123 protein-coding genes and 2 tRNA genes (2 of these 125 cut by a window edge) are annotated in these 108,648 nt (G+C 68.4%); 58 read left to right on the forward strand and 67 right to left on the reverse strand.

Annotated features, from left to right (window positions below; translation table 11 throughout):
* Positions 1-773 carry the 5' portion of a methyl-accepting chemotaxis protein gene (locus tag AC07UH_RS04615; protein WP_137899517.1) on the reverse strand. The gene continues 589 nt to the left of window position 1, outside the view, so 773 of the gene's 1,362 nt are visible here — the first part of the coding sequence; it begins with the start codon at positions 771-773; its stop codon lies off the left edge, out of view.
* A gap of 206 nt (positions 774-979) precedes the next feature.
* Between AC07UH_RS04615 and sdhC the strand changes: the two genes are divergently transcribed.
* From sdhC to hslU, 7 genes are all read left to right on the forward strand, one after another.
* Positions 980-1,408: a succinate dehydrogenase, cytochrome b556 subunit gene (gene sdhC / locus AC07UH_RS04620; RefSeq protein ID WP_137899516.1), complete on the forward strand. Its 429-nt coding sequence runs from the start codon at positions 980-982 to the stop codon at positions 1,406-1,408.
* Positions 1,408-1,791, forward strand: coding sequence for a succinate dehydrogenase, hydrophobic membrane anchor protein (sdhD, locus tag AC07UH_RS04625; protein ID WP_038663003.1), 384 nt, complete (start codon positions 1,408-1,410; stop codon positions 1,789-1,791). The genes sdhC and sdhD overlap by 1 nt, the downstream gene beginning before the upstream one ends.
* Complete coding sequence (gene sdhA / locus AC07UH_RS04630) at positions 1,791-3,593, forward strand: succinate dehydrogenase flavoprotein subunit (protein ID WP_038663000.1); 1,803 nt, start codon at positions 1,791-1,793, stop codon at positions 3,591-3,593. The genes sdhD and sdhA overlap by 1 nt, the downstream gene beginning before the upstream one ends.
* A gap of 205 nt (positions 3,594-3,798) precedes the next feature.
* On the forward strand, positions 3,799-4,338 hold the full coding sequence (locus tag AC07UH_RS04635) for a glycoside hydrolase family 108 protein (RefSeq protein ID WP_495179198.1): 540 nt from the start codon (positions 3,799-3,801) through the stop codon (positions 4,336-4,338).
* A complete protein-coding gene (locus AC07UH_RS04640; RefSeq protein ID WP_495179197.1) occupies positions 4,335-4,595 on the forward strand; it encodes a 3TM-type holin in 261 nt (86 codons plus the stop codon). The genes AC07UH_RS04635 and AC07UH_RS04640 overlap by 4 nt, the downstream gene beginning before the upstream one ends.
* A gap of 345 nt (positions 4,596-4,940) precedes the next feature.
* On the forward strand, positions 4,941-5,486 hold the full coding sequence (hslV, locus tag AC07UH_RS04645; RefSeq protein ID WP_495179789.1) for an ATP-dependent protease subunit HslV: 546 nt from the start codon (positions 4,941-4,943) through the stop codon (positions 5,484-5,486).
* An 84-nt stretch (positions 5,487-5,570) separates the two neighbouring features.
* Positions 5,571-6,863, forward strand: coding sequence for an ATP-dependent protease ATPase subunit HslU (gene hslU / locus AC07UH_RS04650; RefSeq protein WP_495179196.1), 1,293 nt, complete (start codon positions 5,571-5,573; stop codon positions 6,861-6,863).
* Between the two features lie 200 nt (positions 6,864-7,063).
* Here hslU and AC07UH_RS04655 read toward each other — a convergent pair whose 3' ends face one another.
* The 12 genes from AC07UH_RS04655 to AC07UH_RS04710 form a co-directional block, all read right to left on the reverse strand.
* Positions 7,064-7,420: a hypothetical protein gene (locus AC07UH_RS04655; RefSeq protein ID WP_495179195.1), complete on the reverse strand. Its 357-nt coding sequence runs from the start codon at positions 7,418-7,420 to the stop codon at positions 7,064-7,066.
* Positions 7,417-7,833 carry a hypothetical protein gene (locus AC07UH_RS04660; RefSeq protein WP_495179194.1) on the reverse strand — a complete coding sequence of 139 codons (417 nt, stop codon included), beginning with the start codon at positions 7,831-7,833 and terminating at the stop codon, positions 7,417-7,419. The genes AC07UH_RS04655 and AC07UH_RS04660 overlap by 4 nt, the downstream gene beginning before the upstream one ends.
* 35 nt (positions 7,834-7,868) lie before the next feature.
* A complete protein-coding gene (gene gloB, locus AC07UH_RS04665; protein ID WP_495179193.1) occupies positions 7,869-8,597 on the reverse strand; it encodes a hydroxyacylglutathione hydrolase in 729 nt (242 codons plus the stop codon).
* 1 nt (position 8,598) lies between these two features.
* The gene (locus AC07UH_RS04670; protein ID WP_495179192.1) at positions 8,599-9,048 is read right to left on the reverse strand and encodes a VOC family protein; all 450 of its coding nucleotides are present in this window, start codon (positions 9,046-9,048) and stop codon (positions 8,599-8,601) included.
* 98 nt (positions 9,049-9,146) lie between these two features.
* On the reverse strand, positions 9,147-9,935 hold the full coding sequence (locus AC07UH_RS04675; protein ID WP_495179191.1) for a tetratricopeptide repeat protein: 789 nt from the start codon (positions 9,933-9,935) through the stop codon (positions 9,147-9,149).
* A complete protein-coding gene (locus AC07UH_RS04680; protein ID WP_495179190.1) occupies positions 9,932-10,645 on the reverse strand; it encodes an alpha/beta fold hydrolase in 714 nt (237 codons plus the stop codon). The genes AC07UH_RS04675 and AC07UH_RS04680 overlap by 4 nt, the downstream gene beginning before the upstream one ends.
* Before the next feature lie 361 nt (positions 10,646-11,006).
* A complete protein-coding gene (locus AC07UH_RS04685) occupies positions 11,007-12,092 on the reverse strand; it encodes a M48 family metallopeptidase (RefSeq protein ID WP_495179189.1) in 1,086 nt (361 codons plus the stop codon).
* Positions 12,076-13,176, reverse strand: coding sequence for a YjgN family protein (locus AC07UH_RS04690; RefSeq protein WP_495179188.1), 1,101 nt, complete (start codon positions 13,174-13,176; stop codon positions 12,076-12,078). The genes AC07UH_RS04685 and AC07UH_RS04690 overlap by 17 nt, the downstream gene beginning before the upstream one ends.
* Positions 13,177-13,355: 179 nt before the next feature.
* Entirely contained in the window at positions 13,356-13,559 is a 204-nt protein-coding gene (locus AC07UH_RS04695) for a helix-turn-helix transcriptional regulator (protein ID WP_038662968.1), read from the reverse strand.
* Entirely contained in the window at positions 13,556-13,969 is a 414-nt protein-coding gene (locus AC07UH_RS04700) for a hypothetical protein (RefSeq protein ID WP_495179187.1), read from the reverse strand. The genes AC07UH_RS04695 and AC07UH_RS04700 overlap by 4 nt, the downstream gene beginning before the upstream one ends.
* A 74-nt stretch (positions 13,970-14,043) precedes the next feature.
* Entirely contained in the window at positions 14,044-14,280 is a 237-nt protein-coding gene (locus AC07UH_RS04705) for a DUF6356 family protein (protein WP_495179186.1), read from the reverse strand.
* Positions 14,281-14,303: 23 nt separating this feature from the next.
* Positions 14,304-15,731 carry a Mur ligase family protein gene (locus AC07UH_RS04710; protein WP_495179185.1) on the reverse strand — a complete coding sequence of 476 codons (1,428 nt, stop codon included), beginning with the start codon at positions 15,729-15,731 and terminating at the stop codon, positions 14,304-14,306.
* A gap of 65 nt (positions 15,732-15,796) precedes the next feature.
* On the opposite strand from AC07UH_RS04710, the gene AC07UH_RS04715 reads away from it, so the two are divergent.
* The 4 genes from AC07UH_RS04715 to AC07UH_RS04730 all read left to right on the forward strand — a co-directional run bounded on the left by AC07UH_RS04715 (position 15,797) and on the right by AC07UH_RS04730 (position 22,659).
* A complete protein-coding gene (locus AC07UH_RS04715; RefSeq protein WP_495179184.1) occupies positions 15,797-16,612 on the forward strand; it encodes an LD-carboxypeptidase in 816 nt (271 codons plus the stop codon).
* 206 nt (positions 16,613-16,818) lie between these two features.
* The gene (gene thrS / locus AC07UH_RS04720) at positions 16,819-18,810 is read left to right on the forward strand and encodes a threonine--tRNA ligase (RefSeq protein WP_495179183.1); all 1,992 of its coding nucleotides are present in this window, start codon (positions 16,819-16,821) and stop codon (positions 18,808-18,810) included.
* 274 nt (positions 18,811-19,084) lie between these two features.
* Entirely contained in the window at positions 19,085-19,618 is a 534-nt protein-coding gene (gene infC, locus AC07UH_RS04725; protein WP_037534495.1) for a translation initiation factor IF-3, read from the forward strand.
* A gap of 206 nt (positions 19,619-19,824) precedes the next feature.
* Positions 19,825-22,659 carry a TonB-dependent receptor gene (locus AC07UH_RS04730; RefSeq protein ID WP_495179182.1) on the forward strand — a complete coding sequence of 945 codons (2,835 nt, stop codon included), beginning with the start codon at positions 19,825-19,827 and terminating at the stop codon, positions 22,657-22,659.
* A 120-nt stretch (positions 22,660-22,779) separates the two neighbouring features.
* Here the strand turns inward: AC07UH_RS04730 and AC07UH_RS04735 are convergent, their stop codons facing one another.
* The 4 genes from AC07UH_RS04735 to AC07UH_RS04750 form a co-directional block, all read right to left on the reverse strand.
* On the reverse strand, positions 22,780-25,524 hold the full coding sequence (locus AC07UH_RS04735; protein WP_495179181.1) for a [protein-PII] uridylyltransferase: 2,745 nt from the start codon (positions 25,522-25,524) through the stop codon (positions 22,780-22,782).
* A gap of 214 nt (positions 25,525-25,738) precedes the next feature.
* A complete protein-coding gene (mutS, locus tag AC07UH_RS04740; RefSeq protein WP_495179788.1) occupies positions 25,739-28,318 on the reverse strand; it encodes a DNA mismatch repair protein MutS in 2,580 nt (859 codons plus the stop codon).
* Between the two features lie 28 nt (positions 28,319-28,346).
* Complete coding sequence (locus tag AC07UH_RS04745; RefSeq protein ID WP_495179180.1) at positions 28,347-28,619, reverse strand: type II toxin-antitoxin system RelE/ParE family toxin; 273 nt, start codon at positions 28,617-28,619, stop codon at positions 28,347-28,349.
* A complete protein-coding gene (locus AC07UH_RS04750) occupies positions 28,612-28,800 on the reverse strand; it encodes a hypothetical protein (protein ID WP_038662940.1) in 189 nt (62 codons plus the stop codon). The genes AC07UH_RS04745 and AC07UH_RS04750 overlap by 8 nt, the downstream gene beginning before the upstream one ends.
* 87 nt (positions 28,801-28,887) lie before the next feature.
* On the opposite strand from AC07UH_RS04750, the gene AC07UH_RS04755 reads away from it, so the two are divergent.
* A complete protein-coding gene (locus tag AC07UH_RS04755) occupies positions 28,888-31,146 on the forward strand; it encodes an NADP-dependent malic enzyme (protein WP_137899347.1) in 2,259 nt (752 codons plus the stop codon).
* 122 nt (positions 31,147-31,268) lie between these two features.
* Here the strand turns inward: AC07UH_RS04755 and AC07UH_RS04760 are convergent, their stop codons facing one another.
* Together AC07UH_RS04760 and AC07UH_RS04765 are read right to left on the reverse strand one after the other, a co-directional pair.
* Positions 31,269-32,057 (reverse strand): SDR family oxidoreductase, encoded by a 789-nt coding sequence (locus AC07UH_RS04760; protein ID WP_495179179.1) that lies wholly within the window; start codon positions 32,055-32,057, stop codon positions 31,269-31,271.
* 197 nt (positions 32,058-32,254) lie between these two features.
* Positions 32,255-33,400, reverse strand: coding sequence for an acyl-CoA dehydrogenase family protein (locus AC07UH_RS04765; RefSeq protein WP_495179178.1), 1,146 nt, complete (start codon positions 33,398-33,400; stop codon positions 32,255-32,257).
* A 513-nt stretch (positions 33,401-33,913) separates the two neighbouring features.
* Here AC07UH_RS04765 and AC07UH_RS04770 point away from each other — a divergent pair.
* On the forward strand, positions 33,914-34,474 hold the full coding sequence (locus AC07UH_RS04770; RefSeq protein WP_495179177.1) for a CHAP domain-containing protein: 561 nt from the start codon (positions 33,914-33,916) through the stop codon (positions 34,472-34,474).
* A 191-nt stretch (positions 34,475-34,665) separates the two neighbouring features.
* On the opposite strand, the gene msrB is transcribed toward AC07UH_RS04770, so the two are convergent.
* The 4 genes from msrB to AC07UH_RS04790 form a co-directional block, all read right to left on the reverse strand.
* Entirely contained in the window at positions 34,666-35,160 is a 495-nt protein-coding gene (gene msrB, locus AC07UH_RS04775) for a peptide-methionine (R)-S-oxide reductase MsrB (RefSeq protein WP_038662923.1), read from the reverse strand.
* A gap of 238 nt (positions 35,161-35,398) precedes the next feature.
* Positions 35,399-36,400 carry an endonuclease/exonuclease/phosphatase family protein gene (locus AC07UH_RS04780; RefSeq protein WP_495189870.1) on the reverse strand — a complete coding sequence of 334 codons (1,002 nt, stop codon included), beginning with the start codon at positions 36,398-36,400 and terminating at the stop codon, positions 35,399-35,401.
* Positions 36,401-36,535: 135 nt separating this feature from the next.
* Positions 36,536-37,762 carry an ABC transporter permease gene (locus AC07UH_RS04785; protein WP_495179176.1) on the reverse strand — a complete coding sequence of 409 codons (1,227 nt, stop codon included), beginning with the start codon at positions 37,760-37,762 and terminating at the stop codon, positions 36,536-36,538.
* Positions 37,759-38,679, reverse strand: a complete 921-nt coding sequence (locus tag AC07UH_RS04790) for an ABC transporter ATP-binding protein (RefSeq protein ID WP_495179175.1) — start codon at positions 38,677-38,679, stop codon at positions 37,759-37,761. The genes AC07UH_RS04785 and AC07UH_RS04790 overlap by 4 nt, the downstream gene beginning before the upstream one ends.
* A gap of 87 nt (positions 38,680-38,766) precedes the next feature.
* Here AC07UH_RS04790 and queG point away from each other — a divergent pair, with 87 nt between their 5' ends.
* Positions 38,767-39,834 (forward strand): tRNA epoxyqueuosine(34) reductase QueG, encoded by a 1,068-nt coding sequence (gene queG / locus AC07UH_RS04795; protein ID WP_495179174.1) that lies wholly within the window; start codon positions 38,767-38,769, stop codon positions 39,832-39,834.
* A gap of 189 nt (positions 39,835-40,023) precedes the next feature.
* Here the strand turns inward: queG and AC07UH_RS04800 are convergent, their stop codons facing one another.
* Positions 40,024-40,389, reverse strand: coding sequence for a hypothetical protein (locus tag AC07UH_RS04800; protein ID WP_038662910.1), 366 nt, complete (start codon positions 40,387-40,389; stop codon positions 40,024-40,026).
* Positions 40,386-41,072 carry an EI24 domain-containing protein gene (locus tag AC07UH_RS04805; RefSeq protein ID WP_495179173.1) on the reverse strand — a complete coding sequence of 229 codons (687 nt, stop codon included), beginning with the start codon at positions 41,070-41,072 and terminating at the stop codon, positions 40,386-40,388. The genes AC07UH_RS04800 and AC07UH_RS04805 overlap by 4 nt, the downstream gene beginning before the upstream one ends.
* Positions 41,073-41,178: 106 nt before the next feature.
* On the opposite strand from AC07UH_RS04805, the gene AC07UH_RS04810 reads away from it, so the two are divergent.
* Positions 41,179-42,177, forward strand: coding sequence for an adenosine kinase (locus AC07UH_RS04810; protein ID WP_495179172.1), 999 nt, complete (start codon positions 41,179-41,181; stop codon positions 42,175-42,177).
* A gap of 324 nt (positions 42,178-42,501) precedes the next feature.
* On the opposite strand, the gene AC07UH_RS04815 is transcribed toward AC07UH_RS04810, so the two are convergent.
* The 10 genes from AC07UH_RS04815 to hisB all read right to left on the reverse strand — a co-directional run bounded on the left by AC07UH_RS04815 (position 42,502) and on the right by hisB (position 48,710).
* Positions 42,502-44,094, reverse strand: a complete 1,593-nt coding sequence (locus tag AC07UH_RS04815) for an amino acid permease (protein ID WP_038662902.1) — start codon at positions 44,092-44,094, stop codon at positions 42,502-42,504.
* 148 nt (positions 44,095-44,242) lie between these two features.
* On the reverse strand, positions 44,243-44,620 hold the full coding sequence (locus AC07UH_RS04820) for a histidine triad nucleotide-binding protein (protein WP_495179171.1): 378 nt from the start codon (positions 44,618-44,620) through the stop codon (positions 44,243-44,245).
* 8 nt (positions 44,621-44,628) lie between these two features.
* Complete coding sequence (locus AC07UH_RS04825; protein WP_495179170.1) at positions 44,629-44,937, reverse strand: phosphoribosyl-ATP diphosphatase; 309 nt, start codon at positions 44,935-44,937, stop codon at positions 44,629-44,631.
* A gap of 31 nt (positions 44,938-44,968) precedes the next feature.
* Entirely contained in the window at positions 44,969-45,130 is a 162-nt protein-coding gene (locus AC07UH_RS04830) for a hypothetical protein (RefSeq protein WP_169742546.1), read from the reverse strand.
* Positions 45,127-45,501: an STAS/SEC14 domain-containing protein gene (locus tag AC07UH_RS04835; RefSeq protein ID WP_495179169.1), complete on the reverse strand. Its 375-nt coding sequence runs from the start codon at positions 45,499-45,501 to the stop codon at positions 45,127-45,129. Before AC07UH_RS04835 ends, AC07UH_RS04830 begins: the two co-directional genes overlap by 4 nt.
* Positions 45,502-45,535: 34 nt before the next feature.
* On the reverse strand, positions 45,536-46,306 hold the full coding sequence (gene hisF / locus AC07UH_RS04840; protein WP_495179168.1) for an imidazole glycerol phosphate synthase subunit HisF: 771 nt from the start codon (positions 46,304-46,306) through the stop codon (positions 45,536-45,538).
* 166 nt (positions 46,307-46,472) lie between these two features.
* On the reverse strand, positions 46,473-47,210 hold the full coding sequence (gene hisA, locus AC07UH_RS04845; protein ID WP_495179167.1) for a 1-(5-phosphoribosyl)-5-[(5-phosphoribosylamino)methylideneamino]imidazole-4-carboxamide isomerase: 738 nt from the start codon (positions 47,208-47,210) through the stop codon (positions 46,473-46,475).
* Positions 47,207-47,812 (reverse strand): imidazole glycerol phosphate synthase subunit HisH, encoded by a 606-nt coding sequence (gene hisH / locus AC07UH_RS04850; RefSeq protein ID WP_038662882.1) that lies wholly within the window; start codon positions 47,810-47,812, stop codon positions 47,207-47,209. The genes hisA and hisH overlap by 4 nt, the downstream gene beginning before the upstream one ends.
* On the reverse strand, positions 47,809-48,126 hold the full coding sequence (locus tag AC07UH_RS04855; RefSeq protein ID WP_495179166.1) for a YciI family protein: 318 nt from the start codon (positions 48,124-48,126) through the stop codon (positions 47,809-47,811). Before AC07UH_RS04855 ends, hisH begins: the two co-directional genes overlap by 4 nt.
* Complete coding sequence (gene hisB, locus AC07UH_RS04860; RefSeq protein ID WP_495179165.1) at positions 48,123-48,710, reverse strand: imidazoleglycerol-phosphate dehydratase HisB; 588 nt, start codon at positions 48,708-48,710, stop codon at positions 48,123-48,125. Before hisB ends, AC07UH_RS04855 begins: the two co-directional genes overlap by 4 nt.
* A 75-nt stretch (positions 48,711-48,785) precedes the next feature.
* Between hisB and AC07UH_RS04865 the strand changes: the two genes are divergently transcribed.
* A complete protein-coding gene (locus tag AC07UH_RS04865; protein WP_038662873.1) occupies positions 48,786-49,271 on the forward strand; it encodes an SspB family protein in 486 nt (161 codons plus the stop codon).
* Between the two features lie 115 nt (positions 49,272-49,386).
* Positions 49,387-49,686, forward strand: a complete 300-nt coding sequence (locus AC07UH_RS04870) for a GNAT family N-acetyltransferase (protein ID WP_495179164.1) — start codon at positions 49,387-49,389, stop codon at positions 49,684-49,686.
* A 53-nt stretch (positions 49,687-49,739) separates the two neighbouring features.
* Here the strand turns inward: AC07UH_RS04870 and AC07UH_RS04875 are convergent, their stop codons facing one another.
* Complete coding sequence (locus AC07UH_RS04875; protein WP_495179163.1) at positions 49,740-50,315, reverse strand: hypothetical protein; 576 nt, start codon at positions 50,313-50,315, stop codon at positions 49,740-49,742.
* Positions 50,316-50,379: 64 nt separating this feature from the next.
* Between AC07UH_RS04875 and fumC the strand changes: the two genes are divergently transcribed.
* The 4 genes from fumC (at position 50,380) to gmk (ending at position 53,031) form a co-directional block, all read left to right on the forward strand.
* A complete protein-coding gene (gene fumC / locus AC07UH_RS04880; protein ID WP_495179162.1) occupies positions 50,380-51,768 on the forward strand; it encodes a class II fumarate hydratase in 1,389 nt (462 codons plus the stop codon).
* A 95-nt stretch (positions 51,769-51,863) separates the two neighbouring features.
* Entirely contained in the window at positions 51,864-52,079 is a 216-nt protein-coding gene (locus AC07UH_RS04885; RefSeq protein WP_495179161.1) for a hypothetical protein, read from the forward strand.
* Positions 52,076-52,273: a hypothetical protein gene (locus AC07UH_RS04890; RefSeq protein WP_038662863.1), complete on the forward strand. Its 198-nt coding sequence runs from the start codon at positions 52,076-52,078 to the stop codon at positions 52,271-52,273. Before AC07UH_RS04885 ends, AC07UH_RS04890 begins: the two co-directional genes overlap by 4 nt.
* A gap of 101 nt (positions 52,274-52,374) precedes the next feature.
* A complete protein-coding gene (gmk, locus tag AC07UH_RS04895) occupies positions 52,375-53,031 on the forward strand; it encodes a guanylate kinase (RefSeq protein WP_038662860.1) in 657 nt (218 codons plus the stop codon).
* On the opposite strand, the gene AC07UH_RS04900 is transcribed toward gmk, so the two are convergent.
* From AC07UH_RS04900 to AC07UH_RS04930, 7 genes are all read right to left on the reverse strand, one after another.
* Positions 53,015-53,707: an ATP12 family chaperone protein gene (locus AC07UH_RS04900; protein ID WP_495179160.1), complete on the reverse strand. Its 693-nt coding sequence runs from the start codon at positions 53,705-53,707 to the stop codon at positions 53,015-53,017. The genes gmk and AC07UH_RS04900 overlap by 17 nt on opposite strands.
* The gene (locus tag AC07UH_RS04905) at positions 53,704-53,922 is read right to left on the reverse strand and encodes a hypothetical protein (protein WP_495179159.1); all 219 of its coding nucleotides are present in this window, start codon (positions 53,920-53,922) and stop codon (positions 53,704-53,706) included. Before AC07UH_RS04905 ends, AC07UH_RS04900 begins: the two co-directional genes overlap by 4 nt.
* Positions 53,919-54,572, reverse strand: a complete 654-nt coding sequence (locus AC07UH_RS04910; RefSeq protein WP_137899367.1) for an HAD-IA family hydrolase — start codon at positions 54,570-54,572, stop codon at positions 53,919-53,921. Before AC07UH_RS04910 ends, AC07UH_RS04905 begins: the two co-directional genes overlap by 4 nt.
* Before the next feature lie 447 nt (positions 54,573-55,019).
* Positions 55,020-56,147: an RluA family pseudouridine synthase gene (locus tag AC07UH_RS04915; RefSeq protein WP_495179158.1), complete on the reverse strand. Its 1,128-nt coding sequence runs from the start codon at positions 56,145-56,147 to the stop codon at positions 55,020-55,022.
* A complete protein-coding gene (gene crcB, locus AC07UH_RS04920) occupies positions 56,144-56,533 on the reverse strand; it encodes a fluoride efflux transporter CrcB (protein ID WP_495179157.1) in 390 nt (129 codons plus the stop codon). The genes AC07UH_RS04915 and crcB overlap by 4 nt, the downstream gene beginning before the upstream one ends.
* 422 nt (positions 56,534-56,955) lie before the next feature.
* Positions 56,956-58,032: an extracellular catalytic domain type 1 short-chain-length polyhydroxyalkanoate depolymerase gene (locus tag AC07UH_RS04925; RefSeq protein WP_495179156.1), complete on the reverse strand. Its 1,077-nt coding sequence runs from the start codon at positions 58,030-58,032 to the stop codon at positions 56,956-56,958.
* Between the two features lie 119 nt (positions 58,033-58,151).
* The gene (locus tag AC07UH_RS04930; protein ID WP_495179155.1) at positions 58,152-58,871 is read right to left on the reverse strand and encodes a hypothetical protein; all 720 of its coding nucleotides are present in this window, start codon (positions 58,869-58,871) and stop codon (positions 58,152-58,154) included.
* Between the two features lie 109 nt (positions 58,872-58,980).
* On the opposite strand from AC07UH_RS04930, the gene AC07UH_RS04935 reads away from it, so the two are divergent.
* Positions 58,981-59,202, forward strand: coding sequence for a hypothetical protein (locus AC07UH_RS04935; protein ID WP_038662840.1), 222 nt, complete (start codon positions 58,981-58,983; stop codon positions 59,200-59,202).
* 7 nt (positions 59,203-59,209) lie between these two features.
* Here AC07UH_RS04935 and AC07UH_RS04940 read toward each other — a convergent pair whose 3' ends face one another.
* The 9 genes from AC07UH_RS04940 to AC07UH_RS04980 form a co-directional block, all read right to left on the reverse strand.
* Positions 59,210-59,590, reverse strand: a complete 381-nt coding sequence (locus AC07UH_RS04940) for a hypothetical protein (RefSeq protein ID WP_495179154.1) — start codon at positions 59,588-59,590, stop codon at positions 59,210-59,212.
* A 102-nt stretch (positions 59,591-59,692) separates the two neighbouring features.
* Positions 59,693-60,118, reverse strand: a complete 426-nt coding sequence (locus AC07UH_RS04945) for an OsmC family protein (RefSeq protein ID WP_495179786.1) — start codon at positions 60,116-60,118, stop codon at positions 59,693-59,695.
* A 98-nt stretch (positions 60,119-60,216) separates the two neighbouring features.
* Complete coding sequence (locus AC07UH_RS04950; protein WP_038662836.1) at positions 60,217-60,522, reverse strand: glycine zipper 2TM domain-containing protein; 306 nt, start codon at positions 60,520-60,522, stop codon at positions 60,217-60,219.
* An 85-nt stretch (positions 60,523-60,607) separates the two neighbouring features.
* Positions 60,608-60,760, reverse strand: coding sequence for a hypothetical protein (locus tag AC07UH_RS04955; protein WP_169742545.1), 153 nt, complete (start codon positions 60,758-60,760; stop codon positions 60,608-60,610).
* A gap of 57 nt (positions 60,761-60,817) precedes the next feature.
* On the reverse strand, positions 60,818-61,195 hold the full coding sequence (locus tag AC07UH_RS04960; protein ID WP_495179153.1) for a 5'-nucleotidase: 378 nt from the start codon (positions 61,193-61,195) through the stop codon (positions 60,818-60,820).
* A gap of 6 nt (positions 61,196-61,201) precedes the next feature.
* Positions 61,202-61,804, reverse strand: coding sequence for a TIGR02466 family protein (locus AC07UH_RS04965; RefSeq protein WP_495179152.1), 603 nt, complete (start codon positions 61,802-61,804; stop codon positions 61,202-61,204).
* Positions 61,801-62,370, reverse strand: coding sequence for an aminoacyl-tRNA hydrolase (gene pth / locus AC07UH_RS04970; protein WP_495179151.1), 570 nt, complete (start codon positions 62,368-62,370; stop codon positions 61,801-61,803). Before pth ends, AC07UH_RS04965 begins: the two co-directional genes overlap by 4 nt.
* 223 nt (positions 62,371-62,593) lie before the next feature.
* Positions 62,594-63,277, reverse strand: coding sequence for a 50S ribosomal protein L25/general stress protein Ctc (locus tag AC07UH_RS04975; protein ID WP_038662828.1), 684 nt, complete (start codon positions 63,275-63,277; stop codon positions 62,594-62,596).
* 291 nt (positions 63,278-63,568) lie between these two features.
* Complete coding sequence (locus AC07UH_RS04980; RefSeq protein ID WP_495179150.1) at positions 63,569-64,489, reverse strand: TraB/GumN family protein; 921 nt, start codon at positions 64,487-64,489, stop codon at positions 63,569-63,571.
* Positions 64,490-64,584: 95 nt separating this feature from the next.
* Here AC07UH_RS04980 and AC07UH_RS04985 point away from each other — a divergent pair, with 95 nt between their 5' ends.
* The 13 genes from AC07UH_RS04985 (at position 64,585) to AC07UH_RS05045 (ending at position 78,079) form a co-directional block, all read left to right on the forward strand.
* Positions 64,585-65,454, forward strand: coding sequence for a glycine--tRNA ligase subunit alpha (locus AC07UH_RS04985; RefSeq protein WP_495179149.1), 870 nt, complete (start codon positions 64,585-64,587; stop codon positions 65,452-65,454).
* A gap of 208 nt (positions 65,455-65,662) precedes the next feature.
* On the forward strand, positions 65,663-67,828 hold the full coding sequence (gene glyS, locus AC07UH_RS04990) for a glycine--tRNA ligase subunit beta (RefSeq protein WP_495179148.1): 2,166 nt from the start codon (positions 65,663-65,665) through the stop codon (positions 67,826-67,828).
* A 76-nt stretch (positions 67,829-67,904) separates the two neighbouring features.
* The gene (gene ppdK, locus AC07UH_RS04995; protein ID WP_495179147.1) at positions 67,905-70,562 is read left to right on the forward strand and encodes a pyruvate, phosphate dikinase; all 2,658 of its coding nucleotides are present in this window, start codon (positions 67,905-67,907) and stop codon (positions 70,560-70,562) included.
* A 152-nt stretch (positions 70,563-70,714) separates the two neighbouring features.
* Positions 70,715-71,422, forward strand: coding sequence for a CoA transferase subunit A (locus AC07UH_RS05000; RefSeq protein ID WP_495179146.1), 708 nt, complete (start codon positions 70,715-70,717; stop codon positions 71,420-71,422).
* Positions 71,422-72,369 carry a 5'-nucleotidase, lipoprotein e(P4) family gene (locus tag AC07UH_RS05005; RefSeq protein ID WP_495179145.1) on the forward strand — a complete coding sequence of 316 codons (948 nt, stop codon included), beginning with the start codon at positions 71,422-71,424 and terminating at the stop codon, positions 72,367-72,369. The genes AC07UH_RS05000 and AC07UH_RS05005 overlap by 1 nt, the downstream gene beginning before the upstream one ends.
* Complete coding sequence (locus AC07UH_RS05010; RefSeq protein ID WP_495179144.1) at positions 72,366-72,689, forward strand: DUF5076 domain-containing protein; 324 nt, start codon at positions 72,366-72,368, stop codon at positions 72,687-72,689. Before AC07UH_RS05005 ends, AC07UH_RS05010 begins: the two co-directional genes overlap by 4 nt.
* Positions 72,689-73,339, forward strand: coding sequence for a CoA transferase subunit B (locus AC07UH_RS05015; RefSeq protein WP_038662805.1), 651 nt, complete (start codon positions 72,689-72,691; stop codon positions 73,337-73,339). Before AC07UH_RS05010 ends, AC07UH_RS05015 begins: the two co-directional genes overlap by 1 nt.
* Complete coding sequence (locus AC07UH_RS05020; RefSeq protein WP_495179143.1) at positions 73,339-73,770, forward strand: nucleotidyltransferase substrate binding protein; 432 nt, start codon at positions 73,339-73,341, stop codon at positions 73,768-73,770. The genes AC07UH_RS05015 and AC07UH_RS05020 overlap by 1 nt, the downstream gene beginning before the upstream one ends.
* Positions 73,763-74,119, forward strand: a complete 357-nt coding sequence (locus AC07UH_RS05025; RefSeq protein WP_495179142.1) for a nucleotidyltransferase domain-containing protein — start codon at positions 73,763-73,765, stop codon at positions 74,117-74,119. Before AC07UH_RS05020 ends, AC07UH_RS05025 begins: the two co-directional genes overlap by 8 nt.
* Positions 74,120-74,179: 60 nt before the next feature.
* Positions 74,180-74,866: a glutathione S-transferase family protein gene (locus AC07UH_RS05030; RefSeq protein WP_495179785.1), complete on the forward strand. Its 687-nt coding sequence runs from the start codon at positions 74,180-74,182 to the stop codon at positions 74,864-74,866.
* Positions 74,867-74,933: 67 nt separating this feature from the next.
* A complete protein-coding gene (gene leuC / locus AC07UH_RS05035) occupies positions 74,934-76,373 on the forward strand; it encodes a 3-isopropylmalate dehydratase large subunit (protein ID WP_495179141.1) in 1,440 nt (479 codons plus the stop codon).
* A 115-nt stretch (positions 76,374-76,488) separates the two neighbouring features.
* Positions 76,489-77,118 (forward strand): 3-isopropylmalate dehydratase small subunit, encoded by a 630-nt coding sequence (gene leuD, locus AC07UH_RS05040; protein WP_137899153.1) that lies wholly within the window; start codon positions 76,489-76,491, stop codon positions 77,116-77,118.
* Positions 77,081-78,079, forward strand: coding sequence for an NADPH:quinone oxidoreductase family protein (locus AC07UH_RS05045; RefSeq protein WP_495179140.1), 999 nt, complete (start codon positions 77,081-77,083; stop codon positions 78,077-78,079). Before leuD ends, AC07UH_RS05045 begins: the two co-directional genes overlap by 38 nt.
* Before the next feature lie 3 nt (positions 78,080-78,082).
* Here AC07UH_RS05045 and AC07UH_RS05050 read toward each other — a convergent pair whose 3' ends face one another.
* Complete coding sequence (locus AC07UH_RS05050; RefSeq protein ID WP_169742544.1) at positions 78,083-78,220, reverse strand: hypothetical protein; 138 nt, start codon at positions 78,218-78,220, stop codon at positions 78,083-78,085.
* Between the two features lie 172 nt (positions 78,221-78,392).
* On the opposite strand from AC07UH_RS05050, the gene AC07UH_RS05055 reads away from it, so the two are divergent.
* The 8 genes from AC07UH_RS05055 to nadA all read left to right on the forward strand — a co-directional run bounded on the left by AC07UH_RS05055 (position 78,393) and on the right by nadA (position 84,330).
* Entirely contained in the window at positions 78,393-78,722 is a 330-nt protein-coding gene (locus AC07UH_RS05055) for a DUF1476 domain-containing protein (protein WP_038662790.1), read from the forward strand.
* The gene (locus tag AC07UH_RS05060) at positions 78,722-78,952 is read left to right on the forward strand and encodes a BolA family protein (protein WP_038662786.1); all 231 of its coding nucleotides are present in this window, start codon (positions 78,722-78,724) and stop codon (positions 78,950-78,952) included. The genes AC07UH_RS05055 and AC07UH_RS05060 overlap by 1 nt, the downstream gene beginning before the upstream one ends.
* An 11-nt stretch (positions 78,953-78,963) precedes the next feature.
* Positions 78,964-79,290 (forward strand): Grx4 family monothiol glutaredoxin, encoded by a 327-nt coding sequence (gene grxD / locus AC07UH_RS05065; protein WP_038662784.1) that lies wholly within the window; start codon positions 78,964-78,966, stop codon positions 79,288-79,290.
* Between the two features lie 256 nt (positions 79,291-79,546).
* Entirely contained in the window at positions 79,547-79,915 is a 369-nt protein-coding gene (locus AC07UH_RS05070) for a BlaI/MecI/CopY family transcriptional regulator (protein WP_038662781.1), read from the forward strand.
* Complete coding sequence (locus tag AC07UH_RS05075; RefSeq protein ID WP_038662779.1) at positions 79,912-81,438, forward strand: M56 family metallopeptidase; 1,527 nt, start codon at positions 79,912-79,914, stop codon at positions 81,436-81,438. The genes AC07UH_RS05070 and AC07UH_RS05075 overlap by 4 nt, the downstream gene beginning before the upstream one ends.
* Positions 81,439-81,682: 244 nt before the next feature.
* Complete coding sequence (locus AC07UH_RS05080) at positions 81,683-82,540, forward strand: MBL fold metallo-hydrolase (RefSeq protein ID WP_495179139.1); 858 nt, start codon at positions 81,683-81,685, stop codon at positions 82,538-82,540.
* 8 nt (positions 82,541-82,548) lie between these two features.
* The gene (locus AC07UH_RS05085; protein WP_495189869.1) at positions 82,549-83,271 is read left to right on the forward strand and encodes a DUF4230 domain-containing protein; all 723 of its coding nucleotides are present in this window, start codon (positions 82,549-82,551) and stop codon (positions 83,269-83,271) included.
* A 45-nt stretch (positions 83,272-83,316) separates the two neighbouring features.
* Positions 83,317-84,330 (forward strand): quinolinate synthase NadA, encoded by a 1,014-nt coding sequence (gene nadA, locus AC07UH_RS05090; protein WP_038662770.1) that lies wholly within the window; start codon positions 83,317-83,319, stop codon positions 84,328-84,330.
* A 4-nt stretch (positions 84,331-84,334) separates the two neighbouring features.
* On the opposite strand, the gene AC07UH_RS05095 is transcribed toward nadA, so the two are convergent.
* Positions 84,335-84,481, reverse strand: a complete 147-nt coding sequence (locus AC07UH_RS05095) for a hypothetical protein (RefSeq protein ID WP_169742543.1) — start codon at positions 84,479-84,481, stop codon at positions 84,335-84,337.
* A gap of 77 nt (positions 84,482-84,558) precedes the next feature.
* Between AC07UH_RS05095 and nadC the strand changes: the two genes are divergently transcribed.
* The 3 genes from nadC to AC07UH_RS05110 all read left to right on the forward strand — a co-directional run bounded on the left by nadC (position 84,559) and on the right by AC07UH_RS05110 (position 86,647).
* Complete coding sequence (gene nadC / locus AC07UH_RS05100) at positions 84,559-85,407, forward strand: carboxylating nicotinate-nucleotide diphosphorylase (RefSeq protein ID WP_495179137.1); 849 nt, start codon at positions 84,559-84,561, stop codon at positions 85,405-85,407.
* Between the two features lie 62 nt (positions 85,408-85,469).
* Positions 85,470-85,937: a hypothetical protein gene (locus AC07UH_RS05105; protein ID WP_052075621.1), complete on the forward strand. Its 468-nt coding sequence runs from the start codon at positions 85,470-85,472 to the stop codon at positions 85,935-85,937.
* Positions 85,937-86,647 carry a ribonuclease T2 family protein gene (locus AC07UH_RS05110; protein ID WP_495189868.1) on the forward strand — a complete coding sequence of 237 codons (711 nt, stop codon included), beginning with the start codon at positions 85,937-85,939 and terminating at the stop codon, positions 86,645-86,647. Before AC07UH_RS05105 ends, AC07UH_RS05110 begins: the two co-directional genes overlap by 1 nt.
* A gap of 3 nt (positions 86,648-86,650) precedes the next feature.
* Here the strand turns inward: AC07UH_RS05110 and AC07UH_RS05115 are convergent, their stop codons facing one another.
* The 9 genes from AC07UH_RS05115 to aroA all read right to left on the reverse strand — a co-directional run bounded on the left by AC07UH_RS05115 (position 86,651) and on the right by aroA (position 93,747).
* Positions 86,651-87,079, reverse strand: coding sequence for a DUF4112 domain-containing protein (locus AC07UH_RS05115; RefSeq protein WP_179944533.1), 429 nt, complete (start codon positions 87,077-87,079; stop codon positions 86,651-86,653).
* Between the two features lie 5 nt (positions 87,080-87,084).
* Positions 87,085-88,515: an ABC transporter substrate-binding protein gene (locus AC07UH_RS05120; RefSeq protein WP_495179135.1), complete on the reverse strand. Its 1,431-nt coding sequence runs from the start codon at positions 88,513-88,515 to the stop codon at positions 87,085-87,087.
* A 5-nt stretch (positions 88,516-88,520) separates the two neighbouring features.
* Positions 88,521-88,604, reverse strand: a tRNA-Leu gene (locus tag AC07UH_RS05125).
* A gap of 63 nt (positions 88,605-88,667) precedes the next feature.
* The gene (locus tag AC07UH_RS05130; RefSeq protein ID WP_052075619.1) at positions 88,668-88,946 is read right to left on the reverse strand and encodes an integration host factor subunit beta; all 279 of its coding nucleotides are present in this window, start codon (positions 88,944-88,946) and stop codon (positions 88,668-88,670) included.
* A gap of 132 nt (positions 88,947-89,078) precedes the next feature.
* Complete coding sequence (rpsA, locus tag AC07UH_RS05135) at positions 89,079-90,800, reverse strand: 30S ribosomal protein S1 (RefSeq protein WP_038662762.1); 1,722 nt, start codon at positions 90,798-90,800, stop codon at positions 89,079-89,081.
* Between the two features lie 279 nt (positions 90,801-91,079).
* Entirely contained in the window at positions 91,080-91,364 is a 285-nt protein-coding gene (locus AC07UH_RS05140; RefSeq protein ID WP_495179134.1) for a helix-turn-helix domain-containing protein, read from the reverse strand.
* Entirely contained in the window at positions 91,364-91,681 is a 318-nt protein-coding gene (locus AC07UH_RS05145) for a type II toxin-antitoxin system RelE/ParE family toxin (RefSeq protein WP_495179133.1), read from the reverse strand. Before AC07UH_RS05145 ends, AC07UH_RS05140 begins: the two co-directional genes overlap by 1 nt.
* 75 nt (positions 91,682-91,756) lie before the next feature.
* The gene (gene cmk, locus AC07UH_RS05150; RefSeq protein ID WP_495179132.1) at positions 91,757-92,419 is read right to left on the reverse strand and encodes a (d)CMP kinase; all 663 of its coding nucleotides are present in this window, start codon (positions 92,417-92,419) and stop codon (positions 91,757-91,759) included.
* A complete protein-coding gene (gene aroA / locus AC07UH_RS05155; RefSeq protein ID WP_495179131.1) occupies positions 92,416-93,747 on the reverse strand; it encodes a 3-phosphoshikimate 1-carboxyvinyltransferase in 1,332 nt (443 codons plus the stop codon). The genes cmk and aroA overlap by 4 nt, the downstream gene beginning before the upstream one ends.
* A gap of 108 nt (positions 93,748-93,855) precedes the next feature.
* Between aroA and AC07UH_RS05160 the strand changes: the two genes are divergently transcribed.
* From AC07UH_RS05160 to AC07UH_RS05190, 7 genes are all read left to right on the forward strand, one after another.
* A complete protein-coding gene (locus AC07UH_RS05160) occupies positions 93,856-94,176 on the forward strand; it encodes a TIGR02300 family protein (protein WP_037534617.1) in 321 nt (106 codons plus the stop codon).
* Positions 94,177-94,258: 82 nt separating this feature from the next.
* Positions 94,259-94,334: transfer RNA gene (locus AC07UH_RS05165), tRNA-Ala, on the forward strand.
* A gap of 390 nt (positions 94,335-94,724) precedes the next feature.
* The gene (locus AC07UH_RS05170) at positions 94,725-95,846 is read left to right on the forward strand and encodes a CDP-alcohol phosphatidyltransferase family protein (protein WP_495179130.1); all 1,122 of its coding nucleotides are present in this window, start codon (positions 94,725-94,727) and stop codon (positions 95,844-95,846) included.
* Positions 95,843-97,195, forward strand: a complete 1,353-nt coding sequence (locus AC07UH_RS05175; RefSeq protein WP_495179129.1) for a lipopolysaccharide biosynthesis protein — start codon at positions 95,843-95,845, stop codon at positions 97,193-97,195. Before AC07UH_RS05170 ends, AC07UH_RS05175 begins: the two co-directional genes overlap by 4 nt.
* A 120-nt stretch (positions 97,196-97,315) precedes the next feature.
* Complete coding sequence (locus AC07UH_RS05180) at positions 97,316-98,374, forward strand: diacylglycerol/lipid kinase family protein (RefSeq protein WP_495179128.1); 1,059 nt, start codon at positions 97,316-97,318, stop codon at positions 98,372-98,374.
* Positions 98,371-99,285 carry a hypothetical protein gene (locus AC07UH_RS05185; protein WP_495179127.1) on the forward strand — a complete coding sequence of 305 codons (915 nt, stop codon included), beginning with the start codon at positions 98,371-98,373 and terminating at the stop codon, positions 99,283-99,285. The genes AC07UH_RS05180 and AC07UH_RS05185 overlap by 4 nt, the downstream gene beginning before the upstream one ends.
* Positions 99,282-100,031 carry a nucleotidyltransferase family protein gene (locus tag AC07UH_RS05190; protein WP_495179126.1) on the forward strand — a complete coding sequence of 250 codons (750 nt, stop codon included), beginning with the start codon at positions 99,282-99,284 and terminating at the stop codon, positions 100,029-100,031. The genes AC07UH_RS05185 and AC07UH_RS05190 overlap by 4 nt, the downstream gene beginning before the upstream one ends.
* Before the next feature lie 3 nt (positions 100,032-100,034).
* On the opposite strand, the gene AC07UH_RS05195 is transcribed toward AC07UH_RS05190, so the two are convergent.
* Positions 100,035-100,736, reverse strand: coding sequence for an HAD family hydrolase (locus AC07UH_RS05195; protein WP_495179125.1), 702 nt, complete (start codon positions 100,734-100,736; stop codon positions 100,035-100,037).
* An 89-nt stretch (positions 100,737-100,825) separates the two neighbouring features.
* Here AC07UH_RS05195 and AC07UH_RS05200 point away from each other — a divergent pair, with 89 nt between their 5' ends.
* A complete protein-coding gene (locus AC07UH_RS05200) occupies positions 100,826-101,590 on the forward strand; it encodes a hypothetical protein (RefSeq protein WP_495179124.1) in 765 nt (254 codons plus the stop codon).
* A 37-nt stretch (positions 101,591-101,627) separates the two neighbouring features.
* On the opposite strand, the gene AC07UH_RS05205 is transcribed toward AC07UH_RS05200, so the two are convergent.
* A complete protein-coding gene (locus AC07UH_RS05205) occupies positions 101,628-102,518 on the reverse strand; it encodes a prephenate dehydratase (RefSeq protein ID WP_495179784.1) in 891 nt (296 codons plus the stop codon).
* A 115-nt stretch (positions 102,519-102,633) separates the two neighbouring features.
* On the opposite strand from AC07UH_RS05205, the gene AC07UH_RS05210 reads away from it, so the two are divergent.
* A complete protein-coding gene (locus AC07UH_RS05210; RefSeq protein ID WP_038662742.1) occupies positions 102,634-103,332 on the forward strand; it encodes a c-type cytochrome in 699 nt (232 codons plus the stop codon).
* 203 nt (positions 103,333-103,535) lie between these two features.
* Here AC07UH_RS05210 and AC07UH_RS05215 read toward each other — a convergent pair whose 3' ends face one another.
* Both AC07UH_RS05215 and AC07UH_RS05220 read right to left on the reverse strand, forming a co-directional pair.
* Positions 103,536-104,411: an LOG family protein gene (locus tag AC07UH_RS05215; RefSeq protein WP_038662739.1), complete on the reverse strand. Its 876-nt coding sequence runs from the start codon at positions 104,409-104,411 to the stop codon at positions 103,536-103,538.
* Positions 104,412-104,454: 43 nt separating this feature from the next.
* Complete coding sequence (locus AC07UH_RS05220) at positions 104,455-105,120, reverse strand: extensin family protein (RefSeq protein WP_495179123.1); 666 nt, start codon at positions 105,118-105,120, stop codon at positions 104,455-104,457.
* Positions 105,121-105,253: 133 nt separating this feature from the next.
* On the opposite strand from AC07UH_RS05220, the gene AC07UH_RS05225 reads away from it, so the two are divergent.
* The 3 genes from AC07UH_RS05225 to AC07UH_RS05235 all read left to right on the forward strand — a co-directional run.
* Positions 105,254-106,408: a phosphoserine transaminase gene (locus AC07UH_RS05225; RefSeq protein ID WP_495179122.1), complete on the forward strand. Its 1,155-nt coding sequence runs from the start codon at positions 105,254-105,256 to the stop codon at positions 106,406-106,408.
* Between the two features lie 111 nt (positions 106,409-106,519).
* Positions 106,520-108,097, forward strand: a complete 1,578-nt coding sequence (gene serA / locus AC07UH_RS05230) for a phosphoglycerate dehydrogenase (RefSeq protein ID WP_495179121.1) — start codon at positions 106,520-106,522, stop codon at positions 108,095-108,097.
* An 84-nt stretch (positions 108,098-108,181) separates the two neighbouring features.
* Positions 108,182-108,648, forward strand: partial view of an ATP phosphoribosyltransferase regulatory subunit gene (locus tag AC07UH_RS05235; protein WP_137899778.1) — the 5' portion only. 634 nt of this gene lie beyond the right edge of the window; the window shows 467 of its 1,101 coding nt (coding positions 1-467); the start codon lies at positions 108,182-108,184; its stop codon lies beyond the right edge, outside the window.

The raw sequence follows: 108,648 nt of genomic DNA on the forward strand, positions 1-108,648 counted from the left end.
GCGGCCTCGACCTCGGTCCGGGCGTCCTCGATCGCGCGGATCAGGCCGGCGGCGGTCTGCGCCGCCTCGCGCATCGCGACCGCGGATTGTTCGGCGGCGGCGGCGACCTCGCTCGTCTTGCCGAGCATGCCGCGCGCCGAGCCCGAGCTGCGCTGCGCCTGGTCGCGCAGCGCGCGGCCCTCGTCGGTCGCGGTCTCGACCGCGGAAGCGATGCCTTCGCGGAATTCGGAGGCCAGCCCCTCGCGGGCGAGGCGGGCGCCATGTTCGGCATAGCCGGCGAACAGTTCGACGGTCAGTTCGGTCTCCATGCCGAACAGGCGCATCAGCGCATCGACCAGCGCGCCCTGGCGCGAATCGTCGGCGGGGACTCGCGCCATCAGCGCCTGGAGCGCGGCGCGGTCGCTGGCGCAGGACATCGCCAGCACCTCCATCGTCGAGACGCCGGCGGCATAAGCCGCGGCGACCGACCGCTCGAGCGATTCGACCCAGGCGAGCCCGTCGAGGTGGCAGCAGCGGTTGCGCAGATAGGTGATGCCGGCGACGATGCGGCGTTCGGTTTCCAGCGGCGTCCATTCGGCGGCACCGGGGTGGGCACGGCGCCAATGCGACCAATAGGCCTCGACGATCGTCGGCGCATCGGGCTCGATGACCGTCCACAATTCCGCCGCGCGCGCCATCAGCGTATTCTCGCCGCCGTCGAAGGCGACGATGCGGCTGCGCAGGTCGATCGCGGCGGCGATGCTGGCCGGCTTGGGAAGGGCAATGTCGGGCAAGAGCGTCTCCGGCGATCAGCGGGGCGTGAACGATATTGTCCGAATTAGACATCACTGGTTAATGTGCGGTTAGAGGCGCGCATGCGCGGTCGCCGGGAAAGCAGGCCGCGGCGGCGTCGGCGAGGCGAGCGAAGCGGCCGCTATGGGTTGCATCGCGGCATGGCGGGCCTAATAGGCACAGCATTGATCTTGCCCGAGGACCGTTCATGGCATCCCGCACTCCGGCGCGTCCGCGCAGCCCGCATCTCTTTTCGGGCTTTCTGAAGCTCCACTATAGCTGGGGGCCGCACATGCTGGTCTCCATCCTGCACCGCGCGACCGGCTCGGGCATGGCGACGGTCGGCACCGTGCTGCTGGTCTGGTGGCTCGCCGCGATCGCGAGCGGGGCGGAGGCCTATGCGAGCTTCCGCAACGTGTTCACCACCGATGCCGGCAATCTCAACATCGTCGGCTGGGTGGTCTTCGTCGGCATCACTTACGCCTTCTTCACGCACATGCTGAACGGCGTCCGCCACCTCGTCATGGACGCGGGCGCGGCGTTCGAACTGAAGCGCAACAAGATGTTCAGCCTGATCGTGATCGCCGGCGGCTTCGTGCTGACCGCGGCCTTCTGGCTCTACCTGGGGGTCAAGTAATGGGTTCGGGTACGCATATCGGCCGCGTTCGCGGTCTCGGCAGCGCCAAGGAAGGCGCGCACCATTGGTGGCGCCAGCGCGTCACCGCCGGCTCGAACCTGTTCCTGACGCTCTGGTTCGTCTTCGCGATCCTGCGCATGCCGGGCTACGACTATGCCAGCGTGCACAGCTGGTTGCAGAACAGCTGGGCGGCGGTGCCGATGCTGCTGCTGATCGTCTCGGTCTTCTATCACTTCCGCCTGGGCCTCCAGGTCGTGATCGAGGATTACCAGCACGAACAGAAGCGCGTCGCCGCGATCCTCGCGCTCAACTTCTTCACGGTCGCCACCGCCGCGATCGCCATCTTCGCGATCCTCAAGGTCGCCTTCGGAGCTGCCGCATAATGTCGGACGCGTACAAGATCATCGATCACACCTATGACGCGGTCGTCGTCGGCGCCGGCGGCTCGGGGCTGCGCGCCGTGATGGAATGCGCACAGAACGGCCTCAAGACCGCCTGCATCACCAAGGTGTTCCCGACCCGCAGCCACACCGTCGCGGCGCAGGGCGGCATTGCCGCCAGCCTCGGCAACATGGGTCCGGATCACTGGACCTGGCATATGTTCGACACCGTCAAGGGTTCCGACTGGCTCGGCGATCAGGACGCGATCGAATATATGGTCCGCGAGGCGCCCGCCGCGGTCTACGAGCTCGAACATGCCGGCATGCCGTTCAGCCGTACCGACGAGGGCCGCATCTATCAGCGCCCGTTCGGCGGCATGATGCAGAACATGGGCGAAGGCCCGCCCGCGCAGCGCACCTGCGCCGCCGCGGACCGCACCGGCCATGCGATGCTGCACACGCTCTATCAGCAGAGCCTGCGCTACGACGCGGACTTCTACGTCGAATATTTCGCGCTCGATCTCATCATGGAGAACGGCCAGTGCCGCGGCGTCGTCGCGCTGTGCATGGAAGACGGCAGCATCCACCGCTTCCGCGCGCACAACACCGTGCTGGCGACCGGCGGCTACGGCCGCTGCTATTTCTCGGCGACCTCGGCGCATACCTGCACGGGTGACGGCGGCGGCATGGTGCTGCGCGCCGGCCTGCCGTTGCAGGACATGGAATTCGTCCAGTTCCACCCGACCGGCATCTACGGTGCGGGCGTCCTCATCACCGAGGGCGCGCGCGGCGAGGGCGGCTATCTCACCAACTCCGAGGGCGAGCGCTTCATGGAGCGCTACGCGCCGTCGGCGAAGGACCTCGCCAGCCGCGACGTCGTGTCGCGGTCGATGGCGATGGAGATGCGTGAAGGCCGCGGCGTCGGCAAGAACGGCGACCATATCTTCCTGCACCTCGACCACATCGATCCCGCGGTGTTGCACGAGCGGCTGCCCGGCATCACCGAGACCGGCAAGATCTTCGCCGGCGTCGACCTGACCCGCCAGCCTTTGCCCGTCACGCCGACGGTCCATTACAACATGGGCGGCATCCCGACCAACTTCCACGGCGAGGTCGTCCACCTCAAGGACGGCAATCCCGATACCGTCGTCCCCGGCCTGTTCGCGGTCGGCGAGGCGGCGTGCGTCTCGGTCCATGGCGCCAACCGCCTCGGCTCCAACTCGCTGATCGATCTCGTCGTGTTCGGCCGCGCCACCGGCAAGCGGATCGCCGACATCTGCAAGCCCAACGGCACGCACAATCCGCTGCCCAAGGGCTCGGAGGAGCTGTCGCTGACCCGCCTCGACAAGTTCCGCAACGCCACCGGCAGCATCCCGACCGCGGAGATCCGCGGCCAGATGCAGCGGACGATGCAGAAGCATTGCGCGGTGTTCCGCGACAACGCCCTGCTCACCGAGGGCCAGGCGCTGATGAAGGACATCTACGGCCAGATCGCCGACGTCTCGGTCAACGACCGCAGCCTGATCTGGAACACCGACCTCATCGAGACGCTCGAGCTCGACAATCTCGCCGCGCAGGCGGTGGTGACGATCGATTCGGCGGCGAACCGCAAGGAATCGCGCGGCGCCCACGTCAACGAGGATTATCCGGATCGCGACGACGGCGAATGGATGAAGCATACGATCACCAGCTTCACCGGCTGGGGCGGCGTCGGCGGCGCCACCGCGATCGATTACCGTCCGGTGCACGACTATACGCTCACTGACGACGTCGATTACATCAAGCCGAAGAAGCGGGTGTATTGAGGCACCCGGCCTGATCTGGCGGCCCTTTGCCCCGGTGGTCCCATTGGCGGGGCTGCCGGGGGCGAATCGGGTGTTGGATGGGCCGTCGCGGCGTGACCGGCCAAGTTTCTGATCGGCCTCGCCTTCCGGCCACCGTCAAAGATCCGCTGTCCTATTTGGAAAAGCCATGGTCCCCGTTTGCCCCGCAACGGCAAGGGAGCGCGCCATGACGATCCGGACCCTCATCGACCAGCTGATCGACCGCGAAGGCGGCTATGTCGATCATCCCGCCGACCGCGGCGGCCCGACGCGCTGGGGGATCACCGCCGCGGTCGCCCGCGCCAACGGCTATCACGGCGCGATCCGCGATCTGCCGCAGGCGGTGGCGGCGGACATCTACGAGCGCGTCTACTGGCAGGCGCCCGGCTTCGATCAGGTCGCGACGCGCGCGCCGGCGCTGGCGGCGGAATTGTTCGACACCGGCGTCAACATGGGGACGGCGACCGCGATCGGCTTCCTCCAGCGCGCGCTCAACGCGCTCAACCGCGATGCGCGCGACTATCCCGATCTCGCGCTCGACCGGACGATCGGCGCGCGGACGCTCGCCGCGCTTGATGCTTTTCTCGCGCATCGCGGCCGGGCCGGTGAGGCGGTGCTGATCAAGGCGGTCGACGCCTTGCAGGGCGAACGCTACCTCTCGCTTGCCGAGCGCCGGCCCGCCGACGAGGCGTTCCTGTACGGCTGGCTGGCGGGACGCGTCGCATGACCGCCGCTCCGCCGCCCGATCGCTGGGTGACGCGGGCGCGGCCGGCGTTCCTGTACGTGATGTATGCGCTGCTGCTGTGGTCGATCCCGATGGGGATCGTCGCGGCGGTCCGTCCCGATGTCGCGGCGGCGATGGCGCGGGCGATGGGCGCCTATCTGTCGGCGATCCCCGAACCGCTCTACGCGCTCTTCGGGACGGGCTATCTCGGCTATACCGCCGCGCGGACGTGGGGGAAGGTGAGAGGGGTGGACCGATAGGCGCCCGGAGGCGCGGAGGCGCGGAGAGGTTGCATGGGTGGCGAGAGCAGCACGCCCCCTCATCGTCGCTCGCTCGCTCCCGCCGTTATCCCGACGAACGTCGGGACCCATGGACGCGCTCCCGGTGATGGTACGCGCAACATCGGCCTCACCGCAACCATGGGTCCCGGCGTTCGCCGGGATGACGATGGGGGGCGGGGGCGCTGTGTCGGTACGAGCACCGCCTCTGCGTCTCCGCGTCTCTGCGCGAGCCATCTTCGCAATCTCCACCCGACGCCGTTCGACCGTGTGGTTGCCCCGCCGCAACTTCATCCTACATCGCCAACCATGAGCGATTCCCATTCCATGCCCGTCTGGCATGGCACCACCATCCTGTCGGTCCGGCGCAACGGCAAGGTCGTCGTCATCGGCGACGGCCAGGTCTCGATGGGCCAGACCGTGATGAAGCCCAATGCCAAGAAGGTCCGCCGTCTCGGCGCCGACGGACTGGTGATCGGCGGTTTCGCCGGCGCCACCGCCGACGCCTTCACGCTGTTCGAGCGGCTGGAGGCGAAGCTGGAACGCCATCAGGGCAAGCTGATGCGCGCCGCGGTCGAGCTGGCCAAGGATTGGCGCACCGACAAATATCTGCGCAACCTCGAGGCGATGATGATCGTCGCCGACACGGACGTGACGCTGATCCTCACCGGCAACGGCGACGTGCTCGAACCCGAAAACGGCGTCGCCGCGATCGGCTCGGGCGGCAATTACGCGCTCGCCGCGGCGCGCGCGCTGGTCGATTATGAGGCCGATGCCGAGACCGTCTGCCGCAAGGCGATGGCGATCGCCGCCGAGGTCTGCGTCTACACCAACGATCGCACGACGATCGAGGTGATGGACAGCACGAGCTGATCCGTCGCCGTTCGGACCCCTGACTTTCCGTGACCTTTCCTTGATCCCAGGCCGTTATCCTGGCCTCGGGCAACCCGGCAGACCATGAACCAGAACCTCACCCCCAAGGCGATCGTCGCCGCTCTCGACGCCCATATCATCGGGCAAGCCGACGCCAAGCGTGCGGTCGCGGTGGCGATGCGCAACCGCTGGCGCCGCCAGCAGCTCTCCGCCGACCTGCGCGACGAGGTGACGCCGAAGAACATCCTGATGATCGGGCCGACCGGCTGCGGCAAGACCGAGATCAGCCGCCGGCTGGCGAAGCTCGCCGACGCGCCCTTCGTCAAGGTCGAGGCGACCAAGTTCACCGAGGTCGGCTATGTCGGTCGCGACGTCGAACAGATCGCCCGCGACCTCGTCGAGGAGGCGATCCGGCTGGAGAAGGAGCGCCGCCGCGTCGCGGTGAAGGACAAGGCCGAGGAGGCGGCGATGAAGCGCCTGCTCGATGCGCTGGTCGGCAAGGATTCGAGCGCGGCCACGCGCGAAAGTTTCAAGCAGCGCTTCGCCGACGGCCATCTCGACGCGACCGAGATCGAGATCGAGCTGGAACAGGCCGCGACGACGCCGTTCGAGGTGCCGGGCGCGGGACCGCAGATGATCAACCTGTCGGAGATGATGAAGTCGTTCGGCGGCGGCCAGCCGCTCAAGCGCCGCAAGCTGTCGGTCCGCGCGGCATGGGACAAGCTTGTCGAGGAAGAGGCGGACAAGCGCCTCGACCAGGATGAGGTCAGCCGCACCGCGCTCGCCGACGCCGAGGCGAACGGCATCGTCTTCCTCGACGAGATCGACAAGATCGCGGTCAGCGACGTGCGCGGCGGTTCGGTCAGCCGCGAGGGCGTGCAGCGCGACCTGCTGCCGCTGATCGAAGGTACGACCGTGGCGACAAAATACGGGCCGATGAAGACCGACCATATCCTGTTCATCGCCAGCGGCGCGTTCCACGTCGCCAAGCCGAGCGACCTACTGCCGGAATTGCAGGGCCGCCTGCCGATCCGCGTCGAGCTGAAGGGGCTGACCGAGGAGGATTTCATCGCGATCCTGTCGGACACAAAGGCGTCGCTGCCCGCGCAATATAAGGCCTTGCTGGCGACCGAGGGCGCCGAGGTGAGCTTCACCGATGACGGCATCGCCGCGATCGCGCGCATCGCCGCCGAAGTTAACGGGCAGGTCGAGAATATCGGCGCGCGGCGGTTGCAGACGGTGATGGAGAAGCTGCTGGAGGAGGTGAGCTTCGACGCCGAGGACCGTAGCGAGCCGGTGACGGTGGATGCGGCCTATGTCGACAAGCAGCTCGCCGGGATTGCGCGCAATACCGACCTCAGCCGGTTCGTGCTGTAATCGGCGCGGTCGCGGACCCGATCACCGAGCCTGTCGAAGCATCCGTCACGCAGCGGCGGTCCCGTGTGCGGGATCGCCCTTCGACAGGCTCAGGGCAAACGGTGGGATGAAAGACCAGCCTCATCCCGTTCGTGCTGAGCCTGTCGAAACACAGAAAGCCGCGAGGCCCTTCACCAAGCTCGGGGCGAACGGTTCGAACGCTATTTTTTCACCCGCACATACGGGGTGAATTCGGTGAAGCGGCAATAGCCCGACGGGATCGTCATTCCCGGCGTAATCACGCGGAAGCGGTCGTTCTTGCACAATTGTCCGCCATAGACGTCGATCACCAGGGTGGTGAACGGTGCCAGCGACGGACAGGCGCCGACCGGGCCGGTCTTCCACACGCGCGCGCCCTGCGTGTAGAGGATCGTGTGCGCGTCGACGATCGACGGCCCCTGCATCGACGTCAGGCTGATGCAATTGGCGGGGGCCTCCGCCACCCGCCCGGCGAGGGGATCGGACTTGGCGGCGAGCAGCGGCAGCGCCAGCGCGCCGATCAGCAGCGGGCGGATCATTTCCCGTCCCGGCTGTAGCGGACGAACGGGCCGAACGAGCAACTGCCGCTGAACGTGCGCGACGCCGAATCGACCGTCGTGGCGATGTCGCCCTGGCACAATTGGCCGGTGGGCGTACGCGTAATGAGAATATCGCCGCGCGCGATGCGCTCGCAACCGCCGACGGTATCGCTGCGGTATTTGACGCCGTTGCTGACGACATAGACGATCGTCGGGCCATAGGCCTTGACCTGCGTGCTCGGAAACTGCGGCATGCAGGCCCCGGACCTGCCCGGCGTCAGCCCGGCCAGTTCCTTGGCCAGATCGGTGGCGGCGGCGGCGCTCGCCTGCTCCGCCGCGGCGACCTGCTTCGGAGTCTGGGTGCAGCCCGCCGCACAGACGGCGAGCAACGCGACGAAAGGTCTCACGGTCATCATCAGCACGTCTCCTGCACCGCGACCGGAACGTTTCAGCCGCGGAAGTTATCCTTTGATTCGCGTAGCTTGGCGAACTCTTCGGCGTCGGTGGCGCGCAGGAAGGGGTTGGTCGCCCGCTCCAGCGCGATCGTCGTCGGCACCGTCGCCTGACCCGCCGCCCGCGCCGCATCGACCGCGGTCATCCGCGTCGCCAGCGCTGCATTGTCCGGCTCGACGGTCAGCGCGAAGCGACCGTTCGACTGGGTATATTCGTGGCCACAATAGACCTGGGTCGTGCCGGGCAGCGTCGCATAGCGCTGCATGTTGGCGAACATCTCCGCCGGCGTGCCTTCGAACAATCGCCCGCAGCCGAGCGCGAACAGCGTATCGCCGGTGAAGATCGCGTCCGCCCCGGCGAGATGGAAGGCGATATGGCCGGCGGTATGGCCCGGCACGTGCCACACGTGCGCGACCTCGGTGCCGATCCGCACCGTGTCGCCCTCGCCGACGGTCGAATCGAGCGTCGGGATCTTGGCGGCCTCGGCGGCTGGACCGGTGATCTGCGCGCCCGCCGCCTGCAAAGCGGCGTTGCCGCCAATATGGTCGGGGTGCCAGTGCGTCGTCCACACCTGGTCGATCGTCCAGCCCCGCTCGGCGGCGGCGGCCTGTACCGGTGCCGCCTCGCCGGGATCGACCGCCACCGTCTCGCCGCTGACGGGATCGTGGATCAGCCAGGCGTAATTGTCGGTCAGCACGGGGACGCGGACGATCGCCAGCGTCACGTCACCAGCTCCCGGTGTTCGGCATCGACGCCCAGGGCTCGGCGGGAGCGAGCGCGTCGCCTGCCTGCAACAGCTCGATCGAGATGCCGTCGGGGGTCTTCACGAACGCCATATTGCCGTCGCGCGGCGGCCGGTTGATCGTCACGCCGGAGTCCATCAGCCGCTGGCAGCTGTCGTAGATATTGTCGACGCGATAGGCGAGATGGCCGAAATTGCGGCCACCGCTATAGGTTTCCGGCGGCGTACCGTCATCGGCGGGCCAATTGTAGGTCAGCTCGACCTCGGCGCGGCGATCGCCGATCTTGCGGTCGTCGGCGGTGGCGAGGAAGATCAGCGTGAACCGCCCCGCCTCATTCTCGATCCGCCGCACTTCCTCGAGCCCGAGCACGCGGAAGAAGGCGATCGTCGCGTCGGGATCGCTGACGCGGATCATCGTGTGGAGATAGTGCATGCGTGGGTCCTGCGGTTGATGGTCCGGATTTAAGGCGCCAACGCACGGGGCACCAGAGGGTGTCCGGGTGAAGCCTCCGAACCCGGCGCCATCAGCGGTTACCGTCCCGCCGGCACCTTCGCCGACACCGGCGCGTCGCCGAATTGCGCCAGCGCGGCACGCGCGTGCTGGCCCGCCGGCAAATTGGGGGCGAGCCGCGCCGCTTCCGCCCAGGCGGCGCGCGCGCCCGCTTCGTCCTGCGTTGAGGCGGCGATATTGCCCGCTTCGAGCTGCACCGAAGCGTCGTCGGGCGAACGGCGCAGCGCCTCGGCGATGTCCGTCTTGGCCCGCGTCATATTGCCCATCCGCCGCGCCAGCGTCGCCGAGAGCAGCCAGGCGAGCGGATCGTCGCCGGCCCCGGCAAGCGCCAGATCGATATCGCGTCGCGCCGCCGGCAGCTCGCCCGCGGCGACGAGGACACGCGCATGGTCGAGCTGCGCCTCGCCGAGCGCCAGCCCCTCCAGCGTTCCCGCAACCAGCGCGGTGTCGAGCGCCGCACGCGCGCCGGGCACGTCACCCGCCGCCAGCCGGGCATTGCCCGCCTGCGCCCAGTAATTGGCGGCACGCTTGTCGTGCGCCGCATCGGCGGCCTTGGCGGCGGCGGTGAATTCGGTCGCAGCGGCGGCGAACTCGCCCTGCTGCGCCAGCGCCAGCCCGGCGCATTGCCGGGCGAACCACGCGCCCCCGCTCGCCGCCCAGCGCGTCGCCTCGACGCGCGCCGCGGCGGGGTCGCTGACCGCGAGCTGGCGGCAGCGATCGTAGCGCGCGGCGCGCGGATCGACGTCGGGGACGGTCGCCTTCGGTGCGGGCGCGGCGGCGGCCTGCACCGCGGCAAGGATCAGGATCATCGCAACACATCCTCGGTCGCCCGGACGATCAACGCGATATCGGACGCGCGCGACAGCCGGTGGTCGCCGTCCTTGATGAGCAGCGTCTGCACGTCGGCTGAACGGATCATCTCGCCGAGCCGCACGGTGCGATGCCACGGCACGTCCTTGTCCGCCTGGCCCTGCACCAGCCGCACCCGGCCATCGACGGGGATCGTCCCGAACATCAGCCGATTGGCCTCGCCCGACTGGAAGAAGACGCGGGTATAGACGGTCGGCGCCGGGCCGTAGAGATTGGCGCGCTCGAGTCGTCCCTCTGTGAGGATCGCCATCTTCTCCTCGGTGGTGAAGCCCCAGTCGGTGAAGTCGGGTGCCGGCGCGATGCCGACCAGCCCGACCACCTGTTCGGCGCGCAGCTTGGCGACGAGCAGCATCAGCCAGCCGCCCAGCGACGAGCCGACCAGCACCACCGGCCCGGTCGCGACCTGATCGAGCATCGCCAGCACGTCGTCGCGCCAGCCGGCGAGCGTCTGCTCCTCGAACGTGCCCTCGCTCTGCCCGCAGCCGCCGTAATCGAAGCGCAGGAACGCGCGACCCTCGGCGCGCGCCCATGCCTCCAGCGCCAGCACCTTGGCGCCCTGCATGTCCGAGGCATAGCCCGGCAGGAAGACGATCGTCGGCCCGGCGCCGGGCGTGTGGTGATAGGCGAGGCGGGGGCGGGGGTCTGTCATGGCCGCTGTGTATCGTGGGCGCGGTGGCGCGTCATCCTCGCTTGGGTGGAGATAGCGTCGGGAGGTCACTGGGCGGACGCGACGTTCAGGGTTGCGGATTTCCTCCCCCTGACGGGCAGGGCTACGGCAGCTGGACGCTCGTGCGAGTCCGTCGTCTTCCAAGCCCTTCCCGTCACCCCGGACTTGTTCCGGGGTCCACCCTGCGGCGAGGAGAAACGCTTCATTCCACACCGTTCTCCCGCGGCCCGGTGGACCCCGGAACAAGTCCGGGGTGACGACTCTAATAGGGAAAGCGATCGAGCCTCATCACCGCAGCCGCATCCTAAAGCCCTGGCCTAGCGGGGGAGGACTTCGGGGAGCCTTAGAAGCGCCATTCCATCTTGTCGGTCTCGCCCGCGCAGATGCCGCGCAACGCCAGCCATTCGGCGGTGTCGATCGCCGGTACGTAATGCACATCACCCGCCGCGCTGCGCCGGAAGCGCGCGGCGCGGTCGGCGGACAGCGGATGGTTGGCAATATAGGCGAACATCCGCTCGCCGCTCGCATTGCCCTTCGCCAGGCGATCGAAGAAGGCCGCGGTCGGCAAGGGCGACACGCGCGCGTCGGCGAGCAGCCGGATCGCATAGCCGTCCGCCCGTGCCTCCGCCCCGCGCGAATAAGCGGTGGCGAGCAATGCGTTGGTATAGCCGCCGACATGGCCCTCCATCCCGCCGAGCAGCACCGACAGGCCCAGTTGCCGCAGCAGCGATTCCATCACGTCGCGGCCGCGGACGTGGCCGATCTCGTGACCGATCACCCCTGCGACCTCGTCGGGCGAGCGGGCCGCCTGCAACAGTCCGTCGAAGATCACGATCCGGCCGCCGGGCAAGGTCACCGCATTGACCATCGGCAATTTGACGACATGGACGTCGAGGGTGGGATCGTCGGGATCGATGCGGTTGGCGAGCTTCGCCAGCGCTGCGGCGCCGACCGGCTCGACGCAGCCCTTGCGGCCGAAGTCGCCGACCATCACCTCGCCGAGCCGCCGTTCGAGCGAGGCGGGCACCATCCGCGCGACCAGCGCCGGCGTCTGCAGCACCAGCGCCACCGCGACCGCCGCCAGCACCGCGAATGCCGCCGCCGCGCGCCACAGGCCGAAGCGGTCGACCCAGTCGCCATAGCGCCGCGCCCGCGGCAGCCGCACGGCGATCTCCGCCGGCACCGGCCCGATGAAGCCGATCCGCCACCCCGGCTGCCCCTGCAACCCGAAGGTCCGCGCATCGCCGTCGCCATCCGCCGGGGTGAGCTGCGCGAAGGCCAGCCATGCGCCGGCGCGACCGTCCTCGTCGAGCCGGAAGCCGTCACCCTCGACGACCAGCCGTACCTGCCGGCGCAACGCACTGCGGCCGTCGTAATGCCATGCCGCCGCGGCGGGCGCCCCGGCGTCCACGTCAGAAGGCGCCGACATCGAAGGCGTCGAGCATCCCTTCGCCCTGGCCCGGGGCCCGGGTGTGCGACTGGAGCAACGTGTCGAGCTCGACCTCGCCATAAGCGGCGAGATGGCGGATGAAGAACGTCCAGTTGCGATAGGGGAGGAAGATCGCGCCGACGCCGAAAGTGACGATCACCAACGCGAGGCTGCCGAGATAGAAGAGGACCCAGTCCCTGGTCGACGCCTCGAAGCCGAATTGCAGCGTGCCGAGCGACGTCGCGCCCACCGCCTCGCGGAAGAAGGCGGCGAAATAGGTCATAGCGACCAGCCCGAGCACGCCGAAGAAGAAGACGTAGAAGGCGAGCCCCGCGGCCACGATGGTGACGACGGTCTTCGCGGTCGGCACGCTGCCCGGCGTGTGATCGAGCACGCCATTGGTCGCCATGACCGCCGCCATGGCCCCGAAGGCGACGACCAGCGCGACGGGCAGCAAATAGAAGAGCAGAAAGCGACCGAACACCGGCTGCCAGCGCGCCGCGCTGCGGAACGACAGCGAGCCGAAGCTCATCGCGTTCCAGCGCTCGTTCCACAGCCGCGCCATCGACCAGGGCGTCATCAGGTAGATGGTGAGGAACGACACGAACGTCTTCCAGAAGTAGCTCCACCCGTAGGCGAACCCCTGCGCGTCGCTGCCGCCGCGAATACCGTGCCACAGGGTGCGGCTGAGCCGGTAGCGCAGCGCGCGGAAGCGCGCGACGCCGATCAGGTAGAGGGCGGTCAGATACATCAGGATCGCAAGCAATCCCGCCGCGCCCGGATGGCCGTGCATCATCGCGCTCTGCAACCCGAGGTTGACCAGGCCGAACGGCAGCACGAACAGGAAGAAGGCGATGACATAGCCGATGAACAATTCGAGGCCGGTGCCCGTCCATTCCAGCCGATCGTCGATGAACCGGGTCCGGCTCCACAGATACCGGCGGGTTCGTGCCCGTGCCCAGAAGGTGTAGAGGCCGAGCGTCACGATCATCAGCAACAGGTTGGTGAAGGCGATCGGCGCATACGCCTGCCATGTCCCGGTGAACCGGAACGCACGCGTGTCCGCTGAAGTCTGATCGGTCATCTCTGTTCCCCCGCCACGAATGGAGCCGAGCGAAAGGGGCCAGTCAACGCCCGAAAAGGGTTAACGCGTCGCCGTCGCTCGGCATCCGGCCGCAAGTCGCGCGCGTTCAATCAGATGACGCATGCGACCGATCGTCGCTCCGTCTCGTGGTCGTCACGGTCATGGGGTGGAGGAGGACGTCATTGCTCCTTCGACGGGCTGACGAAAATGTCTTCGATCGCCAGGCCGAACAGTTCGGCGATCTTGAACGCGAGCGGCAGCGACGGATCGTAGCGGCCGGTCTCGATCGCATTGACGCTCTGCCGGCTGACCTCGAGCTGGTCGGCGAGATGCTGTTGCGACCAGCCGCGGGTCCCACGCAGGTCACGCAGGTGGTTGGTCACGCGGCGTCTCCCGCGGACCGTTCGATCGCGGCGTTGATGAAGCCGCCGATGCCGAGACCCCCGAACCAGACGATCGGCCAGGCATAGCCGACGAGGTGCGGCACCAGATCGAAATTTTCGAGGAAGCCCCAGAAGGTCGCGACCGTCATCGCGATCCCGGTCGCGATGATCGTCTGTCGCGCCATCAGCAGGCGCTGATATTCGTCTCGTTCCTCGCTGAAATAGATGCCGATGACGGCGAAGAAGCCGGATACCGGCAAGGCCGGCAGGATGCCCAGCAGATAGGCGAGGGGACCGCTGACGAGATGCCGGGCGAACAGCCAGCAGACCGGCAGCAGCACCGCGGCATAGATGAGCGACAGAATGATGATGCGCCGATTGTAGCGGCGCTGTGCGGGTGTTCCGGCCATGTACGTCCTCCCTCGAATCGTTGTGAAGGAGGCTTTACATGGAAAGCAGGCTTTACGTCAAGCGCGCTTGACAATCAGATGACGAATTCGACCGATCGTTGCTCCGTCTCGTGCGCGCGCTTGGCGACGATCTCGGCGTGGAGCGCGGTGATCGTACGGCTGCCGGTGGTGGTGAAGAGGAAGGGCAGCACGCCGTGGATCAGCGCGGCGACGCCGCCGCCGATCATGCGCAGCCCGAAGCGCGACGCGACGCTGAGATGCTCGGTATAGCTTTCCCCGACCGAGGCGGGATGCTGGGTGAAGAGCTTCATGACGCGTACCTCCTGCCGCCAGTCTAGCCCCGCGCGCGCAGCGACTCCAGCATCTCGGCGGCGAGCAGGCTCAGCGTGTCGTCGCGCGCGCCCATCACGACGATCCGGTCGCCTTCGCGCGCCTCGGCGACCAGCATCGCCGCCGCCGCCGCGCGATCGGCGACGTGGCGCGCGTCGCGGCCGGCGGCGGTGAGGTCGGCGACGATGTCCGCGCTGGTCACCTCGCGTGCGACGGTGCCGCCGTGATAGACCGGGTCGGGCAGTACCAGCACGTCGTCGGACGCCAGCTTCTGGCCGAGCGTCTCGACCAATTCGCGGCGCATCACCTTGAGCGGGCCATAGCCGTGCGGCTGGAACAGCAGCAGCAGCCGGCCGGGAAAGGCGTGCAGCGTGTCGATCGTCGCGGCGATCTTGTCGGGGTTGTGACCGAAATCGTCGATCACCGCGACGCCGGCCGCCTCGCCGACGAGGTCGAAACGGCGGCGCAGCCCGGTGAATCCGCCGATGGCATCGACCGCGACGGCGAGCGGCACGCCCGCGGCGACCGTGGCGGCGATCGCCGCAAGCGCGTTGGAGACGTTGTGCCGCCCCGGCACCTGCAGCCGCACCGGGATCGCCGCATTGCCCGCGGCGATCAGGTCGAAGCGCGCCGCAAATGGCGCCTCGACGATGTTGCGCGCGGCGAAATCGGCGTCGCGGTCGAGGCCGAAGGTCGCGACATGCGTCGGCGGCAGCGCCGCGGCGAGCGCCGCCGCCTCGTCATTGTTGAGGTTGACGATCGCCGTCTCCGCCTTGGCGATGAAGCCGGCGAACAGGCTGCGCAATTCCTCCAGCTCCTTGTGGTCGAGGCTGACGTTGTTGAGCACTGCGATGCGCGGGCGATATTGCGCGATCGAGCCGTCGCTCTCGTCGACCTCGCTGACGAAGGGCTCGCCGTCGCCGACCAGCGCGCTGGCGAAGGGCGCTTGCGGATGCGCGAAATTCTTCATCACCGCGCCGTTCATCACCGTCGGATCACGGCCGGCAGCGTGGAGGATCCAGCCGATCATGCCGGTGACGGTCGACTTGCCGCTGGTCCCGGCGACGCCGATCGGCAGTGCGCTCTGGTTGAACAGGGTGCTGAGCAGTTCGGCGCGGCTCGCCCGCATGCAGCCGAGCCGCGTCGCCGCGACGATGTCGGCGACGCTGTCCTCGACCGCGGCGGAGGCGACGACGATCTGCTCGGCGGACACCACGCCGCTGCCGTCCTGCGGGAACAGCGCGATGCCGCGTGCGCGCAACGCGTCGAACTTGGCGGGCACGCGCCCCTGGTCGAGCCCGCGGTCGGAACCGGCGACGATCGCGCCGCGCCCCGACAGGATCGTCGCCAACGGCATCATCCCCGATCCGCCGATGCCGACGAGGAAGAAGCGCTTGCCCGCTACCGGGCCGGAAAGATTGCCGTTCGCCATGACGCTGCGCTATCGACGCGGCCGCGCAGGGGCAAGGCTCTGCGGCGAGGCGGAGCGACGGGACGATGCGGATAGGGGTGGTGGCGCCGGCGAGCATCGGCAACAAGGATGCCGAGGCGCCGTTCATCGCCTTCGCCGCGCTGGCCTATCCCGAGGTCGATCTGGTCGTCCATCCGCAATGCTGGGAGACCGCGGGCCATTTCGCCGGCGACGACGCGCGGCGCGCATCGGCCTTTCTCGAATTCGCCAACGATCCCGGCTTCGATGCGATCTGGTTCCTGCGCGGCGGCTATGGCTCGAACCGCATCCTGCCGCTAGTGATGCCGCAGCTCGGCCCCGCGGCACGGCACAAGAGCTATCTCGGCTATTCCGACATGGGGTTCCTGCTCGGCGCGCTCTATGCGCGGCGGATCGGCCGGCCCTGCCACGGCCCGATGGCGAGCGACATCCGCCGCAAGGGCGGGGACCAGACGGTCGCGCGGTCGCTCGGCTGGCTGGCGCGCGGCGACCGGCAGGGGCTGGAGCCGGGGCTCGACGGCCGGCCGGCGGCGGCGTTCAACCTGTCGATCCTCGGCGCGCTGATCGGCACGCCCTGGCTGCCCGACCTCACCGACCATGTCCTGATGATCGAGGAAGTGTCGGAGCCGATGTACAATATCGACCGGCTGCTGTTCCACATGGGCCATGCGACGCAGCTCAAGGGGATCGCCGGCGTCCGCCTCGGCGCGGTGACCGCGGTGCAGCCCAACGAACCCGAATGGGGCGATACGCTGGAATATATGATCCGGCGCTGGTGCGGGGATCTCGGCGTGCCGTATCTCGGCCGGGCGGAGATCGGTCATACGCAGACCAATTGCGTGGTGCCGTTCGGCATCGCCTAAATCCTCCCCGGTACGGGGAGGGGGACCGCTCGGCGCAGCCGAGTGGTGGAGGGGGCTCGCCGCGGATGCTGCGCTTGTGGAGCCCCCCCCTCCGTCACCGCTTCGCGGTGCCACCTCCCCGTGCCGGGGAGGAATTACGGCAACGCTTGCCTATATACCCTGCGCCGCTTTATTCGCGGCTTCCTCAACCAACCTGAAAGTCCATCATGTCCGCCATGTTCCGTATCACGCTGCCCGACGGTTCCGTCCGCGAGGTTGCGCCCGGGACTACCCCGGCGGACGTCGCCGCCGCGATCGGTCCCGGCCTCGCCAAGGCGGCGCTGGCCGCGCGGATCGACGGTCAGGTGCGCGATCTCAACCGGCCGTTCGAGGGCGACACGCAGCTGGCGCTGGTCACCGCGAAGGACGAGGCCGATGCGCTCGAACTCGTCCGCCACGATCTCGCGCACGTCATGGCCGAGGCGGTGCAGCATCTGTTCCCCGGCACGCAGATCACCTTCGGCCCGGCGACCGACGATGGTTTCTATTACGACTTCGCCCCCAAGGACCGCCCGTTCACCGAGGAGGACCTGCCCGCGATCGAGGCGGAGATGCGCCGCATCATCGCGCGGAACGAGCCGTTCACGCGCGAAGTGTGGACGCGCGAGCAGCTGATCGAGACCTGGACGCAGCAGGGCGAGACGTTCAAGGCCGAATGGGCCGCCGAACTGCCCGACAACGAGGAACTGACGATCTATCGTCAGGGCGCATGGCTCGACATGTGCCGCGGGCCGCACATGGCCTCGACCGGCAAGCTCGATCCGCAAGCCTTCAAGCTGACGCGCGTGTCGGGCGCCTATTGGCGCGGCGACCAGAAGAACGCGATGCTCAGCCGTATCTACGGCACCGGCTGGCTCAACAAGAAGCAGCTCGACCAGCATCTCTTCATGCTGGAGGAGGCGGCGAAGCGCGACCATCGCAAGATCGGCCAGGAGATGGACCTGTTCCACCTCCAGTCGGAAGCGCAGGGTTCGGTATTCTGGCACCCCAAGGGCTTCATCCTGTGGCGCCAGCTCGAGGCATACATGCGCCGCCGGCTCGACGCCGCCGATTATGCCGAGGTGAAGACGCCGCAGCTCATGGATGCCAAACAGTGGGAGCAATCCGGCCACTGGGGCAAGTATCGCGAGAACATGTTCGCCGTCCCCGACGAGGTACCCAATACCGAGGATGAGGGCGCGGTGCTGTCGGGCGAGGGCGATCTGATGGCGCTCAAGCCGATGAACTGCCCGGCGCACGTGCTGATCTTCAAACAGGGGATCAAGAGCTATCGCGACCTGCCGATCCGCATGGCCGAATTCGGCTGCTGCCACCGCAACGAGCCGCACGGCGCGCTGCACGGCATCATGCGCGTCCGCCAGTTCACGCAGGACGACGCGCATATCTTCGTACGCGAGGACCAGCTCGTCGACGAGGTGCGCAAGTTCTGCGAATTGCTCGATTCGGTCTACAAGCATCTCGGCTTCGACTCTTATGCGATCAAGCTGGCGCTGCGCCCCGAGAAGCGGTTCGGCTCGGAAGAAATGTGGGACTGGGCGGAACAGTCGCTGCGCGATGCGGTCGCCGCGACGGGCCGCGACACGCCTGAATACGGCTGGGAGGAACTGCCGGGCGAGGGGGCGTTCTACGCGCCCAAGCTCGAATTCCACCTGACCGACGCGATCGGTCGGACGTGGCAGGTCGGCACGATCCAGACCGACACCGTCCTGCCCGAGCGACTCGACGCCAGCTACGTCGGCGAGGACGGCAACCGTCACCGCCCGATCATGCTCCATCGCGCGATCCTCGGCACGTTCGAGCGGTTCATCGGTATCCTGATCGAGCATCACGCCGGGCGCTTCCCGCTCTGGCTGTCGCCGGTGCAGGCGGTGGTCGCGACGATCGTCTCGGATGCGGACGGCTATGCCGAGGAGGTGGCGGCGACGCTGCGCAAGGCGGGCATCCGCGTCGAGACCGACCTGCGCAACGAGAAGATCAACTACAAGGTGCGCGAACATTCGGTGGCGAAGGTCCCGGTGCTGCTCGTCGTCGGCAAGCGCGAGGCGGAGGAAGGCAAGCTCGCCGTCCGCCGTCTCGGCAGCCAGGCGCAGCAGATCGTGACCGTCGACGAGGTGGTCGCCATGCTGCGCGAGGAGGCGACCCCGCCCGATCTGCGCTAACGCTTAAGTATCAGCCAGCCGTCGACTAATTCGTATCGGCCCGGGAGTCGCATCGCGTCCTCTGCGCTACCGGGCCAGCGAACGGGATGACCTCGGCATAACACGGCACATTGCGCATCGGTCAGCGGGAAGGGGATGGCGGCGTCCCAAGCCGTGAGGCCGAGGCTTTCGGCCGTCAATGATGCATCATCTTGCACAGGCATCTTCCGCAAACGCTCCGGAAAGCTTATATCTAATTCAAACCACCACAGGAGCTATACCCATACGTCCTCCCATGATGCGCCGACCGAATCAGGCGCCGCCAATGAATGGCCCTCGTTTCAACGAGTGGATCGTCAGCCCCAAGGTTCGCGTGATCGACCATGAGGGCGAGAATCTCGGCGTGATGTACACGCGCGAGGCGATGGCGCAGGCGCAGGAACTCGGCCTGGATCTGGTCGAGGTGTCGCCCAACGCGGATCCGCCCGTCGCCAAGTTCCTCGACGTCGGCAAGTTCAAGTATGAGGCGCAGAAGAAGGCGAACCTCGCCCGCAAGTCCCAGAAGACGCAGGAGATCAAGGAGATCAAAATGCGTCCGAACATCGACGACCACGATTACGACACCAAGATGAAGAAGGTCGTCGAGTTCATCGAGGAAGGCGACAAGGTCAAGGTCACGATGCGCTTCCGCGGTCGCGAGCTCAGCCACGGCCAGCTCGGCATGGCGGTGCTGCAGCGCGTCGCCGAACAGGTCGCCGAGGTCGCCAAGGTCGAGGCCTATCCGCGTATGGAAGGCCGTCAGATGCTGATGGTACTCGCGCCCAAGTAATTCCGGCCGATCCGGCGCTTTCCGTAGCGTCAGGCAGGTTTTTGAACACCGGGTCCGGCAACGGGCCCGGTGTTGCGTATGGGCGACAGTCCATTCGAAAATGCATACGGCAGCGACAAATTACTAGACGCTCACGCCTGCGCGATCCTAGCCTCAAAAGAAAACCCGATATTCGAAAACCGAAATCGGAACAGGAGAGGATGACCATGCGCCTTACTGCGTATCTGCTGTCGGCTGCGACGATCGCGATTGCCTCGCCCGTCATGGCGCAGAACAATTCGCCCGAGCCGTCGAGCCCGGCGACCCAGACGACCTCGCCGACCGCGGCGGGGTCGGTCGCGCAGGACGAGGGCGATCAGGGCGATATCGTCATCACCGCCCAGGGCCGCGCCCAGGCGCTCGCCGACGTGCCGGTCGCGGTTTCGGCGATCACCGCGGAGACGCTGCAGAATTCCGGCGCCAGCGACATCCGCCAGCTCAACCAGCTCGCGCCGTCGCTGCTGGTGTCGTCGACCGGCTCGGAGGCGAACGGCTCGGCGCGCATCCGCGGCATCGGCACGGTGGGCGACAATCCCGGCCTGGAAAGTTCGGTCGCGGTGTTCATCGATGGCGTCTACCGCTCGCGGTCCGGTATCGGCCTCACCGAACTCGGCGAGATCGATCGCGTCGAGGTGCTGCGCGGCCCGCAGGGCACGCTCGGCGGCCGCAATTCCTCGGCCGGCCTGATCAGCATCATCAGCAAGGCGCCGTCGTTCCAAGGCTTCAGCGGCGGTGCCGAGGCGACCTACGGCAATTACGATTTCTACCGTTTCGCCGGCAATCTCAACCTGCCGCTCAGCAAGACGATCGCGGCGCGGGTCGACGGCGTCTACGTCAAGCGCGACGGCTTCTACCGCGACTATACGAACAACACCGACGTCAACAATCGCAACCGCTATTTCGTCCGCGGCCAGTTGCTGTTCGAGCCGAGCAACGACGTCCGCTTCCGCCTGATCGGCGACTATACGCATCGCGACGAGAAATGCTGCGCCGCCACCTATGTCGACCGCAGCGTCAACGAGGCGGTGGGCAACCTCAACAACCCCGTCGCGTCGGTCAACGCCGGCCTCGCGGCGGGCGCCAACGGCAACAACATCGTCAACGTCATCCGCGACCTCGGCCAGCCGCTCGGCCTCGTCACCAGCCCCGGCTACAGCCGCGACGTGTCGGTGAGCGCCGGCCGCAGCTTCGCTGGCATCACCAAGGACTGGGGCGTCTCCGGCCAGCTCGACTGGACGATCGGCACCACCAAGCTGACCTCGATCACCGCGTACCGCGATTACGATTCGGATCAGGGCTCGGACACCGACTATAGCCGCGTCGATATCCTCTATCGCGCCGCCAACGGCAATTCCGCGCGCCGCTTCCGCACCTTCACGCAGGAACTGCGGCTCAACGGTTCGCTGTTCGCCGACAAGCTCGACTGGTTGGTCGGCGGCTTCTTCGCCAACGAGGATCTGCGCGTCCTCGACAACCTGCGCTTCGGCAGCCAGTACGGCCGCTTCGCCACCTGCCGCCTCGTTTCGGGCAGCGCGCTCGCGCAATTCTACGCGCCGGGAAGCACCGGCTGTCTCAGCGCCACGGGCCGCGCGGTGCTCAGCGGCGGCGTCCCCGGCGTCGCCTCGCCCTTCGGTGCCGCGGGGCCGCTCATCGTCAACGCGATCGCCACGCTCGACGGCATCAACGACAAGGGGTCGACCCGCGACGTCTACAATCAGAACAGCCGCAACTGGGCGCTGTTCACCCACAATATCTTCCACGTCACCGACACCGTCGATCTGACGCTCGGCGCGCGCTACACCAACGAACGCAAGAAGTTCGACGCCAGCTTCACCAACGACAACACCGGCTGCACCGCGATCCAGAGCTCGCTGCGGTCGCTGCTCGCGAACCCCGCCCTGGCGCCGACCGCCGCCGGAATCATCGGCCTCGCCTGTCAGGGCAACAACACCGCCGAGCTCAACGGCGTGTCGATCAACAGTCGCCGCAAGGAAGACCGGTTCACCGGCACCGCGATCCTGTCGTGGAAGCCGATCGACGATCTGCTGCTCTACGGCAGCTATTCGCGCGGCTATAAGGCAGGCGGCTTCAACCTCGATCGTTCGGCGCTCAAGCAGCCGGTGCAGACCTTCGCCCAGCTCGGCGGCGCGCAGGCGCTCGCCAACTCGCTGCAATTCGCGCCCGAGACGGTCAATTCCTACGAAGTCGGCGCAAAATACGGCACCGGCCCGTTCACCTTGTCCGCGGCGGCGTTCATCCAGGATTTCAGCAATTTCCAGCTGAACACCTTCAACGGCACGGTCTTCCTCGTGCAGAACATCAACGGCTGTTCGTCGAGCCTCAACGGCGGCGACCGCGACCAGAGCAAATTCCCGGCGGCGAGCAACTACAATGCCGCGGCGACCAGCAGCGGCGTCTGCCCGTCGGGCGACGTCGGTTACGGCGTCCGTGCCAAGGGCGTCGAGCTGGAGGCCTCGCTGGTCCCGGCACGCGACTTCCGCGTCAGCCTCGGCCTCACCGTCACCGACACCAAATATCGCAGCCAGCTCGTCGGCAGTTCCTCGGGCGCGCCGCTCGACCAGGCGCTGCGCCTGCTGCCGGGGCGGACGCTGTCCAATTCGGCGGACATCGTCGCGACCTCGTCGGCCTCGTGGACGCCGCAGCTCGGCGGCGGCTATTCGGCGCTGTTCTACGTCGATACGCGCATGACCAGCGACTATAACACCGGCTCCGACCTGTTCCCGCAAAAGGCGCAGGACGGTTATGCGATCGTCAACGCCCGCATCGGGCTGCGCATGCCGGACGAGCGGATCAGCCTCGAATTCTGGGGGCAGAACCTGACCAACGTCGATTACGCGCAGGTGGCGTTCAACTCGCCGTTCCAGGAAGGCGCGGCCAATGCGGCATTCCAGGACGCGCAATATCCCGGCGGCCGCCAGCTCTTCTCGCAATATCTCGCCGAGCCGCGGACCTATGGCGCGACGATCCGCGCGCGCTTCTGATTGTACCGATCCGTTCGTGCTGAGCCTGTCGAAGCATCTTGAGACTCAAGCCCTTCGACAGGCTCAGGGCGAACGGCGCGCGTTTGTCGGCGGAATCAGCAGGCAACGGGGAGGGGAGGGTTACGCCGCCATCTCGACGGTTTCGCCGCTCGCGGCGGTGCGCAGGCGGCGTTCCAGTGTCTTCAGCCGCGCCGCCGCGGTGATCCGGTCGCCGGTCAGGTCGGTGACGTAGAAGGTGTCGACCGCGCGCTCGCCATAAGTGGCGACATGCGCCGAATGCAGCGTCACCTTCGACTGGAACAGCGCCTGCGCGAGCTGGTTGAGCAGCGCCGGCCGATCACGCGCATTGACCTCGATCACCGTAAAACGGTTCGAGGCGTGATTGTCGATCAGCACGTTGGGCTCGATCTCGAACGCATCCGCGCGCGTACGCGCCGCCGGCTTGGCGACGAGCCGGTCGGTCAGCTTGCCGCGATTCGCCAGCGCATCCTCGATCGCCATCTTGAGCCGTTTCAACTGGTCGAGATCGTCGAACGGCCGCCCGAACGGATCCTGGACGAGGAAATTGTCGATCGCCATGCCGTCGCGCGTCGTGTGGATGCGTGCGTCGATGATGTTGCCGCCCGCGACGTGGATCGCCCCGGCGATCCGGTAGAACAGGCCGGGATGGTCGGCGGCGTAGATCGTCACCAATGTCGCGCCGCGCGTCGCATAGACCTGCGCGTCGATCGAGAGTTGCGCGTCGCCGGCCGCCGCGATGAAGCGTGCGTTGTGCGCGAGCACGTCGTCGGGCTCGGCGATCCAATAGGCCTCGGGGAAGCGGCGCACGAAGGCGTCGAACCGCGCCGGTTCCCAGCCCAGCGTCGCCTGCAGCGTCTCCTGCCGCGTCGCGATCCGCTCGGCGCGCCCGCGCTGCTTGTGGCCGAGCCGCAGCACCTCCTCGGCGCCCTCGTAGAGGTCGGCGAGCAACTGGCGCTTCCAGCCGTTCCACGTACCGGGGCCGACCGCGCGGATATCGACGATGGTCAGCACCAGCAGTAGCCGCAGCCGTTCGGGGCTCTGCACGACCTCGCAGAAATCGAGGATCGTCTTGAAGTCCGACAGGTCGCGCTTGAACGCGGTCGCCGACATCAGCAGGTGCCAGCGCACCAGCCACGCCACCGTCTCGGTCTCCGCGGGCGACAGGCCGAAGCGCGGGCAGAGCCGTTCCGCCACCTCCGCGCCGAGGATCGAATGGTCGCCGTCGCGCCCCTTGGCGATATCGTGCAGCAGCACCGCGACATAGAGCACGCGCCGCGACACGATATGCTTGATGATCGCCGAGGCAAGCGGGTGATCGTCCTTGAGTTCGCCCTTGTCGATCCGCGCCAGCAGCCCGATCGCGCGGATCGTATGCTCGTCCACCGTATAATGGTGGTACATGTCGAACTGCATCTGCGCGACGACGCGGCCGAAGTCGGGCACGAAGCGGCCGAACACCCCCGCCTCGTTCATCCAGCGCAGCACCAGTTCGGGATCGCGTGGAGACGTCAGCACGTCGAGGAACAAGGCATTGGCGCGCGGATCGCGGCGATGGCGCGCGATGAGCTTGGCGTCGCGCGCCGCGGCGCGCATCGCCAGCGGATGGATCTCGACGCCGTGCAGATCGGCCAGCTGGAAGATCTCGATCAGCCGCACCGGATCTTCGCTGAAATAATCGTCGCGCGGCAGTGCGAGCCGGCCGCGATCGAGCACGAAGCCATGTAATTTGTCCGGCCGCCGCCGGATCGTCGGCAGCCCGAACCGCCGCCCGCGCGCCGCGAACCGCTCGTCGAGATGCGCGAGGAACACGCCGGTGAGGTTGCCGACCGTCTTCGCCTGCAGGAAGTAATATTGCATGAAGCGCTCGACCGCCGGTTTGCCGGGCCGGTCGGAGAAGCGCATCCGCGTCGCGATCTCGCGCTGGACGTCGAAGGTCAGCCGATCCTCGGCGCGGCGGGTGACGCTGTGCAGGTGGCAGCGCACCGCCTGGAGGAAATTGTCGGCGCGGTGGAACAGGCGATATTCGGCCTTGGTCAGCAGGCCGACCTCGACCAGATCGGCGCCGCGCTGCACGTCGTGAATATATTTGCCGATCCAGAACAAGGTGTGGAGGTCGCGCAGGCCGCCCTTGCCCTCCTTGACGTTGGGTTCGACGACATAGCGCGTGTCGCCCATCTTGCGGTGGCGCGCGTCGCGCTCGGCAAGCTTGTCGGCGATGAACTGGCGCTCCGTGCCGTGCTGCACCTCCGCCTTGAAGCGTTTCGCCGCCTCGTCGTAGAGTGCCACGTCGCCGGTGACGTAGCGCGCTTCGAGCAAGGCGGTGCGGATCGTCACGTCGCCCTTCGCCTGCCGCACCATCTCGTCGAGCGAGCGGCTGGAATGACCGATCTTCAGCGCGAGGTCCCAGAGCGCATAGAGCATCGATTCGATGACCTGCTCGGCCCAGGGCGTCTGCTTGCCGGGGGTGAGGAAGCCGATGTCGACGTCGGAGAAGGGCGCCATCTCGGCGCGGCCGTAACCGCCGACCGCGATCAGCGTCAGCCGTTCGCCCGCGGTCGGGTTGTGGAGCGGGTGGAGCCGCTGCGTCGCGAGGTCGAACAGCACGCGCAACAACTGGTCGGTGAGATACGCCTGCGCGTTCGAAGCCTCCAGCCCGCGCGACGGATGCGTGGCGAGCCGCCGCTGGATCTCGGCGCGACCCTCGGCGAGCGCCTCCTTGAGGATCGCGGTGGCTTGGGTGCGCAGGGCGATGCCGGTCGCGTCGATCGCGGCGATCTGTTCGGCGAGCGCGCGGCGATCGACGATCGCGCGGCGGTTGGGAAGGTGGTCGAAACGGCGCTGCATGGCGGCGGGGTATAACCGCGCGAGGGTTAAGGGGACATGGGGTTTGGAGAGAGGTGCTGAGTCCTCCCCCGCAAGGGGGGGGGACCGTTCGGCGCAAGCCGAATAATGGAGGGGAGGACAGGGTGGGAGCCCGGATTGCGAAACTCCCGCCCTGTCCTCCCCCTCCGTCACCGCTTCGCGGCGCGCCCTCCCCCTTGCGGGGGAGGACTTTGCGTCACCCCTCCCGCGCCAACGCCTTCAGCCGGTACAGCGTATCGAGCGCCTCGCGCGGGGTCAGCGCATCGACGTCGAGCGACTCGACCTCGGCGCGGATCGCGTCGCACGTCTCCTCCTCCGCCACCTGCGCCGCGGCGAACAGCGGCAGGTCGTCGAGCCCCGCCGCCAGCCCGCCGGTCTTCGCCCGGCCCGCCTCCAGCTTCGCCAGCACCGCCTTGGCGCGCGCCACCGTCGCCGGCGGCATTCCCGCGAGCCGCGCCACCGCCAACCCGTAGCTCCGGTCCGCCGGCCCGGTGCTCAGCTCGTGGAGCAGCACCAGCTCGCCCTTCCACTCGCGCGCGCGGACGTGGTGCAGCGTCAGCGCCTCGCAGCGTTCCGCCAGCCGGGTCAGCTCGTGGTAATGCGTTGCGAACAGGCAGCGGCAGCGATTGTCCTCGTGGATCGCCTCGACCACCGCCCAGGCGATGGCGAGCCCGTCATAGGTCGAGGTGCCGCGGCCGACCTCGTCGAGGATGACGAAGCTGTTGGGCGTCGCCTGCGCGAGGATCGCCGCGGTCTCGACCATCTCGACCATGAAGGTCGAACGACCCCGCGCGAGATTGTCCGACGCGCCGACGCGGCTGAACAGCCGGTCGACCATGCCGAGCGTCGCCTTCGTGGCGGGAACGTAGCTGCCGGTCTGCGCGAGCACCGCGATCAGCGCATTCTGGCGCAGGAAGGTCGACTTGCCGCCCATGTTCGGCCCCGTCACCAGCCACAGCCGCGAATCGGGGGTGAGCGTACAGTCGTTGGCGACGAACCGGTCGCCCGATTTCGCCACCGCCGCCTCGACCACCGGATGCCGTCCGCCGACGACGTCGAAACAGGGATGGTCGGCGAGCGCCGGCCGCGCCCATTGCCCCTCCGCCGCCCGCTCGGCGAGCGCCGCGGCGACGTCGATCCGGGCGAGCGCGTCGGCGGTGGCGGCGATCGCCTCCCGATGCGCGAGCGCGGCGGCGGTCAGCTCCTCGAGATGCGCGGCCTCGGCGGCGAGCGCATGCGCCCCCGCCTGCGACACGCGCGCGGCGACCTCGTGCAGCGCCGGCGTGTTGAAGCGAACGACGCCCGCCAGCGTCTGGCGATGGGTGAAGCCGCTGTCGGGCTTCATCAGCGGATCGGCGGATCGCGCCGGCACCTCGACGTGATAGCCGAGCACGTTGTTGTGGCGGATCTTCAGCGTGGCGATGCCGGTCGCCGCCTTCATCTCGGCCTCCAGCGCGGCGATGGCGCGACGGCCGCCGGCGCCGGTGTCGCGCAATTCGTCGAGCGCGACGTCATAGCCCGCGGCGATATAACCGCCGTCGCTCGCCTCGATCGGCGGCGAGGGGACGAGCGCGCGCTTGAGCAGGTCGATCAGCGCGCCATGGCCGCGCAGTCGCGGCGCGACGCGATCGAGCAGCGCGAGCGGCGCATCGATCTGCGCCAGCCGCTCGCCGAGATGCCACGCCCCGTCGAGCCCGTCGCGAAGCTGCCCCAGATCGCGCGGCGACCCGCGTCCCGCCGCCAGCCGCCCGAGCGCCCGGCCAATATCGGGCAGCGCCCGCAACGCCGCACGGACCTGTTCGCGCTGGCCGGTGGCGTCATGGAAATGCTGGACGAGATCGAGCCGCGCGTCGATCGCCGCTTTGTCCATCAGCGGCGCGCCGAGATCGCTCGCCAGCAGCCGCGCGCCGGCGCCCGTCACCGTGCGGTCGATACAGTCGAGCAGGCTGCCCTTGCGCTGGCCGCCGGTGGTGCAGGTCAGTTCGAGGCTGTCGCGCGTCGCCGCGTCGATCGCCATCGTCTCGGCGGCCTGGCTGAGCCGCGGCGGGCGCAGGAAGGGCAGGGCGCCCTTGGCGGTATGTTCCAGATAGGCGATCAGCCCGCCCGCCGCCGCCAGCCCCGCGCGGCTGAACTGGCCGAAGCCGTCGAGCGTCGCGACGCCGAACAGCGCCTTCAGCCGCGTCTCGCCGCTGCCGCTGTCGAACGTCTGCTTCGGCCGCAGCGTCGTCGCGGCGGCGGCCTGGTCCGAGGCGTCGGACGCCACCACTTCCGCCGCGCCGAGCCGCGCCAACTCGGCACCGAGCGCGTCGATGGAACAGTCGATCACCTCGAACCGCCCGGTCGAGACGTCGGCGGCGGCGAGCGCCACCGCGCCCGCCGCCTCGCCGATCGCAACGCACCAATTGTCGCTGCGCGCATCGAGCAGCGCTTCCTCGGTCAGCGTGCCGGCGGTGACGACGCGGACGATGCCGCGCGATACCAGCGCCTTATAGCCGCCGCGCGCCTTGGCCTCGGCGGGCGTCTCGGTCTGTTCGGCGATCGCGACGCGATGCCCCGCCTTGATGAGGCGTTGGAGGTAGGCGGTGGCGGCATGGACCGGCACGCCGCACATCGGGATCTTCTCGCCGTCATGCTCGCCGCGCGAGGTCAGCGCGATGTCGAGCACGCCGCTGGCGATGCGCGCGTCGTCGAAGAAGAGCTCGAAGAAATCGCCCATGCGATAGAAGAGGAGGCAATCCTCCGCCTCGGCCTTCAGCGCGAGATATTGCGCCATCATCGGGGTGGGGGTGGTCATCGGGGAAGGGTCAATCCAGAAGACGGGCGCCGTGGCGGACGGAAAGGATGTGAACGGCCTCGTCCACGACGTGATAGCGAATGATATACGGCGGTACCGAGGTCAGCTCCCGTAGGCCGTTGCCCATCGGTCGTCCCCGTCGAGGAAAATCAACCAGGCTTTGTCCGAGAGCGATCAGACGGCCACCGGTTCTCACGGCAGCGCTCGGATCGAAACCTTTGATGTAGACAATGATCGCATCAAGCTCATCGAGCGCCTCTTGGCGCCAGATGACGCTAGCCATCCTGCTGCGCAAGCCATTCCGCGAAGGGCACCTGGCCCGGCTCCCCCCAGGTTCGCAGCCATTCGCCGACCACGACATGATCGACGCCGTATCCGGACGCATAGCCTGCCTTCGCCCGAACGAAGTCGTCGCGCGTCGGTCGGCGCGCATTACGGGGCGGTATCTGTGCCTCGGGCGTCATGCCAGCAACATAACCCCTACCGCCGCGGGTTGAAAGCCCGGCCCGAACCGGTCAAGAGCCGTAGCGTCAGCCCGTCAGCGAGGTCCCATGTCCGACGAAGCGTCCGTCCAATTCTCCGAGCGCGAGGCGCTCCTGTTCCATTCCGAGGGACGGCCCGGCAAGATCGAGATCATCGCGTCCAAGCCGATGGCGACGCAGCGCGACCTCGCGCTCGCCTATTCGCCCGGCGTCGCGGTGCCGGTGCAGGCGATCGCCGACGATCCCGCGATGGCCTATGACTATACCGCCAAGGGCAATCTCGTCGCCGTCATCTCGAACGGCACCGCGATCCTCGGCATGGGCAATCTCGGCGCGCTCGCGTCCAAGCCGGTGATGGAAGGCAAGGCGGTGCTCTTCAAGCGCTTCGCCGACGTCGACTCGATCGACATCGAGCTGAAGACCGAGGACGTCAACCGCTTCATCGACGCGGTCGAGCTGATGGAGCCGACCTTCGGCGGCATCAACCTCGAGGATATCAAGGCGCCCGAATGTTTCATCATCGAGCAGACGCTGCGCGAGCGGATGAACATCCCGGTTTTCCATGACGACCAGCACGGCACCGCGATCATCGCCTCGGCGGGGCTCATCAACGCCTGCCTGCTGACCGGCCGCCGCCTCGCCGACGTCAAGCTCGTCGTCAACGGCGCGGGCGCGGCGGCGATCGCCTGCACCGAGCTGATGAAGGCGATGGGCGTGCGCCACGACAACGTCATCATGTGCGACAAGACCGGCGTCATCTATCAGGGTCGCGACGACGTGAACCAGTGGCAGTCGGCGCATGCGGCCAATACGACTAAGCGCACGCTGACCGAGGCGCTGGAGGGCGCGGACGTGTTCCTCGGCCTGTCCGCCGCGGGCGCGCTCAAGCCCGAGATGGTCGAGCATATGGCGCCGTCGCCGATCATCTTCGCCATGGCCAATCCCGAGCCCGAGATCCGCCCCGAGCTCGCCAAGGCCGCGCGCCCAGATGCGATCGTCGCCACCGGCCGGTCGGACTATCCGAACCAGGTCAACAACGTGATCTGCTTCCCCTTCATCTTCCGCGGCGCGCTCGACGTGCGCGCCACCGGCATCAACGATGCGATGAAGATCGCCGCCGCCAATGCGATCGCCGAGCTCGCCCGCCAGCGCGTGCCCGAGGAAGTGGCGGTCGCTTATGGCGTGCAGCACAGCTTCGGCCCCGAATATATCATCCCGTCGCCGTTCGATCCGCGGCTGATGGAGCTGGTGCCGTCGGCGGTGGCCAAGGCGGCGATGGATTCGGGCGTGGCGATCAAGCCGATCCTCGACATGGACGCCTATCGCCAGACGCTGCGCGCGCGGCTGAACCCGACCACCTCGGTGCTCAGCCTTGCTTATGAGGGCGCGCGGGCGCGGCCGAAGCGCGTGCTGTTCGCCGAGGGCGAGGAAGAGGTGGTGCTGCGCGCCGCCATCTCGTTCAAGGAAGGCGGCTATGGCACGCCGGTGCTGGTCGGCCGCGACGACGTCTACGACCGGTTGAAGGCGCTCGGCGTCGCCAATCCGCAGGAGTATGAGGTCCACAACAGCCGCCATTCGCCGCTCGTCCCGAAGATGGTCGACTTCGTCTACAGCCGGCTCCAGCGCCGCGGCTATCTGCGCCGCGACGTCGAGCGGATGATCAACCAGGATCGCAACGTCTTCGGTGCGGCCTTGCTGCAATTGGGCGAGGCCGACGTGATGATCACCGGCATCACCCGCACCTGGGCCGAATCGATGCGGCAGGTGAAGCGCGTGATCGATCCCGAGGCGGGCCGCACCCCGTTCGGTATCCACGTCCTCGTCGGCCAGAGCCACACCGTTTTCATCGCCGACACGACGGTCAACGAGCGGCCGACCGGCGAACAGCTCGCCGATTTCGCCGAACAGACCGCGCAGGTCGCGCGCCGCATGGGCCACGAACCGCGCGTCGCGATGCTGAGCTATTCGACCTTCGGCAATCCGAAGGGCGCGTGGGTCGACAATATCCGCGAGGCGGTGTCGGTGCTCGACGGCCGCAACGTCGGCTTCGAATATGAAGGCGAGATGCCGCCCGACGTCGCGCTCAACCCGCGCCAGCTCGCCAATTATCCGTTCGCGCGCCTGTCGGGTCCGGCGAACATCCTCATCATGCCCGGCCTGCAATCCGCGCATATCTCCGCCAAATTGCTGCGCGAACTGGGTGGCGACAGCGTCATCGGGCCGATGCTGATCGGCATGGAGAAACCGGTGCAGATCGCGCCGATGACCTCGACCGCGAGCGAGCTGGTAACGCTGGCGGTGCTCGCCGCGGGCGGCATCGCGCGCTAATCGCGGGGCGGGGTGCGGCTCGGCCTCACCCTTCGCCGCCTTCGGCGTCTTTTCCCTCTCCCGCCGGGAGAGGGAAGGAGGCGCGAAGCGCCGGGAGGGTGAGGGTGGCGCGTTGGTCGCGCCTAGGCGTCGATGCTAGTCCCCAGCGCGGCATGGACCAGCCCGCCGTCGACGGTAATCGTCTCGCCCACCACATAATCGCCCGCGCGGCTGGCGAGATAGATCGCCGCGCCCGCCATATCCTCGTCCACCCCGATCCGGCCCGCGGGGATGCCGCGCGCGATCGCGTCGCCATGGTCGCGGGCGGCTTTGTTCATGTCGCTCGGAAAGGCGCCGGGTGCGATCGAAGTGACGTTGATGCCGTCGCGCACCAGCCGCGCCGCCATCCGCTTGGTGAGGAAGATCAGCGCCGACTTCGACGCATGATAGCTGTACGTCTCCCACGCATTGAGCCGCTGGCCGTCGATCGAGGTGATGTTGATGACCTTGGCGGGCCGCGTCCGCGATCCCGCCGCCTTGAGCAGCCCGTGCAGCGCCTGGGTCAGGAAGAAGGGGGATTTGACGTTGAGGTCCATCACCTTGTCCCAGCCGGCCTCGGAGAAGTCCTCGAACGGCACGCCCCAGGCCGCGCCGGCATTGTTGACGAGGATGTCGAGCCGCTTCTCGCGCTCGGCGAGCTGCGAGGCGAGTGCCTTGCAGCCGGCGACGGTGCTGACGTCCTGCGGCAGCGCGATGCAATTCGGCCCGAGCTCGTCGGCCGCCGCCTCGCATATGTCGGCCTTGCGCGACGAGATATAGACTTTGGCGCCCTGCGCGACGAAGCCCGCCGCGATCATCTTGCCGATACCGCGGCTGCCGCCGGTGACCAGCGCGACCCGGCCGTCGAGTCGGAACAGGGTGTTGGTGTCCATATGTCTCTCTCCCAAATGGATCGTCCCCGCTTTGAGGTGACGATGATTGTGTCTGCCCAGCCCGGGCCTCTGTCATCCCCGCGCAGGCGGGGATCCATAAACGCTGACGGCCCGGCTCAAGCAGGGACCGCGCGTCTGGATCCCCGCCTGCGCGGGGATGACGATGGAGGGGAGGGCGCCGTGCCGCCTCACAAACCTCACCCGCCGCGCTTGATCGTCTCGCGGGCAATGATGACCTGCTGGATCTGGCTGGTGCCTTCGTAGATGCGGAACAGGCGCACGTCGCGATACAGCCGCTCGATCCCGTAATCGGCGATATAGCCGGCGCCGCCATAAATCTGCACCGCCTTGTCGGCGACGCGGCCGACCATCTCGCTGGCGAAATATTTCGCCGCCGCCGATTCGAGGACGACATCGTCGCCGCGATCCTTCGCCGCCGCGGTCTCCATCACCATCGCCCGCGCGACCAAAGCCTCGGTCTTCATATCGGCGATCATGCCCTGGATCAGCTGGTGGCTGGCGATCGGCTGACCGAATTGCGTGCGGCTGCCGGCATAAGCGACGCTGTCGGCGATCAGTCGCTCGGCGACGCCGACGCAGACCGCGCTGATATGCAGCCGGCCGCGGTCGAGCACGCGCATCGCGATCTTGAAGCCCTCGCCCTCGGCGCCGAGCCGGTTGGCGGCGGGGACGGGGACGTCGTCGAAATGCACGTCGGCGACCTTGGCGCCCTTCTGCCCCATCTTCTTCTCGGGCTCGCCGATCGTGATCCCCGGCAGGTCTTTCGGCACGAGAAAGGCGGAGACGCCGCGGCCGCCCTTCTCCTCACCGGTGCGCGCCATCACGGTGAACAGCTGCGCACGATCGGCATTGGTGATGTAGCGCTTCGTCCCGGATAGCCGGTAGACGTCGCCGTCGCGGACCGCGCGGGTCTTCACCGATCCCGAATCGCTGCCGACATCGGGTTCGGTGAGCGCGAAGCTGGTGACGATCTCGCCGCTGGCGATCTTGGGCAGCCATTCGGCCTTCTGTTCGGCGCTGCCCGCCATCACCAGTCCCTGGCTGCCGATGCCGACGTTGGTGCCGAACGCCGAGCGGAAGGCGGGCGTCGTCCGCCCCATCTCGATCGCGACGCGGCATTCCTCGACCATGTTGAGGCCGAGCCCGCCATAATCCTCGGCGATCGACAGGCCGAACAGGCCCATGTCCTTCATCTCGGCGACCACCGCCTCGGGGATCGCGTCCGCCGCCTCGACCTCCGCCTCGAGCGGGCGGAGCCGTTCGGCGACGAACCGCCGCACGGTGTCGATCAGCGCATCGAAGGTTTCGGGATCGAGAGCCATGTCGCTTCCACTGCCATTTCGTTGCCCGAGAGGTAATGCGGAGTGGCGGGCGCTGCAAACCCGAAATTCTAAAAACCACATGCATGCTCTTGAGCGAGGCCATACTGGATTGGTTGCAAGGGAGCCAAGCCCACCCCGTCACCCCGGACTTGTTCCGGGGCCCACCCTGCGGCGAGGAGAATGACAGGAAGGGCAGCCGTGACGCTTGCGGCCCGGTGGACCCCGGCGCAAGGCCGGGGTGACGGTGTCCATGCGGTAACGGACCGAGCCTCACGATCCCGGTCTATCGATCGTCACCGCGGCGCCCGCGCCGATAAAGGGCAGGAAATCAGCCCGATTCCGTACATTGGGGCCGTTCATCCGCCATAAAGCGACAGGCCTTCGGACGCATTCCGTCGTCTCATCGGCGCCGCAACACCGTTCGTCTCTTATGGTTCCTGCGGCCATTGGCGAATTTCAAACCCCCGGCTAGCGACATCCTCGACGAACGGGTTTTGACCGGGGGGTCAGCAAATGACTGTGAAGACGTTGGCAGCGCGTTTTGCGCTGGTGTTCTCCTGCGCCCTGATGACGGCGACCCCTGCGTTCGCGCAGTTCTGGCAATGTGCGCCTTATGCCCGCGAGATCTCCGGCATCGACCTGCACGGCAACGCCAATACCTGGTGGGGCCAGGCCGCTGGCCGCTACGAACGTGGCCATGCGCCCAAGGTCGGCGCGGTGCTCGCCTTCCAGTCGACCCGCCGCATGCGCGTCGGCCATGTCGCGATGGTCTCGCAGGTCGTCAGCGACCGCGAAGTGCTGCTGACCCACGCCAATTGGTCGCGCCCCGGCGGCATCGAGCGCAACGTCCGCGCGATCGACGTCTCGGCGGCAGGCGACTGGAGCGAGGTCAAGGTCTGGTACGGTCCCAACGGCGGTCTCGGCACGTCGAGCTATCCGACCAACGGCTTCATCTATTCGGGCCATGCCCCCGCCGTCGATACCGATGCCGCTCCTGCGAGCGACGCCGCCGTCGACACTAGCATCATCGCCACCGCGGCCGCCGTGCCGGTGGTTCCGGTCGCGGGCCGGTAAGCAGGAAGTACGGGGCAGAGGTTCGCTCTCCCCAAGAAAGCCGTCATCCCCGCGGAGGCGGGGATCCATATACGCTGACGTATCCGCTCAAGCGGGGACCCGCGCGTCTGGATCCCCGCCTCCGCGGGGATGACGGTATGAGAGCGGCCGGTGCGTCTCGTTCGCCGGGATGACGGCGGGTCGGTCGCCTCTCACGCCGCCCGGAACGTCATCGCAACGCCGTTCATGCAATAGCGCTTGCCGGTCGGCTTCGGTCCGTCGTCGAAGACATGGCCCAGATGGCCGCCACAGCGGCTGCAATGCACTTCGGTCCGCTGCATCATCAACGAGCCGTCGACCCGCGTTCCCACCGCGCGCGGCAGCGGCGCGTAGAAGCTCGGCCAACCGGTGCCGCTCTCGAACTTGGTCTTCGACGAAAAGGCGGGCTGCGCACAGCCCTTACACGCGAAGATGCCGGCGCGATGCTCGTCGTTGAGCGGGCTGCTGAACGGCCGTTCGGTGCTCTCGTGACGCAGCACCGCCCAGGCCTGATCGCCGAGCTTCTTGCGCCACGCGGCATCGCTCATCGCGACGGGGAAGCGCTCGGCGGCGGCGGCGGGCGCGCTGCGGCAGCCCCATAGCGCCGCCCCGGCGATACCGGCGGCGGCGAGCGACAGAAGCGAGCGGCGGGAAGGATCGTGAACCATTACCGGAATATAGATACCCCCACGGCACCCCGCATCCCCCGCCGGAGCAGGAACGTCGCGGGGTGCGGATTCCCCACTCCGTCACCCCGGACTTGTTCCGGGGTCGACTCCGCGGCGGGGAGAACGGCTTGAGGCTCCAGCGACGACCCTGCGGCCCGGTGGACCCCGGAACGAGTCCGGGGTGACGAATCGGTTTGGGTAATCGCCCGGGCGCGTCACGCCGCCGGCCGGATCGGGATCAGGCGCCGAGGCCGAAGCTGCGCATCACGCCGATATGATCCGACAGCCGGTCGCCATCGGCGAGCGTTCCGAAGCTGCGCGTCTGCCCCTCGGCGGCGATCGTGCCGCGATAGGCGACGACGGTCTTGGCATGCGCGAGCGTCGGCGTCGGCGCGATCGCCCGGCACGAGGCGCCGCAGGCGGTCTCCGACGCGGCGATCGTCAGGCCGTCGCCGCCGACCAGCGCCTGCGCCAGATAGGCCTGGCGTGCGGGATCGTTGCCGACGTTGAAGTCGCCGGCGAGCACCACCGAGGCGCCATCGCCGCCGACCGAATCGATGAACGACCGCAGCGCATCGGCCTGGCGCTGATAGGCGAACAGGCTGCGGTCGCTGCCGACGCCCGAGGCGGCCCGCGCGTTGAGATGCGTGTCGACCACCACCAGCGGCGCGGTACGGCCGGGGACGCGCAGCGCCACCGCCAGCATCCCCTTGTTGGCGAGACAGTCGTAGCCCGCGCAGGCGAAGCGCGGATAGGCGACGCGCTTGGCCCAGACGATCGGATAGTCGGAGAAGATGGCGAGCCCGCTGTCCTCGCGCGCGCCCTCGGTCTCGCCATGCCACAGGCTGGCCTTGGCGAGGAAGGCGCGTTCGGCCGGCGTCGTCGCCGGGGCGCCCGCCTCGTCGGCGCTCGGGCCATAGGCGACGTAGCGATACCCCGCATTGGTGCCGATCGCTTTCTGAGCGTCGCCGAACGCCTCCTGCACCGCGACCACCTGCGGCCCGTCGCCGCGATCGTGCATCGCGCGCAGCTCGGCGGCGATCGACGCGGCGGCGGCGCCGCGGCCGTGGGTCAGCGGCCAGGGCAGGCCTTCGACATTGTAGGACAGCAAGGTGACCGGCCCGGCGGCGGGAGCGGCGTGGAGTACGTTGCGCTCCACCGCCATCACCGACTTGGGCTCGGCGAGACCGGTGACCAGCAGCACCGCCGCCAACATCACGACCCCAGGTATCCGCCGCATCGTCCCACTCCCCTCACGCTGGAACCTTCTCTAGGCTCGCGCGTGTGACGCGGTGACGTAGGCGTGATGACAAGCGCGTCATCTGCGTGAATATCCTCGTCCCGGGCCGGTGGCAGCCCGCCCCGGACGACGCGATCAGCCTGTCCGGCGCTTCCAGAACGGCTTGGCGCTCCCCGATTGCAGCACGCCGCGCCGGAACAACCGCGCGCCGAGCGTGATGAAGATCGTCACCCACAGCAATTGCCACGCGATCGCGGCGACATGCGGCCACCATTCCGGCGAGGTCGCGGCGCGGCCCGCCATCGCGAACGGCGACGACAGTGGGAAGAGCTGCGCCGCGGTGGCGACCCAGCTGTCCGGGCGGCTGGTACCGGCGAGCGCCAGCGCCAGCATCCCCATCTGCACGATCGAGATCGGCAGTGCGAGCATCTGGATCTCGCGCGGCGTCGACGCCTGCGCGCCGACCACGAGGAACGCCGAGCCAAGCAGCAGATAGGCCATCGTGAAATAGACGAGGAACAGCGCGACGAACGCCGGCATGCCGACCGCCGCCTGGATAGCCAGCGACGACGCCACCTCGGGCGGCAGCAGCATGCCGAGCCGCGAGATAATCGTCCCCCAGAAAACCACGAACAGCACCGCGACCCCGAACATGCCGAGCAGCTTGCCGAGGAACACGCTCTCCAGCGGCACCGCGGCGGCGAGCACCTCGATCACCTTGTTGTTGCGCTCCTCGGCCATCGTGCCGACCACCTGGCTGGCGAGGAACAGGTTGAGCAGGAACACGCCGAACACCGCGAACGAGGCGGACTGGCGGCGATTGCCCGCCGATCCCCGCGGCCGCTCGGTTGGCGTCTTGGTCGCGGCGATCCGTGGCACCGCGCCGCCCAGCCGGTCCGCCGCGATCGTCTCGGCGGCGAGCAGCGCGAGATAATCCGCCGCCCGCCCGCCGCGCGGCCCGTACAGCACCTGCGGCCGGTCGAGCGGACCGTAGAGCACCGCGCTCGCCTCGAACGCGTCGCTGGCGAAGGCGGCGCGCGCCTGTGCGGCGGGGTCGCGATCGGGCCGCTGGGTGACGAGCACCGGCGGCGCCTCGTCATCGCGGCGGAAGGCGGTACGCAGCCGCGTGTCCGCCGCCGCCATCGTCCGCGCCGGGGCATCGGGCAGGATCGCGACGATCCGCGACTTGTCGGCGCGGCTGTCCGCGACGCTCGCCGCACCGATGCCGCCGATCGCCGAGAACGAGCCGAGCAGCACCGGCGCGAGCAGGAACAGCAGGAAGACCGGCGTGAACACGGTCGCGACGAAATCGCGCCGGGCGATGGTCAGCGCTTGGCGGAAGGTACGAACCGCGTTGCTCATGCCGCGTCTCCTACGTCGGCGGCCTTGCCGACGATGCGGACGAAGGCGTCGTGCAGCCCGGGCCGTTCGATCGACAGCCCGCCGATGCCATATCCGCGGTCGATCAGCGTCACCAGCAACCCCTCGATTCCCTCTGCCGGCAGCTGGAAGCGCCAGCCGGCCCCGTCCGGTACCGCGTCATGCGGGAGCACGTCGGCGATGGCGGCATCGGGCCGCGTTGGCAGATAGCGCACCCGGCTCGGCAGCGTGCCGCGCGCGTCGTCCACCGTCCCCTCGAACCGCCGCTTGCCCCCGGCGATGATCGCCAGCCGGTCGCAGACGCGCTCGGCATGCGCCATGATATGCGTCGAGAACAACACCGTCGCGCCGCGGTCGCGCTCGGCGAGGATCAGCGCCTCCAGCTTCTCCTGATTGACCGGGTCGAGCCCCGAAAAGGGCTCGTCGAGCACCAGCAGATCGGGCCGATGCACCACCGAGCCGAGCAATTGCACCAATTGCGCCATGCCCTTGGACAGTTTCTTGATCTTCTCGTCGACCGCATGGCCGAGTCCCGCCGCCTCCATCAGCTCGGCGGCGCGCGTGCGCCCGGTGCGCCGGTCGAGCCCGCGCAACGCGCCCATGAAGGCGATCGCGTCGCGCGCCTTCATCGACGGATACAGGCCGCGCTCCTCGGGCAGATAGCCGACGCGGTCGCTCGCCTCGCGCGGCGCGAAATGGCCGAGTATCGAACGGCGGCCCTCGTCGGGCTCGATGATGCCGAGCAAGGTGCGCAGCGTCGTCGTCTTCCCCGCGCCATTGGGGCCGAGCACGCCGTAGATCGCACCGCGCGGCACTGCGAGATCGATGCCGTCGACGACGCGCCGTTCGCCGAAGCGCTTCACCAGATGCTCGGCGAACACCGCCAGATCGTCAGCCAAACACCCGTCCCCCGTCCGCCCCAGGCTGCGCCACCCATCCCGAACGGGATGCGTGTGTTGCCGTGGCGCTTGTGGTAGCGGGCGGACGTGTCCCAACACAAGCAGCAAGCCGAAATCGAACATCGGATCAAGGCGAAGGCGGCCGAACTCGGCTTCGTCGCCTGCGGCATCGCGCGCGCCGACGCCGCGCCGCAAACCGCCGCGCGGCTGCGCGAATGGCTGGACGACGGCCGTCACGGCGACATGATCTGGATGGAGGAGCGCGCGCATCATCGCGGCTCGCCCGCCGGATTGTGGCCCGAGGTGCGCAGCATCGTCGCGCTCGGCATGAGCTACGCCCCCGCCGCCGATCCGCTGCGGCTGGCGGGGGAGGGGGAGCGCGGCCGCATCTCGGTCTATGCGCAGGGCGGCGATTACCACGACGTCGTCAAGAAGGCGCTGAAGGCGCTCGGCCGCTGGCTGGCGCAGGAGGCGGGCTGCGACCTCAAGGTGTTCGTCGACACCGCACCGGTGATGGAGAAGCCGCTCAGCGAGGCGGCGGGGCTCGGCTGGCAGGGCAAGCACACCAATCTGGTCAGCCGCGCGCACGGCAGCTGGCTGTTCCTCGGCGCGATCTACACGACGCTGGACCTGACGCCCGACGTGCCCGGCCGCGACAGTTGTGGTTCGTGCGACGCCTGCCAGCGCGCCTGCCCGACCGACGCCTTTCCCACGCCCTACCGGCTCGATGCGCGGCGGTGCATCTCCTATCTCACGATCGAGCATGCCGGCCCGATCCCGCACGAATTCCGCGCCGCGATCGGCAACCGCATCTACGGCTGCGACGATTGCCTCGCGGTCTGCCCGTGGAACAAGTTCGCGGCGACGGCGGCGGCCAACATGGCCTTCCAGCCGCGCGCGGAACTCACCGTACCGGCGCTCGCCGACCTGCTCGCGCTCGACGACGCCGACTTCCGCCAGGTCTTCGCCGGCTCCCCGATCAAGCGCATCGGCCGGGGCCGCATGGTCCGCAACGCGGCGATCGCCGCGGGCAACAGCGGTGCGCCGGCATTGCTGCCGGTGCTGGAGCGACTGCGCGACGACGACGACCCGGTGGTGGCGGAGGCGGCGGGCTGGGCGGCGGATCGACTGCGTCTATCAAGCAGCGGGACGTAAGCAGTGGAGGATGCGCTCCGTAACCTCCGGGCGGCGCATCATATTATCGACCTGCTGTCCTACATGCATTTCATGCGCTAGCGATCGTCACGAAGTCGTGCTCTTTCTCATTAGTGCAGAAACGGAAACGATAGGGGGTGATCGTTTCCATTAAGGTGTTCAACTTGTCCACGTTGAACGCATGCTGACCTATTTTCCGCCATCGCGTCGGACCAGGGCGGCGACGCAGCTCGCGCGGTCGATCGTGCTGCCGTCGGGCTCGCGCGCGTCGAGATAGGTGACGCGCGGCGCCTCCGATCCCTTGGGATAGAGATAGGCGTCGAGCACGCAGATCGGCCCCGCGAACTGGAGCTTGCGCGCGGCGCCCTCGCGGATGTCGGCGTCGGGCTTGCCGAACAGCGTCACCAGCCCCGCCTCGTCCTGGCCGATCACGCGCTCCAGGCCGGCGCTGGTATAGGGAACGACCGGGCGGCTCGTCACCGCCGGCGCGACCGCGCCCGGCGCGGCGCAGGCGCCTGCCAACAGCGCCAGTGCCAATGCCGCCAGTGCCTTCATGCGCGCGTCCCCCGTCGCGACGCATGGAACAGATGCGTCGCCATCGCCGCGCCGAGGATCGGCGCGACCAGATTGACCAGCGGAACCACGAACAGCCCGGTGCCGACAAGCCCCAGCACGAACCGTTGCGCCCGCGTCGCCTCGCGCCAGCCCCGCATCGTCGCATCGTCCATATGGCGGCTCGCCACCATCTCGCCGAGGTCGCGGCCGAGCAGCAGCGCGTTGACGAGGAAGAAGGCGATCGCCGGCCCGATCGCGGTGAACAGCAACGTCAGATAGACGGGCACCATCAGCAGGTTGACCGCGACCGCCCGCCCTGCCGAGCCGAGCCCCATGCGCAGCGACCGGGCGAGGCGCACCGGGCGCGCGGCGGCGTGCGCGGCGGGATAATGGCGCGCCTCGACCGCGGCGACCACCTCGTCGCCGAACACGCCGAGCACCGCGACCGCAATGACCCGGAACAGCAGCCACGCGCCAAGCCCGAGCAGCACCACCGCCGCCGCGCCGGCAAGGCCGTCGCCCCATGCGCCGACCCATGCCGCAAGCAGCGCGCGCAGGCCGAGGTAGAGCCCGACGCCCAGCACGGCGAAGATCGCCAGCGTCACCAGCAGCGACTTGCCGAGCACGCGCAGGATGGCGGGCTGGCCGAGCTGGCCAATCGAGAGGGTGAGAGCGCGCAACATCGTGCCGGGGTGGCTTGCGGGGGCGGGCGCGTCAACCACCGCCACGTTGCGTGGGGGGCGTGCCGGCCCTAGGGACGGCCTTTACGTTTTCCCCGGAGCTATATCCTTGTCCCACCCCAAATATGACGTGGTCGCGATCGGCAATGCGATCGTCGACGTGCTTTCCCAGGCCGACGACGCCTTCATCGACTCGATCGGCGTCGCCAAGGGCTCGATGCAATTGATGTTCTCGCCCGAGGATGCCGATGCGCTCTACGCCAAGATGGGGCCGGGCCGCGAAGTGTCGGGCGGATCGGCGGCGAACACCGTCGCGGGGATCGCGGCGCTCGGCGGCCGCACGGCGTTCATCGGTCAGGTCGCCGACGACCAGCTCGGCGAGGTCTTCGCGCACGACATCCGCGCCGCCGGCGTTGATTTCGCCACCGCGGTGCGCCCCGGCCAGCCGACCACCGCGCGCTGCCTGATCTTCGTGACGCCCGACGGCCAGCGGACGATGAACACCTACCTCGGCGCATCGCAATTCCTGCCCGAGGCGGCGCTCGACCTGTCGGTGATCGAGGATGCGGCGATCCTGTATCTCGAAGGCTATCTGTGGGATCCCGAGGAGCCCCGCGCCGCGATGCGCGCGGCGATCGAGGCGGCACGCAAGGCGGGCCGCAAGGTCGCCTTCACGCTGTCCGACGTGTTCTGCATCGGCCGCCACGGCGGCGACTTCCGCCAGCTCATCGCCAACGGCCTGATCGACATCCTGTTCGCCAATGAGGGCGAATTGACCGCACTCGCCGAGACCGAGGATTTCGACGCGGCGGTCGCCAAGCTGTCGGCGCAGGTGCCGACGCTGGTGGTCACGCGCGGCGAGGCTGGCGCCTGCGCGATCCAGCACGGCAGCCGCGCCGAGGTCACCGCCGAGCCGATCGACAAGGTCGTCGACACGACCGGCGCGGGCGACCTGTTCGCGGCGGGCTTCCTGCACGGCCAGGCGCAGGGCAAGGGGCTGGAACAGTCGCTCAAGCTCGGCGCGATCTGCGCGGCGGAGATCATCAGCCACTTCGGCGCCCGCCCCAACGTCGACATGAAAGCGCTCGCCGCCGCCAAGCTCGGCTGAGCCACGTCCCCCTCTCCCGACGGGAGAGGGGGTATTCCCGCCGCGGGCGCGGTCCTCTCCAGCATCAACGATACGAGACGAACCCGCCCGACGCGCGACCTCTCCGCGCCTCCGCGCCTCTGCGCGACCAGAATTCACGCGAAGCCGCGAAGCCGCGAAGCCGCGAAGACGTGGTGGCCGCGGCAGCGGCCCGCTCCCCATTCTGCCGTTGGGGAGAACGGGCCATGCGCCCCGTATGCGACCTCTTCCCGCCTTCGCGTCTTCGCGCGCACGAAAAAGGCCGGGGGATCGCTCCCCCGGCCCCATGAAAAGCCTGTACGCGGATCAGTCGAGCGGCTTCGCCCGCTCCGGCTGCATCGCGGGATCGTCGACGGTGTCGAAGATCCCGCGGCCGACGTACGACCGGCTGCGGCTGTAGCCGAAATAGATTACCAGCCCGATGAGGCCCCAGATCGGCAGCACCAGCTTGGCGGTCAGCGGCAGCGACAGATAGAGGCCGACGCAGCCGATGATCGCGAGCGGCGCGACGATATAGACCGCCGGCGTGCGGAACGGCCGCTTGCGGCCCGGATCGGTCTTGCGCAGCACCATCACCGATACCGCCACCATGAAGAAGGCGAACAGCGTCCCCGCGTTGGAATAATCGGCGAGCTTGCCGACCGGCAACACCGCCGCCGCGATCGCCGCGGCGATGCCGGTGACGACCGTGACGACGTGCGGGGTCCGGAACTTCGGATGCACCGACGCCAGCTTCTCGGGAAGCAGGCCATCGCGTGCCATGGTGAAGAAGATGCGCGTCTGGCCGAACATCATCATCAAAACCACCGAGGGCAGCGCCAGCACCGCAGCAAGACCGACGAGGCGGCCGATCGCCGGCCAGCCGATCGTGTCGAGGACGTGGACGAGCGCCTCCTTCGAACAAACCAGGGGTTCGGTGACGCCGGTTGCGACGATGCTGGCGCAGCGACCGGCCATCTCCGCCGAGCCCGGTGCGAGCACCTGTCCGGCGGTGGTCACCGGCTGGGCGCCGATCGCGCCGATCGCGCCGCTGGCGACGAGCAGGTAGAAGATGGTGCAGATCACGAGGCTGCCGATCAGCCCGATCGGCACGTTGCGCTGCGGATTCTTGGTCTCCTCGGCGGCGGTCGAGACCGCGTCGAAGCCGACATAGGCGAAGAAGATCGAGGCCGCCGCGCCGAACACGCCGACGCCGCCGGTCGGCAGGAACGGGTCGAAATTGGTCGCCTTGGCGACGGGGATGGTCAGCGCGACGAAGGCGGTGAGCGCGGCGATCTTGATGAGCACCAGCACCGAATTGACGCGCGCGCTCTCGGTAGTGCCGATGATGAGCAGCCAGGTGACGAAGCCGACGACGATCACCGCGGGGACGTTGACCCAGCCGCCGACCGCCATCGCGGTCTGCAGATCGACGTTCGGCGTCGCGCCGAAGGCGATCTGCATATGCGCCATCAGCGCATCGGCGTTGCTGATCGATGCGGGGAAGGCGACGCCGAGACCGCGCAGCAGCCCGACCGCATGGTTCGACCAGCCGACCGCGACCGCGCTCGCGCCGACCGCATATTCGAGGATCAATGCCCAACCGACCATCCAGGCGAGGATCTCACCGACGACGGCATAGGAATAGGTATAGGCCGAGCCCGACACCGGCACCATCGAGGCCAGCTCGGAATAGCAGAGCGCCGCGACCGCGCAGACGAAGCCGGCGACGACGAACGACAGCAACATGCCCGGGCCGGCCTTCTGTGCGGCCTCGGAGGTGAGAACGAAGATGCCGGTGCCGATGACGGCGCCGATCCCCAACATGGTCAACTGGAACGCGCCGAGCGAGCGGTGCAGCCCGCGTTTTTCGGCGGTGGCGAGAATGGCGTCGAGTGGTTTGACGCGCCCGAAAATCATGCAGCTCTTCCCCCCATATGCGCACGGTCGTTGATCGCCGCCGCATGGTGAAGCGACCGATGCTAACCCCAAATGGGACAGGTGCAATCCCTTATCTCGGGACGGCACCTCGGATCACGTCCGTGGCGGGGACGCGCGCGTCGCGGAATCAACCCGCCAGCATCGGCCCCAGCGGCCTGCCGCCGAACAGATGGACGTGGAGGTGCGACACCTCCTGTCCCGCGTCGCCGCCGATATTGGCGAGCAACCGATAGCCTGGTGCGACGAGGCCATGCTCGCGTGCGACATGGCCGATCGCGCGGACGAAGCCGGCGATCTCCGCGTCCGACGCGCGCGCGCTGAAATCGTCCCACGACACATACGGTCCGCGCGGGATCACCAGGATGTGGAGCGGCGCGACCGGCGCGATGTCGTGGAAGGCGACCGCATGATCGTCCTCGTACACCCGTTTCGACGGGATCTCGCCGCGCAGGATCTTGGCGAAGACGTTCTGGTCGTCATAGGGCAGGGTAGCGTTGATCGGCATGGAACCTCCTAGCGCGCGGCTTTCTCGTCATGGCCCGACACGCCTTCGCGGCGGGCGAGTTCGGCGCGGACGTCGTCCAGTCCCAGCCCGGCATCGGCAAGCAGCACGAGCAGGTGGAAGATCAGGTCCGCCGCCTCCGAGGCGAGTTTGTCGGGTTCGACGAGCGCGGCGATGACCGTCTCGGTGGCCTCCTCGCCGACCTTCTGCGCGATCTTCGGCCGTCCCTTGGCGAACAGGCTGGCGACATAGGAGCTGCCGGGCTCGGCGGCGTCGCGGCGGGCGCGGATGGTGGCTTCCAGGCGGTCGAGCGGGTCCATGTCTCCGCTTGGCGCGGGACGTGGGGGCCGGTCAATCCTTCTTGATGAACCGCCGCCGCAACGCGCGCCGCACGAGCCAGACGCCGATCGCCGCGACGACGAACAATGCGAGGTCGGACCATTCGGGGCCGGTCTTGCGATGGACGACGCCCGAATGGCCGCCGGCGACCGACGAGGCGGTCGGCACGATCATGCCGCGGCGACCTCGCCGTCGCTCGCCACCAGCCAGTCGAGTGCCTCGCCGGCGGCGGCGAAGATGCGCAGATAGGGCTGGGTCATGAAGCGTTTGACCTGCAAGCGGGTGATCGCGCTGCCGGTGACGATCGCGATGCGGCTGGCGCGCGGGAAGTTGCCGAGCCGCCGGTTGATCGCCGCCGCCGCCTCGATCGGCTGGACGCTGCAGCCACTCATATCCATGCGCAGCCGATAGCCGATCGGGAAGCCTGCCTCGCGAAAGCGGCGCAGCAATTCGTCCGCATAGGCGTCGACTCCGGCCTGATCGAACAGGCCGGTCCAGCGGATATCGAGCAGATTGAGATCGTGGCGGAAGGTGATCGCGTACATGCCCCGATCATCGCCGCAAACCCTTGCGGAAGCCCTAAACTTTGACCGGTCGCCGCACCGGGATGCCCGCCGCCGCCAGCGCGTCGTGCGCATCGGCGACACTCGCCTCGTCGAAATGGAAGATCGACGCGGCGAGCACGCCGCTGGCGTGACCGTCGCGGATGCCGGCGACGAGATCGTCGAGCCCGCCGACGCCGCCACTCGCCACCACCGGCACGCTGACCCGGTCGGCGATCGCGCGGACCAGATCGAGGTCGTAGCCGCTGCGGGTGCCGTCGCGATCCATCGAGGTCACCAGCAATTCGCCCGCGCCGAGCTCCGCGAGGTGCAGCGCATGGTCGATCGCATCGAGCCCGGTCGGGCGGCGGCCGCCATGGGTGAACACCTCCCACCGCCCGCCGACCCGGCGCGCATCGACCGAGGCGACGCAGCATTGGCTGCCGAACCGCTCGGCGATGTCGGCGACGACCTCGGGCCGGGCGACCGCGGCGGAATTGACCGCGACCTTGTCCGCACCGGCGAGCAGCAGCGCGCGCGCATCCTCGGCGCTGCGCACGCCGCCGCCGACGGTGAGCGGCATGAAGCATACCGCCGCGGTGCGCCGCACGACGTCGAGGATCGTGCCGCGATCCTCGTGGGAGGCGGTGATGTCGAGGAAGCAGAGCTCGTCGGCACCGGCGGCGTCATAGGCGCGCGCCTGTTCGACCGGATCGCCGGCATCGCGCAGCTCGACGAAATTGACGCCCTTGACGACGCGGCCGTTGGCGACGTCGAGACAGGGGATCACGCGGGCGCGAACGGTCATGCGGGAACCCTTGAGCAGGTGAGTTCACGCGAAGCCGCGAAGACGCGAAGAGGGCGTGCCCCAGGCAGGCGCTGGTGGCCGGCAGACCATATCCCGCCTTCGGCGATGACAGACCACGGCGTCCGCACGCCAGACATCGTCGCGTCTTCGCGTCTTCGCGCGATCATCATTCCGCTCCCTGCGCGACGCTCAGCGCGGCGGCGAGATCGAGCCGCCCGTCGTACAGCGCGCGGCCGGTGATGACGCCCTCGACGCCGTCGCGGACGTGGAGCGCGAGGACGTGGATCTCGGCGATGCCCTTGACGCCGCCGCTGGCGATCACCGGGATCGACACCGCGCGGGCGAGATCGACCGTCGCCTCGACGTTGCAGCCCTTGAGCAGCCCGTCGCGGCCGACGTCGGTGAACAGGAGCGACGCCACCCCCGCATCCTCGAAACGGCGGGCAAGGTCGACGACGGTGGTGGTCGAGACGTCGGCCCAGCCCTTGGTCGCGACCATGCCGTCGCGCGCATCGACCGCGACGACGACGCCGCCGGGAAAATCGCGCGCGGCGCCGCGGACGAACTCGGGGTCCTCCAGCGCCGCAGTGCCGATCACGACGCGTGAGACGCCAAGGTCGAACCAGCGCTCGACGCTGGCGCGGTTGCGGATGCCGCCGCCGAGCTGGACGTGGCCAGGGAAGCGCTCGACGATGCTGCGCACCGCCTCGCCGTTGACCGATTCGCCGGCGAACGCGCCGTCGAGGTCGACGACGTGGAGATGCTGCGCACCGGCCTCGGCGAACAGCATCGCCTGAGCGGCGGGATCGTCGCCATAGACGGTGGCGCGATCCATATCGCCCTCGGCGAGGCGCACGACCTGGCCGCCCTTGAGGTCGATGGCGGGAAAGACGATGAGGCTCATGGCCGCCACTCCAGGAATTTGGCAAGCATCGCCAGCCCGTAGCGCTGGCTCTTTTCGGGGTGGAATTGCACGCCGAGCATCGTGTCGCGGGCGATCGCCGCGGTGACCGGGCCGGCATGGTCGCTGGTCGCGATCACGTCCTCGCCCTCATAGGCATAACTGTGCAGGAAATAGGCCTCGCCCGCGGGCACCAGCGGATGCGCGCCGAGCGGCACCACGTCGTTCCAGCCCATATGCGGCACCTTGGCCTCCATCGTGCCGGGTTCGAGCCGGCGTACGCGACCACGTACCCAGCCGAGCCCGCGATGCTGGCCCATCTCCTCGCCGACATCGGCCATCAACTGCATGCCGACGCAGACGCCGAGGAAGGGCGCGCCCTCCTGCCGGACGCGGCGCTCCATCGCCTCGACCATCCCCGGCACGCCGCGCAACGCATTGGCGCAGGCGCCGAACGCGCCGACGCCCGGCAGCACGATACGGTCGGCCTTCGCCACCACATCGGCATCGGCGGTGACGGTCAGATCGGTCGCCCCCGCCGCCCGTAGCGCATTCTCGACCGAATGGAGATTGCCCGCGCCATAATCGATCAGCGCGATGGTCATGACAGCAGATCGGCGAGCGGCGTCGCCGCCATGCTCGCGGTGAAGGGGATGATCTCCGCCGTCGCCAGCCCGCGCGACACGAACGGATCCTTGGCGATCAGCTCCTCGGTCACCTTCTTGCCGCCGATCGCGATGATGATGCCGCCGGTGCGCGGCTGCTTGCGGCCGGAGGCGAGCATCAGCCCGTTGGCATAGGCATCCGACAGCCAGTCGACGTGATCGCTCATCGCCGCGTCGATCGCGTCGAGATCGTCGCCATAGGTCAGCGACACGACGCACATATTGGTGCCGGGGCGGACGAAGGGCTCGCTCACAGCACGCCCTTGGTCGAGGGGATGGCATCCGCCTTGCGCGGGTCGATCTCGACCGCGGCGCGCAGCGCGCGGGCGAGGCCCTTGTACGCCGCCTCGACGATATGATGATTGTTGCTGCCGTACAGCGTCTCGACGTGGAGCGTGATCCCGGCGGTCTGCGCGAAGCTGTGGAACCAGTGTTCGATCAGCTCGGTGTCGAGCTCGCCGAGCCGCGAGACGGTGAAGGCGGTCTTCCACACCAGCCACGGCCGCCCCGAGATGTCGAGTGCGACGCGGGTCAGCGTCTCGTCCATCGGCGAGAGCGCGTCGCCGTAGCGTCGGATTCCGCGCTTGTCGCCGAGCGCCTGCGCCACCGCCTGGCCGAGCGCCAGCGCCGAATCCTCGACGGTGTGGTGGCCGTCGATGTGAAGGTCGCCGTCGACCTTGAGGTCGATGTCGATCAGGCCGTGGCGGCTGAGCTGTTCGACCATATGGTCGAGGAAGCCGATGCCGGTCTTGATCGAATAGACGCCGGTGCCGTCGAGGTTGACGGTGACGTCGATCCGCGTTTCGGCGGTGGAGCGGTTGATCGTGGCGATGCGCATGTCGGCTCGTCCCATAGGAGCGTGCGTCGTCACGCACAATCTTGACCCGACCGGGCGATACGCTACCCAAGGGGCATGACCGACGGCCTTCCCGATAGCCTTATCCCGTATGACGAGATCGTCCAGGAGGCGCTGCGTGCCGTCGTGGGCCGCGTGCTCGGCTCCGTCGCCGAATCGGGCGGGCTGCCCGGCGAGCATCATTTCTACATCACCTTCAAGACGCAGGCGCCGGGCGTCGACATCCCGCAGCGCTTGATCGAGCGCTTTCCGGACGAGATGACGATCGTGCTGCAGAACCGCTATTGGGACCTGCTGGTCGACGAGCGGAAATTCTCGGTCGGGCTGAGCTTCAACCAGGTGCCCTCGAAGCTCGTGATCCCCTATTCGGCGATCACCGGCTTCCACGATCCGGCGGTGAATTTCGAGCTGCGCTTCCAGGCGACCGAGGATCCCGATGACGGTCCCGAGCCGCATGACGAGGCCGAGAACGACGGCCCGACCGCCACGCCCGCGGCGGACGGTTCGAACGTCGTGAGCGTGGACTTCAAGCGGAAGAAGTAAACGTGATCGAGGTCGTCGCCGCGCCCGGAGACCTGGAGCGCGACGCGATCCTCGCGCCACTGGTCGCATTCAACGACGCCGCGGTCGGCCGACCGAACGCCATCCGATCGCCATCGTGATCCGCGCCGACGATGACGCGATCGTCGGCGGTTTGTGGGGCATGGTGAGCTATCGCTGGCTGTTCGTACAATATCTGGTGGTGCCGGCATCGATGCGGGGGCACGGGCACGGCAGCGCGTTGATGCTCGCCGCCGAGTCCGAGGCGAGGCGGCTGGATTGTGTCGGCCTGTGGCTCGACACGTTCAGTTTCCAGGCGCGCGGCTTCTACGAAAAGCTGGGTTACGGCTGCTTCGGCCGGATCGACGATTACCCGCCGGGCGAGGCACGGTTCTTTCTTTCGAAGCGCATTTTCTGATTTCGGCGCGGGACTTTAATATCCGACGCCCGTCCTGCACGCTGGATGTTGCGTCACTTCGTTTCTGGCGCCTTGATCCGCATCAGCGGCGTCGCACACGCGTAGGCGATCTTGTAAGGCTTGTCCCAGCAGCGGTTTAATCCCTCCAAGACGTTCATGTTGAGCGGCCATTTGACCGACACCGGTTTGCCGTCCGGTCCCTCGAACGTGAAGTTCGCAGGTCGTGGCAGCGCCGCAAGCTTCGTTTTGGCAGCGTCGAATGCCGCATGGTCGCGCCGCAGGAAGGCGATCGTCCCGTCGACGTAGAAGTTCCAGCCCATTCCGTGATCCTGTTTCACGGATTTGTAGGATTGCCGAAACAGCGCGATTGCCTTCTCGGTCTGACCGAGGTCGGCGCGAAGCTGCCCTTCGTGCCAAAACAGAATGTTGTCCCTGGCGTTATGCGCGACCCGCCAGTCGCGCACGAGGTCTGCCGCCTCCGCCTCGCAGCCGTCCTCCTCGAGCTTGCGCCAGCCGCCCGACATGTCCTGATCGAATGCGTTCTGATCCAACGCCAACAGACGTGCGCGATCGTACTGGCACGGGCTGGACGGGGCCGCCTGTGCGGCGAGGAGGGCGAGCCATAACATGATGCGGCATGCTGCCTTCGGGCAGGCCTTGAATCAAGTGGCGCCACATTTGATATTACGTCGCATGAGCACGCGCACCGAAACCGATTCGATCGGCCCGATCGACGTTCCCGCCGACGCCTATTGGGGCGCGCAGACCGAGCGTAGTCTCGAGAATTTCCCTTTCGGACCGCGCGAGCGGATGCCGGCCGAGATCGTCCACGCACTGGCGATCGTCAAACAGGCGGCGGCGCGGGTGAACCGGCGGCACGGGCTGGCCGCGGACAAGGCCGACGCGATCGAGGCCGCGGCTACAGAGATCGCCGCGGGGCAGCTCGACGATCAATTTCCGCTGGTCATCTGGCAGACCGGCAGCGGCACGCAGTCGAACATGAACGTCAACGAGGTGATCGCCGGCCGCGCCAACGAGCAGCTCGCCGGCACCCGTGGTGGCAAGACGCCGGTCCACCCCAATGACGACGTCAACCGCGGCCAGTCTTCGAACGATTCGTTCCCGACCGCGCTCCACGTCGCCGCGGCGCTGGCGGTGAAGCGGCAGCTCTATCCGGCGCTCGACCGGCTGCATGACGCGCTCGCCGACAAGGCGCGCGAATGGGACGATCTGGTCAAGATCGGCCGCACGCACCTTCAGGATGCGACGCCGCTGACGTTGGGGCAGGAATTTTCGGGCTACGTCCAGCAGCTCGCCAATGCGCGCCACCGGATCGCCGGCACGCTGGAACGCAACATCATGCCGCTCGCGCAGGGCGGCACCGCGGTCGGCACCGGGCTGAACGCACCCGAAGGCTTCGCCGAAGAGGTCGCGGCGGAGATCGCGACGCTCACCGGTCTGCCGTTCGTCACCGCGCCCAACAAGTTCGAGGCGCTGGCGTCGAACGACGGGTTGGTCGACCTGCACGGCGCGCTCAACGTGCTCGCGGTGGCGCTGACCAAAATCGCCAACGACATCCGCCTGCTCGGATCGGGGCCGCGCTCGGGGCTCGGCGAACTCGAACTGCCCGCCAACGAGCCGGGCAGCTCGATCATGCCGGGTAAGGTCAATCCGACGCAGGCCGAGATGCTGACGATGGTCGCCGCGCAGGTGATGGGCAACAATGTCGCGGTCACCATCGGTGGCTTGCAGGGGCATATGGAGCTCAACGTCTTCAAACCGCTGATCGGCGCCAACGTGCTGCGCTCGATCGCGCTGCTCAGCGTCGGGATGCAGAGTTTCGCCGAGCGGACCATCGACGGGCTGAAAGCGAATCGCGAGCGGATCGGACAGCTGGTCGAGCAATCGCTAATGCTCGTCACCGCGCTGGCGCCCGAGGTCGGCTATGACAATGCCGCGAAGATCGCCAAGCACGCGCATAAGAAGGGGCAGACGCTGAAACAGGCGGGGCTCGAACTCGGGCTGGTCGACGAGGCGACGTTCGATCGACTGGTGCGGCCGGAGACGATGATCGGGCGCTGATCCCGCCGGGCGAAACGTTCCGGAACGGTCCCGTTACGAGGAACTTCCCCGCCGTTCGCGCGCTTCCATGGCCGCAACGCTAGGAGGGGACGGACGTGAGCACCACCACCACGGGCGCGCTGATCGGCGCGGCGATCGATTCGATGTCGGGCGACGACGATGGCGTTGCCGATGGCGCGATCATCGGTGCGGTGACGGCCAACGTGCTCAAGATCGTGCTGCCGCTCGCCGTGACCTATGCGGTCGGCTGGGCGGTGCTGCGCGGCGCGGCGGAACTCAAGGACCAGGTTTTCGGAAAGGTAGACTCATGATCGGCAAGATTATTGGTGCGCTCGTCGGGCGTGAAATGGACCGTCGCGATGGTCGTGGCGGCCTGAAGGGTGCGGCGATCGGCGCGCTGTCGATGGGCGCGATGCGGCGGATGGGGCCGCTCGGCCTGATCCTCGGCGGCGGCTATGTCGCCAAGAAGGCGTATGACCGCCGGCGCCAGTCGCGCGATATCTGATCGGACGATCCTCTCGTGCACGGCGCGGGAGGATCTTCGCTTTCTCGACTTTTCAGCCGGCTGCGCTTGACGCCCGGCCCCGGCAGACGCCACTAGCGCGCATGCCGACCACCCATTCCGCCGACCCGCACCATTTTCGCCGTCGTGGCGTGCTGTTCGTGCTGTCCTCGCCATCCGGTGCGGGCAAGTCGACCATCGCGCGCAAATTGCTCGCCGACGAGCCCGAACTCGGCATGTCGGTGTCGGTGACGACGCGGCCGATGCGACCGGGCGAGGTCGACGGCAAGGACTATCATTTCGTCGATCTCGAGGAATTCCGCCGTATGGTTGCGGCGGACGAGTTCCTCGAATGGGCGCATGTCTTCGACCATCGCTACGGCACGCCGCGGGCGCAGATCGAGACGATGCTCGCCGCGGGCAAGGACGTGCTGTTCGACATCGACTGGCAGGGCGCGCAGCAACTGTTCCAGATCGCCGGCGGCGACGTGGTGCGGGTGTTCATCTTCCCGCCGTCGATGGAGGAGCTGCGGGCGCGGCTGACCAACCGCAACACCGATTCGGCCCAGGTGATCGAGGCGCGGATGGCGCGGGCCGCCAATGAGGTAAGTCATTGGGATGGCTACGATTACGTCCTCGTCAACGACGACGTCGAGCAATGTTTCGCGGGGGTGAAGACGATCCTTGCCGCCGAGCGGCTCAAGCGCTCGCGTCAGACCGGGCTGATCGGCTTCATCCGCAAGCTCACGCGGACGGCCTGAGCGCGGCGAGGAAGGCGACCGCGGCGTCATAGTCGCGGCGCTTGTTGGCGAGCGCCTGCACGGCCAGCGAATCCGCGCCCCAGAGTTCGGCCTGGAAATGCTCGTCGATATTCGCCGCGGTCCATACCGTATCGGGCTCGCCGGCGCGTTCGACCAGCGCCAGCGCGAGGATCAGCGAGCCGGTGATCGTCACCACCGGCGACAGGCCGGCCAGACCGAAGGGATCGAGCGCCGTCACCGCCTCGGCGAGTCGCGCCAGCGTCGCGGGGGGCTGCGCGCGGTGCATGACCCCGGCGGTGGTCTCGAAATGCACGTCGTAGCGGGTGCGCGCCCAATCGAGCCACGGGTCCCACGCCGCCTCCTGCCGCGCGATCAGCGCATCGGGTGACAGCGCGCGATAATAGAGCAGGTCGCTCTCGCCGTACGCCGAGAGGCCGGCAGCGAAGGCGGCGGGGTCGGGCGCGATCCGGTCGATCGCGGCATTGGCGAGGCCGGTCAGCGGCATCGCGCGTGGATCGATCGTTTCCGCCACTGCGCGCCATTCGTCGGCGACCGCGGCGGCGAGCGCATCGGTCGGCAGCGCGAGCGGCACGCGGCCGGGGGTGCGCACCGGTCGGCCGTCGAGCGTGACGACGCGGTCGGCGTCGATCGTTACCTCGCTCCAGAAGCGCTTCATGATCGGGGCGTCCGCCAGCGGTGGGCGAGGCTCGCCGGCACGATCGCGATCACCGCGAGCGCCGACAGCGTGATCGCGACGCCCAGCACCTTGACCGGCCAGTCGTGCGAGCGGGCGGCGAGGATCAGGCCGAAGACCGCGCCGGCGCTGCCCGCCAGCCGGCTGCCGACGATCGCCAGCCAGCGCTTGCGCGCGCGCGTGACGTCGGGGGTCATGCCAGGATCTCCAGCAACGCCGCGGTGCGCGTCGCGACGACCTGCGCGCCGCCGCGGACCAGATCGTGGACGTCGTGATAACCCCAGGCGACGCCTACCGCGCGCGCGCCGGCGGCCTTGGCCATCGCCATGTCGAAGCTGGTGTCGCCGATCATCGCGGTCTGTTCGGGCGTCGCGTCGACCTCCGCCATCGCGGCAAGCAGCATCGCCGGATCGGGCTTGGAGGGGTGGCGGTCGGCGGTCTGGAGGGTGACGAAGCGATCAGTGAGGCCGTGGTGGTCGAGCACGCGGGCGAGGCCGCGATCCGACTTGCCGGTCGCCACGCCGAGCTGCCAGCCGCGCGCGGCCAGCGTCTCGATCACCGCGGCGATGCCCTCGAACAAAGGCTCTTCGGTCATCGCGCCGTTGGTGCGCAGCTCGAAGAACGCCTCCTTGTAATCGGCTGCCATCCTGCGGTGGAGCGCATCGTCCGCGTCGGGGAGCAAGGCGCGGACCGCCTCGACGAGGCTCAGCCCGACGATGCGGCGGATCGCCGCGCGCGGCGGCGCGGGCAGGTCCGCGATGCGGAACGTCGCCTCCATCGCCTGGCAGATGTTGGCCTGGCTATCGACGAGCGTGCCGTCGCAGTCGAATACGGCGAGTTTGGTCATCGTGTTGCCGTAGCGGGCGGCGTCGGAGCGGTGAAGAGGGTGTTGGACGACATGGACAACATGGACACCTTAACAGAAACGATCCGGGGGTATCGTTTCCGTTTTTGATATGATGGCTGTGCGGCGGCGAACGTGGAAGGGCGTCACGGGACCTGCGTACTGCCGCGCGTGCGGGACTATGAGAGCAGGCGGCGTGTACATTGTTCGGTCATACACCGGTCGGCGGGGTGTAGGACAGACCCGCGCGTTCTCATGTTGGCGCGCCCGGGGAATACGGGACGGTGCCTGACCCACCCCGTCACCCCGGACTGGTTCCGGGGTCCACTCAGCGGCGAGGAGATCGGCTGAAGGCGGAAGCGCGCGCTTGCGGCGGGGTAGACCCCGGAACAAGTCCGGGGTGACGGGCAGTTTGGGGTGAGGGGGGTGCCTCGTCAGGCCCCCCCCAACTCAATCGGGGCTGCCGCGGCGGCGGCGTTCGCCGCGGTGTTCCTTGCGCATCGATTTGGCGTGCGCCTTGGCGCGCTGCTTGAGCACCGCCTTGGGGGGCGGGCCTTTCTTCGGTTCTTCGAACGGCATCGCGTCGCCCTTGGCGATGTCGAAGCCCAGCGTGGCGAGGCTCTCGGCGAAATGCGTCGGCAGGTCGGCGGTCTCGTCGATGCTGCCGCCGTCGGGGTGGTCGACGCGGATGCGACGGCTGTGCAGGTGCATCTTGCGACTGACGCCGCCGGTCAGGAACGCCGCGGCGCCGCCATATTTGCCGTCGCCGACGATCGGATGACCGATCGCCGCCATATGGACGCGCAGCTGGTGGGTGCGGCCGGTGAAGGGTTGCAGCTCGACCCAGGCGCAGCGGTTGCCGGCACGCTCGACGACGCGATAGCGGCTGCGCGCGGCCTGGCCGTTCTCCTCGTCGACGTGCATCTTCTCGCCGCCGGTGCCGGGCTGCTTGCCGATCGGCAGGTCGACCATACCGTCGTCGATCGAGGGGACGCCGACGACCAGCGCCCAATAGACCTTGCGCGCGGTGCGGCCCGAGAAGGCCTTGGCGAAGAAGGCGGCGGCGCGGCTGGTGCGCGCGACGAGCAGCGCGCCCGACGTATCCTTGTCGAGCCGGTGGACGAGCTTGGGCCGCCCCTCCGCATCATATTGCAGCGCGTCGAGCAGGCCGTCGACATGTTCGGAGGTCTTGGTGCCGCCCTGCGTCGCGAGGCCGGGCGGCTTGTTGAGCACGAGCGCCTGGAGGTCCTTGTGGATCACCATCTCGCGCGCATAGGCGATCTGGTCCTCGCTCAGCGGCGGGCGTTCGCGCTTGGGGCGGGGGGCGTCGGGGGTGTCCTCGATCACCGGTTCGGGCGGCGGCACGCGCAGCGTCTGGCCGGCCTTGATCCGGTCGCCCGGCGCGACGCGCGAGCCGTCGACGCGGAGCTGGCCGGTGCGCGCCCATTTGGCGACGGTGGTGAAGCTCGTCTCGGGCAGGTGGCGCTTGAACCAGCGGTCGAGGCGGATGCCGTCGTCGTCATAGCCGACGTTGAACTGACGGACGCCGTCGCGGGTGTCGTTCTTGGCGTCGCTCATGCGCTGGCTCCGGCAAGCAGGGCGCGGGTGGCAGCGAGCCCGGTGAACAGCGCGGCGATCGAGCCGATCACCGACACCAGCACGTAGCCGATGGCGGGAGCGAGTGCGCCGCGTTCGATCATCGCGACGGCGTCGAGGCTGAAGCTGGAGAAAGTGGTGAAGCCGCCGAGCACGCCGACGCCGAGGAACAGGCGCCACGGTTCGGCGAGGCTGCCGCTGCGGGCGAGGATGGCGGTGAGCACGCCCATCAGCAGCCCGCCGACAAGATTGACGGCGAGCGTGCCGTAGGGAAAGTCCGGCCCGAACGCGGTAAGCGCGGCGCGGCCGGTGAGATAACGCGCGGCGGAGCCGAGGGCACCGCCGATCATGACGAACAGAAGAGGCATGGTGCCAGCCCTAGAGGACTATTGGGTGCAAGGGAATGCGGGGGTTTGAGCTCGGTTGTTTGCCCCCCCTCCGTCACCCCGGACTTGTTCCGGGGTCCACCCCGCGGCGAGGAGAACGGTTTGTGATGATGCCGTCCCCTTGCGGCCCGGTGGACCCCGGAACGGGTCCGGGGTGACGGAGGGGGTGGGGATGCGTCGGTGCTAGGAACCAAGGAGCGCGGAACGCTTCCTCGCCCTCCACGTGTCCCCGCGCAGGCGGGGACCCAGGGTCGAGCAGAGCAACGTCTGTGACGAATGGGACTCCTGGGCTCCTGCCTTCGCAGGAGCACTGGTGGGGGTAACGCTATGCGTATTCCGGCTCGCGTCGCCGATAAGGTGGCGTCAAGCGACGGCTTCTGCAGCCATCAACCGGGGGGAGCGTCCTAGCGCAGCAACCCGGCGGCGCGGAGTGCGTCGTTGATGACGCCGGCGACGCCGGTCGGTTCGCGCGTCGGCGTGGCGACCCGCGTCAGTCTGGTGGCGCCGCGCGACGGCGCGGCCAGTGCCGGGGCGATGCCCCAGAAAGCGGCGATGCGGCGGGTCGAGGACAGGCCGACGTCGAGCATGAACGGGCCGGGCGTGCCGCATGCCTCCGGGCCGTGCGCGGCGATCGGCGTGCCGTGGCCCATGCCGTGGATGCGGTGATCCTCGATCACCACCCGGCCGGCGGCATCCTGCCAGCCGCGATAGGCGTGGTTGCCCTGCGCCGCCTCGACGTCGGGCCGCGCCGCGACCTGATGCAGCGCGCGCCATTGGGTCAGCAGCGCCTCGGCATTGGTCTGGTCGACCGTCGCGTCGGCGTCGCCGTGCCAGATCGACAGCGTCGGCCAAACGCCGCGATGCGCCGAGGCGTCGCGCGCCAGCGTGCCGAGCGCGACGGCGTCGGGCATGTTATGGCCGCGCATCCGGTCGAGCGCCTGCATCACCCCGCTCGCGGTGCCGTACGGCAGGCCGCCGAGGATCGCGCCGCCGGCGAACACTTCGGGATAGGTCGCCAGCATCACCGCGGTCATCGCGCCGCCCGCGGACAGGCCGTTGACGAAGACGCGGGCGGGATCGACGTCGTGCGCGTCGATCATCGCCGCAATCATCTCGCGGATCGAAAAGGCCTCGCCATGGTCGTGGCTGACGTCTTCGGGCGCGAACCAGTTGAAGCAGAGGTTGGGATTGTTGGCGCGCTGCTGCTCGGGGAAGAGCAGGACGAAGCCGTGCTCGTCGGCGAGCCGCGACCAGCCGGCACCGGCGTCATAGCCCGCGGCGGTCTGCGTACAGCCGTGCAGCACGACGACCAGCGCCGGCTTTGCCGTCACCGATTCGGGAACGTAGGTGCGCGCGAGCAGATTGCCGGGATTGCGGCCGAAGCCGGTGAGCTGGCCGAGCCGATCGCTGCCGCCCGTCCAGGGCTGCTGCTGGCCCTGCGCCGCGGCGAGCCGGCTGATCGTGTCTGACAAACGTCGCATGCGCGCACTCCGAAAGGGACAGGACCGCCACCAAGCGTGTGATGCTGCATTGCACAATATGGTCGGGGGTGGTGGGATAGCAAGGCGGCGCGTCTTCCCACCCCGCGGGCAAGGGAGATTTAGCGGACGATCAGGTCGACCTGGCTGCCGCCGGCGGGATCGGCGCTGACGTAGACGACGTAAGCGGCGTCGCCGCGGGTGCCGCCGAGGACGTGCTGCGCGCCCGATGCCTGATGCTCGGCCGAATAGCCGGCGCGGGTGACGCGGGCGTTATACCAATCGAGGATGCGGCCGACCGGGGCGCTGCTCGCGAAGCTGACGACGCGCAGGCCGCAGGCGTCGTTGCCCGCCGCCTCGCGGACGCGGGCGTCCGGGTAGAGCGGCACCGCGGCGGGCAGGCGATTTGCCCAGCCGGCCGAATAGGTGACGCGCGCCGCGCAGGGGGCGCCGGCCGCCGATTGCCGGCTGGCGAGTTCGCCCAAGGTCAGCGCGCCGTCGGCCTTGCGGCAGGCGGGGCAGTCGCCTTTGGCGGCGGGGGTCGGCTTGAGGTCGGCCGCCGCGACGCGGTCGGGGGTGGCGATCACCGGTTCGGGTGGCGCGGACAGCGGATCGGGGCGGCTCGGCGGGCGGACGACGTTGGTGTTGGCGCTCTGCGTCAGCGCCGGATCGACCATGATCTGGTCGCGCAACGCCGCGGTCAGCGCGGGATCGCGCTGGTTGCCGGGGCCGGCGGCGGTGAGTTCCTGGTCGAGGCTGTCGAGATCCTGCTGCGAGGCAGGCTGCTTGCTGCACGCGGTCAGTGCCAGCGCGAGCAAGAGGAGGGGGCGAATCGCAGTCACCGCAATGAGATGGCGCAGCCACCGTTAAGACGCCACCGGTGAATCCGGTTAACACTACGTCACGTCGGCCCGGCTTGTCCCGTGCGGGGACGAAGGCCATATTCGGGCCATGCTCAACATCGTCTCCATCGCGATCGGCTTCGTCACTTTGGTGCTCGGGCTGGTCGCGTTCATTCCGCTGCTCGGCTGGATGAACTGGCTCGTCATTCCGATCGGCATCGTCGGCGCGGCATTCGGCGCGCTGTCGTCGTCGAACGGCGGGCGCAACCTCAATCTGGTGCTGATCGTGATCTTCGCGATCCGGCTGAGCCTGGGCGGCGGGATCTTCTGAGCGACGGCTAGTCCTCGCCGCGGTCTGCGGGGGGATCATCCTCCTCCGCCTCGTCGCGTGGCGCATAGCGGCGGTCGCGCAGGTTGGCGCGCTGTTCGCGGCGCAGATCGTCCGCGGTATAGGTACGGCCGCGGCGAAGGCCACGCAGATCGCTGCGCGGGTCCTCTTCGCGCGGGTCGTCATAGCCGTAATCGTCGACGAGGGCGCGGGGCGCGCGAAGGTTGCTGCGCGGATCGTCGTCGCGCGGATCGTGGCGACGCACGGGGTGGACGTAGATTGCGACATCGCCGTCGTTGCGCGGGGGCCGGCGACGCGGCGACTGTGCGGTTGCGGGGAAAGCGCCGGCCAGCGTCGCGACGAGGGCCGCAGTCAGGATCGGGTTGCGCATCCGTCGTCTCCATCACGGTCGTAGCGTGGCTGACCATAATGGACCGAAACCGGCGGGGCAATCCGCCATGCCTCCCGGCCGCAGCCGGGGGACGCGCCGGGGTCAGCCGAAGGTGGTGGCGAGCGTGATCTCGCAGGTCAGCACCTTGGAGACCGGGCAGCCGGCCTTGGCCTCGTTGGCGATCCGCTCGAATTCGGCCTGGTCGATGCCCTCGACGTGGCCGGTGAGGGTCAGCGCCGATTTGGTGATGGTGAAGCCGTCGCCGTCCTTGTCGAGCGTGATCTTGGCGTCGGTCTTGAGATCGCCCTGGCTGTGGCCCGCACCCGCCAGCGCGAAGGCGAGCGCCATCGTGAAGCAGCCGGCGTGCGCGGCGGCGATCAGTTCTTCCGGGTTGGTGCCGGCGCCATCCTCGAAGCGGGTGTTGAAGCCATATTGCGTGTCGGACAGCACGCCCGACTGGGTCGTGATCTTGCCCTTGCCGTCCTTGCCGAGGCCTTCGTAGCTCGCCGAAGCGCTGCGCGTTACCATATCGTCGGTCTCCATCGTGGGATTGGTCCGAAGCGATACGCAAAAGGGGCGCCGCGAGTTGCCTCGCGACGCCCCCGTCGACCGAAAAAGGTCTCGGCTCAGCGGCAGCGACGCTTGCCGCCGCGATCGATCTCACGGCCGAGCAGGCCACCGGCGACCGCGCCACCGAGCGTGCCGACCGTACGGTCGCCGCGGGTGTCGATCGTCCGGCCGAGCAGCGCACCGCCGACCGCGCCGACCACGGCGCCGGTGGTGCCGTCGGGCTTGCGGCAGCGGATACGGCCGCGATCGTCGCGCCATTCGCGATACTTATGGCGCTGCGCATCGGCCTTCGATACCGGGACGATCATCGTCGCCGGCACCACCATCGCCGCACAGCCCATCGCAAGCATCAGATTTCGCATGGTAACACTCCCGTTTTTTGAAAATCGTGTTGCATCAACGTCATCCTGTTAGGCGCGGTTGCATGAACCTGAAACAACGTTCCGTTCAGGAAACGACCGGGGGGTCGGGGGGCTCGTTTGCCTTCGCCGCGAGACGCTTGCGGTACCGATTGGCGAGCAGGGTCGCGCCCAGCACGAAGCCGCCGGGCGCGAGCAGGACGACGGCGGCAAGGCCGATCTGCTGTTTGGTGAAACGCATGGGGACGGTGGTAGCGGGACGGGATGAACGATGGATGAGGGGCGCGGTCGCGCGCCGTCAGAACGGCATCTTGAGGCGGAGCATCGCGCGTGGGGCACTCTGGCCGTTCGGCAGGCTGCCTTGTTCCGCCTCGGCCGAGAGGCGGGTCTTGCCGAGCGTCGTGACGGCGCGGATCGGGCGTTCGGCGTAGCGGGTCTCGTCGAGCCGCGGCAGACGGTCGGCGCCCGCCGCCCGGCCGCAGACGACGATGTCGCCGCGCCGGTCGGGGGTGCCGCAGGGCACGGCCGACGGCGCCGGCGCGGGTCTGATCGGGCGAAGTTCGGCGGGCAGCGGCGGTCCCGCCACCGGTGCCGCCTGCAACGCCATCATGATCGCCAGCCGCATCGTATCGCCTCCCGACGCGGCGAAGCTGCCGGCCAATTGCGGCAGCCGCATGACGGCTCAGCGATAGTTGAAGCTGATGCTGATCCGCTCGCCCTTGGCGGCATTGGGGACGACCTCGTGACGCAGCCAGCTTTCCCACAGGAAGACGCTGCCCGGCTTCGGCTCGGCATAGACGAAGGTGGCGTGGCTCTCGTCGGCGTCGGCGCGGCGGGTGGGGGCGGCCATCATCATCGGCAGCCGCGGATCTTCCAGCCTGAGCGCGCCCGCGCCCGGCGGGGTCGCGACATAGAGGGTGCCGCTGACCGCGCTGTGCGGGTGGATATGGCCCGAATGACTGCCGCCGGGCTTGAGGACGTTGACCCACAAACTGTCGAGCCTGAGCTTGCGGCCGCCGAGATCGAAGGCGCAGGCGTCGGCGAAGCGCGCGACATGTTTGTTGAGCAGTCTCACCAGATCGGCGAAGCGCGGGTCGCGCGACGGCAGATCGTTGAGCGAGGCATAGGAGGTATAGCCGCGATAGCCGTGCGCCTTCGACCAGGCGACGCCGGCGCGATCCTCGCGCGCGAGGTCGAGGCAGGCGTCCTCCAGTTCCGCGAGCAGTGCGGCGTCGCCGAGATCGTCCTCGTAGAAGCGGGTGGCGAACAGGGTGCGGACGGTCATTGGGCGAGCCTTAGAGCTACGTCGTTCATGAAGCGGACGTCGTCGCCCGCGGCGAGCCATGGCGCCTCCGCCCCGATTGCGCCGAGCATGTCGGCGAGCGGATCGAGTTCGGCCTTGGCGTAATTGCCGAGGACGTAGCCGGTGACGCGATCCTTGTGGCCGGGATGGCCGATGCCGATCCGCACGCGGCGGAAGTCGGGGCCGAGATGCTGGTCGGTCGAGCGCAGCCCGTTATGACCGGCGGTGCCGCCGCCGCGCTTCACCTTGACCTTGAACGGCGCGAGGTCGAGCTCGTCGTGGAAGACGGTGAGCGCGTCGGGGCCGAGCTTGTAGAAGCGCAGCGCCTCGCCGATCGCGCGGCCGCTCTCGTTCATGAAGGTGGCGGGCTTGAGTAGCAGCACCTTCTGGGTGCCGACGCGGCCCTCCTGCGTCCAGCCCTGGAACTGCTTACGGACCGGCGCGAAGCCGTGCATGTCGGCGATCAGGTCGATCGCCATGAAGCCGACATTGTGCCGGTGCATCGCATATTGCGGTCCCGGATTGCCGAGCCCGGCCCAGATCTGCATGACGTTCCTATTCTTCCTCGTCACCCCGGACTTGTTCCGGGGTCGACTCCGCGGCTGGGAGAACGGCTGGAGGCTCTGGTTCTGCTCCTAGCCGCCCGGTGGACCCCGGAACAAGTCCGGGGTGACGGGGTGGGTGGGATAGCGGTCCGGCCAACGAAAAAGGGCAGGGGAGCGTTGCCGCTGCCCTGCCCCGGTTCCGTCGCCGCCGTGGCGGCCCCCCAGCTTAGTTCTTCTGGGTGGTGATCTTGTCGTCGTCGTTGTCGTCGTCGTTCGGCTCGGCGTCGGCAGCAGCCTCGGCGGCCTGGGTCTCGGCGACCTCGGCGTCGAGCGCCTCGTCCTGCGCGGTCGGGACGGTCGGCGGCACGATCGTGGCGATCGCGAAATCGCGGTCGTCGATCGCCGGCTTGGCGCCCTTGGGCAGCTTGACGTCGCTGATGTGGATCGAATCGCCGATCTCGAGGCCCTTCAGCGAGATGCTGATCTCGCTCGGGATGTCGGCGGCGTCGACGACCAGCTCGATCTCGTGGCGGGTGATGTTGAGCACGCCGTTACCGCGCTTGATGCCGGGGGCATCGTCTTCGTCGGTGAACACGATCGGCACCGCGACGGTGACTTCGGTGTGCTCGCCGATGCGCAGGAAATCGACGTGGATCGGGCGATCGGTGACGGGGTGGAAGGTCACGTCCTTGGCCAGCGTCCGCTGTCCGTCGATCATGATGACCGAGGTCATGAAGTGACCGGTCATCAGCGCCTTGGTCAGCGCCTTCTCTTCGAGGTGAACCGAAGTCGGTTCCTTGTTCTGGCCGTAGATCACGGCGGGGACGCGGCCGTCACGACGCAGCGCCCGGGAGGCTCCCTTGCCAACCCGGTCGCGCGTCTCGGCTGCGAGCGTAATGGTGTCGCTCATGCAGATAACCTTCCGAAACGTGCTAAAGTGTCTTTCCCGCGCCACGCCTCCAGGGATGACCATGGCCGGAAGCGGGGGCGCTTAGCCGATGGGGGGTGAAAAGGCAAGGTGGGGGCGGCGGCGGGCGGAGCGTCCTGTCGCGGCTCGTAACCTCACCTGAATACATCCGTCACCCCGGACTCGTTCCGGGGTCTACCGGGCCACAGGCGCTCGCTCACACTTCCAGCGGCTCTCCTCGCCGCGGAGTGGACCCCGGAACAAGTCCGGGGTGACGGGGCATTTGAGGCGGCGTCAGTATTTAACCCGTTCGGCCTTTACGCCCAGTTTTGCGAGGTGCGCCTGCACCGACTCCGGTCCCGCGAGATGCCCGGCGCCGACCGCGACGAACACCGTCCCCGGCCGCGTCATGCGCTGCTTGATCCACGCCGCCCAGCGCGCGTTGCGGTCGGTGAGGAGGACCTTGGCGACCTCCGGCGAGCTTTTCAGCTCGTCGTTCATCTCGCGGGCGAGCGCGTCGGGGTCGCCCTTGGCCCAATCGTCGACCATCGACGCCATCTGGTCGTTCAGCTTGGGCAGTTCGTCGACCGTGCTGACGAGGAAGTCGAGCTGCGCCTTGTCCGACAGGCTGCCGAAGAAGCCCAATTGCTGTTCGGGCGTCTCCAGCCCGGTCAGCGGCTTGTTCGCCTGTTTCGCCGCGGCGGTGATGACCTGTTCGGGGCCGTTGTCGCTGTCGTAGCCGAGCTTCGACAAGGGCGCGACCGAGAGCTGCGTCGCCGCCAGCCATGGCTTGAACGTGTCGAGCGCGTTGGCGGGCAGGCCGAGGTCGGTCACCGCCTTGGTGAAGGCGGCGCGCTTGGCCTCGGGCAGGCGCTGGGTCAGCGGCGGCGTGCCGGGTGCGGCGACGCCGGTCGCCTGCACCAGCCCCTGCATCGCCGCGGCGTCGGGCATGACGATCTCCAGCTTGACCTCGTCCGACCGGTCGAACGCGGTCTTCACCGCCTCGTCGAACCAGGTGAGGCCGGGCTTGAGCACGTGAATCGTGCCGAAGAGATATACCGTCGTATCCTTGTCCTTGACCACCCAGAGCGCCGGATCGGCGTCGTTGGCGGCGCGTGCCGGCTGGGCGGGCTGCTGCGCGCAGGCGGGGAGCGACAGGCAGAGCGCGAGCGCCGACAAAGCAGGCCGCAGGGCGGGCCGAAGGGTTCGTATCATGCGGGGACGCTATCCATCAGTAAGTCCTGCGCCATAGCTAATGCCGCGCCGCACCACTTGCTAGACGCGGCCTCATCGGCCAAAGCCTCGGGACGATGGCCGCCACACCGCTTTCCTTCCAGAAGATGATCCTGACGCTCCACGACTATTGGAGCGACCGGGGTTGCGTGATCCTCCAGCCCTATGACATGGAAATGGGCGCAGGCACGTTCCATCCGGCGACGACGCTGCGCGCGTTGGGGCCCGAGACGTGGAACGCCGCCTTCGTCCAGCCTTGCCGCCGGCCGACCGACGGCCGCTATGGCGAGAATCCCAACCGGCTGCAGCATTATTACCAATATCAGGTGATCCTGAAGCCGTCGCCGCCCGACCTGCAGGAGCTGTACCTCGGCAGCCTCGCGGCGATCGGCGTCGACATGACGCGCCACGACATCCGCTTCGTCGAGGACGATTGGGAATCGCCGACGCTGGGCGCCTGGGGGCTGGGCTGGGAAGTCTGGTGCGACGGCATGGAGGTGACGCAATTCACCTATTTCCAGCAGATGGGCGGGTTCGACATGAAGCCGGTCGCGGGCGAGCTGACCTACGGGCTCGAACGGCTGGCGATGTATATCCAGGACGTCGACAACGTCTACGACCTCGCGTTCAACGACAGCGGCGTCACATATGGCGACGTCTTCCTCGAAAACGAGCGGCAGATGTCGACGTGGAATTTCGAGGTCGCCGATACCGCCAGCCTGTTCGACCTGTTCAAAAAGGCCGCGGCGGAATGCGAGAACAGCCTCGCCGCCGGGCTGCCGATCCCGGCGTACGAACAGGCGATCAAGGCGAGCCACACGTTCAACCTGTTGCAGGCGCGCGGCGTGATCTCGGTCGCCGAGCGGCAGGCCTATATCGGCCGCGTCCGCGACCTCGCCAAGGGCGCCTGCGCGGCGTGGATGGACAAGAACGGATGGGCGGCGTGAGCGGCGTCCGGCGGGAAGAAGGGTTGTTCGCGCAGAGGCGCAGAGGCGCAGAGAGGCTGCGCGCAGGCGACGCCTTCCGTGCGAATGCGATCATGGAATGCCTGCGGCGCAAGGCGGTGCGCCTGCCGGTGGCGCGGCCCAACATCCTTCTTCTCTGCGCCTCTGCGCCTCTGCGCGAACCAACCCCTTCTTCTTTCGGCGCCGTACAATGACCGATTTCCTGCTCGAACTGCGTTCCGAAGAAATCCCTGCGCGGATGCAGGACAAGGCGCGCGACGATCTCGCGCGGCTGTTCGCTGCCGAGCTGGGCAAGGCGGGGCTCGCCGCCGGATCGCTCGTCACTTATGCGACGCCGCGGCGGCTGCTGCTGATCGCGCGCGACCTGCCGGCCGAGACGCAGGCGGTGTCCGAGGAGCTGAAAGGCCCCAAGGCGAGCGCGCCGCCGCAGGCGCTCGAAGGCTTCCTGCGCAAGACGGGGCTGACCCGCGAGCAGCTCGTCGAGCGCGACGGCGTGCTCTATGCGGTGACCGACAAGCCCGGCCGGGCGACGACCGCGGTGCTCGCCGAGGCGATCCCGGCGATCATCCGCGGCTTCCCGTGGCCCAAGTCGATGCGCTGGGGGGCGGCCTCCGCCTCGACCGAGTCGCTGCGCTGGGTGCGGCCGCTGCACGGTATCGTCGCGCTGTTCGGCGAGGAACTGGTCGAGGTCGAGATCGCGGGGATCCGCTCCGGTTTCGCCACCTTCGGCCATCGCTTCCATCATCCGGGGCAGATCACGATCGGTTCGGCGGCGGATTACGTCGAGAAATTGCGCGCCTGCCACGTCATCGTCGATCAGGACGAGCGCCGCACGCTGATCCGCGAGCGCGCCACCGCGCTCGCCGCGGAGGCGGGGTTGGTGCTGGTCACGGACGAGGGGCTGGTTTCAGAGAATGCCGGGCTGACCGAATGGCCGGTGCCGCTGCTCGGGCGGTTCGACGCCGACTTCCTGACCGTGCCGCCCGAGGTGATCCAGCTCACCGCGCGGGTGAACCAGAAATATTTCGTCTGCCGCGATGCGGACGGTGCGCTCGCCAATGCCTTCGTCTGCACCGCCAATATCGAGGCGACCGACGGCGGTGCGCAGATCGTCGAGGGCAATCGCAAGGTGCTCGCGGCGCGGCTGTCCGATGCGCGCTTCTTCTACGAGACCGATCTCAAGACGCCGCTGGAAGCGCAGGCGGCGAAGCTGGCGAACATCGTCTTCCACGAGAAGCTCGGCACGGTCGCCGACAAAGTCGATCGCGTGGCGAAGCTGGCGCGATGGCTGGTCGAAGAGGGGATCGTCCAATCTCCCTCTCCCCTTGTGGGAGAGGGAAGGGGCCCGCTCGCGTCAGCGAGTGGGAAGGGTGAGGGGGATAGCGCATCCCTGACTACTCCCCCTCACCCTTCCGCGCCTTCGGCGCTCCCTCCCTCTCCCACAAGGGGAGAGGGAATGACGCTCGCCGATATGGCGGAGCGGGCGGCGCGGCTCGCCAAGGCGGACCTCGTCACCGGCATGGTCGGCGAATTCCCCGAATTGCAGGGCCTGATCGGCGGCTATTACGCCGCCGCGCAGGGCGAGCCGCGCACGGTCGCCGAGGCGGTGCGCGACCATTACAAGCCGGTCGGGCAGGGCGACGACGTGCCGACCGCGCCGGTGACGGTGGCGGTGTCGCTGGCGGACAAGCTCGACAGCATCACGCAATTCTTCGCCGCCGACCTGCGGCCGAGCGGGTCGAAGGATCCGTTCGCGCTGCGACGGTCGGCGCTCGGCGTGGTCGCGCTGATCCTCGACAATGGTCTGCGCTTTCCGCTCGGCCGGGTGGCGGATCGTGCGGTGCTCGACTTCTTCGCCGACCGCCTCAAGGTCCAGCAGCGCGAAGCTGGCGTCCGTCACGATCTGATCGACGCGGTGTTCGCGCTCGGCGGCGAGGACGATCTCGTCCGGCTGCTTGCCCGCGTCCACGCCTTGCAGGCGTTCGTCGCGACCGAGGACGGCGCCAACCTGCTCGCGGGTTACAAGCGCGCCGCCAATATCCTCAAGAAGGAAGGCCATGCGCCCGCCGGCGACGGCGCGGTGCAGGCACTCGGCTATACCCCCGAACCCGCTGAGGCGGCGCTGATCGCCGCGCTCGACGCGGCCGAGCCCGCCGCCACCGCGGCGGTCGCGGCGGAGGATTTCGAGGGCGCGATGGCGGCGCTTGCGTCGCTGCGTGCGCCGATCGACGCGTTCTTCGAGGGCGTGATCGTCAACGATCCCGATCCCGCCAAGCGCGCCGCGCGGCTCGCGCTGCTGGACCGGGTGCGCGCGGCGGTGCATGCCGTCGCCGATTTCTCGAAGATCGAGGGATAGCGACACCTTTCTCAGGCGTACGATATGCTTACCATCCTCCCCGGGGCAGGCATCAGACCGTAGCTAAGGACCAGCGATGACCCAATACGTGTACCGTTTCGGTGGCGGCGTTTCGGACGGCGGGAAGGGCGACAAGAATCTGCTCGGCGGCAAGGGCTCGAACCTTGCCGAGATGGCGTCGATCGGCCTGCCGGTGCCGCCGGGCTTCACCATCTCGACCGCGATGTGCACGACCTATTACGACGAGGGCGAGCAATTCCCGCAAAGCCTGCGCGACGAGGTGGCGCAGGGGATCGCGCATATCGAGGGGATCACCGGCAAGAGCTTCGGAGATGCGGCCAATCCGTTGCTCGTCTCGGTGCGCTCGGGCGCGCGCGTGTCGATGCCGGGGATGATGGACACCGTCCTCAACCTCGGGCTCAACGATGCGACGGTCGAGGGGCTTGCCGCCAAGTCGGGTGACGAGCGGTTCGCGTGGGACAGCTATCGGCGCTTCATCCAGATGTATGCCGACGTGGTGCTCGAACTCGATCACGGCGCGTTCGAGGAAGCGCTGGAGATCGCCAAGGAAGACAACGGCTTCACGCTGGATACCGAGCTGAGCGCGACCGACCTCAAGGCGCTGGTGGCCGAATATAAGGGGCTGGTCGAGACGGAATGGGGCAAGCCGTTCCCGCAGGACGTCCACGACCAATTGTGGGGCGCGGTCGGCGCGGTGTTCGGCTCGTGGCAGTCGGAGCGGGCGAAGGTCTATCGCCGCCTGAACGACATCCCCGCCGACTGGGGGACCGCGGTCAACGTCCAGGCGATGGTGTTCGGCAATATGGGCGAGACGTCGGCGACCGGCGTCGCCTTCACCCGCGATCCGTCGAAGGGCGACCGCGCCTATTACGGCGAATTCCTCATCAACGCGCAGGGCGAGGACGTCGTCGCCGGCATCCGCACGCCGCAATATCTGACCAAGGCGGCGCGCGAGGAGGCGGGCGCCAAGCCCGCGTCGATGGAAGAGGCGATGCCCGAAGTCTATGCCGAGCTGGCGGCGGTGTTCGACCGGCTCGAGACGCATTATCGCGACATGCAGGACATCGAGTTCACCGTCGAACAGGGTAAGCTCTGGATGCTCCAGACCCGCTCGGGCAAGCGGACCGCCAAGGCGGCGCTCAAGATCGCGGTCGACATGGCGAACGAGGGGCTCATCACCCGCAACGAGGCGATCCTGCGCGTCGATCCGATGGCGCTCGACCAGCTCCTCCACCCGACGCTCGATCCCGATGCGCCGCGCGACGTGATCGCCAAGGGCTTGCCCGCCTCGCCGGGTGCCGCCTCGGGCACCGTCGTGTTCGACGCCGACACCGCCGAGAAGCGCAAGGCGGCGGGCGAGTCCGTCATCCTCGTGCGCGTCGAGACGTCGCCGGAAGACATTCACGGCATGCATGCCGCGACCGGCATCCTCACCGCGCGCGGCGGCATGACCAGCCACGCTGCGGTGGTGGCGCGCGGCATGGGCCGGCCGTGCGTCTCGGGCGCGGGATCGCTGTCGATCTCGGCCAAGGACAAGGTGATGAAGGTCGCCGGGCGCGAGGTGCGCGAGGGCGACACGATCACGATCGACGGCACCAGCGGCGAGGTGATGTTCGGTTCGGTAGCCACCGTGCAGCCCGAGCTGGCCGGCGATTTCGGCGTGCTGATGGAATGGGCCGACGGCGTGCGCCGGCTCAAGGTCCGCGCCAATGCGGAGACGCCGCTCGACTGCCAGACCGCGCGCGACTTCGGCGCCGAGGGCGTCGGCCTGTGCCGTACCGAACATATGTTCTTCGACGCCGACCGGATCACCGCGGTGCGCCAGATGATCCTCGCGCAGGACGAGACGGGCCGCCGTGCCGCGCTGGAAAAACTGCTGCCGGCGCAGCGAAGCGACTTCACTGCGATCTTCGAGGTGATGGCGGGCCTGCCGGTGACGGTGCGGCTGCTCGATCCGCCGCTGCACGAATTCCTGCCGCACGAGGAGAATGAGTTCGCCGAGGTCGCCGCGGCGGCGGGCGTCGCTATCGACGAATTGAAGCGCCGCGCCACCGAATTGCACGAATTCAACCCGATGCTCGGCCATCGTGGCTGCCGGTTGGGCGTGACCTATCCGGAGATCTACGAGACGCAGGCGCGCGCGATCTTCGAGGCGGCGCTCGACGTAGCGGAGAAGTCGGGGAAGGCGCCGATTCCGGAAGTGATGATCCCGCTGGTCGCGACCAAGCGCGAGCTCGACCTGATGAAGGCGGTGGTCGACAAGGCCGCGCAGGTGGTGTTCGCCGAGCGCGGCAAGACGATCGACTATCTGGTCGGCACGATGATCGAGCTGCCGCGCGCGGCGCTGAAGGCGGGCGAGATCGCCGAGACGGGCGAGTTCTTCTCGTTCGGGACCAACGACCTGACCCAGACGACTTTGGGCGTCAGCCGCGACGATGCGGCGCGCTTCCTCGGTGCCTATGTCGAGCAGGGCATCTACGCCAAGGACCCGTTCGTCAGCCTCGATATCGAGGGCGTCGGCGAGCTGGTGCAGATGGCGGCGGATCGCGGGCGCGCGACCCGGCCGGAGATCAAGCTCGGTATCTGCGGCGAACATGGCGGCGATCCGGCGAGCATCGCCTTCTGCGAAAAGGTCGGCCTCGATTACGTCTCGGCCTCGCCGTACCGCGTGCCGATCGCGCGGCTGGCGGCGGCACAGGCGGCGCTGAAGTAAGCGTCGGTGCTCCTGCGAACGCAGGAGCCCAGGGTCGCCGGCGTCGCGCTGCGTGGCTCTGGGTTCCTGCGTGCGCAGGAACACGGGGTCTCGATTGACGCTGCGGCGCCCGTCCCGCTATCGCCGCGGCAAAGACAGGAGAGTCACGGGCGATGAACAAGCTCTATCCCGATGCGGCGGCGGCGCTCGACGGCCTGCTGCACGACGGCATGACGATCTGCGCGGGCGGCTTCGGCCTGTGCGGCATCCCCGAACGGCTGATCGACGCGATCCAGGCATCGGGCGTCACGGGCCTCACCATCGCCAGCAACAATGCCGGCATCGACGGCGAGGGGCTCGGCAAGCTGCTGCGCACGCGGCAGGTCAGGAAGATGATCTCCAGCTATGTCGGCGAGAACAAGGAGTTCGAGCGGCAATATCTGAGCGGTGAGCTGGAGGTGGAATTCTGCCCGCAGGGCACGCTCGCCGAACGCTGCCGCGCCGGCGGCGCGGGCATTCCCGGCTTCTACACGAAGACCGGCGTCGGCACTCTGGTGGCCGAGGGCAAGGAGGTGAAGACCTTCGACGGCGAGGACTATATCCTCGAACGCGGCATCCGCGCCGACCTGAGCATCATCAAGGGCTGGAAGGCGGACGAGAGCGGCAACCTCATCTTCCGCAAGACCGCGCGCAACTTCAACCAGCCGATGGCGACCGCGGGCAAGGTCTGCGTCGCCGAAGTCGAGGAAGTGGTGCCGGTCGGCAGCCTCGATCCCGATCATATCCATCTGCCCGGCATCTATGTGAAGCGGCTGATCGTCGGCGCGCCGTACGTCAAGAAGATCGAGTTCCGCACGGTGCGGGCGCGCGAGGCGGCGTGATGCGGCGGGCGGGGTTCGCGCTGGCGGCGGCGGCGCTGCTGGCGGGCTGCGGCGGCAAGCGCACGCATGTCGCGACGCTGCCGGCGCCGGGCCAGACCTATACCGCCGACGGCAGGGTGGTGCGGATCACCGGGCTGACCGCGCTGCCGCCGCCGACCGGCGCGGCCACTGGTGCGGCCGTCGCCGATGCGCGGCCGGTGCCGCCGCAATTCCAGTATCTCTACGGGTCGGCGGAGGCGGCGGCGCTGAGCCGGCAGGCGTTCCGTGCGCTCGTCTCCTATGCCAGCTATCGCCGCGCGGCGGGCGACAGCGTCGTGCTCAGGCCGGGGGCGACGCTTGCCGCGCCGCAATGGCAGGCGTGCGAGGGCAAGCCGCGCGCGGCGGTGTTCGACGCGGACGAGACGGTGGTGCTCAACCTCGGCATCGAGGCGCTGGCGGCGCGCGATCCTGGCGCGCCGTTCGATCCGGCGCAATGGGCGCGCTGGGAGCGGACCGGCGCCAAGGCGGTCGCGCCGGTGCCGGGCGCGGTCGAGGCGTTCGCCGCGCTGCGTGCCGCCAACATCACGGTCATCATCAACAGCAATCGCGGCGCCGTCACCGCCGCCGGCACGGTCGCCGGGCTGAAGGCGGCGGGGCTGGGCGATTTCACCCCCGGCACCGACCTGTTCCTGCGCGACGGGCCGAGCGGCAAGGATGCGCGCCGCAGCGCGATCGCCGCGCGCTATTGCGTCGTCGCGATGGCGGGCGATCAGCTCGGCGATTTCAGCGACCTGTTCAACGCAATCCCCTCCGCCGCCGAGCGCCGCCGTGTCGCCGACAGCGGCGCGATCGCCGATCTGTGGGGCAACGGCTGGTTCGTGCTGCCCAACCCGGTCTACGGCAGCGGGCTCAAGGGCGGGTTCGACGAGGTGTTTCCCCTCGACAAACGCTGGAGCGATACGCCGTGAAACCGTCGAAGCCGCGCGCCATTCCCTTGTCCGCCATCCCCAATCTCGGCGCCAGATCGGCCGAGGTGGCGCGGATCTGGATCACCGACCGGTCGGGCTCGACCGTGGTGATCGATGCCGGCGTGCTCGCCGATGCGGAGATGTTCGGCGTGCTGATGGCCGACACGATCGGCCACGCCGCCAAGGCGCATGCGCAGGCGCTCGGCATGGCCGAGGCGGAAGCCGCGGCGCTGATCTGGCGTGGTCTCGACGGCGCGCGTCCCGAACTCGATCCCGACGCCGTCGCGAAGATCGCCAACCATCCCGGAGGACTGAACTGATGGCCACGCAAGCGAAGGGCTGGGATCGCAACCAGATGGCGGCGCGCGCCGCGCAGGAACTGCGCGACGGCTATTACGTCAACCTCGGCATCGGTATCCCGACGCTGGTCGCCAACAATATTCCCGCCGGGATCACGGTGACCTTGCAGTCGGAGAACGGCATGCTCGGCATCGGGCCGTTCCCGTACGACGACGAGGTCGACCCCGACCTCATCAACGCCGGCAAGCAGACGATCAGCGAATTGCCGCAAAGCGCCTATTTCGGCAGCGAGCAGAGCTTCGCGATGATCCGCGGCGGGCATATCGACCTGACGGTGCTCGGCGCGATGGAGGTGAGCGAGGGCGGCGACATCGCCAACTGGATGATCCCCGGCAAGATGATCAAGGGGATGGGTGGCGCGATGGACCTCGTCGCCGGGGTCAAGCAGATCATCGTCGTGATGGATCATAATGCCAAAGACGGCAGCCCCAAGTTCATCCCCGCCTGTACGCTGCCCCTGACCGGCAAGAACGTGGTCGACATGATCGTCACCGACCTCGCCGTGTTCCGGCGGCCGGATCACCAATCGCCGTTCCGGCTGATCGAACTGGCGCCGGGCGTGACCGCGGACGAGGTGGCGGCGAAGACGACGGCGCGGTTCGACCGGTAATGGATCTCGGCGCCCCCGATACGCCGCGCTGGGTGCAGCGGTTCGCCAATTTCGACGGGGCTTTGGTGTTGCTGCGGGAGGGCGTGGACCTGCTGGACGGAGATGTTCATCCGATCGTGCAGGAGGGGGTTATCCAGCGGTTCGAATATACGTTCGAACTCGCCTGGAAGACGCTGAAGGACTTTCTGGTCTGGCGTAAGGTCACGCTGGAGCGCAGCGGCCCCGGCGACGTGCTCCGCACGGCATTCGCCTTCGGCTATATCGAGGAAGGCCCGATCTGGATGGACGCGCTGGATGCGCGTAATGAAATGTCGCACGTCTACCGCCGGCAGGCGTTCGAGCGGGTGGTCGCCGATATCCGGGCGCGCTTCCTCGAGCGATTCGAAGATTTGCACCTGATGCTGATGCTCGAACGGGCAAAGCTTGGCTGACGCGGACGGCATCGTGATGTCGGAACGGGACCGGGCCATCATACGGTCCGTGCTCGCCCCCTTTGCCGATCGGATCGATCGGGTCGGTGTGTTCGGCTCGCGGGCGCTCGGGACCGCGCGTCCGGCGTCCGATATCGATCTCATATTATGGGGCGATATCGATGGCAGGACTTTGGCACGATTGGCGACATTGTTCGGTGAAAGCAGCCTCGCCGTATCGGTGGATGTTATCCTTTATGGTCCCGAGCTGGCCGCAGCGTTGCGACGGCATATCGACCGGGTGGCCAAGACGCTTTTCATACGTGCCGACCTTCGGGCCGGGGTCGTTCAGACCGGAATCAGGGACTAGGCGGCAGCCGGTCGGACGATTCCCCGCTATGAATAGATAGTCGAGATGGGACCTGCAGCCATGGGTTACGTGCTGATCACCGCCAATCGCAATTATTCGAGCTGGTCGCTGCGGCCGTGGGCGGTGATGACGGCGCTCGGCATTCCGTTCGAGGATCGGATCGAACCCTTTGCGGCGGCAAGTAACTGGGAGGCGTTTCGCGTCTTTTCGCCAAGCGGGCAGGTGCCGGTGCTGATCGACGGCGATCGTACTGTCTGGGACTCGCTCGGCATCACATTGTATCTTGCCGAGCGGCACGATGGCGTCTGGCCGCGGGACGAGGCGGCGCGCGCCTGGGCGATGTGCGCGGTCACCGAGATGCATGGCGGCTTTTCGGCGCTGCGCAACGAGCGGATGATGAGCGTCGGCGTCCGCGCGACTCCGCATCCGGCGTCGCCGGCGCTGGATCGCGATATTTTGCGGATCAAGGAATTATGGGCGGAAGGGCTCGATCGCTTTGGCGGTCCGTGGCTGGCGGGGGAGCGCTTCACCGCGGTCGATGCCTTCTACGCGCCGGTCGCGTTTCGCGTGCGGACCTTCGGGATCGACGTTGGCGATGCCGGAAGTCGCTGGTGCGAAAGCCTTTTCGCGCATCCCGCGATCAAGGCATGGGAAGCGGCGGCGCTGACGGAAACATGGCGCGAGCCGGCGCATGAAGACGAGATGCGCGCGTGCGGCACGATCTTCGAAGATCATCGCGCGCTTTAATATCACAGGCAACAATCTGTCGCGCAGGCTTTCGCTCGCGCATCATTTCCGTTAACGGGCGCGCATCATGGCTTCCCGACCGCAAACGCTGTACGAAAAGATCTGGGCTGCTCATGTCGTCGAACGGCGCGACGACGGCACCTGCCTCATCTACATCGACCGGCACCTCGTCCATGAGGTGACCAGCCCGCAGGCGTTCGAGGGGCTTCGCGTCGCCGGGCGGCGGGTGCGGCGGCCCGAGCTGACGCTTGCGGTGCCCGATCACAACCTGCCGACGACGCCGCGCGTCGATGCCGCCGGGCGGATGCTGCCGATCGCCGATCCGGAAAGCGCGCAGCAGCTCGATGCGCTGCGCCGCAATACCGCGGAGTTCGGCGTCGACTATATCGATGCGACCGCGGCGGAGCAGGGCATCGTCCATGTCGTCGGGCCGGAACTGGGCTTCACGCTGCCCGGCACGACCCTGGTGTGCGGCGACAGCCATACCTCGACGCATGGCGCCTTGGGCGCATTGGCGTTCGGCATCGGCACCAGCGAGGTGGAGCATGTGCTCGCGACGCAGACGCTGCTGCTCAGCCAGTCGAAGACGATGGAGGTGCGCGTCGACGGCACGCTGGGCTTCGGCGTCAGCCCCAAGGACGTGATCCTCGCGATCATGGGCCGGATCGGAGCGGCGGGCGGAACCGGCCATGTCATCGAATATACCGGCGAGGTGATCCGCGCCATGTCGATCGAGGGGCGGATGACCGTCGCCAACATGTCGATCGAGGGCGGCGCGCGCGCCGGGCTGGTCGCGCCCGACGACGTGACCTTCGCCTATCTGAAGGGGCGACCGATGGCGCCGCAGGGCGAGGCGTGGGACAAGGCTGTCGCCTGGTGGCGCAGCCTCGCCACCGACCCCGCCGCGACCTACGACAAGAGCGTGCGGCTCGACGCGACCGATATCGCGCCGGCGCTGACCTGGGGGACGAGCCCCGAGGACGTCGTGCCGATCACCGGCGTCGTCCCCGAACCCGACAGTTTCGCCGATCCCGCCAAGCGCGCGGCGGCACAGCGCAGCCTCGATTATATGGGGCTGACGCCGGGGACGGCGATGCAGGACGTTCCCGTCCAGCACGTCTTCATCGGCAGCTGCACCAACAGCCGGATCGAGGATCTGCGCGCCGCCGCCGCGGTCGCCGAGGGACGCCATGTCGCCGACGGCGTGCGGGCGATGGTCGTGCCGGGATCGGGGCTGGTCAAGCGGCAGGCGGAGGCCGAGGGGCTCGACCGGGTGTTCGTGCAGGCCGGCTTCGAATGGCGCGAGCCGGGCTGTTCGATGTGCCTCGCGATGAACCCCGACAAGGTGCCTGCGGGGGAGCGGTGCGCGTCCACGTCGAACCGGAATTTCGTGGGTCGACAGGGACCTGGCGCGCGCACACACCTGTTGTCGCCGGCAATGGCGGCGGCGGCGGCGGTGACCGGGCGGCTCGCCGACGTACGGGATCTGATGGGAGCGACGCGATGAAGAAGGTATTGGTATTGCTGGTGGCGGGCGCGATGATGAGCGGCGTCGCCGCCTATGTCGCGGGCGCGCGCGTGCTTGCGCATCCGGTCAAGACCGAACGCTAGAAGGCGCCGATATGCAGCCCGTCACGACCGTTACCGGCACCGCCTATCCCTGGGGTGCCAAGAATATCGACACCGACATCATCATCCCGGCGCATTGGCTCAAGACCATCACGCGCTCGGGGCTGGCGCGCGGCGCGTTCGAGACGGTGCGTGCGCAGCCGGGCAACGTCTTCGACGACCCGCGTTATGCCGGTGCGCCGATCCTGATCGCCGGCGACAATTTCGGCTGCGGATCGAGCCGCGAACATGCCGCCTGGGCGCTCGCCGACATGGGCGTGCGTGCGGTGATCGCGCCGAGCTTCTCCGACATCTTCTCGGGCAATGCGTTCAAGAACGGCATCGTGCCGGTGGTGCTGCCGCAGGAGGCGGTGGATCGTCTCGTCGAGGTGGCGAAGGAGCAGCCGGTCACCGTCGACCTCGAGACGATGACGGTGACGACGCCCTATCAGGACCGCTTCGCCTTCGACCTCGATCCGTTCCGCCGGCAATGCCTGATGGAGGGGCTGGACGAGATCGGCCTGACGATGGCAAGGGATACCGCGATTTCGAAATTCGAGGGTGCGGTGGATCAACATCGCCCCTGGATCGCGAGCAGGAGCGGTTATGCGGGCATTGCTGTCGACGGCGTCGGGCGGACCTGACACTCTAGAACTCACCGAACTGCCCGATCCGGCACCGGCCAAGGGGCAGGTGCGGATCGCGGTCAAGGCCTGCGCGATCAACTATCCCGACGTCCTGATCATCGAGGACAAATATCAGTTCAAGCCGCCGCGCCCGTTCGCGCCGGGCGGCGAGATCGCCGGCGTGATCGACGCGCTCGGCGAGGGCGTCAGCGACTGGCAGATCGGCGACCGCGTGATGGGGGTGATCGGCCATGGCGGCCTCGCCACCAGCATCGTCACCGAGCCGCGGCGGCTCTATCGCCTGCCCGTGGAGCGCGACTTCGCCGAGGGCGCGGCGCTGATCCTCACCTATGCCACGACGATCCATGCCTTGCTCGACCGCGGGCGGTTGCAGGCGGGCCAGTCGCTGCTGGTGCTCGGTGCGGCCGGCGGCGTCGGGCTGGCGGCGATCGAACTCGGCAAGGCCTATGGCGCACGCGTCGTCGCGGCGGTGTCGTCGGAGGAGAAAGCGGCGGCGGCGACCGCCGCTGGCGCGGACGAGACGGTCGTCTACGGTCGCGCGCCGTTCGACAAGGAGGCGTCGAAGGCGCTCGCCGAACGGTTCAAGGCGGCGGGCGGGCGCGGCGGGTTCGATGTGATCTACGATCCGGTCGGCGGCGATTATGCCGAGCCGGCGCTGCGCGCGATCGGCTGGGAAGGGCGCTATCTCGTCGTCGGCTTTCCGGCCGGCATCCCGAAGCTGCCGCTCAATCTGACGCTGCTCAAGAGCTGCGATGTCTGCGGGGTGTTCTGGGGCGCTTTCGCGGCACGCGATCCACAGGCCAATGCGGCGCATGTCGCGCGGCTGTTCGAATTGTGGCGCGACGGAAAGATCGCGCCGAAGGTGACCGAGACCTTTCCGCTGGAGCGCGGCGGCGACGCGATCGCGAAGATGGCGGCGCGCGGCGCGATCGGGAAGCTGGTGGTCGCGGTCGGCTGACGGTCAGCGGATCGCGAAGAAGATCGCGAGCATCAACGCCCAGAGCAACAGCGATATCGCCGATCCGACGACGATGCCGGTGAGCGGCGCGGCGCGGGTGGGCTGCGAATGGCCTCCGGCGGGGACGGGCCTCTTGATCATGATCCTTCTCCTGCGGTCGAGCGGGGTGCTCGCCCTCACATAGTTATCGCATCGTTAACTCTTTTGTTCCGAACGACTTATGCTTGGCATGGGGACTGCGGTTCCGGGCATCCGTTGCGCGTGCGCAGACGCGCCCCTATGTGCGGAGGAGCAAAAAACGGGGTGAGTGACGATGTCCATGTTCGACGACCGTGAGCGCGCCCATGAGGCGGCGTTCGCGCGTGAGGAGGAGATGGCGTTTCGCATCACCGCGCGCCGCAATCGCCTGCTCGGCCAATGGGCCGCCGCGCAGATGGGGCTGACGCCGGAAGAGACCGATTCCTATGCCAAGGCGGTAGTCCAGGCGGACTTCGAGGAATCCGGCGAGGAGGACGTCGTGCGCAAGCTGTTGGGCGACCTGACCGCCGCCGGTGTCGAGACCGACGATGCCGCGGTGCGCCGCGCGCTCGCCGAGAAGATGATCGAGGCGCGGCGGCAGCTGATCCAGGCGGAGCAGGGCTGATGCCGATGGCCGCCGACGACATCGCCGCGCTGATCCGCGCCGCCATCCCCGACGCCGAGGTCGAGATCACCGACCTCGCCGGCGACGGCGATCATTATGCCGCCCGCGTCGTATCGGCGAGCTTCGCCGGTCTGCCGCTCCGCAAGCAACACCAAGCCGTATATGCGGCGCTCGGCCAGCGCATGGGCGGCGAACTCCACGCCCTGCAGCTCAAGACCGCCGCCGCCTGAGGATGATGACCATGACTGACGACACCAACGCCCGCATCGACGCCGTCGTGAAGAACAATGCCGTGGTATTGTTCATGAAGGGCAGTCCGCTGTTCCCGCAATGCGGCTTCTCCAGCCGCGCGGTCGCGATCCTCGACCATCTCAACGTCGACTATGAGAGCGTCGACGTGCTGCAGGACCAGGGCATCCGCCAGGGCATCAAGGCCTATTCGGACTGGCCGACGATCCCGCAGCTTTACGTCGGCGGCGAATTCGTCGGCGGATCGGACATCATGATGGAAATGTATGAGAGCGGCGAACTGGCGACGCTGTTGAAGGGCGATACGGCCGCAGCCTGACCGGTGCCGGGTGCGGGTGGGGTCGCGAGACGCGGAAAAGCGATGACCCCACCCTGCTGAAGCGTCGTGACGCTCGGCTGGCTCTCGATATGCAGACGTCGTGCCAATCGTGCGGAGCGGCGGATTTCCGCCGTTTATACGGTTAACGGCCGTCTCGTGCCGCACCGACCTGTAAGCGATCCCGACATCGCCGCATCCCTCTTGACTACGTCCGTAAACGGTACGATTACACCTGTAGTCCAACAGGAGCGTAGCCGTGGTCGAACGAATCAGCGATGCCGAACATGCGGTCATGGAGGTGCTGTGGGACGAGGCGCCGCTTACCGCGCAGGACGTGGCCGAACGCGTCGATCCCGCCCGCGGGTGGAGCGCCAACACCGTCAAGACGCTGCTTGGCCGGCTGCTCGCCAAGACCGCGATCGCGCATGAGGAGGATGGCCGCCGCTATCTCTATCGCCCGCTCGTCGCGCGTGGCGATTATGTGTCGGGCGAATCGAAGCGGCTGATCGACCGCCTGTTCGGCGGTAAATTGACGCCGCTGGTCGCGCATCTCGCCGAGCGCGACGAACTCACCGCGACCGACATCGCCGAGATCGAGGCGCTGTTGAAGGACCTCAAGCAGTGATCGGCTGGCTGGTCGAGGCGCTGATCGCCTCCACGCTCCTGATGGCGCTGGTCATGCTGGTGCGCGCGCCGGTGCGCAACGCCTTCGGGCCGCAGGTCGCTTATGCCCTGTGGGCGCTGCCGTTGCTGCGCCTGCTGCTGCCACCGCTGCCCGCGGCGTGGCAGGAGGTGGCGGCGACGCCGATCAGCCGCGCCAGCGACACGCTCACCATCCTGGTCGCCGATGGCGCCGCGAACGATACGGTGGCGCCGGTGGCGGTCGCCGCGCCGGCGATCGGCTGGATCGTCGGCCTGTTGTGGGCGGCTGGCGCGCTCGGCTTCCTCGTCTGGCACCTGACCAGCCATCGGCGCCACTGCCGCCGCCTGCTCGGCACCGCGGCGAGCATCGAGGAGGTGCGCGGCGTGCACATCATCGCCAGCGAGGCGGCGGCCGGGCCGCTCGCCTTCGGCGTGATGCGCCGCTACGTCGCCTTTCCACTCGATTTCGCCGACCGCTACGACGCCGACGAGCGGGAGCTGGCGCTGGAGCATGAGATCGGCCACCACCAGCGCGGCGACCTGATCGCCAATTGGATCGCGCTCGGCGTGCTGGCGCTGCACTGGTTCAATCCGGTCGCCTGGCGTGCGTTTCGCGCCTTCCGCGCCGATCAGGAACTCGCCAACGATGCTCGCGTCCTCGCCGGCCGATCGACGATCGACCGCCACGCTTATGCCTGCGCCATCGTCAAGGCGGCGCATGGCGGCGCGGTCTCTGCGGCCTGTCATCTGCACACCATCGACGATCTGAAAGGGAGACTCCGCATGCTGTCCACCTCGCCGCGTTCGCGCCGCCGCCTCGCTCTGGGTGGTGCGCTGGTCTCGACTGTCGTGCTCGGCGGGCTCGGCGTGACCGCCTCGGGCACCAGCGCCGCCGCGGCGATCAGCCATCGGGTCGGCAACACGATGGGGATCGACCTGCAGGCGACGTCGGCCGCCCTCGACATGCCCGAGATGCCGGAAACGCCGGAAACGCCGGAGATGCCGGCAATGCCGGCCATGCCGGCGATGGCGGATGCCGCGAAGCCGGCTCCGAGCGTCCGCCGCATCGTCGTCAAGCGGACCGCCACGGACAGCAGCACCCATAGCACGACGGAGAACGGGCACCCCGACGCTCGCGAGCTCCAGGCGATGGTCGACCGGTCGATGCGGACCGTGCCCGAGGTCAGCGAGCGCAATTGCAGCCTCGGCCGGGATGGCGAGGCGCAGCAATTCGTCGTGCAGGGCCGCAAGGGCGGAAAGCGGACGATGGTGATCTGCACCAACCGTATCCGCGTCGCGACCGCCGCCAGCGCTGCCGCCACGGTCAATGCCGCCGAAATCCGCCGCAACGCGATGGCGAGCGCGCTGGCGAGCGTCGAGGCCTCGCGGGCCAGCATCGCCGCCAACCAGCTCATCCCCGCCAGCGGGCGCAAGGAGGCGCTGGCCGAGATGGATTCGGCACTGGCGGAATTGCGCGCGGAAATGGCTTCGCCCGACAAGGATTGATGCGGCCCATCCGGTGTTCCCGCGAAAGCGGGAACCCGGGGCCAAGCAGAGCGACGTCCGATCGCGTACGGGACTCCTGGACTCCCGCTTTCGCGGGAGCACTGGGGCAGTTCTCGCCGTCATCCGGGCAGGCGGATTCGGCCACTGCGTGGCGGCCCGTCTGGAGCGACCGCCGCCGCCGGGTGGCACCCCCACCGGTCATCGCCTCTTGCGCTCCGCGGCGCATCGCGCCACATCCGACCCAATGGCCGAGCATCTGACCGGTATCCCGATCCAGCTCGAGCCGCTCGTCACCCGTGTGCTCGCGCCCAATTCGTCGCCTTATACCTATGGCGGTACGCAGACGCATGTCGTCGGCGGCGGCGATCTTGCGGTGATCGATCCGGGTCCCGACGATGCCGCGCACGTCGAGACGCTGCTGCGGGTGATCGCCGGCCGGCCGGTCCGTGCGATCGTCATCACCCATCATCATCGCGACCACAGTCCCGCCAGCCGGCCGCTCGCCGCCGCGACCGGCGCGCCGATCGTCGGTGCCGCGCCGGTGCATGTCGCCAGCGAGACGCCCGGGATGGATGCGGCGTTCGACGCGGCCTATGCGCCCGATCGCGTGCTGGCCGAGGGCGAGAGCGTCGCCGGCGACGGCTGGACGCTGGCCGCGCTGGCGACGCCAGGCCATACGTCGAACCATCTCGCCTTCGCGCTGCCCGAGACGAAGGCGCTGTTCTCCGGCGATCACGTAATGGGCTGGGCGACGAGCGTGATCTCGCCGCCCGACGGCGACATGGGGCAGTATATGGCGAGCCTCGACAAGCTGCTCGGCCGCGACGATCGCATCTATTATCCCGGCCATGGCGAGGCGGTGGACCAGCCGCAGCGGCTGGTGCGCGGCATGCTGGGGCATCGCAAGCAGCGCGAGGGACAGATCCTGCGGCTGGTGCGCGAGACGCCGCTGGCGCTGGAGGAGATGACGCGGCGGATGTACGTCGGGCTCGACCCGCGTTTGATCCCGGCGGCGCAACGATCGGTGCTCGCGCACCTCTATGATCTGCAAAGACGGCAACGGGTGAGCGAGGAGGGTGACGTATGGCGGAGCAGCGAATGAGCAATCCCATGCCCGACGCCCCCGCGACGCCGGCGGGCCGGTCGTCGACCGGTTCGTTCCTCGGCAAGGCGGCGGGGATCATCGTGCTGCTGGCGCTTGCCGTGCTGATCGGCCTGTGGGGCGTGCAGCGCTACGTCGAGCGTCGGCTGTCGCCCGATCCGACCACCGTCGCCAGCGCCAGCCTGCAAGGGCTGCGCGAACAGAACCGCCTGTCCGCCTTCGCCGCGCGCTTCGTCGCGGTGAGCACGTCGCGCCAGTCGCAGCTCGGCCTGTCGACCGAGAAGACGCTGATCATGCCCGGTCTCGTCCGCTACGAGGTCGACCTCGGCAAGCTGACCCAGCGCGACGTCGCCTGGGACCCCGACAGCCGGACGCTGTCGGTGCGGTTGCCGCCGATCGAACTCGACGGGCCGCAGGTCGATCTTACCGCGATCCGCGAATATGGCAGCGGCGGCATCCTGTCGCGGCTGACCGACGCCGACACCGCGCTCGACACCGCGAATCGCCGCGCCGGGCAGGCCGAACTGGTGCGGCAGGCGCGCGATGCGACGCCGATGAAGCTGGCGCGCGACGCGACCCGGCGCGCGGTCGAGAACAGCTTCGTCATGCCACTGCGCGCCGCCGGGATCGACGCCAGCGTCAAGGTGACTTTCGCCGACGATCCCACGGCGGCGACCGAGCGCTGGGACGCGAGCCGGTCGCTGGCGGAAGTGCTTGGCAATTCTCGATGACGGCGGACGTTGAGGGGCGGCGCGCAATCGCCTAACGAGGGCGTTATGGAACTGACCAACAGCTTCGCCGGGCTCGACCTGCGCGCCGAGATCGAGCGCCTCCGCAAGGAGCGCAACGCGGTGATCCTCGCGCATTATTATCAGAAGCCGGAGTTGCAGGACCTCGCCGATTTCGTCGGCGACAGCCTCGACCTCAGCCGCAAGGCGCAGGCGACCGATGCCGACGTGATCGCCTTTTGCGGGGTGCGCTTCATGGCGGAGACCGCGAAGATCCTCAGCCCCGACAAGATCGTCGTGCTGCCCGACATGGATGCCGGTTGCAGCCTTGAGGACAGTTGCCCGCCCGACCAGTTCGCCGCGTTCCGCGCCGCGCATCCCGATCATATCGCGCTGACCTACATCAATTGCTCGACCGAGGTGAAGGCGCTGAGCGACGTCATCGTCACCTCGTCGTCGGCGGAGACGATCCTGGCGCAATTGCCACGCGACCAGAAGATCATCTTCGGCCCCGACCGCAATCTCGGCGGCTATCTCCAGCGCAAGACCGGTCGCGAGCTGCTGCTGTGGCCGGGCGTGTGCATCGTCCACGAGGCGTTCAGCGAAACCGAGCTGATGAAGCTGAAGGCGCAGAACCCCGGTGCGCCGGTCGCCGCGCATCCCGAATGTCCGGCGGTGATCCTCGACCATGCCGATTACGTCGGATCGACGCGCGGCATCCTCGAATTCGCCAATGCCATGCCCGGCGAGACGCTGATCGTCGCGACCGAGCCGCACATCATCCACCAGATGGAGAAGGCGATGCCGCTGAAGAATTTCATCGGCGCGCCGGGGGCGGACGGCAACTGCAACTGCAACATCTGCCCGTATATGGCGCTCAACACGATGGAGAAGCTCTACGTCGCGCTGCGCGACCTGACGCCGCGCATCGAGATCGAGGAGGGCCTGCGCGTCAAGGCGAAGAAGAGCCTCGACGCGATGCTGTCGATGGCCTCGGCGACGGTCGGACAGGGCGATCTCGGCCCGACGCCGTTCCGCGTGGTGCCGGTCACCGGCGACTGATCCGTCAGTGCGAGGTTGCGGTGGTCGGGGCGAGCAGGTGACGGGCTTCGTTGATGTGGATGCCGACCAGGATCAGCTCCAGCTCGTCCGCCTTCTGCAACGCGGCGGCGAGCAACTGGTGGAGCTCCTCCAAGGCCTCGCGTTCGGTCATCGCCTTGCTTCCCCGTGATTCGGCGGCGGACCCATGACAATAGGGTCCGCGACGCCATATGACAGGATCGTATACGTATGTCGCGCTTTACTCTAGACGGATTCGACCTCGACGGCTTCGTCGCCGCGACTTTGGCGGAGGATCTGGGCGAAGGCGGCGACATCACCTCGGCAGCGGTGATCCCGGCGGAGGCGCGCTTCACCGGGGTCATGGACACGCGCGACGCGATCGTCGTCGCCGGGCTCGGCATCGCGGAAGCGTTTTTCCGTGCACTCGACCCGGCGGTGCGGATCACCCGGCTGGTCGAGGATGGCGCCCGGGTGGCGGCGCATAGCGAGCTGATGCGGCTGGAGGGATCGGCGCGGGCGCTGCTCACCGCCGAGCGTTCGGCGCTCAACACGGTGCAGCATCTTTCGGGGATCGCGACGCTGACCCGCGCCTATGTCGATGCGATCGCGGATACCGGCGCGGTACTGCTCGACACGCGCAAGACGATCCCGGGTCTGCGCCGGCTGGAGAAATACGCGACGCGCACCGGCGGTGCGCAGAACCACCGGCTCGGCCTGTGGGATGCGGCGATGATCAAGGACAATCACATCGCGGTCGCCGGCGGCATCGCGCCGGCGGTGCAGCGGGCGGTCGCGGCGGGGATCGCGCGGATCATCGTCGAGGTCGACCGGCTCGACCAGATCGCGCCCGCTCTGGACGCGGGGGCGACGCATCTGCTGCTCGACAACATGCCGCCGGCGCTGCTGCGCGAGGCGGTGGCATCGGTCGGCGGACGCGTGCCGACCGAGGCCTCGGGCGGGGTGCGGCTCGACACGGTGCGGGCGATCGCGGAGAGCGGCGTCACCTACGTCTCGGTCGGGCGGCTGACCCAATCGGCGCCCGCGGCGGATATCGGCCTCGATTTCACGGTGATATGAGCGGCGGCTTGCACGCCCCGCCGGGGCGGCTAGGCTGATATCGAGCAGCAAGGGGAGTTGTCGTGACCAAACCGCCATCCATCGTCCGGTTCGAGCAATTCTATTGGGCGTCGGTGATCCTCGGCCTGATCAATACCGGGCTGAACTGGCGCACGTCGCAGGCCGCTTTGGCCTCCAATCCGATGCTTGCGAGCATGTCGTGGCTGCTGCCGGCGATGCAGGTGCTCGGGCTCGCGATCACGGTGCTGATCTGGTTCTTCATCGTCCGCCGCCCGAGCGTGGTGGCGAAATGGGTGCAGGTGGTGTTCGCGGCGTTCGGCGTGTTCGCGGTCCTCTCGGCGATCGTGCTGATCGCGCTGGGCCGGTCGGCGATCAACGCGCAGCTCGCGCTCGGACTGGTCGCCAACATCCTCTACGTCGCCGCGGCGGTGATGCTGTTCAAGCCGGACGCCAAGGCGTGGTTCGGCGAGGGGCTGGACGAGGACGACGATCTCGACGTGGTCGAAACGCCGGACGCGCCGCGATGGTGATGGCGCGGTTCGCGCTCGTCGCGCTGCTCGCGGCGACCCCTGCCGCGGTGCAGGCGCAGGCCTATCAATGCGCCGCCCCGACGAGCATCGAACGGCCGCACCCGGACCTGCCGAGCGACAGCCAGCCGCGGCGATTGCTGCCGATCGGCGGCTATACGCTGGCGATCACCTGGGCTCCGCAATATTGCCGCGATCACGACCGCGACGGCGGCGCGCGCTTCCAGTGCGCGGCGGGCAACCGCTTCGGCTTCACGCTGCACGGGCTGTGGCCCGACGGCATCGGCAAGGACTGGCCGCAATATTGCCAGGCGACCCCCTTGCTGCCGCGTGCGGTGATCCAGAAGCATATCTGCAGCACGCCGTCGGCGCAGCTGATGCAGCACGAATGGTCGAAGCACGGCACCTGCATGGCCGGCTACAAGCCCGACCGCTATTTCGCCACCTCGACCCGCCTGTACGGCAAGCTGCGCTATCCCGACATGGATGCCTTGTCGCGCGGGCCGCTGACCGCCGGTGGGCTGGCGGCGGCGGTGTCGCGCAGCAATCCGGGGCTCGGGCCGGACATGATGCGGGTGACGGCGACCAAACAGGGCTGGCTCGACGAGATCTGGATCTGCCTCGACGAGACGTTCCGCTATCAGCGCTGTCCGGCGCACCAAGGCGGTCTGTCCGCCGATGCGACGGTGAAGATCTGGCGCGGCGGCCGCTGAACGTCAGCCGATGATCGTCGCCGTCGCCGGATGATGCTTGTCGAGGTGGCGGCGGATAATCCGCAGGTTGCGGGTGTTCGACCGGAAGAAGAAATCGGGCACGGCGCCGACGAAGGGGATGATGCCCAGCGCCCAATCGATCCCGACGTTGCCGAACATCCGCGCCATCTGCAGCTTCGACATGCCGAGATTGCGGGCTTCCCATACCAGCCACGATCCGATCAGCGCGGCGATCGTGGTGCCGACGACCGGGACGAGATCGAGGATCACGTCGAGCCCGAGCTTGCGGTTGGTGCCGGGGATGGTGAACAGCCCCTCCATCACCCGCTCCATCGCTTCGAGCCGGATGCGGACCGAGGCTGCGTCACGGCCGACCGGCAAGGAGTCGAGCAGCGGACGCGCGTCCAGCGGGCGAGGGCGGGTGGTGGTCATCCCCCTTAATTGGTGTCGTCGCGCAGCCGGTTCAACGGGTGCCAGGCGCGGGCGTTGGGACGCCATTGGCGCAGCCGCATCGCGACCAGCGACCAGCGCAGCGGCCGCGCGATCGGGATGAACGGCGTGTCCGTCGCCAGCGCGGCATCGGCGACCGCGATCAGCCGCGAGCGTTCGGCGAGCGTCGGTGCCTCGCGGGCGGCGACCAGCGCGCCCCGTGCGGCCTCGCCGCAGACGACGCAGGCATTGGCGAGATACCAGCGCGCGCTGTCATAGGGGGCGACCTGATCGACCAGCCGCAATTCGGCATCGTCGTCGGGGCCGACGCGCTGCGGCGTGATGCCGACGGTGAGCAGCGACGCGGCGACCTGCGCATAGACCAGCGTCGCACCCGGCCCGCGCGGCAGCGCGATGCGCAGCACGACCGGCGCGCCATAGTCGGCGACGCGCGTCTGCGCGGCGGCGACGCGCTGTTCGGGGGTGAGCAGCGACCAGCCGGGCAGCGCCGGCGGCGCGGTCGAATCGAGCATGTCGGGCAGGAGGCGTTCGGCCGGTTCCCAATTGGGCATCACCGCGGCGGTGACCGCGGCGCGGTCGATCGCGCCGCTGAGTGCGGCGCGGTTGCCGGCGTCCGCGAGGAAGCCGTCGCGCTTGAGGATCGCGAAGCCGAACAGCCCGGCGGCGGGATCGAGACGGACGTTGGCGGGGGCGATCGACGCCAGGCCGATCAGCGGCCAGTCGAGGAAGGTGCCGCCGGCGACATAATCGGAGTCGCGCGCCGCGAAGCGGACGATGGCGCGGGCGGCGCGCTCGCCGATCAGGCGGACGTCCTGTTCGGGGCGCGTCCGGCGCTGATCGTCGGGATCGGCGCGGCCGGGATCGAAGGCGGGGCGAAGCAAGGGGCTGCGCGTGCCGCGGACGATGCGCATCGGTCCGGCGCCGCCGACGGTGCCGCTGCGCCACAGCGCCAGTTCAGGCTGGGCGAACAGCTTGAGCAGGTCGGGTCGCGGGCGCAGCAGCCGCACCTCGATGACCTGCGGCGTCATCGTCACGATCTCGTCGACCGCCGTCAGAAAGGGCAGGAGCGGGTTGCGCGATCCCCGGGCGAGCTGGTGGCGCAATTGCGCGACGACCTGATCGGCATCGACCCTGCTGCCGTCGCTCCACTGCGCCTCGCGCAGCCGGAAGATGTAGCTCATCCCCTGATCGATTACGATCCAGCGTTCGGCAAGCCCCGGTTCGATCTGGCCGCTGCCGTCGAACCGCACCAGCCCCTCGGCCGTGGCATCGAGCAGCAGCCGCGACGGCGTGTCGAGCCGGGTCCGGGCGGGATCGGCCGGGCGCGGCGGTGCACCGATGGCGCTGACGATCACCGGCCCCGAATCGGGGCGCTGATCGCAGCCGGCCAGCGCGGACGCGCCGATCCCGAGCAGCAACAGGATGGTGCGGACGGCGGGACTCGAACCCGCACTCCAAAGGAAGCCGATTTTAAGTCGGAAGCGTCTACCGATTTCGCCACGTCCGCACACGGTTGCACGACAAGCGCAACCAGCGCCGACCGTCAACCCGCTACGGGCGGGAAGCGCGGTCAGACGTTGAGGCGCGCGCGCATTTCCTTGCCGGGCTTGAAATAGGGAACGCGCTTGGCCTCGACCTCGACGGTCTCGCCAGTGCGCGGATTGCGGCCGATGCGGGCATCGCGGGCGCGGGTGGAAAAGGCACCGAAGCCACGCAGCTCGACGCGGCCGTTGGAGGCGAGGCGCCGTGCGATCTCGTCGAAGAAGGTCGAGACGATGGCGTCGACCTCGGCTCCCGACAGGTTCGGGTTCAGCTCACACAATTTTTGAACAAGTTCAGAACGGATCATCGCAAAACTCCCCCCCGGTTGATGCAACCGTGGCTTGATAGAGATCAATGGGGTCTGCGTATAGGGCCAAAATGAACTTAAACATAGAAACTTGGGCTGGAGCGGTATGAAACCACTCCAGCCCGAGCCGCCTTACTTCTTGTCGGCGTCCGCGACGCGGGCCTTGAGAGCCTCGCCGAGGATGTTGCCGAGCGTCGCGCCCGAGTCGGACGAGCCGTACTGCGCAACCGCCTGCTTCTCTTCGGAGATCTGCATCGCCTTGATCGAGAAGGTGGGCTTCTTCGACCGGTCGAAGCCGGTCACCATCGCGTCGAACTTCTGGCCGACCTGGAAACGCTCCGGACGCTGCTCGTCGCGATCGCGACCCAGATCCGTGCGCTTGATGAAGCCGGTCGCGCCATCGTCGCCCTGCTGTACTTCGAGGCCCGCATCACGGACTTCGAGGACGGTCACGGTGACGATCGCGTTCTTGTTCAGGCGATCGCCCGATGCCGCGATGCCACCGGCCGACGGGCCGCCGCGCTCGAGCTGCTTCATGCCGAGGCTGATGCGCTCCTTCTCGGCGTCGATGTCGAGCACCACCGCCTGCACGGTCTCGCCCTTGCGGTGCAGGTTGAGGGCATCCTCACCCGACACGCCCCAGGCGATGTCCGACATGTGGACCATGCCGTCGACGTCGTTGTCCAGACCGATGAACAGACCGAATTCGGTCGCGTTCTTGACTTCGCCCTCGACGGTCGAACCGATCGGATGGGCGGCGGCGAACGCTTCCCACGGATTGTTCTGCGCCTGCTTGAGGCCGAGGCTGATGCGACGCTTGTCCTCGTCGACCTCGAGCACGACGACATCAACTTCCTGGCTGGTCGAGACGATCTTGCCCGGATGGACGTTCTTCTTGGTCCAGGACATTTCCGAAACGTGGACGAGGCCTTCGATGCCCGCTTCCAGCTCGACGAACGCACCATATTCGGTGATGTTCGTGACGCGGCCCGACAGCTTGGCGCCGATCGGATACTTGGCCGACGCGCCGTCCCACGGATCCGACTCGAGCTGCTTCATGCCGAGGCTGATGCGCTGCGTGTCCTTGTTGATGCGGATGATCTGCACCTTCACCGTGTCGCCGATCGCGATCATCTCGGACGGATGATTGACGCGCTTGTAGCTGAGGTCGGTGACGTGGAGCAGGCCGTCGATGCCGCCGAGGTCGACGAACGCACCGTAATCGGTGATGTTCTTGACGACGCCGTCGATGATCTGGCCCTCGGCGAGGCTCTGGATCAGGCCCGAACGCTGCTCGGCGCGGGTTTCTTCCAGTACCGCGCGACGCGACACGACGATGTTGCCGCGCTTGCGGTCCATCTTGAGGATCTGGAACGGCTGGGGGATGTCCATCAGCGGCGTGACGTCACGCACCGGACGGATGTCGACCTGGCTGCCCGGCAGGAACGCGACGGCGCCCGACAGATCGACGGTGAAGCCGCCCTTGACGCGGCCGAAGATCACGCCCTCGACGCGCGCGGTCTTGCTGAACTCGAGCTCGAGCTTGTCCCAGGCGGCTTCGCGGCGGGCGCGATCGCGGCTGAGCATCGCTTCGCCATGCATGTTCTCAACGCGGTCGACATAGACTTCGACCTCGTCGCCGACCTTCAGGTCGGCCTTCTGGCCCGGTGCGGCGAATTCGCGCAGCGGCACGCGGCCTTCGGACTTCAGGCCGACGTCGATGACGGCGAGGTCGTTCTCGATGGCGGTGACGGTGCCGTGCACGACACGGCCCTCGAAGCTGTCGGCGCCGCCGAACATGTCATCGAGCATTGCGGCGAAATCGTCGCGGGTAGGAGTGGGCTGGGTAGCCATAGGGTTAGAGTGTCCTCGGGTTTATCTGTTTCCGGCCAAGCGGTTGGATCCGCTGGTCTTGGCTGAAAACGCCGCGGCGACCCCATGCCGGTCGCGGCATCCATTAAGCGTCGGCAGGCGGAGGAATGCGATGCGCTGCTTGCGAAAAGGGCGCGAACGGACCGGCCGGACGCGCCTACCTCCACGAACATCGGCTCGCAGGACCGGCGGGCCATAACCGAAAGCCCGCGTTTTGGCAAGGTAAGGGCACGGACGCGTCCGGCGGTGGTGCGTGGCGCGTCAGGCGGCCCGCGCGACATGGATGTGGACGGTAAGGCCCGCCGCCGTGGCGATGTTGACCAGCGCGTCGAGCGAGAATTTGGCCATCTTGCCCTGCAACAGGTCGTTGAGGCGCGGACGGGTGATGCCGAGCCGGGCGGCGGCGATGTCCTGCGCCACGTTCCAGGACCGGATATGGCTCTTCAACGTCGACAGCAGCTCGGATCGCGCCTGGAGATTCGCCGCTTCTGCCGGGGTATCGGCCAGTGCGTCGAACACACTGTCGAATGTCTGCGCTTCGATCATCATGACCTCCATAGGCTCAAGCGGTGTCTGGCAAGGTCGATATAGCGCTGCGGCGTTTTCTGGGTCTTCTTCCGAAAGGCGTGCAGGACGAGCACCGCATCCGGCAAGGTTGCAAGGTAGATCACGCGGAACGCACCCGATTCCTCACGTATCCGGATTTCACAGACGCCTTGGCCGATCGTCGTCATCGGCTTCCAGTCGTCCGGCAGGCGGCCCTGCTGTACTTGGTGAAGCTGGTGCCCCGCCGATGCCCGTGCATCCTCCGGGAATTCCCGAAGACGATCGAGACTGTCGCCGACGAAGGTGATCGGTTTCACGGCGATGGTGTATCAGAAACGATACATGCCGGCAATGACGTCGGAACCGGGTTGCCGCGAGGAGTGCCGGCGTCGTCAGGCCGGGCTGGCGCCGGCGCTCGGCTGCTGGCGGGCGCGGGTGGCGGTGCGGGCGTCGACCATGGCGATCGCGCGGGCGATGCTCGCCTCGATCGTCATTTGGCTGGTGTCGAGCAAAGCGGCGTCGGCGGCCATGCTGAGCGGCGCGGTGGAGCGGGCGCTGTCGCGCGTGTCGCGGGCGCGGATGTCCATCAGCACCTTGACGAAGGTGACGTCGATGCCCTTGCCGAGCAATTCCTTGTGGCGGCGCTGCGCGCGGATCTGCGGGGTCGCCTTGACGAACAATTTGGCGTCGGCGTCGGGCGCGATCACCGTGCCGATGTCGCGACCGTCGAGCACCGCGCCGCCGGGCTGGCGGGCGAAGCGCTTCTGGCGCTGCAGTAGCGAGGCGCGCACCAGCGGGTGGACCGAGACGATCGAGGCGAGCTGGCCGATATCGTCGGTGCGCAGCACGGGATCGTCGAGCAGCGCCTCGTCGAAATCGCAGGCGGCGACCGCATCGGCTTCCCTGGCGGGGTTGAGCTCCATCCGCTGCACGTTGAACGCCACGGCACGATAGAGCAGTCCGGTATCGAGATGCGGGAGGCCGTAATGCTGCGCGAGCGCCCTGGCGATGGTGCCTTTGCCCGACGCTGCTGGGCCGTCCACTGCGATGATCATGCTTCCTCCGACACTTCGTCCAATGTCTTATAGAAGACGGGATAGCTGGTCGCCACCGGGGCGACGTCGTCGATCGTGACGGGACGTGCCGCATGCAGGCCGGCGACCGTCATACTCATCGCGATGCGGTGATCGAGCTGCGAGGCGATGCGGCCGCCACCGGGGATGGCGTCGCCGCCGGTGCCGGTGATCGCGAGACCGTCCTCATATTCCTCGCAAGGAACGCCGCAGGCTTCCAGCGCCGCCTTCATCGCGGCGATCCGGTCGGATTCCTTGACGCGCAGCTCGTGCGCGCCGCGCGCGACGGTGCGGCCCTTGGCGAAGGCGGCGGCGACGAACAGCACCGGATATTCGTCGATCATGCTCGGCGCGAGTTCGGGCGGGACGTCGATCGCGGTGAGGGGGGCGTGGCGGACGCGCAGGTCGGCAACCGGCTCGCCGCCGACCTCGCGCCGGTCGAGTTCGGTGATGTCCGCGCCCATCAGCCGCAGCGCCGCGACCAGTCCGGTGCGGGTGACGTTGAGCCCGACGTTGCGGACGACGAGGTCGGAGCCGGGGACGATCGACGCCGCGACCAGCCAGAAGGCGGCGGAGGAGGGGTCGCCGGGGACGGTGATCGTCTGCGGCCTGAGTTCGGCCTCGCCGCGGATCGCGATGATGCGGCCGGCATCGCTCTCCTCGATGGTGATGTCGGCGCCGAAGCCGCGCAGCATCCGCTCGCTATGGTCGCGGGTCGCGACTGGCTCGATGACGCGGGTGATGCCGGGCGTGTTGAGCCCGGCAAGCAGCACCGCCGACTTAACCTGCGCCGAGGCGACCGGGAGCGTATAGGTGATCGGCACCGCCGGGCACAGGCCGCGCAGCATCAGCGGCAGCTTGCCGCCGGGGCTGGCGGTGACGTCGGCGCCCATCTGCGACAAAGGTTCGATGACCCGGCCCATCGGCCGGCCCGACAACGAGGCGTCGCCGGTGAAGGTGGCGGTGATCGGATGGCTCGCGACGAGGCCCATCAGCAGCCGCGTCGAGGTGCCGCTGTTGCCCATCTCCAGCGCGGTCGCGGGTTGCAGCAGGCCGCCGACGCCGACGCCGTCGACGCGCCACGCGCCGTCGCCGGTCCGCTCGATCGTCGCGCCCATCGCGCGCAGCGCCGCGGCGGTGGCGAGCACGTCCTCGCCCTCGAGCAGGCCGGTGATGTGGCTGGTGCCGACCGCCAGCGCCGAGAACATCAGCGAGCGGTGGCTGATCGACTTGTCGCCGGGGACCTGGAGGGTGCCGGTGAGGGGCCCGCGCGGGGCCACGCTCAGTTCCTGGGGAAGGGAGTGCGCCATGGGTCGAGGGCTTTGACAGCCACCTTGCGCTATGGCAAGGCGCCCACCAAGTCACGGGCTGGGGCAACCTTTGCCTGCGACACCCAATTCCGAAAGGCACAACACGGCATGATCAAGCCGGAATGGGGCACGAAGCGTACGTGCCCGAAATGCGCCACGCGCTTCTACGACCTCGAGAAGGACGACCCCGTCACCTGCATCAATTGCGGCACGACGTGGAATCCGGAGCCGATCCTGAAATCCAAGCAGCCGCTGCCGTTCGAGCAGGCCAAGCCCGACACCAAGGAAGCCGATCGCGACCTGGAAGGTGAGGACGAGGATCTGGAAGCGCTGGGCGAAGAGGAAGAGCCCTCGGCCGATGACGAGGTCGATCTCGGCGGCGACGACGATCTGGGCGTGGAAGCGCCGAACGACGAAGACGAACATTGATCTAAAAAAGGCATGGCAAGCATCGATTCAGCGCTTGCCATGCCCCGGTGCCCCCGCTAGTGGGGCGCCTCCCGAAACGAATGGGGCCGTAGCTCAGCTGGGAGAGCGCTGCAATGGCATTGCAGAGGTCAGGGGTTCGATCCCCCTCGGCTCCACCATTCGTCTCGTTCTGCCGCTGCGGGCGGTAGAGTTCCCAAAGCATCGGGTCGATCCAGCGGCTGTCATTTCGGTGACGGGCGCCTTTTCTGTTTGCGCTCGTCTTGCGTCGTGCCGGTCGTTGCCGGCTTACATCAAGCCTTCGTCGTGGTTTCGACCTTCCTTTGTGGGGCAACGGGCCGCTTTCCCGCTCGGACGTCGTTGGAGAGGGGGCGAGCCACGTTCGGGATGACGGAGCAGGCGACGTGCGACCTTCATGTCCTCAAGGGAGCGCTTCTCTGTGCCTCCACGCCTTCGCGCGGATCAAAAGCGGCTTCCCGGCTCTGCATGAACCGGAACGCTGCGACCACCAACGGCTATCCGGATCGCGCGGGTGGCGCTATCCGGCGGGGATGGTTGCCAATCTCTCGACCCCGCCGACCGTCGTCCCGGTCGGCGACAATCCCGTGCCGATCTGGGGCATGACCAATGCCGAGCGGCTGCGGCGGATGGCCGTCGCGCGCAAGCTGCCGTTCGGCGAGGCTGCCGGCAGCGACGTACTGCTCGCCAATCTCGCCTTCGCCTTCGATCCGTCGTGGCTGCCGCATCTGCTCGCCCTGCCGGGGACGGTGCTGACCCGCGCCGGCGTGCCGGTGCTCGCCCATGTCGCCGCCGATCAGGCCGAGCGGGTGCGGGCGGCGATGCTGGCCGACCGGCCGCTCGCGGCGGAGGGGCTGGCTGTGATCGAGGCAGAGGACGAGAACGGCATCTTCAACGAGGCCTTGCGCAAGCGCGAACGGCCGTTCGCCGAGCGGCTGACCCCGGCCAGCGTGCCCGCGATCGAGCGCGCGAGCTATACCGGCGCGTACAAGGGCGTGACCGACCTCCTCACCAAATATCTCTGGCCCGAATGGGCGTTATGGCTGACCCGGCTGTGCGCGCGCGCCGGCATCTCGCCCAATCAGGTGACCGCGATCGGTTCGGTGCTGTGCATCATCGCGACGGTCGCCTTCTGGTACGGCTGGTTCTGGAGCGGGCTGGCGATCGGCCTCGTCTTCATGGTGCTCGACACCGTCGACGGCAAACTGGCGCGCTGCACGATCACCTCGTCGGCGCTGGGCAACGCCTGGGACCATGGCGTCGACCTCGTCCATCCGCCCTTCTGGTGGTGGGCGTGGGCGACGGGCTGCGCCGCCTACGGCCGGCCGCTCGACCATGACACGTTCGTCGCGGTGATCGCGGCGATGCTGTTCGGCTATGTCGCGCAGCGGCTGATCGAGGGGGCGTTCATCGCCAAATTCGGGATGCATATCCACGTGTGGGAGCGGTTCGACAGCCGCTTCCGGCTCGTCACCGCGCGGCGCAACCCGAATATGGTGATCCTGTTCGCCGGGCTGCTGATCGGGCGGCCCGACTGGGGGATCGTCGCGGTGGCGGTGTGGACGATGCTGTCGCTCGTCGTCCATCTCGTCCGACTGGGGCAGGCGATGGCGGCCAGGGCGCGCGGGCGGAGGATCGTGAGCTGGCTGGCGTGAGTCCCGAAATACCGGATGCCGGGATCGAGGCGGGCATGTTCCCCGGCGGGCCGATGCGCGCAATCGCGCGCAACCTCGGCTGGATGCTGGCGAGCCGCGGCGTGCTCGCGGTGCTCAGCCTCGTCTATCTGGCGATCGTCACGCGCACGCTCGGCGTGTCGGGGTTCGGCCGCTTCGCGCTGATCACCGGTGCGAGCCAGGCGCTCGCCACCGTCGTCGGCTTCCAGACGTGGCAGATCATCGTCCGCTACGGCACCGAACATCTCGCCCCCGGCGGCGAGACGCGGCTGGCGCGGCTGTTCAAGGCGTGCGGGCTGCTCGATCTCGCCAGCGCGATCCTCGGCGTGATCCTCGCCGCGGTCATCATCCGCATCTGGGGCGAGCCGCTCGGCGTGCGGCCCGTCCATATGCGCGCGACGATGCTGTTCACGATCGCGCAATTGCTGTCGATCCGCTCGACCCCGCTCGGCATCCTGCGGCTGCGCGACCGCTTCTCGTTCGCCGCGGCGGCGGACAGCGTGACGCCGGTGATGCGGCTGCTCGGCGCGGTCACCGCGGCGATCTTCGTTCCTTCGGTCAGTGGTTTCCTCGTCGCCTGGGGGCTGGCCGAGGTGCTGACCGCCGCGGCCTATTGGGCGGCGCTGGCGCGGACCGGCGACCTCAGGCTGCTGTTCGCGCGCGGCGTCGGCGTGCGCGACGTCGTCGTCGACCATCCCGGCATCATCCGCTTTTCGCTCGCCACCAACGCCAGTTCCTCGCTCGGCCTGTCTAGCAAGCAGATCCCGCTGCTGCTCGTCGGCGGCACCGTCGGCACCGCTTCGGCGGGCGCGTTCCGGCTCGCGCTGCAACTGGCGCAGGCGCTGACCAAGGTGTCGCAATTGCTCGCCCGCGCCGCCTTTCCGGAGATCGTGCGCGCGGTCGCCGCGGGGGGACTCGCGCGGGTGCGGCGGATGATCCTCCGCTCGTTCCTGATGGCGACCGTCGTCGGTGCGGTCGCCTTCCTGCTCGTCGTGCTGCTCGGCCATCCGGTGCTGACGCTGATGGGCGGCAAGGAGTTCGGCCGCGCCTATCCGATCCTGCTGTGGCTCGCCGCGGCGGGGTGTATCGACCTCGTCACCGTCGGCTTCGAGCCGCTGCTGCTCGCCGCCAACCGGATCGGCGCGACCTTCATCGCGCGCGTCGTCGGCATCGTCGCGCTGTTCGGCGTCAGCTTCTGGCTGAGCCCGTCGCTGGAGGTGATCGGCGTGTCGATCGCGGTGCTGGTCAATGCGCTGGTCGTCGCGCTCCTGCTCGGGCTGGCGACGCAATCCCTGCTGCGGGTGAAACCAACCGATCGGGCGCGAGTTTGATCGCGACAGGCTGCCCGAGCGAAATACCGTAAATATCGGCTCAATTTCTTGTTGGGGCCGCAATCCTGCCCATTTCCTCTGTGACAGTTTGATGAAGAACTCGTGACGGAAGGGCGCAGGTTGGCGACTCGGATTGATGGACGATTGCCGGTCGGGCAGACGCTGGCGGGCCGCGTCGGCGACGTGCTGTGCCGCCGCACTGCGCTGGCGGATGCGCCGCGCACCGGTCGCCTGCCAGCGCCCCGCGCGCCGGTCCCCGCGCCCGCGCCGCTGCGTGTCGGCGTGATCGCCAACGGGCGGAGCCATCGCAACCTCAAGCAGGGCATGCGGCTCGATCACTGGCCCGACGTCTCCTATGCCGCGCCCGACACGTTCGAGGCACTGGAAGAGACGCTGCGCGATTATGCGGCGCGCGACATCGGGCTGCTGGTGGTCAATGGCGGCGACGGCACGTTGCGCGACGTGATGACCGCGGCGGCGCGGGTGTTCGAGACGCTGCCGGCGATGGCGATCATCCCGTCGGGCAAGACCAATGCGCTGGCGCTCGACCTCGGCATTCCCGACGACTGGACGGTGCGCGACGCGATCGCGGCGGCACGCGCCGGGCGCTTCGTGCAGCGGGCGCCGGTCGAGATCCTGCGGGGGCAGGACAGGCGGCCCGCGGCGCGCGGTTTCCTGCTCGGCATGGGCGGCTTCGTCCGCGCCACCGAACTGGCGCAGAGTACGCATCGCGTCGGCGCGTTCAACGGCGTCGCGGTGGCGCTGTCGCTCGGCTGGAGCATGGCGCAGACGATGTTCGGCGGTGCCGACAACGAATGGCGGCGCGGCACGACGATCCGCATCGGCGAGGATGGCTGCGCGCCGGTGACGCGGCAGCTCTATCTGCTGCTTGCCTCGACGCTGGAGCGGATGCCGGTCGGGCTGAAGCCGTTTGGGCGGCCGCGGCCGGGGCTCAAGCTGCTGACGGTCGACGCGCCGCCGCGCCACCTGTTCCGGATGCTGTCGCCGATCCTGACCGGCACCGCGGGCAGTCCGGCGGTCGCCAAGGGCTTTGCGCGCACCGATCCGCACCAGATCCGCGTCACCGCCGACGAGGGCTTCATCCTCGACGGCGAATTGTTCGCCGGCGGCGACCTGACCATCCGGGCGGGAGCGCCGATCCGGTTTGCCGCCCCGTGACGCAGACGCTGCTGTCGTTCGTCGCCGACGAGCTGGAGACGGCGGTGAGCGCGCCGATCGCCGCCGCCGCGCGCGAGGTGACGCGGCGGCTCGGCGGCGTCGCGGTGCTGTTCTATGGATCGGTGCTGCGTACCGGCGACCTGGACGGCGTGCTCGACTTCTACGTCCTGACCCCGCCGGCGCGCGGCTGGGGTCTGCGGGCATGGGCGACGCGGACGCTGTGGCCCGACGTCAGCTTCCATGAGATCACGCTGGGCACGCGGGTGATCCGCGCGAAGGTGGCGGCGATGCCGCTCGACACCTTCTGCCGCGCGGTCGAGGGGCGGACGATCGACACGACGATCTGGACGCGTTTCGCGCAGCCTGCCGCGTTGGTCTGGGCGGCCGATCCGCTGGTGCAGGCGCGGGTGGTGCGCGCGGTGGCCTATGCGACGGCGACCGCGGCGCGATTCGCCGCGGTGCTCGGGCCGCAGCACGGCCGGCCGGCTGATTTCTGGCTGGCGCTGTTCCGCCAGACCTATTCGGCCGAGCTGCGCGTCGAGGCGCCGGGGCGCGAGCGGCAAATCCTCGCCTTCGTGCCCGACCGGTTCGACGCGCTGCTGCCGCTGGCGTGGCAGGGGGCGGGGATCGGCCACGAGCGGCGGGGCGGAGAATATGCGCCCGTCGTCGCCGAGCGCGACGTGCGCGCGACGCTCGCTGCCTGGTGGTTGCGCCAGCGGCTCGGCAAATGGCTCAACGTGGCGCGGCTGATGAAGGCGGCGTTCACCTTCGAGGGCGCGGGCCGGTACGGGCTGTGGAAGCTTCAGCGCCATACCGGCGTCGACCTGCCGCTGACGCGCTGGCGCGAGCGGCATCCCATTCTCGCTGCGCCCGGCGTGATGTGGCGGGTGTGGCAGACGCGCGCGTCATGAGTTTCAACGCCCTGGTGCTGGCGGGATCGCGGGGCGGCGTCGATCCGCTGGCGGACTATGCCCGCGTGACGGACAAGGCGCTGATCCGGATCGGCGGCGCGACGATGCTGGAACGCGTGATCGTCGCGTTGCGTGCGGCGGGTGCGGCGCGGATCGCGGTGTCGGCCAATGCCCCGGCGGTGCGGGCGGAGGCGCTGCGGCTGGGTGCCGAGCCCGTCGATGCGGCGGCGGGGCCGAGTCTCAGCACGTTGCAGGGGCTGCGCGCGCTGGGTGCGCCGTTGCTGGTCACCACCGCCGACCACGCACTGTTGCGGCCCGAATGGATCACCGACTTCCTCGCCGATGCGCCGGCCGACGCGGACGTAGCCGCGCTGCTCGCGCGACGCGACACGGTCGAACGCGACGCACCGCCGACGCGGCGCACCTATCTGCGCTTCGCCGATGGCGGCTGGTCGGGGTGCAACCTGTTCCTGTTGCGCACTCCCGCGGCGGAGGCGGCGGTCGGCCTGTGGATGTCGGTCGAGCGGGATCGCAAGCGGCCGTGGCGGATCGTCCGGCGGCTGGGGTCGGGGACGCTGCTGCGCTATGTCACCGGGCGGCTGACGCTCGATGCGGCGCTGGGGCGGCTGGGCGCGCTGGTCGGGGTGCGGGCGGCGGCGGTGGCGGCGCGGCACGGGCTGGCCGCGGTCGACGTCGACAAGCCGGCGGACCTCGATCTCGTGCGCGGGCTGGTCGAGCGGAGCTGACGCTCAGTCGTTCCAGTCGACGATCCGCCAGCCGCGCTCCACGGCGACGCGGCGCAGCGCCGCATGCGGGTTGACCGCGATCGCCTCGTCCGCCCAGTCGAAGCTGGTCACGTCGGAGACATGGTCCGAATAGACGCGGACGTACGCGGCGGCACGGTCGATGCCCTCCGCCGCCAGCCAGGCCTCGATCATCGCGCGCTTGGCGGGGCCGTAGCAATTGCCGCCCGCGATCCGCGGCAGCAGGTGGCCGCGCGCGTCGATCGCGGTGGCGGTGGCGATCAGCGCGTCGGCGGCGATGTCGCGCGCGATCGCCTCGGCATAGAAGCGATAGGCGGCGGTGGCGACGACGATGCGATAGCCGGCGGCGCGGTCGGCGGCGATCTGCGCGCGCGCCTTGCGGCGGATCTGCGCCGGACCGAAGCGGACGAGCCAGCCCGCCGCGAGCCGCTCCGCCCGCGCCGGTGACAGCGTGCCGAGCGCGGCGCGGTGCATCACCTGCTTCAGCCGGTCGCGGTGGATCAGCCCCGCGCCCTTGAGCGCGGCGGCGCCGAGCACGACCGGCAGCAGCGCCAGCCGCCATGGCGCGTGACGCAGCACCGCATGGAGCAGGAACGGCGTCCAGGTCGGCGCGCGGGTGATCGTCCGGTCGAGGTCGTAGATCGCGATTCGTCGAAGCGTTTCAGGGGGGTAGACTGTCGGCTGCATGACGTTGCGATGACAAGCGAAGGTGGCATTGGCATGGCGGCGCGGAAGCGGTTGCGGCGCGCCGATCCGCGCGCTACGCGCAGCGTCCCATGCGGTCCTATCAGCCTTCGTCGGACCGTCGCCGGGCAATCTCCCTCGCGCTGACGATCGCCGCGCATCTGCTGATCGCGTTCCTGCTGTGGCAGCTCGCGCCGGTGTTCGACCAGACCAAGGAGCCGGGGCGGTCGCTGACCGTCAATATGCTGCCGGTCGGCGACAATGAATCGACCGCGACCAAGTCGACCAAGGCGCCCGCGCGCGCCGCCGCCAAGGCGAGCCGCCGCACCGCGCCCGAGCCGCCCGCCGCCCCCAAGACGCCCGCGCCCGACACCTCCGTGCCGCCGCCGGTCGATACGCCGTTCCCCGGCTATCTGGTGCTCAACAAGAACGATTTCGCCGCGTCGGATGTCGGCAAGCTGCCGTCGCGCAAATCGGGGGGCAGCGCGGGCAAGCAGCTCGCCGCGGCGGACGGCGCGGGTGACGGCGATTCAGGCGATTCGAGCGCGGCGGCGGGGGTCGGGCCGGGCGGCCAGCGGCTCTACAACGCCGAATGGTATGTCGAGCCGGCGCAGTCGCAGCTCTCGCCCTATCTGCCGCCCAACGTCCCCAAGGGCGCCTGGGCGGAGATCGCCTGCCGCACCGCCGCCCGATATGCGGTGGAGGATTGCGTCCAACTCGGCGATTCGCAGCCGGGATCGGGGCTGGCGCGCAGCATCCGCGAGGCGGCGTGGCAGTTCAAGGTCCGCCCGCCGCGGATCAACGGCAAGCCGCAGATCGGCGCCTGGGTGCGCATCCGGATCAGCTTTACGAAGTGAGCGTCCTAGGTCGCCCGCTTCGCGAGGGAGGTATTCGTCAACCCCGCTCCCGCGCGCGCCGGTACGTCCCCAGCAGCCGCAGCCATTTGGAGTGGAAGCCCAGTTCCTCCAGCGCATTGTCGACCGCCGGATCGCCGGGCTTGCCCTCGATATCAGCGTAGAATTCGGTCGCGGCGAACGTCCCCGACCGCTGGTAGCTTTCCAGCTTGGTCATGTTCACGCCGTTCGTCGCGAAGCCGCCCATCGCCTTGTACAGCGCGGCGGGGACGTTCTTCACCTCGAAGATCAGCGTCGTCATCCACGGGCCGTCGCCGACCGGCGGTTTGCCGCCGCGCGCCAGCACGACGAAGCGCGTCGTATTGTGATCGGCATCGGCGATGTCGACGCCGAGCAGGTTGAGCCCGTACAGCGCCGCCGCGCCCGGCGGCGCCAGCGCGGCGATGCGCGGGTCGCCGCGCTCGGCGACATAGGCCGCGGCGCCGGCGGTGTCGGGATAGGAGACCTGATGGATGCCGTGCGCCTTCAGCCAGTGACGGCACTGGCCGAGCGCCTGCGGATGGCTCATCGCCTCCTCGACCTCGTCGCGGCTGCCGGAGCCCATCAGCGCGTGGCGGATCGGCAGGAAATGCTCGCCGGTGATGACCAGCCCCGATTCCGGCAACAGGAAATGGATGTCGGCGACGCGGCCGTGCAGCGAATTCTCGATCGGGATCATCGCGCAATCCGCGCGGCCGTCGCGCACCGCGTCGATCGCATCCTCGAAGGTGAAGCAGGGCAGCGGCAGGCCGTCGGGGAAGGCCTCGGCGACCGCGACATGGCTGTTGGCGCCGGGCGCGCCCTGGAAGGCGACCGCGCGCTCGGGGGCGGCGGCGGCGGCGGCGGTCATCGCGGCGACGATCGGGCGGGCGGGGGCGGCGTAGGTCTCCATCGCGCCGAGCCGGTAAAGCCCCGGCCGCCGGCCAGCAAGCGCGCGCTTGCGGAGCAACCCGCCGTTTCCTATGGGATCACGGCGCATAGCAAAAAATAGGGGCAGCGTTAGGCAGATGGATAACCGCACCAACACGATCGCCGGGTGGACGCTGGCAGCCTGCGGGATTGCGCTCGGTCTGTCGATCGTCGGCGGCATGGCCTTTCACAGCGAGCGCCCCGAAAAGCCCGGCTATGCCATCGAAGGCGTCGAAGCCGAGGGCGGGGCGGGCGGCGCTGCCGCCGAAGTGCCGATCGCCACGCTGCTGCCGACCGCCGACGTCGCCAAGGGTGCGGAAGTGTTCAAGAAGTGCGCGGCCTGTCACACCGTGACGCAGGGCGGCGCCAATGGCATCGGTCCGAACCTGTACGGCACGCTCGGCGAGGGCATCGGCCAGGGCAAGGGCGGCTTCGCCTTCTCCGACGCGCTCAAGGGCGTCGGCGGCAATTGGGACTTCGACAAGATGAACGCGTGGCTGACCAGCCCGCGCAAGTTCGCGCCCGGCACCAAGATGACCTTCGCCGGCCTCGGCAATCCGCAGGATCGCGCCAACGTGATCGCCTATCTCAATTCGCAGGGTTCGAACCTGCCGCTGCCCGCGGCGCCGGCGGCCGGGGCTGCCGCGGCCAAGCCCGACGCCAAGGCGCCGGAAGGCAAGGATTCGGTGACCAACACCGATGCGGTCAACAACCTCGGCAACACCGGCACGCCGGCGTCGGGCGCACCGTCTGTCGATCCCAACGCCGCCAAGGAAGGCGCCAAGGCGGGGAAGTAAGCGGGTTTTACTGCTGATCCACCGCGCGTTCCGACCCCGTCCTCACCCCGCGCCGGCTTCGCCGTCTAGTCCCCTCTCCCGCTGGGAGAGGGGAAGGCGCGCAGCGCCGAGGGGTGAGGGCGGGGCGAGACGGGGATGATGGCACCGTCTGATCGTCCTCCCCGCCTTCGCGGGGATGACTTTATGGGCGGGAGGCAGGCGTCTTACCCGTCCTTCTTCGCCTGTTCCTCGTAGAAGGCGCGGACCACGTCCCATGCCTCTTCGGCGGTCTCGACATAGGTGAAGATGCCGAGGTCGCGCTGGCTGACGACGCCCTCGTCGACCAGCGCCTGGAAATTGACGACCTTTTCCCAGAACTCGCGGCCGAACAGCAGCACGGGAATCGGCTTGATCTTGCCGGTCTGGATCAGCGTCAGCAGTTCGAACAGCTCGTCGAACGTGCCGAAGCCGCCCGGGAACGCCGCGAGCGCGCGGGCGCGCAGCAGGAAGTGCATCTTGCGCAGCGCGAAATAGTGGAACTGGAAGCTCAGCGACGGCGTGACGTACGGATTGGGGGCCTGTTCGTGCGGCAATACGATGTTGAGGCCGATCGATTCGGCGCCGACGTCGGTCGCGCCGCGGTTGGCGGCCTCCATGATCGACGGGCCGCCGCCCGAGCAGACGACGAACTGACGCATGCCGTGCTGGTCGCGCGGCACGCGGCTGGCGATCTGCGCCAGTTCGCGCGCGACGTCGTAATAGCGGCTCTTGGCGACGAGCCGCTCGGCGATCGCGCGCGCGGTGTCGTCGCTGGCGATGTCGAGCATCGCCTGCGCCTTGGCCGGCTCGGGGATGCGCGCCGAGCCGTACATCACGAAGGTCGAGGCGATCTTCGCCTCCTCGAGCAGCAATTCGGGCTTGAGCAGCTCGAGCTGGAAGCGGACGGGACGCAAATCCTCGCGCAACAGGAAGTCCATGTCCTGGAAGGCGAGCTTGTAGGCGGGATGTTCTGTCTGCGGCGTCGAGATCGCCTGCTGCGCGCTGGCGGCGTCCTGGCTGGCGCGGGGGAAGACCCGTTCGGGAAGGCGTGTATCGGTCATCCGCGGGCGTTAGAGCAAAGCCCGAAGGGGCTCAACGCCCGATTCAGCGGCACATTCCGGCACGATCGTCCTCGAGGTGCAAGTGGTTGCGATGCGCCGCATTATAGGCCGGCGACAGCACCGTGCCGAAGCGCTTGCAGGCCGAGGCGTGGATCGTCGACAGGAAGCGCTGCACCTGCGGGTCGGGCGAGGTCCAGTCATTGAGGATCGTCACCCGCCGCCCGTCCTTGAGCGTGACGCCGCCGACGTCGACCGCATTGGCGATCGCATGGCCCGACCGCCGGTCGCCACCACGGCGCGTGCCGATGACGTTGCGGCATGCATAGCTGCCCATACCCTGCACGCTGGCGAGCTCGCTCCCGAGGATCTGATACGCCGCCGGCGCCAGCGCGTTGCGCACCCAGCCGGAAAAGGCACGCGCCTCGCCGCAGCGGATCGCGGTGATGCCGGTCACCGGCACGCCGATGTCGAGCAACTGCACCGCCCCCGACAGGCCGCAGCCGTTGCCGAAATCCTTGTCGGGCAGCGAACGATAGCCGACCCCCATCGTGCGCAGGTCGGCGAGGCATTGCGCGGTCTGCCGCGCGGAGACGGTGACGATCGATTCGCGCGTCGGGGCGGGACGTTCGGTCCGGCCGCAGGCGGCGAGCAGGGTCAGCACCATCACGGTGCCGATGAGACGCAAATACTGGAACACAGCCGCGATCATGCGCCAGACGGTCCGCTACAAACAAGCCCGTCCCGGCACGATCCCGGCTTGCGCGATGCACCGACCGTCTCTAGGGCGGTCGACGGGCCACGCCGCCCCAACGCGGCGCGTGCTCTCTGTGAGGAGAGATACATTGACGGATTCTGTTACCGCCCCCGACATCCGGGGTGCGTCCAAGCCAGCCACGAAGCCGGCTCGTCCCTTTTTCAGCTCCGGTCCCTGCGCCAAGCCACCCGGCTGGGACGCGTCGCAGCTCGCCACCGACTCGCTCGGCCGCTCGCATCGCTCGAAGATCGGCAAGCAGCGCCTCCAATATGCCATCGACCTGATGCGCGAGACGCTCGGTCTGCCCGACACGCACCGGATCGGCATCGTCCCCGGCTCGGACACCGGGGCGTTCGAAATGGCGATGTGGACGATGCTGGGGGCACGGCCGGTCACGACGCTAGCCTGGGAGAGCTTCGGCGAGGGCTGGGTGACCGATGCGGTCAAGCAGCTCAAGATCGATCCCACCGTCATCCGCGCCGATTACGGCCAGATCCCCGATTTGAACGCGGTCGACTGGTCGAACGACGTGCTGTTCACCTGGAACGGCACCACCAGCGGCGTGCGCGTACCCAATGCCGACTGGATTCCCGAGACCCGCGAGGGCCTGAGCTTCGCCGACGCGACCTCGGGGGTGTTCGCCTATGACATCGACTGGGCGAAGATCGACGTCGCGACGTTCAGCTGGCAAAAGGTGCTGGGCGGCGAGGGCGGCCATGGCGTGCTGATCCTCGGCCCGCGCGCGGTCGAGCGGCTGGAAAGCTATACCCCGGCCTGGCCGTTGCCGAAGGTGTTCCGCCTCGTCTCCAAGGGCAAGCTGACCGAGGGCGTGTTCAAGGGCGAGACGATCAACACGCCGTCGATGCTCGCGGTTGAGGACGTCATCGTCAGCCTCGAATGGGCGAAGTCGCTCGGCGAGCGTGGCCTGATCGGCCGCTCGGACGCCAATGCCGCGGCGCTCGACAAGATAGTGGCGGAGCGCGACTGGCTCGGCCATCTCGCCGCCGATCCGGCGACGCGGTCGAAGACCAGCGTCTGCCTCACCGTCGAAGGCGCAGACGAGGCGTTCATCAAGGCGATGGCGTCGGCGCTGGAGAAGGAAGGCGCGGCCTATGACGTCGCCGGCTATCGCGACGCGCCGCCGGGCCTGCGCATCTGGTGCGGCGCGACCGTCGACACCGCCGATATCGAGGCGCTCGGCCCGTGGCTCGACTGGGCCTACGCGACCGCCAAGGCGGCCTGATCCTTCTGCCGGTGCTCCTGCGAAAGCAGGAGCCCAGAGCCCCGAGCGATATCCCCTGTTACCATGGGCTCCTGCGTGCGCAGGAGCACGGCTGTTTTGTAGGAATTACCCATGCCCAAAGTTCTCATCAGCGACAAAATGGACCCCAAGGCCGCGCAGATCTTTCGCGAGCGCGGCGTCGAGGTCGACGAGATCACCGGCAAGACCCCGGACGAACTGATCGCAATCATCGGCCAGTATGACGGCCTCGCGATCCGCAGCTCGACCAAGGTGACCAAGGCGATCCTCGAACATGCGACCAATCTGAAGGTCGTCGGCCGCGCCGGTATCGGCGTCGACAATGTCGATATCCCCGCGGCATCCGCCAAGGGCGTGGTGGTGATGAACACGCCGTTCGGCAATTCGATCACCACCGCCGAACATGCCATCGCGCTGATGTTCGCGCTCGCCCGCCAGCTGCCCGAGGCCGATGCCTCGACCCAGGCGGGCAAGTGGGAGAAGAACCGCTTCATGGGCGTCGAGCTGACCGCCAAGACGCTCGGCCTGATCGGCGCGGGCAATATCGGCTCGATCGTCGCCGACCGCGCGCGCGGGCTCAAGATGAAGGTGGTGGCGTTCGATCCGTTCCTCACCCCCGAGCGCGCGCTGGAGATGGGCGTCGAGAAGGTAACGCTCGACGAATTGCTGGCGCGGGCGGACTTCATCACGCTGCACACGCCGCTGACCGATCAGACGCGCAACATCCTCTCCGCCGAGGCGCTGGCCAAGACGAAGAAGGGCGTGCGGATCATCAATTGCGCGCGCGGTGGCCTGATCGACGAGGTGGCGCTGAAGGCAGGGCTCGACAGCGGCCATATCGGCGGCGCCGCGCTCGACGTGTTCGTCGAGGAGCCGGCCAAGGCCTCGCCGCTGTTCGGCACGCCCAATTTCGTCAGCACGCCGCATCTCGGCGCGTCGACGACCGAGGCGCAGGTCAACGTCGCGATCCAGGTCGCCGAGCAGATGGCCGACTTCCTCGTCTCGGGCGGCGTCACCAACGCGCTCAACATGCCGAGCCTGTCGGCGGAGGAAGCACCCAAGCTCAAGCCCTATATGGCGCTCGCCGAAAAGCTCGGCAGCCTCGTCGGCCAGCTCACCACCGGTGCGATCACGCGCATCTCGGTCCATACCGAGGGCGCGGCGGCGGAATTGAACGCCAAGCCGATCACCAGCGCGGTGCTCGCCGGTTTCCTGCGCAACCAGACCGACACGGTCAACATGGTCAACGCGCCGCTGCTGGCCCGCGACCGCGGCGTCGAGGTGCGCGAGGTGCGCACCGAGCGCGAGGGCGATTACCACACGCTGCTGCGCGTCTCGGTGAAGACCGCCGACGGCGAGCGCTCGGTCGCCGGCACGCTGTTCGGCGATCAGGCGCCGCGCCTCGTCGAGCTGTTCGGCATCAAGGTCGAGGCCGATCTGGTCGGGCCGATGCTCTATGTCGTCAACGAGGACGCGCCGGGCTTCATCGGCCGGCTCGGCACCGCGCTGGGCGAGGCGGGGGTCAATATCGGCACCTTCCACCTCGGCCGCCGCTCGGCGGGCGGCGAGGCGGTGCTGCTGCTCTCGGTCGACGAGCCGGTGGACGGCGAACTCCTCGCCAAGGTCAAGGCGCTGCCGGGCGTGAAGACCGCGATGGGCCTGACGTTCTGATCGCTTCATGCTGACGGGGCAGGGGCGACGCCGTCGCGATACGGCGTTGCCCCCGTTCCCGCCCATGGATAGGGGAGGCGCACGATGACACCCCTGCTTCCTGAAGGCTTTCGCGACCGATTGCCGCCGCACGCCGATGCCGCCGCCGCCGTCGAGACGCGCGTGCTCGAAGCGGCGCGCCTCTACGGCTATGAGCGCGCCGATCCGCCGCTGGTCGAATATGCCGACGCCTTGGGCTCGCGGCTCAAGGACGGCGCGCTGACCGATGCGGTGCGCTACGTCGATCCGGTGTCGCAGCGCACGCTCGCGATCCGTCCCGACGTCACCGCGCAGATCGCGCGGATCGCGGCGACGCGCATGGGGCATCACCCTCGGCCGGTGCGATTGTCCTATGCCGGCCCGGTGCTCAAGCTGCGCAGCCCTGAGCTCGCGCCGGCGCGCGAATGGCGCCAGATCGGCTGCGAGCTGATCGGCCTCGATTCGATCCCCGCCGCGCAGGAGGTGGTTGCGGTGGCGGTCTCGGCGCTGGCCGCGGCTGGAGCGACCGGCCT

This window comes from Sphingomonas sp. GW821-FHT04B01, assembly GCF_059420425.1.

Excerpts from the sequence above, each read along its gene's own strand:
- sdhC (WP_137899516.1), top strand. The coding sequence starts at position 980 with ATGGCATCCCGCACTCCGGCGCGTCCGCGCAGCCCGCATCTCTTTTCG.
- sdhD (WP_038663003.1), top strand. The coding sequence starts at position 1,408 with ATGGGTTCGGGTACGCATATCGGCCGCGTTCGCGGTCTCGGCAGCGCC.
- sdhA (WP_038663000.1), top strand. The coding sequence starts at position 1,791 with ATGTCGGACGCGTACAAGATCATCGATCACACCTATGACGCGGTCGTC.
- AC07UH_RS04635 (WP_495179198.1), top strand. The coding sequence starts at position 3,799 with ATGACGATCCGGACCCTCATCGACCAGCTGATCGACCGCGAAGGCGGC.
- AC07UH_RS04640 (WP_495179197.1), top strand. The coding sequence starts at position 4,335 with ATGACCGCCGCTCCGCCGCCCGATCGCTGGGTGACGCGGGCGCGGCCG.
- hslV (WP_495179789.1), top strand. The coding sequence starts at position 4,941 with ATGCCCGTCTGGCATGGCACCACCATCCTGTCGGTCCGGCGCAACGGC.
- hslU (WP_495179196.1), top strand. The coding sequence starts at position 5,571 with ATGAACCAGAACCTCACCCCCAAGGCGATCGTCGCCGCTCTCGACGCC.
- AC07UH_RS04655 (WP_495179195.1), bottom strand. The coding sequence starts at position 7,420 with ATGATCCGCCCGCTGCTGATCGGCGCGCTGGCGCTGCCGCTGCTCGCC.
- AC07UH_RS04660 (WP_495179194.1), bottom strand. The coding sequence starts at position 7,833 with ATGACCGTGAGACCTTTCGTCGCGTTGCTCGCCGTCTGTGCGGCGGGC.
- AC07UH_RS04670 (WP_495179192.1), bottom strand. The coding sequence starts at position 9,048 with ATGCACTATCTCCACACGATGATCCGCGTCAGCGATCCCGACGCGACG.
- AC07UH_RS04675 (WP_495179191.1), bottom strand. The coding sequence starts at position 9,935 with ATGATCCTGATCCTTGCCGCGGTGCAGGCCGCCGCCGCGCCCGCACCG.
- AC07UH_RS04680 (WP_495179190.1), bottom strand. The coding sequence starts at position 10,645 with ATGACAGACCCCCGCCCCCGCCTCGCCTATCACCACACGCCCGGCGCC.
- AC07UH_RS04685 (WP_495179189.1), bottom strand. The coding sequence starts at position 12,092 with ATGTCGGCGCCTTCTGACGTGGACGCCGGGGCGCCCGCCGCGGCGGCA.
- AC07UH_RS04690 (WP_495179188.1), bottom strand. The coding sequence starts at position 13,176 with ATGACCGATCAGACTTCAGCGGACACGCGTGCGTTCCGGTTCACCGGG.
- AC07UH_RS04700 (WP_495179187.1), bottom strand. The coding sequence starts at position 13,969 with ATGGCCGGAACACCCGCACAGCGCCGCTACAATCGGCGCATCATCATT.
- AC07UH_RS04705 (WP_495179186.1), bottom strand. The coding sequence starts at position 14,280 with ATGAAGCTCTTCACCCAGCATCCCGCCTCGGTCGGGGAAAGCTATACC.
- AC07UH_RS04710 (WP_495179185.1), bottom strand. The coding sequence starts at position 15,731 with ATGGCGAACGGCAATCTTTCCGGCCCGGTAGCGGGCAAGCGCTTCTTC.
- AC07UH_RS04715 (WP_495179184.1), top strand. The coding sequence starts at position 15,797 with ATGCGGATAGGGGTGGTGGCGCCGGCGAGCATCGGCAACAAGGATGCC.
- thrS (WP_495179183.1), top strand. The coding sequence starts at position 16,819 with ATGTCCGCCATGTTCCGTATCACGCTGCCCGACGGTTCCGTCCGCGAG.
- infC (WP_037534495.1), top strand. The coding sequence starts at position 19,085 with ATGATGCGCCGACCGAATCAGGCGCCGCCAATGAATGGCCCTCGTTTC.
- AC07UH_RS04730 (WP_495179182.1), top strand. The coding sequence starts at position 19,825 with ATGCGCCTTACTGCGTATCTGCTGTCGGCTGCGACGATCGCGATTGCC.
- AC07UH_RS04735 (WP_495179181.1), bottom strand. The coding sequence starts at position 25,524 with ATGCAGCGCCGTTTCGACCACCTTCCCAACCGCCGCGCGATCGTCGAT.
- mutS (WP_495179788.1), bottom strand. The coding sequence starts at position 28,318 with ATGATGGCGCAATATCTCGCGCTGAAGGCCGAGGCGGAGGATTGCCTC.
- AC07UH_RS04745 (WP_495179180.1), bottom strand. The coding sequence starts at position 28,619 with ATGGCTAGCGTCATCTGGCGCCAAGAGGCGCTCGATGAGCTTGATGCG.
- AC07UH_RS04750 (WP_038662940.1), bottom strand. The coding sequence starts at position 28,800 with ATGACGCCCGAGGCACAGATACCGCCCCGTAATGCGCGCCGACCGACG.
- AC07UH_RS04755 (WP_137899347.1), top strand. The coding sequence starts at position 28,888 with ATGTCCGACGAAGCGTCCGTCCAATTCTCCGAGCGCGAGGCGCTCCTG.
- AC07UH_RS04760 (WP_495179179.1), bottom strand. The coding sequence starts at position 32,057 with ATGGACACCAACACCCTGTTCCGACTCGACGGCCGGGTCGCGCTGGTC.
- AC07UH_RS04765 (WP_495179178.1), bottom strand. The coding sequence starts at position 33,400 with ATGGCTCTCGATCCCGAAACCTTCGATGCGCTGATCGACACCGTGCGG.
- AC07UH_RS04770 (WP_495179177.1), top strand. The coding sequence starts at position 33,914 with ATGACTGTGAAGACGTTGGCAGCGCGTTTTGCGCTGGTGTTCTCCTGC.
- msrB (WP_038662923.1), bottom strand. The coding sequence starts at position 35,160 with ATGGTTCACGATCCTTCCCGCCGCTCGCTTCTGTCGCTCGCCGCCGCC.
- AC07UH_RS04780 (WP_495189870.1), bottom strand. The coding sequence starts at position 36,400 with ATGCGGCGGATACCTGGGGTCGTGATGTTGGCGGCGGTGCTGCTGGTC.
- AC07UH_RS04785 (WP_495179176.1), bottom strand. The coding sequence starts at position 37,762 with ATGAGCAACGCGGTTCGTACCTTCCGCCAAGCGCTGACCATCGCCCGG.
- AC07UH_RS04800 (WP_038662910.1), bottom strand. The coding sequence starts at position 40,389 with ATGAAGGCACTGGCGGCATTGGCACTGGCGCTGTTGGCAGGCGCCTGC.
- AC07UH_RS04805 (WP_495179173.1), bottom strand. The coding sequence starts at position 41,072 with ATGTTGCGCGCTCTCACCCTCTCGATTGGCCAGCTCGGCCAGCCCGCC.
- AC07UH_RS04815 (WP_038662902.1), bottom strand. The coding sequence starts at position 44,094 with ATGATTTTCGGGCGCGTCAAACCACTCGACGCCATTCTCGCCACCGCC.
- AC07UH_RS04820 (WP_495179171.1), bottom strand. The coding sequence starts at position 44,620 with ATGCCGATCAACGCTACCCTGCCCTATGACGACCAGAACGTCTTCGCC.
- AC07UH_RS04825 (WP_495179170.1), bottom strand. The coding sequence starts at position 44,937 with ATGGACCCGCTCGACCGCCTGGAAGCCACCATCCGCGCCCGCCGCGAC.
- AC07UH_RS04830 (WP_169742546.1), bottom strand. The coding sequence starts at position 45,130 with ATGATCGTGCCGACCGCCTCGTCGGTCGCCGGCGGCCATTCGGGCGTC.
- AC07UH_RS04835 (WP_495179169.1), bottom strand. The coding sequence starts at position 45,501 with ATGTACGCGATCACCTTCCGCCACGATCTCAATCTGCTCGATATCCGC.
- hisF (WP_495179168.1), bottom strand. The coding sequence starts at position 46,306 with ATGACCGTTCGCGCCCGCGTGATCCCCTGTCTCGACGTCGCCAACGGC.
- hisA (WP_495179167.1), bottom strand. The coding sequence starts at position 47,210 with ATGAGCCTCATCGTCTTTCCCGCCATCGACCTCAAGGGCGGCCAGGTC.
- hisH (WP_038662882.1), bottom strand. The coding sequence starts at position 47,812 with ATGACCATCGCGCTGATCGATTATGGCGCGGGCAATCTCCATTCGGTC.
- hisB (WP_495179165.1), bottom strand. The coding sequence starts at position 48,710 with ATGCGCATCGCCACGATCAACCGCTCCACCGCCGAAACGCGGATCGAC.
- AC07UH_RS04865 (WP_038662873.1), top strand. The coding sequence starts at position 48,786 with ATGACCGACGGCCTTCCCGATAGCCTTATCCCGTATGACGAGATCGTC.
- AC07UH_RS04875 (WP_495179163.1), bottom strand. The coding sequence starts at position 50,315 with ATGTTATGGCTCGCCCTCCTCGCCGCACAGGCGGCCCCGTCCAGCCCG.
- fumC (WP_495179162.1), top strand. The coding sequence starts at position 50,380 with ATGAGCACGCGCACCGAAACCGATTCGATCGGCCCGATCGACGTTCCC.
- AC07UH_RS04890 (WP_038662863.1), top strand. The coding sequence starts at position 52,076 with ATGATCGGCAAGATTATTGGTGCGCTCGTCGGGCGTGAAATGGACCGT.
- gmk (WP_038662860.1), top strand. The coding sequence starts at position 52,375 with ATGCCGACCACCCATTCCGCCGACCCGCACCATTTTCGCCGTCGTGGC.
- AC07UH_RS04900 (WP_495179160.1), bottom strand. The coding sequence starts at position 53,707 with ATGAAGCGCTTCTGGAGCGAGGTAACGATCGACGCCGACCGCGTCGTC.
- AC07UH_RS04905 (WP_495179159.1), bottom strand. The coding sequence starts at position 53,922 with ATGACCCCCGACGTCACGCGCGCGCGCAAGCGCTGGCTGGCGATCGTC.
- AC07UH_RS04910 (WP_137899367.1), bottom strand. The coding sequence starts at position 54,572 with ATGACCAAACTCGCCGTATTCGACTGCGACGGCACGCTCGTCGATAGC.
- AC07UH_RS04915 (WP_495179158.1), bottom strand. The coding sequence starts at position 56,147 with ATGAGCGACGCCAAGAACGACACCCGCGACGGCGTCCGTCAGTTCAAC.
- crcB (WP_495179157.1), bottom strand. The coding sequence starts at position 56,533 with ATGCCTCTTCTGTTCGTCATGATCGGCGGTGCCCTCGGCTCCGCCGCG.
- AC07UH_RS04925 (WP_495179156.1), bottom strand. The coding sequence starts at position 58,032 with ATGCGACGTTTGTCAGACACGATCAGCCGGCTCGCCGCGGCGCAGGGC.
- AC07UH_RS04935 (WP_038662840.1), top strand. The coding sequence starts at position 58,981 with ATGCTCAACATCGTCTCCATCGCGATCGGCTTCGTCACTTTGGTGCTC.
- AC07UH_RS04940 (WP_495179154.1), bottom strand. The coding sequence starts at position 59,590 with ATGCGCAACCCGATCCTGACTGCGGCCCTCGTCGCGACGCTGGCCGGC.
- AC07UH_RS04945 (WP_495179786.1), bottom strand. The coding sequence starts at position 60,118 with ATGGTAACGCGCAGCGCTTCGGCGAGCTACGAAGGCCTCGGCAAGGAC.
- AC07UH_RS04950 (WP_038662836.1), bottom strand. The coding sequence starts at position 60,522 with ATGCGAAATCTGATGCTTGCGATGGGCTGTGCGGCGATGGTGGTGCCG.
- AC07UH_RS04955 (WP_169742545.1), bottom strand. The coding sequence starts at position 60,760 with ATGCGTTTCACCAAACAGCAGATCGGCCTTGCCGCCGTCGTCCTGCTC.
- AC07UH_RS04960 (WP_495179153.1), bottom strand. The coding sequence starts at position 61,195 with ATGCGGCTGCCGCAATTGGCCGGCAGCTTCGCCGCGTCGGGAGGCGAT.
- AC07UH_RS04965 (WP_495179152.1), bottom strand. The coding sequence starts at position 61,804 with ATGACCGTCCGCACCCTGTTCGCCACCCGCTTCTACGAGGACGATCTC.
- pth (WP_495179151.1), bottom strand. The coding sequence starts at position 62,370 with ATGCAGATCTGGGCCGGGCTCGGCAATCCGGGACCGCAATATGCGATG.
- AC07UH_RS04975 (WP_038662828.1), bottom strand. The coding sequence starts at position 63,277 with ATGAGCGACACCATTACGCTCGCAGCCGAGACGCGCGACCGGGTTGGC.
- AC07UH_RS04980 (WP_495179150.1), bottom strand. The coding sequence starts at position 64,489 with ATGATACGAACCCTTCGGCCCGCCCTGCGGCCTGCTTTGTCGGCGCTC.
- AC07UH_RS04985 (WP_495179149.1), top strand. The coding sequence starts at position 64,585 with ATGGCCGCCACACCGCTTTCCTTCCAGAAGATGATCCTGACGCTCCAC.
- glyS (WP_495179148.1), top strand. The coding sequence starts at position 65,663 with ATGACCGATTTCCTGCTCGAACTGCGTTCCGAAGAAATCCCTGCGCGG.
- ppdK (WP_495179147.1), top strand. The coding sequence starts at position 67,905 with ATGACCCAATACGTGTACCGTTTCGGTGGCGGCGTTTCGGACGGCGGG.
- AC07UH_RS05000 (WP_495179146.1), top strand. The coding sequence starts at position 70,715 with ATGAACAAGCTCTATCCCGATGCGGCGGCGGCGCTCGACGGCCTGCTG.
- AC07UH_RS05005 (WP_495179145.1), top strand. The coding sequence starts at position 71,422 with ATGCGGCGGGCGGGGTTCGCGCTGGCGGCGGCGGCGCTGCTGGCGGGC.
- AC07UH_RS05015 (WP_038662805.1), top strand. The coding sequence starts at position 72,689 with ATGGCCACGCAAGCGAAGGGCTGGGATCGCAACCAGATGGCGGCGCGC.
- AC07UH_RS05020 (WP_495179143.1), top strand. The coding sequence starts at position 73,339 with ATGGATCTCGGCGCCCCCGATACGCCGCGCTGGGTGCAGCGGTTCGCC.
- AC07UH_RS05030 (WP_495179785.1), top strand. The coding sequence starts at position 74,180 with ATGGGTTACGTGCTGATCACCGCCAATCGCAATTATTCGAGCTGGTCG.
- leuC (WP_495179141.1), top strand. The coding sequence starts at position 74,934 with ATGGCTTCCCGACCGCAAACGCTGTACGAAAAGATCTGGGCTGCTCAT.
- leuD (WP_137899153.1), top strand. The coding sequence starts at position 76,489 with ATGCAGCCCGTCACGACCGTTACCGGCACCGCCTATCCCTGGGGTGCC.
- AC07UH_RS05045 (WP_495179140.1), top strand. The coding sequence starts at position 77,081 with ATGCGGGCATTGCTGTCGACGGCGTCGGGCGGACCTGACACTCTAGAA.
- AC07UH_RS05050 (WP_169742544.1), bottom strand. The coding sequence starts at position 78,220 with ATGATCAAGAGGCCCGTCCCCGCCGGAGGCCATTCGCAGCCCACCCGC.
- AC07UH_RS05055 (WP_038662790.1), top strand. The coding sequence starts at position 78,393 with ATGTCCATGTTCGACGACCGTGAGCGCGCCCATGAGGCGGCGTTCGCG.
- AC07UH_RS05060 (WP_038662786.1), top strand. The coding sequence starts at position 78,722 with ATGCCGATGGCCGCCGACGACATCGCCGCGCTGATCCGCGCCGCCATC.
- grxD (WP_038662784.1), top strand. The coding sequence starts at position 78,964 with ATGACTGACGACACCAACGCCCGCATCGACGCCGTCGTGAAGAACAAT.
- AC07UH_RS05080 (WP_495179139.1), top strand. The coding sequence starts at position 81,683 with ATGGCCGAGCATCTGACCGGTATCCCGATCCAGCTCGAGCCGCTCGTC.
- AC07UH_RS05085 (WP_495189869.1), top strand. The coding sequence starts at position 82,549 with ATGCCCGACGCCCCCGCGACGCCGGCGGGCCGGTCGTCGACCGGTTCG.
- nadA (WP_038662770.1), top strand. The coding sequence starts at position 83,317 with ATGGAACTGACCAACAGCTTCGCCGGGCTCGACCTGCGCGCCGAGATC.
- AC07UH_RS05095 (WP_169742543.1), bottom strand. The coding sequence starts at position 84,481 with ATGACCGAACGCGAGGCCTTGGAGGAGCTCCACCAGTTGCTCGCCGCC.
- nadC (WP_495179137.1), top strand. The coding sequence starts at position 84,559 with ATGTCGCGCTTTACTCTAGACGGATTCGACCTCGACGGCTTCGTCGCC.
- AC07UH_RS05110 (WP_495189868.1), top strand. The coding sequence starts at position 85,937 with ATGGCGCGGTTCGCGCTCGTCGCGCTGCTCGCGGCGACCCCTGCCGCG.
- AC07UH_RS05115 (WP_179944533.1), bottom strand. The coding sequence starts at position 87,079 with ATGACCACCACCCGCCCTCGCCCGCTGGACGCGCGTCCGCTGCTCGAC.
- AC07UH_RS05130 (WP_052075619.1), bottom strand. The coding sequence starts at position 88,946 with ATGATCCGTTCTGAACTTGTTCAAAAATTGTGTGAGCTGAACCCGAAC.
- rpsA (WP_038662762.1), bottom strand. The coding sequence starts at position 90,800 with ATGGCTACCCAGCCCACTCCTACCCGCGACGATTTCGCCGCAATGCTC.
- AC07UH_RS05140 (WP_495179134.1), bottom strand. The coding sequence starts at position 91,364 with ATGATCGAAGCGCAGACATTCGACAGTGTGTTCGACGCACTGGCCGAT.
- cmk (WP_495179132.1), bottom strand. The coding sequence starts at position 92,419 with ATGATCATCGCAGTGGACGGCCCAGCAGCGTCGGGCAAAGGCACCATC.
- aroA (WP_495179131.1), bottom strand. The coding sequence starts at position 93,747 with ATGGCGCACTCCCTTCCCCAGGAACTGAGCGTGGCCCCGCGCGGGCCC.
- AC07UH_RS05160 (WP_037534617.1), top strand. The coding sequence starts at position 93,856 with ATGATCAAGCCGGAATGGGGCACGAAGCGTACGTGCCCGAAATGCGCC.
- AC07UH_RS05170 (WP_495179130.1), top strand. The coding sequence starts at position 94,725 with ATGGTTGCCAATCTCTCGACCCCGCCGACCGTCGTCCCGGTCGGCGAC.
- AC07UH_RS05190 (WP_495179126.1), top strand. The coding sequence starts at position 99,282 with ATGAGTTTCAACGCCCTGGTGCTGGCGGGATCGCGGGGCGGCGTCGAT.
- AC07UH_RS05195 (WP_495179125.1), bottom strand. The coding sequence starts at position 100,736 with ATGCAGCCGACAGTCTACCCCCCTGAAACGCTTCGACGAATCGCGATC.
- AC07UH_RS05200 (WP_495179124.1), top strand. The coding sequence starts at position 100,826 with ATGCGGTCCTATCAGCCTTCGTCGGACCGTCGCCGGGCAATCTCCCTC.
- AC07UH_RS05205 (WP_495179784.1), bottom strand. The coding sequence starts at position 102,518 with ATGGAGACCTACGCCGCCCCCGCCCGCCCGATCGTCGCCGCGATGACC.
- AC07UH_RS05210 (WP_038662742.1), top strand. The coding sequence starts at position 102,634 with ATGGATAACCGCACCAACACGATCGCCGGGTGGACGCTGGCAGCCTGC.
- AC07UH_RS05215 (WP_038662739.1), bottom strand. The coding sequence starts at position 104,411 with ATGACCGATACACGCCTTCCCGAACGGGTCTTCCCCCGCGCCAGCCAG.
- AC07UH_RS05220 (WP_495179123.1), bottom strand. The coding sequence starts at position 105,120 with ATGATCGCGGCTGTGTTCCAGTATTTGCGTCTCATCGGCACCGTGATG.
- serA (WP_495179121.1), top strand. The coding sequence starts at position 106,520 with ATGCCCAAAGTTCTCATCAGCGACAAAATGGACCCCAAGGCCGCGCAG.